The organism is Streptomyces sp. NPDC004667 (genome assembly GCF_040609475.1).
Classification (GTDB): domain Bacteria; phylum Actinomycetota; class Actinomycetes; order Streptomycetales; family Streptomycetaceae; genus Streptomyces.
Window position 1 is genome coordinate 55,279 of the sequence record NZ_JBEXKC010000005.1, and the last position, 110,797, is coordinate 166,075.

Annotated in this window: 106 protein-coding genes, 1 tRNA gene and 2 pseudogenes (1 of these 109 cut by a window edge); 62 read left to right on the forward strand and 47 right to left on the reverse strand. The window is 72.4% G+C overall.

The features are described from left to right. Window positions 1-55 precede the first annotated feature (55 nt). The gene (locus ABZW32_RS04430; RefSeq protein WP_266840064.1) at window positions 56-598 is read left to right on the forward strand and encodes a YbjN domain-containing protein; all 543 of its coding nucleotides are present in this window, start codon (window positions 56-58) and stop codon (window positions 596-598) included. Between the two features lie 13 nt (window positions 599-611). Here ABZW32_RS04430 and ABZW32_RS04435 read toward each other — a convergent pair whose 3' ends face one another. Then, the gene (locus ABZW32_RS04435) at window positions 612-1,733 is read right to left on the reverse strand and encodes a hypothetical protein (protein ID WP_356211006.1); all 1,122 of its coding nucleotides are present in this window, start codon (window positions 1,731-1,733) and stop codon (window positions 612-614) included. Between the two features lie 55 nt (window positions 1,734-1,788). Here ABZW32_RS04435 and ABZW32_RS04440 point away from each other — a divergent pair, with 55 nt between their 5' ends. Further along, complete coding sequence (locus tag ABZW32_RS04440) at window positions 1,789-2,226, forward strand: DUF3224 domain-containing protein (RefSeq protein ID WP_356211260.1); 438 nt, start codon at window positions 1,789-1,791, stop codon at window positions 2,224-2,226. On the opposite strand, the gene ABZW32_RS04445 is transcribed toward ABZW32_RS04440, so the two are convergent. Beyond that, a complete protein-coding gene (locus tag ABZW32_RS04445) occupies window positions 2,227-3,414 on the reverse strand; it encodes a pyridoxal phosphate-dependent aminotransferase (RefSeq protein WP_356211008.1) in 1,188 nt (395 codons plus the stop codon). Between the two features lie 128 nt (window positions 3,415-3,542). Between ABZW32_RS04445 and ABZW32_RS04450 the strand changes: the two genes are divergently transcribed. The 10 genes from ABZW32_RS04450 (at window position 3,543) to ABZW32_RS04495 (ending at window position 14,150) form a co-directional block, all read left to right on the forward strand. Beyond that, window positions 3,543-3,761 (forward strand): hypothetical protein, encoded by a 219-nt coding sequence (locus ABZW32_RS04450; protein ID WP_356211011.1) that lies wholly within the window; start codon window positions 3,543-3,545, stop codon window positions 3,759-3,761. Between the two features lie 327 nt (window positions 3,762-4,088). Continuing rightward, window positions 4,089-4,607 (forward strand): DUF2617 family protein, encoded by a 519-nt coding sequence (locus ABZW32_RS04455; RefSeq protein WP_356211014.1) that lies wholly within the window; start codon window positions 4,089-4,091, stop codon window positions 4,605-4,607. 137 nt (window positions 4,608-4,744) lie between these two features. Continuing rightward, complete coding sequence (locus ABZW32_RS04460; RefSeq protein ID WP_356211017.1) at window positions 4,745-6,385, forward strand: polyamine aminopropyltransferase; 1,641 nt, start codon at window positions 4,745-4,747, stop codon at window positions 6,383-6,385. Between the two features lie 118 nt (window positions 6,386-6,503). After that, a complete protein-coding gene (locus tag ABZW32_RS04465) occupies window positions 6,504-7,418 on the forward strand; it encodes an SRPBCC domain-containing protein (protein ID WP_356211020.1) in 915 nt (304 codons plus the stop codon). A 19-nt stretch (window positions 7,419-7,437) separates the two neighbouring features. Then, entirely contained in the window at window positions 7,438-8,226 is a 789-nt protein-coding gene (locus ABZW32_RS04470; RefSeq protein WP_356211023.1) for an aldose 1-epimerase, read from the forward strand. A gap of 21 nt (window positions 8,227-8,247) precedes the next feature. Then, the gene (pyrE, locus tag ABZW32_RS04475; protein WP_100660922.1) at window positions 8,248-8,787 is read left to right on the forward strand and encodes an orotate phosphoribosyltransferase; all 540 of its coding nucleotides are present in this window, start codon (window positions 8,248-8,250) and stop codon (window positions 8,785-8,787) included. 278 nt (window positions 8,788-9,065) lie between these two features. Next, the gene (gene fbaA / locus ABZW32_RS04480; RefSeq protein WP_356211026.1) at window positions 9,066-10,088 is read left to right on the forward strand and encodes a class II fructose-bisphosphate aldolase; all 1,023 of its coding nucleotides are present in this window, start codon (window positions 9,066-9,068) and stop codon (window positions 10,086-10,088) included. A 258-nt stretch (window positions 10,089-10,346) separates the two neighbouring features. Beyond that, window positions 10,347-11,087 carry a ScbR family autoregulator-binding transcription factor gene (locus ABZW32_RS04485; protein WP_356211029.1) on the forward strand — a complete coding sequence of 247 codons (741 nt, stop codon included), beginning with the start codon at window positions 10,347-10,349 and terminating at the stop codon, window positions 11,085-11,087. Between the two features lie 82 nt (window positions 11,088-11,169). Further along, the gene (locus ABZW32_RS04490) at window positions 11,170-11,889 is read left to right on the forward strand and encodes a BTAD domain-containing putative transcriptional regulator (protein WP_356211032.1); all 720 of its coding nucleotides are present in this window, start codon (window positions 11,170-11,172) and stop codon (window positions 11,887-11,889) included. Window positions 11,890-12,218: 329 nt separating this feature from the next. Continuing rightward, on the forward strand, window positions 12,219-14,150 hold the full coding sequence (locus ABZW32_RS04495; protein ID WP_356211035.1) for a helix-turn-helix domain-containing protein: 1,932 nt from the start codon (window positions 12,219-12,221) through the stop codon (window positions 14,148-14,150). Window positions 14,151-14,212: 62 nt separating this feature from the next. Here the strand turns inward: ABZW32_RS04495 and ABZW32_RS04500 are convergent, their stop codons facing one another. Further along, the gene (locus ABZW32_RS04500) at window positions 14,213-15,469 is read right to left on the reverse strand and encodes a transposase (protein ID WP_356211038.1); all 1,257 of its coding nucleotides are present in this window, start codon (window positions 15,467-15,469) and stop codon (window positions 14,213-14,215) included. Window positions 15,470-15,774: 305 nt separating this feature from the next. On the opposite strand from ABZW32_RS04500, the gene ABZW32_RS04505 reads away from it, so the two are divergent. The 5 genes from ABZW32_RS04505 (at window position 15,775) to ABZW32_RS04525 (ending at window position 20,579) form a co-directional block, all read left to right on the forward strand. Next, window positions 15,775-16,857 (forward strand): CE1758 family FMN-dependent luciferase-like monooxygenase, encoded by a 1,083-nt coding sequence (locus tag ABZW32_RS04505; RefSeq protein ID WP_356211041.1) that lies wholly within the window; start codon window positions 15,775-15,777, stop codon window positions 16,855-16,857. Window positions 16,858-16,901: 44 nt separating this feature from the next. Then, window positions 16,902-17,315 (forward strand): DUF3151 domain-containing protein, encoded by a 414-nt coding sequence (locus tag ABZW32_RS04510; protein WP_266840050.1) that lies wholly within the window; start codon window positions 16,902-16,904, stop codon window positions 17,313-17,315. 126 nt (window positions 17,316-17,441) lie between these two features. Continuing rightward, window positions 17,442-18,290: a tryptophan 2,3-dioxygenase family protein gene (locus ABZW32_RS04515; RefSeq protein ID WP_356211044.1), complete on the forward strand. Its 849-nt coding sequence runs from the start codon at window positions 17,442-17,444 to the stop codon at window positions 18,288-18,290. A gap of 10 nt (window positions 18,291-18,300) precedes the next feature. Next, the gene (gene kynU / locus ABZW32_RS04520) at window positions 18,301-19,518 is read left to right on the forward strand and encodes a kynureninase (protein WP_356211263.1); all 1,218 of its coding nucleotides are present in this window, start codon (window positions 18,301-18,303) and stop codon (window positions 19,516-19,518) included. A gap of 185 nt (window positions 19,519-19,703) precedes the next feature. Next, complete coding sequence (locus ABZW32_RS04525) at window positions 19,704-20,579, forward strand: alpha/beta hydrolase (RefSeq protein WP_356211047.1); 876 nt, start codon at window positions 19,704-19,706, stop codon at window positions 20,577-20,579. A gap of 55 nt (window positions 20,580-20,634) precedes the next feature. Here ABZW32_RS04525 and ABZW32_RS04530 read toward each other — a convergent pair whose 3' ends face one another. Continuing rightward, on the reverse strand, window positions 20,635-21,159 hold the full coding sequence (locus ABZW32_RS04530) for a carboxymuconolactone decarboxylase family protein (protein WP_356211050.1): 525 nt from the start codon (window positions 21,157-21,159) through the stop codon (window positions 20,635-20,637). A gap of 302 nt (window positions 21,160-21,461) precedes the next feature. Between ABZW32_RS04530 and ABZW32_RS04535 the strand changes: the two genes are divergently transcribed. Beyond that, window positions 21,462-21,947, forward strand: a complete 486-nt coding sequence (locus ABZW32_RS04535) for a hypothetical protein (RefSeq protein ID WP_356211053.1) — start codon at window positions 21,462-21,464, stop codon at window positions 21,945-21,947. 130 nt (window positions 21,948-22,077) lie between these two features. Here ABZW32_RS04535 and ABZW32_RS04540 read toward each other — a convergent pair whose 3' ends face one another. After that, entirely contained in the window at window positions 22,078-23,361 is a 1,284-nt protein-coding gene (locus ABZW32_RS04540; protein ID WP_030228647.1) for an adenylosuccinate synthase, read from the reverse strand. A 163-nt stretch (window positions 23,362-23,524) separates the two neighbouring features. On the opposite strand from ABZW32_RS04540, the gene ABZW32_RS04545 reads away from it, so the two are divergent. Then, on the forward strand, window positions 23,525-24,337 hold the full coding sequence (locus ABZW32_RS04545; protein WP_356211056.1) for a diacylglycerol kinase: 813 nt from the start codon (window positions 23,525-23,527) through the stop codon (window positions 24,335-24,337). Between the two features lie 459 nt (window positions 24,338-24,796). Here the strand turns inward: ABZW32_RS04545 and ABZW32_RS04550 are convergent, their stop codons facing one another. Next, the gene (locus ABZW32_RS04550) at window positions 24,797-25,276 is read right to left on the reverse strand and encodes a MarR family transcriptional regulator (RefSeq protein WP_051840640.1); all 480 of its coding nucleotides are present in this window, start codon (window positions 25,274-25,276) and stop codon (window positions 24,797-24,799) included. A gap of 75 nt (window positions 25,277-25,351) precedes the next feature. Between ABZW32_RS04550 and ABZW32_RS04555 the strand changes: the two genes are divergently transcribed. Together ABZW32_RS04555 and ABZW32_RS04560 are read left to right on the forward strand one after the other, a co-directional pair. Beyond that, entirely contained in the window at window positions 25,352-26,254 is a 903-nt protein-coding gene (locus ABZW32_RS04555; protein WP_356211059.1) for an ABC transporter ATP-binding protein, read from the forward strand. Continuing rightward, window positions 26,251-27,825 (forward strand): ABC transporter permease, encoded by a 1,575-nt coding sequence (locus ABZW32_RS04560; RefSeq protein WP_356211061.1) that lies wholly within the window; start codon window positions 26,251-26,253, stop codon window positions 27,823-27,825. The genes ABZW32_RS04555 and ABZW32_RS04560 overlap by 4 nt, the downstream gene beginning before the upstream one ends. 64 nt (window positions 27,826-27,889) lie before the next feature. Here the strand turns inward: ABZW32_RS04560 and ABZW32_RS04565 are convergent, their stop codons facing one another. From ABZW32_RS04565 to ABZW32_RS04595, 7 genes are all read right to left on the reverse strand, one after another. Further along, window positions 27,890-29,107, reverse strand: a complete 1,218-nt coding sequence (locus ABZW32_RS04565) for a cytochrome P450 (protein WP_356211063.1) — start codon at window positions 29,105-29,107, stop codon at window positions 27,890-27,892. Window positions 29,108-29,326: 219 nt separating this feature from the next. After that, a complete protein-coding gene (locus ABZW32_RS04570) occupies window positions 29,327-29,986 on the reverse strand; it encodes a response regulator transcription factor (RefSeq protein WP_356211066.1) in 660 nt (219 codons plus the stop codon). Then, window positions 29,983-31,311, reverse strand: a complete 1,329-nt coding sequence (locus tag ABZW32_RS04575) for a histidine kinase (protein ID WP_356211069.1) — start codon at window positions 31,309-31,311, stop codon at window positions 29,983-29,985. Before ABZW32_RS04575 ends, ABZW32_RS04570 begins: the two co-directional genes overlap by 4 nt. Window positions 31,312-31,398: 87 nt before the next feature. Next, a complete protein-coding gene (locus ABZW32_RS04580; protein ID WP_356211072.1) occupies window positions 31,399-32,070 on the reverse strand; it encodes a response regulator transcription factor in 672 nt (223 codons plus the stop codon). Beyond that, window positions 32,067-33,368 (reverse strand): histidine kinase, encoded by a 1,302-nt coding sequence (locus ABZW32_RS04585; protein ID WP_356211075.1) that lies wholly within the window; start codon window positions 33,366-33,368, stop codon window positions 32,067-32,069. The genes ABZW32_RS04580 and ABZW32_RS04585 overlap by 4 nt, the downstream gene beginning before the upstream one ends. A 10-nt stretch (window positions 33,369-33,378) precedes the next feature. Then, window positions 33,379-34,587, reverse strand: coding sequence for an acyltransferase (locus ABZW32_RS04590; protein WP_356211078.1), 1,209 nt, complete (start codon window positions 34,585-34,587; stop codon window positions 33,379-33,381). Beyond that, entirely contained in the window at window positions 34,580-35,578 is a 999-nt protein-coding gene (locus tag ABZW32_RS04595; RefSeq protein ID WP_356211081.1) for an alpha/beta hydrolase, read from the reverse strand. Before ABZW32_RS04595 ends, ABZW32_RS04590 begins: the two co-directional genes overlap by 8 nt. Window positions 35,579-35,836: 258 nt before the next feature. On the opposite strand from ABZW32_RS04595, the gene ABZW32_RS04600 reads away from it, so the two are divergent. Next, a complete protein-coding gene (locus ABZW32_RS04600) occupies window positions 35,837-36,316 on the forward strand; it encodes a diadenosine tetraphosphate hydrolase (protein ID WP_356211084.1) in 480 nt (159 codons plus the stop codon). A gap of 44 nt (window positions 36,317-36,360) precedes the next feature. Here ABZW32_RS04600 and ABZW32_RS04605 read toward each other — a convergent pair whose 3' ends face one another. From ABZW32_RS04605 to ABZW32_RS04625, 5 genes are all read right to left on the reverse strand, one after another. Next, a complete protein-coding gene (locus ABZW32_RS04605) occupies window positions 36,361-36,990 on the reverse strand; it encodes a LysE family translocator (protein ID WP_356211086.1) in 630 nt (209 codons plus the stop codon). Between the two features lie 5 nt (window positions 36,991-36,995). Further along, complete coding sequence (locus ABZW32_RS04610; RefSeq protein WP_356211089.1) at window positions 36,996-37,403, reverse strand: nuclear transport factor 2 family protein; 408 nt, start codon at window positions 37,401-37,403, stop codon at window positions 36,996-36,998. Between the two features lie 81 nt (window positions 37,404-37,484). Continuing rightward, window positions 37,485-39,050 (reverse strand): protein kinase, encoded by a 1,566-nt coding sequence (locus tag ABZW32_RS04615; RefSeq protein ID WP_356211091.1) that lies wholly within the window; start codon window positions 39,048-39,050, stop codon window positions 37,485-37,487. Window positions 39,051-39,232: 182 nt separating this feature from the next. Continuing rightward, the gene (locus tag ABZW32_RS04620; RefSeq protein WP_356211094.1) at window positions 39,233-39,757 is read right to left on the reverse strand and encodes a MarR family transcriptional regulator; all 525 of its coding nucleotides are present in this window, start codon (window positions 39,755-39,757) and stop codon (window positions 39,233-39,235) included. Then, the gene (locus tag ABZW32_RS04625) at window positions 39,750-40,397 is read right to left on the reverse strand and encodes a DJ-1/PfpI family protein (protein WP_356211097.1); all 648 of its coding nucleotides are present in this window, start codon (window positions 40,395-40,397) and stop codon (window positions 39,750-39,752) included. Before ABZW32_RS04625 ends, ABZW32_RS04620 begins: the two co-directional genes overlap by 8 nt. Window positions 40,398-40,572: 175 nt before the next feature. On the opposite strand from ABZW32_RS04625, the gene ABZW32_RS04630 reads away from it, so the two are divergent. The 3 genes from ABZW32_RS04630 (at window position 40,573) to ABZW32_RS04640 (ending at window position 43,513) form a co-directional block, all read left to right on the forward strand. Further along, window positions 40,573-41,925: an aspartate aminotransferase family protein gene (locus ABZW32_RS04630; RefSeq protein WP_356211100.1), complete on the forward strand. Its 1,353-nt coding sequence runs from the start codon at window positions 40,573-40,575 to the stop codon at window positions 41,923-41,925. Between the two features lie 132 nt (window positions 41,926-42,057). After that, window positions 42,058-42,729 carry a GntR family transcriptional regulator gene (locus ABZW32_RS04635; RefSeq protein ID WP_356211103.1) on the forward strand — a complete coding sequence of 224 codons (672 nt, stop codon included), beginning with the start codon at window positions 42,058-42,060 and terminating at the stop codon, window positions 42,727-42,729. Between the two features lie 133 nt (window positions 42,730-42,862). Further along, complete coding sequence (locus ABZW32_RS04640; RefSeq protein ID WP_266840022.1) at window positions 42,863-43,513, forward strand: hypothetical protein; 651 nt, start codon at window positions 42,863-42,865, stop codon at window positions 43,511-43,513. 87 nt (window positions 43,514-43,600) lie between these two features. Here ABZW32_RS04640 and ABZW32_RS04645 read toward each other — a convergent pair whose 3' ends face one another. Next, entirely contained in the window at window positions 43,601-44,332 is a 732-nt protein-coding gene (locus tag ABZW32_RS04645; protein ID WP_356211106.1) for an SLATT domain-containing protein, read from the reverse strand. Between the two features lie 270 nt (window positions 44,333-44,602). Here ABZW32_RS04645 and ABZW32_RS04650 point away from each other — a divergent pair, with 270 nt between their 5' ends. From ABZW32_RS04650 to ABZW32_RS04680, 7 genes are all read left to right on the forward strand, one after another. Then, window positions 44,603-44,947, forward strand: coding sequence for a YbaB/EbfC family nucleoid-associated protein (locus ABZW32_RS04650; RefSeq protein WP_356211109.1), 345 nt, complete (start codon window positions 44,603-44,605; stop codon window positions 44,945-44,947). Window positions 44,948-45,070: 123 nt separating this feature from the next. Further along, window positions 45,071-45,670, forward strand: a complete 600-nt coding sequence (gene recR, locus ABZW32_RS04655; RefSeq protein WP_030228593.1) for a recombination mediator RecR — start codon at window positions 45,071-45,073, stop codon at window positions 45,668-45,670. Beyond that, window positions 45,663-46,310, forward strand: coding sequence for a DUF5063 domain-containing protein (locus ABZW32_RS04660; protein WP_356211112.1), 648 nt, complete (start codon window positions 45,663-45,665; stop codon window positions 46,308-46,310). The genes recR and ABZW32_RS04660 overlap by 8 nt, the downstream gene beginning before the upstream one ends. A gap of 111 nt (window positions 46,311-46,421) precedes the next feature. Then, a complete protein-coding gene (locus ABZW32_RS04665) occupies window positions 46,422-47,696 on the forward strand; it encodes an aspartate kinase (RefSeq protein ID WP_266840016.1) in 1,275 nt (424 codons plus the stop codon). Beyond that, the gene (locus tag ABZW32_RS04670; RefSeq protein WP_356211115.1) at window positions 47,693-48,766 is read left to right on the forward strand and encodes an aspartate-semialdehyde dehydrogenase; all 1,074 of its coding nucleotides are present in this window, start codon (window positions 47,693-47,695) and stop codon (window positions 48,764-48,766) included. The genes ABZW32_RS04665 and ABZW32_RS04670 overlap by 4 nt, the downstream gene beginning before the upstream one ends. 169 nt (window positions 48,767-48,935) lie before the next feature. After that, on the forward strand, window positions 48,936-49,727 hold the full coding sequence (locus ABZW32_RS04675; RefSeq protein ID WP_356211118.1) for a SigE family RNA polymerase sigma factor: 792 nt from the start codon (window positions 48,936-48,938) through the stop codon (window positions 49,725-49,727). Continuing rightward, window positions 49,724-50,884, forward strand: a complete 1,161-nt coding sequence (locus ABZW32_RS04680) for a hypothetical protein (RefSeq protein ID WP_356211121.1) — start codon at window positions 49,724-49,726, stop codon at window positions 50,882-50,884. Before ABZW32_RS04675 ends, ABZW32_RS04680 begins: the two co-directional genes overlap by 4 nt. Before the next feature lie 90 nt (window positions 50,885-50,974). Here ABZW32_RS04680 and ABZW32_RS04685 read toward each other — a convergent pair whose 3' ends face one another. Both ABZW32_RS04685 and ABZW32_RS04690 read right to left on the reverse strand, forming a co-directional pair. Further along, window positions 50,975-51,775: an SURF1 family protein gene (locus tag ABZW32_RS04685; RefSeq protein WP_356211124.1), complete on the reverse strand. Its 801-nt coding sequence runs from the start codon at window positions 51,773-51,775 to the stop codon at window positions 50,975-50,977. A 100-nt stretch (window positions 51,776-51,875) separates the two neighbouring features. After that, a complete protein-coding gene (locus ABZW32_RS04690) occupies window positions 51,876-53,702 on the reverse strand; it encodes a prolyl oligopeptidase family serine peptidase (RefSeq protein WP_356211126.1) in 1,827 nt (608 codons plus the stop codon). 120 nt (window positions 53,703-53,822) lie between these two features. Between ABZW32_RS04690 and ABZW32_RS04695 the strand changes: the two genes are divergently transcribed. The 3 genes from ABZW32_RS04695 to ABZW32_RS04705 all read left to right on the forward strand — a co-directional run bounded on the left by ABZW32_RS04695 (window position 53,823) and on the right by ABZW32_RS04705 (window position 56,038). Further along, a complete protein-coding gene (locus ABZW32_RS04695) occupies window positions 53,823-53,990 on the forward strand; it encodes a hypothetical protein (RefSeq protein WP_158740609.1) in 168 nt (55 codons plus the stop codon). A 146-nt stretch (window positions 53,991-54,136) separates the two neighbouring features. Next, entirely contained in the window at window positions 54,137-55,435 is a 1,299-nt protein-coding gene (gene codA / locus ABZW32_RS04700) for a cytosine deaminase (RefSeq protein WP_356211129.1), read from the forward strand. A 9-nt stretch (window positions 55,436-55,444) separates the two neighbouring features. After that, window positions 55,445-56,038 (forward strand): HD domain-containing protein, encoded by a 594-nt coding sequence (locus ABZW32_RS04705; RefSeq protein WP_356211132.1) that lies wholly within the window; start codon window positions 55,445-55,447, stop codon window positions 56,036-56,038. Window positions 56,039-56,064: 26 nt separating this feature from the next. Here the strand turns inward: ABZW32_RS04705 and ABZW32_RS04710 are convergent, their stop codons facing one another. The 5 genes from ABZW32_RS04710 to ABZW32_RS04730 all read right to left on the reverse strand — a co-directional run bounded on the left by ABZW32_RS04710 (window position 56,065) and on the right by ABZW32_RS04730 (window position 59,881). Further along, the gene (locus ABZW32_RS04710; RefSeq protein ID WP_356211135.1) at window positions 56,065-57,372 is read right to left on the reverse strand and encodes a chloride channel protein; all 1,308 of its coding nucleotides are present in this window, start codon (window positions 57,370-57,372) and stop codon (window positions 56,065-56,067) included. Next, window positions 57,369-57,905, reverse strand: a complete 537-nt coding sequence (locus ABZW32_RS04715) for a potassium channel family protein (RefSeq protein WP_356211138.1) — start codon at window positions 57,903-57,905, stop codon at window positions 57,369-57,371. Before ABZW32_RS04715 ends, ABZW32_RS04710 begins: the two co-directional genes overlap by 4 nt. A gap of 193 nt (window positions 57,906-58,098) precedes the next feature. Next, window positions 58,099-58,542, reverse strand: a complete 444-nt coding sequence (locus ABZW32_RS04720) for a luciferase family protein (protein WP_356211141.1) — start codon at window positions 58,540-58,542, stop codon at window positions 58,099-58,101. Window positions 58,543-58,758: 216 nt separating this feature from the next. After that, window positions 58,759-58,832, reverse strand: a tRNA-Pro gene (locus ABZW32_RS04725). A 110-nt stretch (window positions 58,833-58,942) separates the two neighbouring features. Continuing rightward, window positions 58,943-59,881, reverse strand: a complete 939-nt coding sequence (locus tag ABZW32_RS04730) for a metallophosphoesterase (protein ID WP_356211144.1) — start codon at window positions 59,879-59,881, stop codon at window positions 58,943-58,945. 67 nt (window positions 59,882-59,948) lie between these two features. Between ABZW32_RS04730 and ABZW32_RS04735 the strand changes: the two genes are divergently transcribed. Beyond that, entirely contained in the window at window positions 59,949-60,410 is a 462-nt protein-coding gene (locus ABZW32_RS04735) for a GatB/YqeY domain-containing protein (protein ID WP_356211147.1), read from the forward strand. Between the two features lie 96 nt (window positions 60,411-60,506). Here the strand turns inward: ABZW32_RS04735 and ABZW32_RS04740 are convergent, their stop codons facing one another. Then, window positions 60,507-62,861: a transglycosylase domain-containing protein gene (locus ABZW32_RS04740; protein WP_356211150.1), complete on the reverse strand. Its 2,355-nt coding sequence runs from the start codon at window positions 62,859-62,861 to the stop codon at window positions 60,507-60,509. 397 nt (window positions 62,862-63,258) lie between these two features. Between ABZW32_RS04740 and ABZW32_RS04745 the strand changes: the two genes are divergently transcribed. Next, a complete protein-coding gene (locus tag ABZW32_RS04745; RefSeq protein ID WP_030228569.1) occupies window positions 63,259-63,609 on the forward strand; it encodes a WhiB family transcriptional regulator in 351 nt (116 codons plus the stop codon). A gap of 28 nt (window positions 63,610-63,637) precedes the next feature. On the opposite strand, the gene ABZW32_RS04750 is transcribed toward ABZW32_RS04745, so the two are convergent. After that, complete coding sequence (locus tag ABZW32_RS04750; protein WP_356211153.1) at window positions 63,638-64,954, reverse strand: ArsA family ATPase; 1,317 nt, start codon at window positions 64,952-64,954, stop codon at window positions 63,638-63,640. Next, on the reverse strand, window positions 64,947-65,936 hold the full coding sequence (locus tag ABZW32_RS04755) for an ArsA-related P-loop ATPase (protein ID WP_356211156.1): 990 nt from the start codon (window positions 65,934-65,936) through the stop codon (window positions 64,947-64,949). The genes ABZW32_RS04750 and ABZW32_RS04755 overlap by 8 nt, the downstream gene beginning before the upstream one ends. 46 nt (window positions 65,937-65,982) lie before the next feature. Here ABZW32_RS04755 and ABZW32_RS04760 point away from each other — a divergent pair, with 46 nt between their 5' ends. The 6 genes from ABZW32_RS04760 to ABZW32_RS04785 all read left to right on the forward strand — a co-directional run bounded on the left by ABZW32_RS04760 (window position 65,983) and on the right by ABZW32_RS04785 (window position 69,226). Beyond that, window positions 65,983-66,144: a DUF4177 domain-containing protein gene (locus ABZW32_RS04760; RefSeq protein ID WP_007264966.1), complete on the forward strand. Its 162-nt coding sequence runs from the start codon at window positions 65,983-65,985 to the stop codon at window positions 66,142-66,144. Beyond that, window positions 66,141-66,614, forward strand: coding sequence for a RidA family protein (locus tag ABZW32_RS04765; RefSeq protein WP_356211158.1), 474 nt, complete (start codon window positions 66,141-66,143; stop codon window positions 66,612-66,614). The genes ABZW32_RS04760 and ABZW32_RS04765 overlap by 4 nt, the downstream gene beginning before the upstream one ends. A gap of 88 nt (window positions 66,615-66,702) precedes the next feature. Further along, complete coding sequence (locus ABZW32_RS04770) at window positions 66,703-67,176, forward strand: hypothetical protein (RefSeq protein WP_356211161.1); 474 nt, start codon at window positions 66,703-66,705, stop codon at window positions 67,174-67,176. Between the two features lie 9 nt (window positions 67,177-67,185). Continuing rightward, window positions 67,186-68,088, forward strand: a complete 903-nt coding sequence (locus ABZW32_RS04775; protein WP_356211164.1) for an NUDIX hydrolase — start codon at window positions 67,186-67,188, stop codon at window positions 68,086-68,088. Then, entirely contained in the window at window positions 68,085-68,930 is an 846-nt protein-coding gene (locus ABZW32_RS04780; RefSeq protein ID WP_356211167.1) for an MBL fold metallo-hydrolase, read from the forward strand. Before ABZW32_RS04775 ends, ABZW32_RS04780 begins: the two co-directional genes overlap by 4 nt. Beyond that, window positions 68,927-69,226 carry a hypothetical protein gene (locus ABZW32_RS04785; protein ID WP_356211170.1) on the forward strand — a complete coding sequence of 100 codons (300 nt, stop codon included), beginning with the start codon at window positions 68,927-68,929 and terminating at the stop codon, window positions 69,224-69,226. The genes ABZW32_RS04780 and ABZW32_RS04785 overlap by 4 nt, the downstream gene beginning before the upstream one ends. Before the next feature lie 16 nt (window positions 69,227-69,242). Here ABZW32_RS04785 and ABZW32_RS04790 read toward each other — a convergent pair whose 3' ends face one another. Together ABZW32_RS04790 and ABZW32_RS04795 are read right to left on the reverse strand one after the other, a co-directional pair. After that, window positions 69,243-70,046 (reverse strand): nucleotidyltransferase domain-containing protein, encoded by an 804-nt coding sequence (locus ABZW32_RS04790; protein WP_356211172.1) that lies wholly within the window; start codon window positions 70,044-70,046, stop codon window positions 69,243-69,245. Window positions 70,047-70,186: 140 nt separating this feature from the next. Beyond that, complete coding sequence (locus tag ABZW32_RS04795; RefSeq protein ID WP_003981529.1) at window positions 70,187-70,861, reverse strand: Crp/Fnr family transcriptional regulator; 675 nt, start codon at window positions 70,859-70,861, stop codon at window positions 70,187-70,189. A gap of 431 nt (window positions 70,862-71,292) precedes the next feature. On the opposite strand from ABZW32_RS04795, the gene nth reads away from it, so the two are divergent. From nth to ABZW32_RS04810, 3 genes are all read left to right on the forward strand, one after another. Further along, window positions 71,293-72,102: an endonuclease III gene (gene nth / locus ABZW32_RS04800; protein WP_356211267.1), complete on the forward strand. Its 810-nt coding sequence runs from the start codon at window positions 71,293-71,295 to the stop codon at window positions 72,100-72,102. 157 nt (window positions 72,103-72,259) lie between these two features. Beyond that, window positions 72,260-72,976 (forward strand): CoA pyrophosphatase, encoded by a 717-nt coding sequence (locus ABZW32_RS04805; protein WP_356211175.1) that lies wholly within the window; start codon window positions 72,260-72,262, stop codon window positions 72,974-72,976. Between the two features lie 13 nt (window positions 72,977-72,989). Then, window positions 72,990-74,192 carry a MarP family serine protease gene (locus tag ABZW32_RS04810; protein WP_266841735.1) on the forward strand — a complete coding sequence of 401 codons (1,203 nt, stop codon included), beginning with the start codon at window positions 72,990-72,992 and terminating at the stop codon, window positions 74,190-74,192. A 386-nt stretch (window positions 74,193-74,578) separates the two neighbouring features. Here ABZW32_RS04810 and ABZW32_RS04815 read toward each other — a convergent pair whose 3' ends face one another. From ABZW32_RS04815 to ABZW32_RS04835, 5 genes are all read right to left on the reverse strand, one after another. Continuing rightward, the gene (locus ABZW32_RS04815) at window positions 74,579-75,550 is read right to left on the reverse strand and encodes an alpha/beta hydrolase (protein ID WP_356211178.1); all 972 of its coding nucleotides are present in this window, start codon (window positions 75,548-75,550) and stop codon (window positions 74,579-74,581) included. After that, window positions 75,547-76,005 carry a phage holin family protein gene (locus tag ABZW32_RS04820; protein WP_356211180.1) on the reverse strand — a complete coding sequence of 153 codons (459 nt, stop codon included), beginning with the start codon at window positions 76,003-76,005 and terminating at the stop codon, window positions 75,547-75,549. The genes ABZW32_RS04815 and ABZW32_RS04820 overlap by 4 nt, the downstream gene beginning before the upstream one ends. 54 nt (window positions 76,006-76,059) lie before the next feature. Further along, window positions 76,060-77,511, reverse strand: coding sequence for a Na+/H+ antiporter NhaA (gene nhaA / locus ABZW32_RS04825; protein WP_356211182.1), 1,452 nt, complete (start codon window positions 77,509-77,511; stop codon window positions 76,060-76,062). A gap of 270 nt (window positions 77,512-77,781) precedes the next feature. Next, complete coding sequence (gene acs / locus ABZW32_RS04830) at window positions 77,782-79,779, reverse strand: acetate--CoA ligase (protein WP_356211185.1); 1,998 nt, start codon at window positions 79,777-79,779, stop codon at window positions 77,782-77,784. A gap of 201 nt (window positions 79,780-79,980) precedes the next feature. After that, window positions 79,981-82,488 (reverse strand): SulP family inorganic anion transporter, encoded by a 2,508-nt coding sequence (locus ABZW32_RS04835; protein WP_356211187.1) that lies wholly within the window; start codon window positions 82,486-82,488, stop codon window positions 79,981-79,983. 235 nt (window positions 82,489-82,723) lie between these two features. On the opposite strand from ABZW32_RS04835, the gene ABZW32_RS04840 reads away from it, so the two are divergent. Then, on the forward strand, window positions 82,724-84,031 hold the full coding sequence (locus ABZW32_RS04840) for a hypothetical protein (RefSeq protein ID WP_356211189.1): 1,308 nt from the start codon (window positions 82,724-82,726) through the stop codon (window positions 84,029-84,031). On the opposite strand, the gene ABZW32_RS04845 is transcribed toward ABZW32_RS04840, so the two are convergent. Further along, complete coding sequence (locus tag ABZW32_RS04845; RefSeq protein ID WP_356211191.1) at window positions 84,000-84,998, reverse strand: ATP-binding protein; 999 nt, start codon at window positions 84,996-84,998, stop codon at window positions 84,000-84,002. The genes ABZW32_RS04840 and ABZW32_RS04845 overlap by 32 nt on opposite strands. 109 nt (window positions 84,999-85,107) lie before the next feature. On the opposite strand from ABZW32_RS04845, the gene ABZW32_RS04850 reads away from it, so the two are divergent. Then, window positions 85,108-85,929 (forward strand): oxidoreductase, encoded by an 822-nt coding sequence (locus ABZW32_RS04850; RefSeq protein WP_356211193.1) that lies wholly within the window; start codon window positions 85,108-85,110, stop codon window positions 85,927-85,929. Window positions 85,930-86,377: 448 nt separating this feature from the next. On the opposite strand, the gene ABZW32_RS04855 is transcribed toward ABZW32_RS04850, so the two are convergent. Continuing rightward, complete coding sequence (locus ABZW32_RS04855; RefSeq protein WP_356211195.1) at window positions 86,378-87,241, reverse strand: HAD-IB family hydrolase; 864 nt, start codon at window positions 87,239-87,241, stop codon at window positions 86,378-86,380. A gap of 492 nt (window positions 87,242-87,733) precedes the next feature. On the opposite strand from ABZW32_RS04855, the gene ssd reads away from it, so the two are divergent. Next, on the forward strand, window positions 87,734-88,909 hold the full coding sequence (gene ssd, locus ABZW32_RS04860) for a septum site-determining protein Ssd (protein WP_356211270.1): 1,176 nt from the start codon (window positions 87,734-87,736) through the stop codon (window positions 88,907-88,909). Then, window positions 88,906-89,475: pseudogene (locus tag ABZW32_RS04865) on the forward strand (ATPase, T2SS/T4P/T4SS family); the annotation flags it as partial. The gene ssd and the pseudogene ABZW32_RS04865, both read left to right, overlap by 4 nt. A 102-nt stretch (window positions 89,476-89,577) precedes the next feature. Here the strand turns inward: ABZW32_RS04865 and ABZW32_RS04870 are convergent. The 6 genes from ABZW32_RS04870 to ABZW32_RS04895 form a co-directional block, all read right to left on the reverse strand. Continuing rightward, complete coding sequence (locus ABZW32_RS04870) at window positions 89,578-90,750, reverse strand: serine hydrolase domain-containing protein (protein ID WP_356211198.1); 1,173 nt, start codon at window positions 90,748-90,750, stop codon at window positions 89,578-89,580. Window positions 90,751-90,803: 53 nt separating this feature from the next. Beyond that, entirely contained in the window at window positions 90,804-91,373 is a 570-nt protein-coding gene (locus ABZW32_RS04875) for a 2OG-Fe(II) oxygenase (RefSeq protein WP_356211201.1), read from the reverse strand. Next, window positions 91,370-92,749 carry a cysteine--tRNA ligase gene (cysS, locus tag ABZW32_RS04880; protein ID WP_356211204.1) on the reverse strand — a complete coding sequence of 460 codons (1,380 nt, stop codon included), beginning with the start codon at window positions 92,747-92,749 and terminating at the stop codon, window positions 91,370-91,372. Before cysS ends, ABZW32_RS04875 begins: the two co-directional genes overlap by 4 nt. Before the next feature lie 51 nt (window positions 92,750-92,800). Then, entirely contained in the window at window positions 92,801-93,730 is a 930-nt protein-coding gene (locus ABZW32_RS04885; RefSeq protein ID WP_356211206.1) for a hypothetical protein, read from the reverse strand. Window positions 93,731-93,742: 12 nt separating this feature from the next. Next, a complete protein-coding gene (locus tag ABZW32_RS04890; RefSeq protein WP_356211208.1) occupies window positions 93,743-94,822 on the reverse strand; it encodes a sugar-transfer associated ATP-grasp domain-containing protein in 1,080 nt (359 codons plus the stop codon). 147 nt (window positions 94,823-94,969) lie between these two features. Then, window positions 94,970-95,170, reverse strand: coding sequence for a hypothetical protein (locus tag ABZW32_RS04895; RefSeq protein ID WP_356211210.1), 201 nt, complete (start codon window positions 95,168-95,170; stop codon window positions 94,970-94,972). 422 nt (window positions 95,171-95,592) lie between these two features. On the opposite strand from ABZW32_RS04895, the gene ABZW32_RS04900 reads away from it, so the two are divergent. Continuing rightward, on the forward strand, window positions 95,593-96,933 hold the full coding sequence (locus ABZW32_RS04900; RefSeq protein WP_356211212.1) for a transcriptional regulator: 1,341 nt from the start codon (window positions 95,593-95,595) through the stop codon (window positions 96,931-96,933). Between the two features lie 1,627 nt (window positions 96,934-98,560). On the opposite strand, the gene ABZW32_RS04905 is transcribed toward ABZW32_RS04900, so the two are convergent. Further along, on the reverse strand, window positions 98,561-98,992 hold the full coding sequence (locus ABZW32_RS04905; RefSeq protein WP_356211214.1) for a winged helix-turn-helix domain-containing protein: 432 nt from the start codon (window positions 98,990-98,992) through the stop codon (window positions 98,561-98,563). Between the two features lie 161 nt (window positions 98,993-99,153). Between ABZW32_RS04905 and ABZW32_RS04910 the strand changes: the two genes are divergently transcribed. The 5 genes from ABZW32_RS04910 to ABZW32_RS04930 all read left to right on the forward strand — a co-directional run bounded on the left by ABZW32_RS04910 (window position 99,154) and on the right by ABZW32_RS04930 (window position 103,694). Continuing rightward, entirely contained in the window at window positions 99,154-99,522 is a 369-nt protein-coding gene (locus ABZW32_RS04910; RefSeq protein WP_356211217.1) for a hypothetical protein, read from the forward strand. A 178-nt stretch (window positions 99,523-99,700) separates the two neighbouring features. Then, entirely contained in the window at window positions 99,701-101,125 is a 1,425-nt protein-coding gene (locus ABZW32_RS04915; protein WP_356211219.1) for a cell division protein FtsK, read from the forward strand. A gap of 53 nt (window positions 101,126-101,178) precedes the next feature. Then, window positions 101,179-101,940, forward strand: coding sequence for a DUF2637 domain-containing protein (locus ABZW32_RS04920; RefSeq protein ID WP_356211221.1), 762 nt, complete (start codon window positions 101,179-101,181; stop codon window positions 101,938-101,940). A gap of 135 nt (window positions 101,941-102,075) precedes the next feature. Next, complete coding sequence (locus ABZW32_RS04925; protein WP_356211223.1) at window positions 102,076-103,545, forward strand: zinc finger-like domain-containing protein; 1,470 nt, start codon at window positions 102,076-102,078, stop codon at window positions 103,543-103,545. Beyond that, window positions 103,542-103,694, forward strand: a complete 153-nt coding sequence (locus ABZW32_RS04930; RefSeq protein ID WP_356211225.1) for a hypothetical protein — start codon at window positions 103,542-103,544, stop codon at window positions 103,692-103,694. The genes ABZW32_RS04925 and ABZW32_RS04930 overlap by 4 nt, the downstream gene beginning before the upstream one ends. Window positions 103,695-103,751: 57 nt before the next feature. Here ABZW32_RS04930 and ABZW32_RS04935 read toward each other — a convergent pair whose 3' ends face one another. Then, a complete protein-coding gene (locus tag ABZW32_RS04935) occupies window positions 103,752-105,380 on the reverse strand; it encodes a recombinase family protein (protein WP_356211228.1) in 1,629 nt (542 codons plus the stop codon). A gap of 61 nt (window positions 105,381-105,441) precedes the next feature. On the opposite strand from ABZW32_RS04935, the pseudogene ABZW32_RS04940 reads away from it, so the two are divergent. The 6 genes and pseudogenes from ABZW32_RS04940 to ABZW32_RS04965 all read left to right on the forward strand — a co-directional run. Next, window positions 105,442-106,102, forward strand: a pseudogene (locus tag ABZW32_RS04940) (ATPase, T2SS/T4P/T4SS family); the annotation flags it as partial. Further along, a complete protein-coding gene (locus ABZW32_RS04945) occupies window positions 106,035-106,901 on the forward strand; it encodes a hypothetical protein (RefSeq protein ID WP_356211230.1) in 867 nt (288 codons plus the stop codon). The pseudogene ABZW32_RS04940 and the gene ABZW32_RS04945, both read left to right, overlap by 68 nt. Next, complete coding sequence (locus tag ABZW32_RS04950; RefSeq protein WP_356211232.1) at window positions 106,901-107,785, forward strand: type II secretion system F family protein; 885 nt, start codon at window positions 106,901-106,903, stop codon at window positions 107,783-107,785. Before ABZW32_RS04945 ends, ABZW32_RS04950 begins: the two co-directional genes overlap by 1 nt. A gap of 61 nt (window positions 107,786-107,846) precedes the next feature. Continuing rightward, window positions 107,847-108,044 carry a DUF4244 domain-containing protein gene (locus ABZW32_RS04955; RefSeq protein WP_030228542.1) on the forward strand — a complete coding sequence of 66 codons (198 nt, stop codon included), beginning with the start codon at window positions 107,847-107,849 and terminating at the stop codon, window positions 108,042-108,044. Beyond that, complete coding sequence (locus ABZW32_RS04960) at window positions 108,031-108,408, forward strand: TadE family type IV pilus minor pilin (RefSeq protein ID WP_356211235.1); 378 nt, start codon at window positions 108,031-108,033, stop codon at window positions 108,406-108,408. Before ABZW32_RS04955 ends, ABZW32_RS04960 begins: the two co-directional genes overlap by 14 nt. Further along, window positions 108,405-108,743: an Rv3654c family TadE-like protein gene (locus ABZW32_RS04965; protein WP_356211237.1), complete on the forward strand. Its 339-nt coding sequence runs from the start codon at window positions 108,405-108,407 to the stop codon at window positions 108,741-108,743. The genes ABZW32_RS04960 and ABZW32_RS04965 overlap by 4 nt, the downstream gene beginning before the upstream one ends. A gap of 201 nt (window positions 108,744-108,944) precedes the next feature. On the opposite strand, the gene ABZW32_RS04970 is transcribed toward ABZW32_RS04965, so the two are convergent. Next, a protein-coding gene (locus tag ABZW32_RS04970) for a DEAD/DEAH box helicase (protein ID WP_356211240.1) crosses the window boundary here: on the reverse strand, window positions 108,945-110,797 show its 3' portion. Its footprint extends 598 nt past the window's final position; 1,853 of the gene's 2,451 nt are visible here — the last part of the coding sequence; the start codon falls outside the window, past its right edge — the gene reads right to left on this strand; its stop codon occupies window positions 108,945-108,947.

Genomic DNA, 110,797 nt, shown 5'->3' on the forward strand with positions numbered 1-110,797 from the left:
ACGGGGTGGGACCGATGGGGGAGGATGGCTGTATCCGCACGAAGGGAAGTACACGGTGAGCATCGACCCGGCCTCGATTCCGAACTTCGGGGGTCAGCCCGAACCGCAGGCCACAGGACCGGCGGGCCCCGTCGTCCCCGACCAGGATCTGGTCAAGCAGCTCCTGGAGCAGATGGAGCTCAAGTACGTCGTCGACGACGAGGGTGACCTCGCGGCGCCGTGGGAGGACTTCCGGACGTACTTCATGTTCCGCGGCGAAGGCGAGCAGCAGGTCTTCTCCGTCCGGACCTTCTACGACCGCCCGCACGCGATCGACGACAAGCCGCAGCTGCTCGAATCGATCGACGACTGGAACCGTCGCACCCTGTGGCCCAAGGTCTACAGCCACACGCACGACGACGGCTCGGTCCGTCTGATCGGTGAGGCGCAGATGCTGATCGGCACCGGCGTCAACCTGGAGCACTTCGTGTCCTCCACGGTCAGCTGGGTCCGCGCGTCGATCGAGTTCGACAAGTGGCTCATCGAGCAGCTCGGCCTCGAAAAGGAGGTCGACTCCGCGGAGGGCGACGACAAGACCGAAGGCGACGAGGACAACTAGTCGCCGACGGCCCTCACGGAGGTATCCGCGCCACCAGGAGCAGGTACACCCCGTAGCCGTACGAGAGCCCGGCCAGGCAGGCGGTCACCCCGACCGCCGTGCGCGGCCGGGCTCTCGCCATGACGGCGGCCAGCGGCAGCAGCAGCGGGAACGCGGGCAGCAGGAACCGCGGCTTCGACTCGAAGAACCCGGCCCCGCCGAAGGTGATCAGCAGCAGGGTCCCGGTGTACGCGAGCAGCGGCAGCGGAGCCCGCTCCACTACGAGGGCCGCCGCGAGCAGGCCCGCCGCGGCCAGGACGGCCACCGTCACCGTGGTGGCGAGCGGGGTGTGCCCGCCGGTCAGCACCTTCTCCACCGAGCCCAGCGCCCCCGCGCCGAAGTCGAAGCGCGAGCCCCACTGCCGCTGGACGGCGAAATAGCCGAGCGGGTCGTGCCGGCGCGCCCCGACGGCCAGGACGTACGCCGCCCAGCCCGCCGGCGCCAGCAGCCCGGCCGCCCACACCGCGGGCGCCCGCCGGTCCCGCACCGCCAGCTCCCGTACGGCCGCCGCCGTCACGGCGGCGGCCACGGCGATCCCGGTGGGCCGGGTCAGTCCGGCCAGCACCGCCAGGGCCGCCGCCCACGCCCAGCGCCCGCGCAGCACGCAGTCCAGGGCCCAGGCGGCGAGGGCGGCCAGCAGCGCCTCGGTGTAGCCGAGGGTCAGCACCACGGAATGCGGCAGCACCGCCCACAGGCCGACGAGCAGCAGCCCGCCCCTGGGGGCCCGCAGGAGCCGCTCCCCGACCCGGTACACGCCCACGGCGGCCGCGGCGGCGGCCGTCCAGGACACGGCGAGCCCGGCGAGCGCGGTGCCGCCGGCGAGGCGCACCAGGGCGGGGTAGAGCGGGAAGAAGGCGTAGTCGCTCTGGATGGAGCCGGAGGCCCACATCTGGGTCCGGCCGTAGCCGTGGGCGGCGATCCCGAGGTACCAGACGGAGTCCCAGGAGGCGCCGAGCACCCGCACCGGGTCCCGGCCGGCCCACCAGGACCCGGCGGCCACCACCAGCACCCCGGCCGCGCGTACGGCGGCGAACACACCGAGCGCGACGAGGGCCGTCGGGGCCGTGGTCTCCCGTACCCGCGGCCGCAGGGCCACCAGCGTCATGTTCCGCCCGGCTTTCCCGTGCCCACGGCAGTACGCTCGTCCGATGATGCGAACTGCGGGCACTTTCAAGGTCGTCAGTTTCACTCCGGCGTCGCTCGTACCGGAACCGGCGGTGGAGACCGCGCTCCCGGTCGGCGTCGCCACGCTGGAGAAACACTACGAGGGCGAGGGCCTCGAAGGCCGTTCGGCCACGCTCTTCACCGCGGCCTTCGACCAGGCTTCGGGGATCGGCACGTACGTCGCGATGGAGTCCTTCGAAGGTTCCCTCGAAGGCCGGGAGGGCGCCTTCAACTTCGTCCACTCGGCGACCACGGACGGCGGCCCGCACCGGGGCACCGACCACTTCCTGATCGTCCCGGGCAGCGGCACGGCCGCCCTCGCCGGCATCACCGGCTCGGGCGGCCTGCTCGTCGAGGAGGACGGCACCCACCGCGTCTGGTTCGAGTACGAACTCCCCGGCCTGCCGGGCTCCGACCGGGCCTAGCTAGAGCTGCCGCAGGCGGGTGACGGCCTCCTGGAGCACATCGGTCCGCTTGCAGAAGGCCCAGCGGACCTGGGTGGCTCCGGCGGACTTGTCGTCGTAGAAGACCTGGTTCGGGATGGCGACCACGCCGCAGCGGGCGGGGAGGGCGCGGCAGAAGGCGAGCCCGTCCTTCTCGCCGAGCGGTGAGACGTCGGTGGTGATGAAGTACGTGCCCTGCGGGCGGAAGACCTCGAACCCGGCGTCGGCCAGGCCGCCGGCGAGGAGGTCGCGCTTGGCGGCCAGGTCGGCGCGGAAGTCGTCGTAGTAGGAGTCGGGCAGGGCGAGGGCCTCGGCGACGGCGTACTGGAAGGGCCCCGAGGAGACGTACGTCAGGAACTGCTTCGCGGAGCGGACGGCCGAGACCAGGGCGGGCGGGGCGGTGATCCAGCCGACCTTCCAGCCCGTGAAGGAGAAGGTCTTGCCGGCCGAGGAGATGGTGACGGTGCGCTCGCGCATGCCGGGGAGCGAGGCCAGCGGGGTGTGGCCGCCCTCGAAGACCAGGTGCTCGTAGACCTCGTCCGTGACCACGAGGAGGTCCCGCTCGACGGCGAGTTCGGCGATCGCGGCCAGTTCGGCGGGGGTGAGGACGGTGCCCGTCGGGTTGTGCGGGGTGTTCAGCAGGAGCAGCCGGGTGCGTGGGGTGACGGCGTCGCGCAGGGCGTCCAGGTCGGGGCGGAAGTCCGGGGCGCGCAGGGTGAGCGGGACGCGGACGGCTCCGGCCATGGCGATGCAGGCGGCGTAGGAGTCGTAGAACGGTTCGAGGGCGATGACCTCGTCGCCGGGTTCCAGGAGGGCGAGGAGGGCGGCGGCGATGGCCTCGGTGGCTCCGGCGGTGACGAGCACCTCGGTGTCCGGGTCGTAGGCGAGCCCGTAGAAGCGCTGCTGGTGGGCGGTGATCGCCGCGCGGAGTTCGGGGACGCCCGGACCCGGCGGGTACTGGTTGCCGCGGCCGTCGCGGATCGCGCGGACGGCGGCCTCGGCGATCTCGGCGGGGCCGTCGGTGTCGGGGAACCCCTGGCCCAGGTTGATCGATCCCGTGGCGGCGGCCAGCGCCGACATCTCCGCGAAGATCGTGGTGCCGAAGGCGGCCAGCCGGCGGTTGAGGAACGGGCGGTTGCTGCTGCTCGCGGGTGCGCTCATGGCCGTCATCCTGGGGGGAACCTCTGGAGTTGCTCAAGTGTGCTTTGGCCGTGTTGGCCTGCGGGCATCCCCCCTGCACGCCGGGACGAGGGGATCCCGGGCCCCGGGGGACCGGGTGTCAGAGAGGGGGCGAGGACATGATCCTTCCCGTGCTGGTCGTCGTGGCCGTGGTGGGCGGCATAGTCCTGATCAAGAAGTTCTTCGGGGGAGGCGGTTCCGCCAGCGGCGGCAGCTCCGGCGGCTGGTGGGCGGGCGGTGGCGGGGGCTCCTCCGCCTCGTGCGGCTCCTCGTCCTCCTGCGGCTCGTCGTCCTCGTGCGGATCGTCCTGCGGTGGCGGAGGGTGCGGGTCCAGCTGACACTGGGAGAGGCCTGCCGGGGCCGCGTGAACGGGCGCTCGGGCGGGGACAACTTCCCTGGTACGTCTTCTTGTTCGGACCCGCGCTACGGCGTACGGGCGGCATGTTGTTGAACACGTGAACCGAGTAGCCCCCGGGGGGATGTAAACCCCGTCAAGTTGGGTAAAAACGCTGTGAGTGCCGTGCCTTTCATGATTCCCTCGGTTGAGTAGACCAGTCCTCGGACCTCCCTGGACTTCCTGTGGACCCGTGCCGGTGTCCCCCCACCCGTTGACTACCGCTGGCGGGCCCCGGCCCATCTCCCTCGCGCGTTTGCGGAGCCGACTCATGCTCACGACCCTCCAGACCACCTATACCGACACGCGTGCCGCCGATCTCGCCTGGGCCCTGGGACGGGAGCGGCTGCCCGCCCTGGCCGTGCTGAACCTCCAGCTCGCGGACGCGAAGGTGGAGTTGCGCCTGCTCGGGGCCTCCCATCAGGTGCTCCTGGAGGAGGGCGAGGTGCTCTGCTCGGAGACGGTCGCCTGCATGCCCGGCAGCAGTACGCCGCTGCCGCTCGGCGTGGCCAAGCGGGTGGGTGACTGGGAGTACGAGTTCGCCGCGCGCGTGGAGACCCTCTCGCGCGGCTCCTTCGCGGGGCGGGCCCAGGAGCTGCTCGCGCTGGTCGCGGACCATCCGAACGGCCTAGCGGGCACCTTCCCGGGCGATCCGCACGCGTTCACCGCCCTGCTGGCACAGCGATACGAGGGCCAGGTGCGCTGGCGGACCTGGCACGCGTACCCGCAGGAGGGCCAGCTGGTGGCCACCCGGACCAGGGTCGGGGTGCGCACGGGAGCGACCGTCTAGGGCTCGGGCGTCGCGTCCCGGGGCGCCGGTGTTGCGTGCCGGTTGCCCGCCGATTACGCCAACTGGCCTGATCGGTGCGCCAGTTGCACCCATGTGGGTGACAGGGTGTGGGTGGGCGGTGACGTACGGTTCGCTGCATGATCGACCGTTCCGCCCCGCGCGGGGTGCTCCCGGCGCCGGAGCCGCGGGACGTGCAGCCCGTCCCGGCCGCCCTGCCCGTACGCCCCCGGACCGGCCGACTCCTCGTCCTGGCCGCCGTGTTCGTCTGCGCCGCCTGTGGGCTCGTGTACGAACTGGAGCTGCTCGCCCTCGGCTCGTACCTCATCGGGGATTCCGTCACCCAGGCGTCGGTGGTGCTGTCCGTCATGGTCTTCGCCATGGGCGTCGGCTCGCTGCTCGCCAAACGGCTCTGCGGCCGGCCCGCCTTCGGCTTCGGCGCCATCGAGGCCGCGCTCGCCCTGCTCGGAGGCTTCTCCGCGATGGCGCTGTACGCGAGCTTCGCCTGGCTGGGGGAGCCGCGGCCGGCCCTCGTCGCCTTCTCCTTCGCCATCGGGGTGCTCATCGGCGCGGAGATCCCGCTGCTGATGGTCCTCATCCAGCGCGTCCGCAGACAGGACGCCGGCGGGGCCGTCGCCGACCTCTTCGCCGCCGACTACGTGGGCGCCCTCGTCGGCGGGCTCGCGTTCCCCTTCCTGCTGCTCCCGATGGTCGGGCAGCTCACCGGCGCCCTGCTCACCGGGACCGTCAACGCGGTCGCCGGCGGCGGGCTCGTCCTGTGGCTGTTCCGCCGCGACCTCAGCAGCCGCTGCCGCTGGCTGCTGATCGCGACCAATGCCACCGTCCTCGCCGTCCTCGCCTCCGCGACCCTGCTCGCCGACGACTTCGAACGGGTCGCCCGCACCGCCGTCTACGGCGGGGAGGTCCGCGTCGCCGTGCAGACCGGAGTGCAGGAACTGGTGCTGACCGGCCCGGCCACCGGCTCCCCGCGCTCCCTCGACCTGTACCTCGACGGCCGGCTCCGGGTCTCCGGCTACGACGAGTACCGCTACCACGAGGCCCTCGTCCACCCCGCCATGACCGGCCCGCACGCCCGCGTGCTGGTCCTCGGCGGGGGCGACGGGCTCGCCGCCCGCGAGGTGCTGCGCTACCGCGACGTCGCCTCCGTCACCGTCGTCGAGCTCGACCCCGGCGTGGTCCGGCTCGCCCGCACCGACCCCATGCTCTCCGCGCTCAACGCCAAGGCCTACGAGGACCCCCGGCTCGGCGTCGTCACGCAGGACGCCTTCCGCTGGCTGCGGGGCCCGGCCGCCCGGGACCGCTTCGACGTCATCGTCTCCGACCTCCCCGACCCGGGCATCACCCCGAGCACGAAGCTGTACTCGCAGGAGTTCTACGGGCTGGCCGCGCGCGCCCTGAACCCCGGCGGGCGGCTCGCCGTCCACGCCGGGCCCCTGACCACCCGGCCGCGCACCTACTGGACCGTCGACTCCACCCTCCGGGCGGCCGGGCTGCTCACCACCCCCTACAGCGCGGGCGGCCGCCTCACCGGCTTCGCGGCCGGCCCCGACCGCACCGCCGGGGTCACGGGTTCGCCCCCGCAGGACTGGGGCTTCGTCCTCGCCGCCCGCGAGCGCGTCCCGGAGCTGCGGGTCGACCGGGACACGCCCGCCCTGCGCGCCGTGTCCACCCGGGCCCTGCGGGACTCCGCCCGGGACGCGGCCCGGACCCGGCTGACCGGGCTCCCGCCCTCGACGCTCCCGCACCCGCGCTACTCCTGATCCCGGCCAGATCCCGGCCCGCCGGGGCCCGGCTGATCCCGGCCCGGTCCCGGCCCGCCGGGGCCCGGGACTGTCGTGTCCGTGTGCACGGACGGGTCACGTCGGTAGGCTCGACCACATGGAGCATCAGGTGTTCGTTCCGGTACCGGCAGACGATCTCCGCGCCCTGCTGCGCGATCCCGCCCGGGTGGCCCGCTGCGTCCCCGGGCTCCAGCAGGACGCCGACACGGCGGCCGGGCCGCTCGCCGGGCGGCTCAGGGTGCGGGTCGGCGGGAGCACGGTGACCTACCGGGGGGCGCTCTCCCTCACCGAGCCGGAGCCCGGCCGTTTCGCCGCCGGGGGCGAGGGCGCCGAGGTGCGCGGGAGCGGCACCGTCAAACTCGCCCTCGGGCTGCGGCTGATCCCGCACGAGGGCGGGACCCGGCTGGAGTTCACCGCGGCGGCCACCGTCGACGGCCGCGCCGCCGCCTTCGAACCCGAGGCCACCACCACCGCCGCCCGCAGGCTCCTCGACCGGCTCGCGGGGAACCTCGCCGCGGCCGCCGGACCCGAACGCGACGCCCGGCCGCGGCCGCAGGACCCGGTGGCCGAGGCGGAAGAGGCGGAAGAAGCGGAAGGGGCGAGCGGAGCGGACTTGGGCGCGGGGAACGGCGAGGAAGGGGAGGCCGGGCCCGGAGCCGGCGCGTCCGTGTTCGAGACCGAGGTGCCGCCCCCCTCCCTGGACCCCTTCGCGGAAGCCGACTTCACCGAGGCGGCCGGTGCCGACGGAGCGCCCCAACCCGCCGACACCGCCGCCGCGGGTGCTTCGGGCGGCGCCGCCCGCCCCCCTGCCGAGGCCGCCCACGCCCGCCGCACGATGATCGGCCGCAGCGCCGAGGAGGTCGACCACGCGCCCCCGCGCGGCCGTTACGCCCCCGTACCGGCCCCCTCCACCGTCGGCGCGGGAGCCGGCATGCGCTGGATCGCCCCGGCGGCAGCCCTGGCCCTGGCCTCGGCCGTCGTCGTCGGAAGGGTGTTGCGCCGCCGCCGCTGACGGGCCGTAGGGTCGGCGTATGAGTACGCGACTGAGCGCCGGCGGCGCCGACATCACCATCGACCGGGAGAACGGCTGCCGGATCAGCAGTCTGCGCGTCGACGGCACCGAGCTGCTGCGCCAGGGCCCGCACTTCGGGTCCTTCCCCATGGTCCCCTGGTGCGGCCGGACGGCGAACGGGCGGTTCCACGACGGGGCGACCGTCCAGCGGCTTCCCCTGAACCACCCCCCGCACGCCATCCACGGCTTCGGCCGCGACGCCTCCTGGAAGCCCGCCGGGGTGAGCACGACCCGGGCCGCCTTCGTCTACGACCTCGTCGACCCGTGGCCGTACGCGGGCCGGGTGACCCAGGTCTTCGAGCTCACCGAGGACGCGCTGACGCTCACCATGGGCGTGGAGACGTACGAGGACTCCTTCCCGGCGCAGGCGGGCTGGCACCCCTGGTTCCACCGCGTCCTGACGCCCGACGGGCCCGAGGCGCAGATCGCCTTCGACCCGGCCTGGCAGGAGGAGCGCGGCGAGGACCACATCCCGACCGGCCGCCGCACCGCCCCGAAGCCGGGCCCCTGGGACGACTGCTTCGGCATGCCCGAGGGGGTCGACGTCACCCTCACCTGGCCCGGTCAGCTGGAACTGAAGGTCACCAGCCGGGCCGAATGGGTGGTGGTCTACGACGAGCAGCCCGAGGCCATCTGCGTCGAGCCCCAGTCCGGGCCGCCGAACGGCCTGAACATCCTCCCGCAGCTGGTCACCCCCGTCGACCCGCTGGAGATCTCCAGCACCTGGACCTGGCGGCGGCTCCCGTAGGGCGCAATTAAGCTCGGGGGCATGACTGACGTACGCGATGCGCTTCTGCAGCAGATCAAGGACAAGGCCGTCGTGCACGGCAAGGTGACCCTCTCCTCCGGCAAGGAGGCCGACTACTACATCGACCTCCGCCGGATCACCCTCGACGGCGAGGCGGCCCCGATGGTCGGGCAGGTCATGCTCGACCTCACCGCCGACCTCGACTTCGACTGCGTCGGCGGCCTGACCCTGGGCGCCGACCCGGTGGCCACCTCGATGCTCCACGCCTCCGCCGCCCGCGGTGCGCGCCTCGACGCCTTCGTCGTCCGCAAGGCGCAGAAGGCCCACGGCATGCAGCGCCGCATCGAGGGCACCGACGTGAAGGGCAAGCGCTGCCTGGTCGTCGAGGACACCTCGACCACCGGAGGCTCCCCGCTGACCGCCGTCGAGGCGGTCCGCGAGGCCGGCGGCGAGGTCGTCGCCGTCGCGACCATCGTGGACCGGGGCGCGGCCGACGCCATCGCCGCGGCCGGGCTGCCGTACCTGACCGGCTACCGCCTGGGCGACCTGGGTCTTTCCTGACCCCGGTTCCCCCGGTCCGGCTCGGGTCCCGCTCGTGGGAGCGGTGCGCGACGACTCGTGACGAAGGTCCCGAGGTGTCGCCGATTCGGTTCTGACCTGCCCTTTTCGAAGCGGGCGGAGTGTTTCACGTGAAACACTCCGCCCGCTTCGCGCTCTGTCGGGTGGTGAGGGGGGTGGAGTGGCGCGCCGAGTCTGGAAAGATAGGCGCGACGATGACGTCGCCCCCAGGTCAGGGCCCGCAATCAGCACCCTTCCCCGCACAACCAAGGAGCGGACAGATGCCCATCGCAACCCCCGAGATCTACAACGAGATGCTCGACCGGGCGAAGGCAGGCAAGTTCGCCTACCCGGCCATCAACGTGACCTCGACCCAGACCCTGCACGCTGCGCTGCGCGGCTTCGCGGAGGCCGAGAGCGACGGCATCATCCAGATCTCCACCGGCGGTGCCGAGTTCCTGGGTGGCCAGTACAACAAGGACATGGTCACCGGCGCTGTCGCCCTGGCCGAGTTCGCGCACGTCGTCGCCGCCAAGTACGACGTCACGGTCGCGCTGCACACCGACCACTGCCCCAAGGACAAGCTGGACGGCTACGTACGTCCGCTCCTGGAGGTCTCCCGCGAGCGCGTGGCCCGTGGTCTGAACCCGCTCTTCCAGTCGCACATGTGGGACGGTTCCGCCGAGACCCTGGCCGACAACCTGGCGATCGCCCAGGAGCTGCTCGCCCAGGCCGCCGCCGCGAAGATCATCCTTGAGGTCGAGATCACCCCGACCGGTGGCGAGGAGGACGGCGTCAGCCACGAGATCAACGACGAGCTGTACACCACCGTCGAGGACGCGCTGCGCACCGCCGAGGCCCTGGGCCTGGGCGAGAAGGGCCGCTACCTGCTGGCCGCCTCCTTCGGCAACGTGCACGGCGTCTACAAGCCGGGCAACGTCGTCCTGCGCCCCGAGCTCCTCAAGGACCTCCAGGCCGGCGTCGGCGAGAAGTACGGCAAGGCCTCGCCGTTCGACTTCGTCTTCCACGGCGGCTCGGGCTCCACGGCCGAGGAGATCGCCACCGCGCTGGAGAACGGCGTCGTGAAGATGAACCTCGACACCGACACCCAGTACGCCTTCACCCGCCCGGTCGCGGACCACATGTTCCGCAACTACGACGGTGTCCTGAAGGTCGACGGCGAGGTCGGCACGAAGTCCACCTACGACCCGCGCACCTGGGGCAAGCTGGCCGAGGCCGGCATGGCCAAGCGCGTCGCGGAGGCCTGTGCCAACCTGCGCTCCGCCGGTACCAAGCTGAAGTAGGCAGTCGGCGCAGAGGACCCGAAGGGGGTCCGCCGGTCCGCAACGGACCGGCGGGCCCCCTTTGCCATGGGGCCGGAATCCCCACGTCCGCCCTGTTCCGCTGCCCTTTCGGGCAGGGTGTGGCGGCGGATGCCGGGTGATCTGACGGAGCGGGACCGGCCCGGTGGACTTGTGGCCACGCGATGGTGTGGAATCTAGACACAAAAACGTACCCGTGAGGATGTAAAGCCGGCGGGCCAGGAGAAGGCGACGCCAGACATGAGGACAAAGCGACCCCAGGTGAAGCAGGACCGGGCGGTGCGCACGCGTCGGGCGATCCTGGAGGCGGCGGCCGAGGTCTTCGAGGAGCGCGGCTACGACACGGCCAAGCTCTCGGACATCGTCAACATCGCGAAGGTCACCAAGGGCGCCCTCTACTTCCACTTCGACTCCAAGGAAGCCCTGGCCCAGGCCGTCATCGACGCCCAGAACGAGACGCAGCCGCCGACGGTCCCGCAGCCGTACAAGGCGCAGGAGTTCGTGGACATCGGCATGGTCTTCTCGCACCGGCTGCGGCACGAGACGCTGATCCGGGCGAGCGCCCGGCTCTCGCTGGAGCACGTCGGCGCCCGGCTCGACCGCGCGGCCCCCTACCAGGCCTGGATCGACCAGCACGTGGCCCTGCTGGAAGAGGCGAAGGAGCGCGGCGAGCTGCTGCCCAACGTGGACGCGGTCGTGCCGTCGCGGCTGATCGTGGGCGCGTACGCGGGGCTCAACACCATGTCCCAGATGCTGCGCCTGGACCTGGACGCGCAGGTGTCGGAGCTGTACACCCACGTGATGCCGAACGTGGTGGTGCCGGCCGTGGCGATCCGGCTCGACACCCGGCCGGGGCGGGGCGCGCGGGCCCTGTTCGGTCCGGAGGGCGTCCACGCGTGCCGGGCGGGTTGCGCGGGCGGGGTGGAACCGGGTGAGGTGGACCCGGGTGGGGCGGACCCGGACGAGGAGCTCTCCGGCTGACGCGGCGTCCGGGCGGGCCTCCCCTTCCCGAGAAGATCCTTCCGGGTATTATTTTTTTGCTGCCTGCCCAGGGAGGACAACGGTGGACATTGAGGTGCTCGGCCCCCCTCGGGTCACCGAGAACGGTGTGCCCATCACGGCCCCCACGCCGGAGTCCCGGCACGTCCTCGCGATCCTCGCGGCCTGTCCCGACCGGGTCGTGCCGGTCTCCGTGCTCGCCGACGAGCTCGCCGTCCGCGTCCCGCCCGAGCGCGCCCGCGCCGTCCTGCACACCGCCGTACGCCGCCTCCGCGAGCGGATCGCCGAGGCGCTGGGCCCTTCTTCGGTACGGACTCCCGAAACGGTGCTCTCCACACGTCCCGGCGGGTATCTTCTCGACACCGGCGGCGGCCGCTGCGACGTGCGGGAGTTCGAGCGCGAGGCCGGGGCCGGCTACCGGGCCATGGGACGCGGCGATTCCGCCCAGGCCGCCGCCCGGCTCCGGCGGGCCCTGGACCTGTGGACCGGCCCCGCCCTGGACGGGATCGCGGCCGGCCCCTGGCTGAGCCGGCGCATCGCCGTGCTCGACGCCGACCGGCTCTCCGTACTCGGCCAGTGGGTCGAAGCGGAACTCGCGCTCGGCCGCCACCGCGAACTGCGCCTGGCCCTGGCCGGTCTGCGCGGTGCCGGTGCGGGACGCCCCGGCGACGCCTACCTGGCCGCCCTGCGCCGGGCCGAAGAGCGCGCCCTGGCCCCGCGCCCCGCGCCGACGGGTCTGACCCTGCCCCCACTCCCGGCCCTGGCCTGCGCCTCCGGGCCCTGACGCCGCGACGCCCGGCCCCCGGCCCTCGGCCCCTGGGCCCCCAGGCCCTCGGCCCCCGGCCCTCGGCCCCTGGGCCCCCAGGCCCTCGGCCCCCGGCCCTCGGCCCCTGGCCACCGGCCTCTCGGGCCTGAGGCTCCGGCTCTTCGGCCCCGGCCTCTCGGACCTGAGGCCCCGGCCCTGACGCCGGGTCCGGCCTTCGTTCCGGCCGGTCGCCGGGTGCGGCGGACGGCCGGTCCGGTGCCCCCGCGCGCCTTGCTTGACCCCTCGCCGCACGGAACCTAGGTTCGGGAGCCGGGCAGGAAACAGCTGGTCGGACGGGGGATGGCGGGATGCCGGGGGACGAATCGGGCGCACTGTCCGTACTGGAACTGCTCGCGGCGGACGCCCCACCGGACCGGTACGACGCCCTGCTCGCCGAAGCCCACGCCACGGGCGCCGACGAGGAGGCCCTCGCGGAACTCGCCCGCGCCGTGGAACTGGCCCGCTCGGTCCGGGCCGGCACCGTCCGCCGCGAGCAGCGCGAAGCCGCCCTCACCGCCCTCGTGGACACCGCGCACGACCTCACCTCCCCGTACGACATCGACGGCCTGCTCCGTCTGATCACCCGCCGCGCCCGGCGCCTCCTCGGCTTCGACATGGCCTGGCTCTCGCTCAGCCGGCCGGACGGGTCCGCGTACGTACGCACCTCCGAGGGCGAGACCACCGCCCTCAACGTCGGCCTCGAACTGGGCACCGGCCGGGGCCTCGGCAGCATCGCCCAGGCCCGCCGCTCCCCGGTGTGGACCGCCGACTACCTCGCCGACCCGGCCATCGCGCACGCCCCCGGGATCGACGCCGTCGTCGAGGCGGAGGGCCTGCACGCGATCATCGCCGTCCCGCTGCGGCGCGGGGACTCCAGCCTCGGCGCCCTCTACGGCTCCGACCGCGCGGTACGGCATTTCACCCCGGACGAGATCGGCATCATGCTCTCCCTCGCCGACCTGGCGGCCGTCGCCATCGAGAAGGCCCGCCTGCTGGAGCAGACCCGGGACGAGGTCACCGAGCTGGAGGCCTTCGGCTCGCGCACCAACACCGCCCTCACCCGGGTCCGTTACCTGTGGGAGTGCCACGCCCGGCTGGCCGGTCTGGTCCTCGACGGGGCCGGGCTGCCCACCCTCGCCCGGGCCACCGCCGACGCGCTGGACGGCGTGCTCCAGGTACGGGACCCGGGCGGCCGCCCGCTGACCGCCACCGGTGAACTGCCCGGTCTGGACGAGGAAGCGGTGGCCAAGGCGGCCCTCCAGGCGCTGACCGACCGGCGGCCGGTCCGGCTGCCCGGCGACCTGTGGCTGGCCCCCGTACTCGCCGGCGCCGAGGACCTCGGGGTGCTGCTGCTGAGCGCGTCGGCGCCGCTGGCCGACGAGGACGTCCGGCTGCTCCAGCTCGCCGCGCAGTCCGTGGCCTCCCTCATGCTGATCCAGCGCGGCACCGCCGCCGCCGAAGGACCCGTGCACGACGAACTCCTCGCCGACCTGCTGGAGCGGCCGCACTCCGTCGACCTGCACCTGCTGGAGCGCACCCGCCGGCTCGGCATCGACCTCGACCGCCCGCACGTGGTGGTCGTCGCCCGGCCCGAGGGCGGCGAACTGGGCAAGGCCGTCGCCTGGGCGTCCTCGTACGCGTACCGGGCGGGCGGCCTCAAGGGCGTCCGCCGCGGCTGCATCGTCCTGGTGCTGCCCGGTACCGACGCCTCCGCCGCCGCGCACCGGGTCTCCGGCGAACTCTCGCCGCTCCTCGGCCACGCCGTGTCCACGGGCGCCGCGGGACCCACCGCCGCCGCGGGTGAGGTGGCCCGCGCGTACGCCGAGGCCGTGCGCTGCCTGGATGCGCTGACCGCTCTGGACGGGGTCGGCGGCACGGCCTCCCTGCGCGAACTGGGCTTCCTCGGGCTGCTGTTGTCCGCCGACCACGACGTGGAGTCCTTCATCGCCGCGACCATAGGCCCCGTCCTGGAGTACGACACCGACCGGCTGACCCACCTGACCCGCACCCTGGAGGCCTACTTCGCCTCCGGAGCCAGTCCCACCCACGCCGCCGAGGCCCTGCACGTGCACCCCAACACGGTCTCCCGCCGCCTGGAGCGCATCGCCGAACTGCTCGGCCCGCACTGGCAGAAGCCCGCGCAGGCCCTCGAAATCCAGCTGGCGCTGCGGCTGCGCAAGGCCCGTACCGTCCTCCACGACCGCCGGACCGCCGCGCACCAGGCCGAACAGGTGGGGTAGGACGGGGAGTCCGTATGGTGCGGGCGGCCGGGCGGCCGGACGGCCGGGCGGTCCGCGTCCGCCTACGCCGTCAGGGCGCGGGCGGCGTGCGCGATCGAAGCCAGCGTGACGTGACGGTGCCAGCCGGGCAGGGCGCGGCCCGTGAAATCGCGCAGCCCCGCCTCGCGGCCGCTGTGTTCGGCGGCGCAGTCCACGCGCAGCGCCTGCTTGGTCAGCCGCAGCAGCGGGCCCACGGGAAGGCGCACCAGGTCCGTCACCCACATCTGCGCCGGTTCGCGGCGCGGGTCCGTCCACTCGCCGACCAGCAGCAGGTGTCGCCGGCGGGCCGGGGACGGGTCGGGCATCATCACGCGCACGGCCACCGCGAGGGTGCTGCGGTGGCGGCCCCCCGGGTGCGCGGGGTCCGGGTCGGTCCACTCCACCGGGGTGCACAGGCCGCGCACCGACCGCAGGACCTCGCGGGCGCCGCGCGGGCCCGCGCCGTGGCCCGGCAGCGCCGGGTCGGTGACGAGCAGCGGGGTCGCGGGGTCGACGCGGGCGATCACCGGCAGCCCGGCCTCCGCGAAGCGGTTCATCGTCGAACGGGTCCCGATGTGCCGGATGTCCAGCACCACGGGGCGGGGCGCGCCCGTGGTGCGGCGCACGGTCGCGATGACGGCGGCGGTCGCGGACTCCTCGTACGCGGCCTCCTCGTACGCGGCCCGGGCGGCGAGGGCGCCGGGCACGGTGGCGGAGGTCCCCGGGCCCGCGGCGGCCTGCGCCTCCGGGAGGAACATCCGCCAGCCGACCGGCGTCACCAGTCCGGCGGACGCGAACCAGGTCCCGAAGGCCTGCTGACCGCGGAACATCTGTCCCTGGTGCGGGTCGAAGCGGTGCGCCACGCCCACCGAGTGCTCGCCGCCCTTGGGGATCGCCATCGGCTGCGCCACCCAGGCGGTCGGCGTGGTGGTGGCCTCCAGGTAGCCGGAGAGGGCGCCGCGGATCGGCTCCCAGTCCCAGGTGGAGCCGGAGATGAAGTGGTGCATGCTCTGCTCGGCGGCCCCTCCGCCCACCTGCCCGGCGATCCCGCGCATCGACTTGCGGCCCGGGAGGGCCAGCAGTCCCCGTACGTACCGTCGGCCCTTCTCGCGCTGGTCCCTGCGGCGCAACGAGCCGAGGACGGCGGCGCAGAGGTCGTCGGCGGCCTCGTACGCGGCGACCGTGGCCGGTCCGCCGGTCCCACCGCCGGTCCCGCCGCCCGTCCCGCCGCCGGCCCCGCCGGGCGTTCCGCCACGGTCCGCCGTGATCGTCCCCGTACCCGTGACGGTGCTGCTGCTCATGATCGTTGCCACGACGTGTCCCCCTAGACGCGCATCGACTACACCCCCACCGTCCTTCGAGTACCCCTCTTCCGGGGAGGTGCGCCGGGCACCGCACTTCGCCCGAACGTGGTGGGGACCCCACCACCCCCCGCCACGGCACCCGACTTGACGGACTGCCCGAACGGCCCTGGCCCGTCGCCCCGGGATCCGGCACGGTCCTGTTCCGGGCCCCGGTGGCCCCCCACGGACCGCGGTGCCGGGGCCTGCCCCCCGGCACCGCGCCGCCGGGCGTACGACGTCGGGACGAGAGGCGGGGCGGCAGGGTGCAGTTCGGGATCTTCTCGATCGGGGAGGTGGCCCCCGACCCGCTGAGCGGCCGGACACCGACCGAGTACGAGCGGATCAAGGCCATGACCACCCTCGCCGTCCGGGCGGAGGAGGCCGGCCTCGACGTGTTCGCCGTCGGCGAGCACCACAACCCGCCCTACGTCTGCTCCGCGCCGCCGACCCTGCTCGCCCACGTCGCCGCCCGTACCCGGCGGCTCCTCCTGTCCACCGCCACCACCCTCGTCACCACCAACGACCCCGTGCGCGTCGCGGAGGAGTTCGCGCTGCTCCAGCACCTGGCCGACGGCCGCGTGGACCTGATGACCGGCCGCGGCGACACCCCGGACGTCTACCCCTGGTTCGGCCAGGACCTGCGCCGGGGCCACGAGCTGGCCCGGGAGAACTACGCCCTGCTGCACCGGCTCTGGCGCGAGGAGCAGGTCGACTGGCGGGGCCGCTCCCGCGCCCGCCTCGACGGCTTCACCTCCACGCCCCGCCCGCTGGACGGCGTACCGCCCTTCGTGTGGCACGCGGCGCTGCGCTCGCCGGAGACCGCCGAGCGGGCCGCGTACTACGGCGACGGCTTCTTCGCCGACAACCTCCACGGGCCCGTCGAGCACCACGCCCGGCTCGTGGACCTGTACCGGACCCGGTACGCCGAGCACGGCCACGGCACGGCCGAGCAGGCCGTCGTCGGGATCGGCGGGCAGGTCTTCGTGCGCCCCCGCTCGCAGGACGCGGTGCGCGAGTTCCGCCCGTACTTCGACCGGTCCCCGGCCTACGGGGGCCGGTACTCCCTGGAGGAGTGCGCGGCCCGGACCCCGCTGGTCGTGGGCAGCCCCGACGAGGCCGTCGAGAAGATCCTCGGCTTCCGGGAGGCCTACGGGGACTACCAGCGCCAGCTCTTCGCCGTGGACCACGGGGGGTTGCCGCTGAAGACCGCCCTGGAGCAGGTCGACCTGCTGGGGGAGCGGATCGTCCCGGTGCTGCGCCGCGAACTGGCCGTGGGCCGCGCCCCGGCCGCCCCGCCGGGGCCCCGGCACCCGGCGACCCGGCCCCGGGCGGGCGCCCTGCGGTGAACACCCGGCCCCCGGGCGGGCGGCCCATCGGACACACTGAGGCCATGTCGATTCACCAGAACCTGCTCGGGGGCCCCGCCCCCACCCACCTGCCCGACGAGCCCGCGCCCCGCGAGGCCCTCGCCGCCGGGACCGACCCGGCCGAGGTCGCCGCCGCGCACCCGACCTCCTCCCTCGCCTGGGCCGCCCTCGCGGACCGCGCCTTCGAGGCCGGCCACACGGTCGAGTCGTACGCGTACGCCCGCACCGGCTACCACCGGGGCCTGGACGCGCTGCGCCGGGCCGGCTGGAAGGGCCACGGACCGGTGCCGTGGGAGCACGAGCCGAACCGCGGCTTCCTGCGCGCCCTGCACGCCCTGGCCCGCGCCGCCGGGGCCATCGGCGAGAAGGAGGAGTACGAGCGCTGCTCCACCTTCCTGCGCGACTCCTCGGCCACGGCCGCGGACACGCTCGTATAACTGCCGGCGTTCGCCCTAGAGGGCTTCCGGATCCCCTGCTTATGATGCGAGGCAGGGGACCGGGGCTCCACTTACCTCACGGAAGGAGCGGACCGCTACCCGGAAGCACGTGTCGAGGAGACAGAAATGTCGCACGCCCTTGATGCCTCCGGAGCCGGTTCGGACACCCCGAACCTCGACTTCGCCGGCACCACCCCGTACGAGGACTACGTCCAGGCGGACGTCCTCACCCACCTCCAGCACCTCCGCTCGGACGACCCCGGCGAGATGGTCTTCCTGGTCACGACCCAGGTCATGGAGCTGTGGTTCACGGTCATCGTCCACGAGTGGGAGACGGCGGCCCGCGCCCTGCGCGAGGACCGCGTTCCCGTCGCGATGGACGCGCTGAAACGATCCCTCCGCGAGCTGGAGGCCCTGAACGCCTCCTGGCGGCCCCTCGCGCAGCTCACCCCCTCGCAGTTCAACGCCTACCGCTCGGCGCTGGGCGAGGGTTCCGGTTTCCAGTCGGCGATGTACCGCCGGATGGAGTTCCTGCTGGGCGAGAAGTCGGCGTCCATGCTGGTCCCGCACCGGGGCGCGCCGCGCGTCCACGGGGAGCTGGAGAAGGCCCTCCAGGAGCCCAGCCTCTACGACGAGACCCTGCGCCTGCTGGCCCGCCGCGGCCTGCCCGTCCCCCAGTCGGTCCTGACGCGCGACCTCGCGCTGCGCTACGAGCCCTCGGCGGAGGTCGAGGCGGTCTGGACGGCCCTGTACGCCGAGCCCGACGGCGGCCACGCCGACCTGCACCGGCTGGGCGAGGTCCTCACGGACGTCGCGGAACTCGTCTGGCGCTGGCGCAACGACCACCTGGTGGCGACCCGCCGCGCGATGGGGGCGAAGACGGGCACGGGTGGCTCCGCCGGGGTGACCTGGCTGGAGAAGCGCGCCACCAAGAACGTCTTCCCCGAGCTCTGGACGGCCCGCAGCCATGTCTGACACCGACGCCATGTCCGACACCGACACCGACACCGACGCCACGACCGACCTGGCGGAGCGCGCTGCGCGGCTCGACGCCCTGGACGGCCTCGCCAAGCTCCGTGAGCGCTTCACCCTCCCCGACGGGGTCGTCTACCTCGACGGGAACTCCCTCGGCGCGCTTCCGGCCGCCGTCCCCGACGCGCTGGCGGACGTCGTCCGCCGCCAGTGGGGCGAGCTCCTCATCCGGTCCTGGGACGAGAGCGGCTGGTGGACCGCCCCCGAGCGGATCGGCGACCTCATCGCCCCGCTCGTCGGCGCGGCCCCCGGGCAGGTGACGGTCGGCGACTCCACCAGCGTCAACCTCTTCAAGGCCCTGGTCGGCGCCGCCCGGATGGCCGTACCCGGCCGGACGAAGCTGCTGGTCGACGCGACCACGTTCCCGACGGACGGCTACATCGCCGCCTCCGCCGCCCGGCTGACCGGCCTGGAACTCGTTCCCGTCGACCCCGCCGACGCGCCGCGCGCGATCGACGGCGACACCGCCGTGGTGCTGCTCAACCACGTCGACTACCGCAGCGGCCGGCTCCACGACCTGCCCGGCCTCACCGAGGCCGCGCACGCCGAGGGCGCCCTGATCGTCTGGGACCTGTGCCACAGCGCGGGCGCCCTGCCGGTCGGCCTCGACGCGCACGGCGTCGACTTCGCGGTGGGCTGCACGTACAAGTACCTCAACGGCGGGCCCGGCTCCCCGGCGTACGTGTACGTGGCCGCCCGCCACCAGGGTGCCTTCGACTCCCCGCTCCCCGGCTGGAACAGCCACGCCGAGCCGTTCGCGATGACCCCGGGCTACGAGCCGGCCGAGGGCGCGGCCCGGGCGCGCGTCGGGACGCCGGACATCCTGTCCATGCTGGCGCTGGAGTCGGCCCTCGGGGTGTGGGAGGGCGTGGCGGTCGAGGACGTCCGCGCCAAGTCCCTCGCGCTGACGGACTTCTTCCTGGAGTGCGTGGCCCGGTACGTCCCGGCGGGGAAGGTCGAGGTGGTCACCCCGGCCGGGCACGCCGAGCGCGGCAGCCAGGTCTCGCTGCGGACCGAGGGGGCCCGCGAGGTGATGGCCGAGCTCATCTCCCGCGGGGTCGTCGGGGACTTCCGGGCGCCCGATGTCCTGCGCTTCGGGTTCACCCCGCTCTACGTCGGTTTCGCCGACGCGGAGCGCGCCGCGCGCACGCTGGGTCACGTTTTCGGGTGACGCCCTAGCGAAACGTCACTTCGACGGGTGTGGCGAACGAGCGGGCGGGGCTGCGGCCCCGCCCGCTCCGCTTGTGCCCGGTGCGGCCACGAGGCGGCCCGTTCCGGCCTGATACGGTCCCGCTCTGGCGAAACACCGGAACATCTGTCCCCGCTGTCCCACGCGTTTACCGAGAGGTTGAGCCGATGACGGACCCCGCAGTCGAACGGGACGCCGCCGAGGCCGCCTCGGCCTTCTCCCATCCGCCGGTCGAGCCCGACGCGAGCGCCGCGTACGGGGAACACCCCGACCAGGTCATCGACTTCTACGCCCCCCGCGGGGGCGCCGGGGGTCCCGCCCCGCTGGTCGTGGTCCTGCACGGCGGAGCCTGGCGGGCCCCGTACGACCGGCAACACGTCACCCCCTTCGCCGAGTTCCTGGCCCGCAGGGGTTTCGCCGTCGCCAACGTCGAGTACCGGCGCGGGAGTTCCCTGCCGCACCAGGGCTCCGGCGGGCCGGTGGCGGGGCGCTGGCCGGAGACCTTCGACGACGTCGCCGCCGCCATGGACGCGCTGCCGGGGCTGGCGGCGCGGGCGCTGCCCGTCGCGGACCTGCACCGGGTGGTGGTGACGGGCCATTCGGCGGGCGGCCACCTCGCGCTGTGGGCGGCGGCCCGGCACGTCCTGCCGGCCGGCTCCCCGTGGCGACTGCCCTCCGCGCCGGCGCTGCGCGGTGTGGTGGCGCTGGCCCCCATCGCTGACTTCGCGGTGGCGGAGGAACTGGGGGTGTGCGGGGGCGCGTCCGCGCAGCTGCTGGGCGGCCCGGAACACTGGGACGCCCGCCTCCCGTACGCCGACCCGGTGGCCCTGCTCCCGACCGGCATCGCCACCGCGGTGGTGCACGGGCGCCAGGACATCGTGGTCCCGCACGCGGTGGCGGAGTCGTACGTCGCCGCCGCGGGCGAGGCGGGCGAGCTGGTCGGCCTGACCCTGCTGGACGACGTCGGCCACTTCCCCCTGATCGACCCGGCGGCCGACGCCTGCGCGGTGGTCTGCGAGGAGCTCGCCCAACTGGCCTGGTAGGGCCCCGCGGCAAAGGCGGGAAGGACCGGGACGCCGGCGTACCCGCCCGTGGACCTCAGTCCCACTGCCGGTCGGCGAGGGAGGTGACCGGGGCCGGCTTGCCGATCAGTGCCAGGGCGATGAAGAAGTTGATCTGGCCGATCGCGATGGTGAGGGTGGCCAGGGCCTTCTCGTCGAAGTGCTTCGCCGCCTCGGCGTACAGCTCGTCGCCGACGCGCTCCCTGCCCTGCGGGGCGGGCTGGAGGACCGCTTCCACCAGGGCGAGGGCGGCTCGCTCGGCCGGGGTGAAGTACGGGGCGTCCTGCCAGGAGGAGACGGCCGTGATCCGCTCCTCGGTCTCGCCCGCCTTGCGCAGGAACCCGGTGTTCAGGATGGTCAGGTACGTGTTGTGGACGATCTGCGCGGCCCGCAGGTGGACCAGGCCGATCGTGGTGCGCGGCACCGAGCGGTTGCCGGTGGCCCGGAAGAGGGCGGCGCTGACCTCGCTCAGCTCGGGGACGAGCCTGCCGGGGTCGGCCATCCGGGAGAGGGGGGCGGCGGCGCCGGTGTCCGCGTTCGTGTCCGTGTTCGTGTTCGTCATGGTGTCTCTCCTGCGGCAGGGGCCGATGCTCGCTGCGTCGGCTTCACCCCATTGACCGAGGGGACGGCGGGAATGTGACAGGTCCTGGAAAAAACTTTTCGGGGCGACACGTGCCGCCGCCCGGGGGACGATGGGGGGACGGAAACGACGGACACCCCCGGCGGTCCGGCCCTCGCCGGGCCGGTGTACCGGGCGGCCCCGCCGGGGCCGGCCCCGTGCGCGTGCGCCGCGCACCGCGATGCCCTCCCGGACCTCGGCGCGCCCCGAGCCCTTCCCCCTTCTCCCCCGTGGGAGGCAGCACCATGAACCGACGTACGCGCCTGATCCTGCTCGCCCCCGTGATGGCGGGCTCCCTCGCCCTCGGCCCCGCCGCCCTCGCCATGGCCTCGGCGCCCTCGGCCGTCCCCGCCGCCACGTGTTCCCTGTCGGGCGTCCTGCCGGACGGCACGGTGAGCATCTCCGGGGGCGGGTTCCAGCCGGGGCCCGCCTTCCTGGAGTCGTCCACGGGCGTCGGCGCCGGCTTCAGCATGAACGCGGACGGCACCTTCAACATCGCCAAGGCGAAGGACGGCCAGTACTCGGTCCGGCAGGGTTCGACGGTCACCAAGTGCAGCGGCGGTGGCGGCGGCACGACGGCGCCGATGGGCACCACCTTCAAGGCCGGTGTCGTGGCCGGCTGGGACGCGGTCAAGGCCGACTGCAAGGCGACGGCCCCGCCCTCGGCCAACCAGCAGTTCAGCGAGGGCTGGAACAAGGGCGCCGCGGTGGCGAAGGAGGCCTTCTGCTGACCCGGGACCCGCGCGCGGGCAGGCCCCGCACGACCGAGCGGGCGCGCGGGCAGGCCCCGCACGACCGAGCGGGGCAGCCGGCGGTCGGGCCGGCTGCCCCGCTCGGGGGTGGTGCGGGTGCTGCGCGTTCCTAGAGGAACGAGTTGATCTCGATCGTCTCGGTGCGGCCGGGGCCGACGCCGATCGCGGAGATCGGGGCGCCCGACATCTCCTCCAGGGCCTTCACGTACGCCTGGGCGTTCTTCGGGAGGTCGGAGAAGGTCTTGGCCTTGGTGATGTCCTCGGACCAGCCCGGGAGGGTTTCGTAGATCGGCTTCGCGTGGTGGAAGTCGGTCTGCGAGTACGGGAGCTCCTCGACGCGCTTGCCGTCGATCTCGTACGCGACGCAGACCGGGATCTCCTCCCAGCCGGTCAGCACGTCGAGCTTGGTGAGGAAGAAGTCCGTCAGGCCGTTGACGCGGGTCGCGTAGCGGGCGATCGGGGCGTCGAACCAGCCGCAGCGGCGGTCACGGCCGGTGGTCACACCGCGCTCGCCACCGATGCGGCGCAGGGCCTCGCCGTCCTCGTCGAACAGCTCCGTCGGGAACGGGCCGGCGCCGACGCGGGTCGTGTAGGCCTTGAGGATGCCGATGACGCGGCTGATCTTCGTCGGGCCCACGCCGGTGCCGGTGCAGGCGCCGCCGGCGGTCGGGTTCGAGGAGGTGACGAAGGGGTACGTGCCGTGGTCGACGTCGAGCAGGGTGCCCTGGCCGCCCTCGAAGAGCACGACCTTGTCCTCGTCCAGCGCGTTGTTGAGGATCAGGGTGGTGTCGGCGACGTAGCCCTTGATCTGGTCCGCGTACTGGAGCATCTCCTCCACGATCGCGCCGGCCTCGATGGCGCGGCGGTTGTAGAGCTTCGCGAGGAGCTGGTTCTTGCCCTCCAGCGCCGCTTCGACCTTCTGCGTGAGGATCGACTCGTCGTAGAGGTCCTGGACGCGGATGCCGACGCGGTTGATCTTGTCCGCGTAGGTCGGGCCGATGCCGCGGCCGGTCGTACCGATCTTGCGCTTGCCGAGGAAGCGCTCGCCGACCTTGTCGAGGGTGACGTTGTACGGCGTGATCAGGTGCGCGTTACCGCTGATCAGCAGCTTCGAGGTGTCGATGCCGCGCTCGTTCAGGCCGCGCAGCTCGGAGAGCAGGACGGCGGGGTCGACGACGACACCGTTGCCGATGACCGGGGTGCATCCGGGGGAGAGGATGCCGGAAGGGAGAAGGTGCAGCGCGTACTTCTGGTCGCCTACGACGACCGTGTGGCCGGCGTTGTTGCCACCCTGGTAGCGCACTACATAGTCAACGGATCCACCGAGCAGGTCGGTGGCCTTTCCCTTGCCCTCGTCACCCCACTGAGCTCCGAGCAGCACAAGAGCGGGCACAGGCGTACACCTCTTCCGGATGGGGCATGTCCAAGGTCAGGGGGCGTACGACGATGTACACCGCAGGCTGAGCCGTCGGACCGGTACCCCGGAATAGACGAAGGCCCTGGCGCAATAGCGCAAGGGCCTCTTGCACAAAGATGCTACCCGAGGAAGGACCGAGGTGTCGGCTCCAGAGCCCACCATGAGCCATGCGGGCGCGCCGGTCGGCGGCCTGCTCGTGCTCGTCGACCCGGTCGCCCGCCGTCTTGACGGCGAGTCCGTGCGAATCGCGAAGGATGTGTTGTCAGCGGGGGCGGCGGCGAAAATCTGTCTCCCCGATTCGCAGGAGGAATTTGCGCGGGCCCTCGCCCGCCGGGGTCATCGGCGGCCGGTCATCGTGGGCGACGACCGGGCGCTGGTCCGGGCCGTGGGGCTGTTGCACCGCGAACGGGGGCCGGTGGACCGGGCGCTCTCGCTGGTTGCGGTGGGGCCCGCGGGGTCGCTGGGGCTGGCCCGCTCGCTCGGCGTGCCGCTGTCGGCGGTGCTCGGGGCGCGGGCGGCGCTGGACGGGGTCCCGCGGCCGCGGGACCTGCTGGTCGACGACAGCGACGGGGTGGTGCTGGGCGGACTGCGGATCGCCGGCCCGCCGGCTGCGCGGCGCGGCGGCGCGTACCGCTCGCTGCTGCGGACCCTGCTGACCGGCCCGGCGGCGGCGCCGCACCGGCTGAGGGTGGAGGTCCAGGTGGACGGGGTGGTGCTCGCGGACGTGGACCAGCCCGTGGAGGACGTGGCGGTGCGGACGGGCGAGCGGGGCGGGCCGGCCGAGGTCGTCGTCCGGCTCGCGGGGGCCGCGCCGCTGACGGGGCGGGCCGAGGCGGTGACGGTGTCCGGGGCGGACTTCCGTTACCGCGCCGACCACGTCCTGACCGGCCCGGTCCGCCGCCGCACCTGGACCCGCCACCCGGCGGCCTGGGCCCTCACGCTGCCGCGCTGAGCCGGGCCCGCGCCGGGCCGGGCCCGCGGGCCGAGCCGGGCACGTGCCGGGGCCGGGCCCTCGGGCTGAGCCGGGCCCTCGGGCTGAGCCGGGCCCTCGGGCCGGGCTGGCTACCGGGGTGCCGGGCGTCCGGGGCGGGGGCCGGGCGCTGCCCGGTGCCCGCCCCGGAGGGGTTCCGTCAGCGGCCCGCCAGGTCGTTCGCGGCGGCTTCGATCAGGTCCGTCACCGGGCCCGGCCGGGAGGCCGGCGAGGCGTGCGGGGCGTCGAGCTCGATCGTCTTGCCGGGGTGACCGCGTCCCGGAACGCCGCCGGGGGCAGCTCCTGGCTGATCCCGCCGGGGCCCTCGCCCGCGTGGGGTGCGAACGCCGCGACGTAGAAGACCAGCCCGGCCACGTCCGGCAGGGTTCGGGGGTCCGTCGCCCTGCCCCCGCCAGGCAGACCCCCGGGCCCCCACCGCGGCTACGGCAGGTCGAGCGTGGCGCGGTGGGCGCGCCAGCGGTCCATCATCCCGAGCATCTCGCCCTGCAGGAACTCGAAGAACGCCGCCGTCTCCGCGATCCGCGCGCCCGCCGGGGAGCCCTCTCCGAGGCCGGCCGCGCCCTCGCGCAGGGTCTTCTCCCACAGGGTCAGGACCTGGTCCCGGCGGGTGAAGGTCTCGTACCAGAGCTCGTTGTGCAGGACGTACCGGTCGCGGCGGGAGCCCGGTTCGCGCTCCCGGCTGACCATGTTGACCTGCGTCAGGTAGGCGACGGCGCCCGATACCGCCGCCGGACTGATCTGGAGCGCCTCGCCCAGTTCCGCGGAGGTCATCGATCCCCCGTCGCTCGCGAGCAGCCGCGCGAAGACCCGGGAGGCCATGCGCTGCATGCCCGCCTCCGTCAGCTGCGCGGCGAACCGCTCCACGAAGCGGGATACCGCTTCCTCGTCCCGTACGTCCATTTCATCCGCCACCCTTCAGACTTTACGCGATTCCCGAGCTTCACAATTTTGTGAAAGTAGCGTACGTTCAGAAACATGACGAAGGCAATCAGCGTCGCCGGGCTCCACAAGGCGTTCGGCCGCACCCACGCACTGGACGGACTCGACCTCGACGTCACCGCGGGCGAGGTCCACGGGTTCCTCGGCCCCAACGGCGCCGGGAAGTCCACCACCATCCGGGTCCTGCTCGGCCTGCTGCGCGCCGATGCCGGGACCGTCAGCCTCCTCGGCGGCGACCCGTGGGCCGACGCGGTGGCGCTCCACCGCCGCATCGCCTACGTCCCCGGTGACGTCACCCTGTGGCGCAACCTCTCCGGAGGCGAGGTCATCGACCTCTACGGCCGGCTCCGCGGCGGCCTCGACCGGGCGCGCCGCACCGAGCTGCTGGAGCGCTTCGAACTCGACCCGACCAAGAAGGGCCGCACCTACTCCAAGGGCAACCGCCAGAAGGTCGCCCTGGTCGCCGCCTTCGCCTCGGACGTCGAGCTGCTGATCCTCGACGAACCCACCTCCGGCCTCGACCCGCTGATGGAGGAGGTCTTCCAGAGCTGCGTCGCCGAGGCCCGTGCCGCCGGCCGCACCATCCTCCTCAGCAGCCACATCCTGAGCGAGGTCGAGACCCTCTGCGACCGCGTCAGCATCATCCGCGCCGGCCGCACCGTGGAGACCGGCACCCTCGCCGAACTGCGCCACCTCACCCGTACGTCGATCACGGCCGAACTCGCCGGACCGCCGAACGGCATCGCGCACCTGCCCGGCGTGTACGACGTCGACGTGCGCGGCCTGAAGGTCAGCTTCCAGGCCGACACCGACAAGCTGGACGCCGTGCTGCGCTCGCTCACCGCCTCGGGCGTGCGGTCGCTGACCTCGACCCCGCCCACCCTCGAAGAGCTCTTCCTCCGCCACTACACGACCGCTGACGAGGCGAACGCACGATGAAACGACAACTGGCGGGCACCGGCGCGCTGCTCCGGCTGGCCCTGCGCCGCGACCGCGTGATGATGCCGGTGTGGGTGCTCGTCACCGGCCTGTTGGTGGTGAGCATGCCCGGTTCACTCGAAAAGGTGTACGGCACCGCCGCCGAACGCGCCGGGCTCGCCTCCTCGATGAACGCCAACGGCTCCATGCGCGCCCTGTACGGGCCCGTCTTCGCCGACTCCCTCGGCGCGCTGACCTCCTGGCGCATGGGCGTCTACGGCGCCGTCCTCGCCGCCGTGATGAGCCTGATCATCGTCATCCGGCACACCCGCGAGGAAGAGGAGACGGGCCGCCAGGAAATGCTGTCCGCCGCCATGGTGGGCCGCCGGGCCCCGCTGACCGCGGCGCTGCTCGCCGCCCTCGTCGCCAACGCGTGCGTCGTCCTGCTCGTCGCGGGCGGACTCGCGGGGCAGGGCGGGCCCGGCGCCCTCGTGCTCGGCCTGGCCATCGGCGGCGCCGGTCTGCTGTTCGCGGGGATCGCGGCCATCGCCGCCCAGCTCACCGAGAGCGCCCGCGCCGCCAAGGGGCTCACCTCCGCCGTCCTCGGCGCCGCCTTCGTACTGAAGGCCGCCGGCGACGCCGGTACGCCGGACGGCGCCTCCGTCCTGACCTGGATCTCCCCGCTCGGCTGGGTGGAGAACGCCCGCGCCTTCGCCGCCGAACGCTGGTGGGTGCTCCTCCTGCTCGTCGCCGCAGCGGCGCTCACGACCGGTGCCGCGTACCTGCTCTCGGGCCGCCGCGACCTGGGCATGAGCTTCCTGCCCGCCCGGCCCGGACCGGCCGAGGGCCGGCTCGGCACGGCCGGGGCCCTTGCCTGGCGGCTCCAGCGCGGCAGCCTCATCGGCTGGGGCGCGGCCTTCCTCGTCGCCGGGCTCGTCTTCGGCGGCATGGCGGACGGCGCCGCCGACGTGGTCGGCGGCAACGAGAAGACCCGTCAGATCATCGAGCGGATGGGCGGCCAGAGCGGGCTCACCGACGCCTTCCTCGCCGCGATGGCCGGACTGCTCGGCATGATCGCCGCGCTCTACGTGGTCTCCTCCGTGCTGCGTCTGAGCGGTGAGGAGAGCGCGCAGCGCGCCGAACCGCTGCTCTCCAACGCCGTCGGGCGACTGCGCTGGGCCGGCGGTCACCTCGCCGTCGCGTTCGGCGGCTCGGCCGTGATCCTGCTGCTGGCCGGGCTCGGACTGGGCATCGGGCACGGCCGGGACGTCGGTGCGGCGGTGGGCGCCTGCCTCGTGCAGCTCCCGGCGGTGTGGCTGCTCGGCGCCCTGGCGGCGCTGCTGCACGGCGCGCTCCCGAAGTACGCGGTCGCGGGCTGGGCCGTCGCCGGAGTCGCGCTGGCCCTCGGCTGGATCGGCCCGGCGCTCGACCTCCCCCAGTCGGTCATGAACGTCTCGCCCTTCACCCACCTGCCCAAGCTCCCCGGCCCGGAGGCCCTCGACTGGGCCCCGCTGCTGACCCTGACCGTCCTCGCGGGGGCGCTGGTCGCGGCAGGGCTGGGCGCGCTGCGGCGCCGGGACCTGACGGCGTAGCCGCGGGCGCAGACCGCGAGGGGGCCCGGGCCCCGGCCGCCAGGCCGGACCCGGGCCCCCTTCGTCAGCACTCCACGATCAGTTCGCGCAGGCCCCGGATGACGTAGCCCTCCCCCCACTGCGGCTCCCTGACCAGGCGCAGGGGTGGGAGCGCCGGGTCGAGGAGGGCGCCGAAGGAGGCCGCGAGCTCCAGCCGGGCCAGGGGCGCCCCCAGGCAGTAGTGGATCCCGGCGCCGAAGGTCAGGTGCGGGTTGTCGGCGCGCGAGAGGTCCAGCGCGTCCGGGTTCTCGAAGCGTGCCGGATCCCGGTTGGCAGAACCGAACAACAGTGCGACTTCGGAGCCGCGAGGGATCGGGGTGTCCCCGATCAGGATGTCGTCGAGCACCCAGCGCTCGAACATCTGGAGAGGCGTGTCGAAGCGCATGAGTTCATCCACAGCTGTGGACAACTTTTCGGGATCCGCCGCTCCCGGGTCCGCGCGCAGCCGCGCGAGCTGCTCGGGATTGCGGAACAGGGCCCACCAGCCGTTGACCGTCGCGTTGACGGTCGCCTCGTGTCCGGCGTTCAGCAGGAGGACACAGGTGGAGATCATCTCCTGCTCGCTGAGCCGGCCCTCCTCATCGTGGGCGGCGATCAGGCCGGAGATCAAATCCGAGCCGGGCCGCTTGCGCCGCTCTCCGATCAACTCCCGCAGGTACGCGCTGAACTCCACGCTCGCGGTCACCGCGCGCCGGGCCGTCTCCGGGTCCGGCCGGAGCTCGAACATCCCGCAGATGTCCGCCGACCAGGGCCGCAACAGCCCCCGGTCCGCCTCCGGGACACCCAGCAGCTCCGCGATCACCGCCACCGGCAGCGGCTCGGCGACGGCGGTCAGCAGGTCCCCGCCCCCCGCCCGGCGCAGCCCGTCCGCCAACTCCCGGGCCAGCCGCTCCACCGCGGGAGCGAGCCGCTCCACGGTGCGCGGGGTGAACGCCTTCGCCACCAGCCGCCGCACGCGCGCGTGAGCGGGATCCTCCAGGTCCAACAGGCCGTTCCCGTTGAGCACGTGGAAGGGCTCGTGCTCCGGCGGCGGCGCCTCCCGGCCGAACTCCTCGTGGCTGAACCGGTGCAGGTAGGTCCGCCCCAGCCGCCGGTCCCGCAACAGGGCGCTCACATCGGCGTAGTGCGGAACCAGCCACTGCCCGGTCGCCTGCGACCACACGGCCCGCCCCTGCTCCCGCAGCTCCCGGTAGGCGGGGTACGGATCGGCGACGAACTCGGCATCCCACGGATCAAAGCCCATCCCCGCAGACTAGCCCCGCCCCACCGGGAACCCCCGGACCCGCCCCGGAACCCCACCCCCTCCCGACAAGCCCCCCGACACCCCCCCCCACGGAACCCGGCCCGAACGTGACCCGGCCCGTCCCGGCCCGGACGAAACCCGGCCCGTCCCTGTCCCCGTCCCCGGCCCGGACCCGGCCCGAACGCGGCCCGTCCCCGGCCCGGACGGCCCGGACGGGGCCTAAGACGGCGTCACCAGCCGGGTCTCGTAGGCGAACACCGCCGCCTGCGTCCGGTCCCGCAGGCCCAGCTTCACCAGGATCCGGCTCACGTGCGTCTTGATCGTGGACTCCGCGACCAGCAGCCGGTCCGCTATCTCCCCGTTGGACAGGCCCTGCGCGATCAGCACCAGCACCTCCGTCTCCCGCTCCGTCAGCTCCGGCACCCCCGCCGGGTCGGCGGCCCGCGGGGCCTGCGCCAGCTTCGAGAACTCCACGATCAGCCGCTTCGTCACCGAAGGGGCCAGCAGCGCCTCACCGGACGCCACCACCCTTACCCCTTCCGCCAGCTGACGGGCCGACGCGTCCTTCAACAGGAACCCCGAAGCCCCCGCCCGCAGCGCCTGGTACACGTACTCGTCGAGGTCGAAGGTCGTCAGGACCAGCACCTTCGCGTCCGCGTCGGCCGCCACGATCTTCCGTGTCGCCTCCAGGCCGTTCATCTCAGGCATCCGGATGTCCATCAACACCACGTCGGGCCGCAGGGCCGCCACCTGCGCGATGGCCTGCCGGCCGTCGACGGCCTCGCCGACGACCTCGATGCCCTCCATCGCGTTCAGCAGGACGGAGAAGCCCTCGCGGACCATCATCTGGTCGTCGACGATCAGCACCCTGATCGTCATACCGGGTCCTCCTCCGACTGCGGTCGGCTGCGCACCGGTATGAACACCGCCACCTCGTACCCGCCCGAAGGGTTCTCCCCGGCCGTCATCTCCCCTTCCAGCATGGCCACCCGCTCCCGCATCCCGGTGATCCCGTGCCCGGCCCCCGGCGAAGGCGGCACGTCCCCGACGGCCGGGCCGTTGACGACCCTTATCCCCACGCCACCCAGCACGTACGACACCTCGACCTCCGCCGACGATCCCGGCGCGTGCCGCAGGCTGTTGCTCAGGGCCTCCTGGATGATCCGGTACGCCGACAGCTCCACTCCCTGCGGCAGCTCGCGCACCGCACCCGTGACGGTCTTCTCCACGCGCAGCCCGGCCTCCCGCACATTGGCGAGCAGCCCGTCCAGCGCGGCCAGCGTCGGCTGCGGGGCATCGGGCGCCTCGTAGTCCGCGGACCGCACCACCCCCAGTACCCGGCGCAGCTCCGTCAGGGCCGCCACCGCGTTCTCCCGGATGGTGACGAACGCCGCCTCCAGCTCCGGCGGCGGATTCTTCACCCGGTACGGAGCCGCCTCCGCCTGGATCGCCACCACCGACATGTGGTGAGCGACCACGTCGTGCAGCTCCCGCGCGATGGTCGTCCGCTCCTCCAGCAACGTCCGCCGGTCCCGCTCGAACGCCGTCACCTCCAGCACCGCCGTGACCTCCTGCCGGGCCTCCCGGCGGGTGTTGCGCACCGTCACCAGCAGCAGCGCCACCGCCGAGGCGAAGGCCATCGGCGCGATGCTGCCCGCGCGATCCGCGCCGAACAGGATCTGCACGGTCGTCCCGAAGAGCACGGTGACGACCCACATCCAGCCGGCCACCCGGGGCCTGGAACGCAGCCCGACGAAGACCATCACGGCGAGGTAGCCGACGAAGGTGCCCGGGGACCAGGGCCAGGTGAAGATCCGGTCCTGCAACACCGAGAGCACGACCGTGGCCGCCAGCGCCGCCCAGAAGGCCCCCAGGGGCCGCACCAGGGTCATCAGCACCGGCGCCGCGGCCACCAGCCCCGCCAGGGTGAGCGGGGTCGGCGCCATGCCGTGCATCCCGCTGGTGCTCGCCAGCAGGACCACGAAGAACGCCGTCACCACCACTGCCGCGTGTGGCAGATAGGCGGCCCGGTACCGTATCCGCTCCGGCAGGCGGCGGACGATCGGCCCGTCCGTCCGCATCGGGGCGAGTGGCCGGTAGGCGAAGGCATCCGTGAGCATGTCGTCACGCAGGCTCTGCATCAGGCCCGAAGCCAGCCTCAGTTCGGGCGGTCGGGGAGCGGCCCCGGTGGTCGTCTGGGTCATGCTCAAACCGTAGGCCGCCTCCCCACTGGTCCGCGTCGGCGCAGAAGGGGATTTCCGGGGGTCCCCCGCAAGTACTACGCGGCATCCTCAGTAGCCCGCAGGACGGACCAGACCCGTCTCGTACGCGAATACCGCGGCCTGCGTCCGGTCGCGCAGACCCAGCTTCACGAGGATCCGGCTCACATGGGTCTTCACCGTCTGCTCGGCCACGGTCAGATGCCCGGCGATCTCCGCGTTGGACAGCCCCTGGGCGATCAGCGACAGCACCTCCGTCTCCCGTTCCGTCAGCTCGTCGATCCGGGCCCGGGACGGCGCCCGCGGGGCCCCCATCCGGGAGAACTCGGTGATCAGCCGCTTCGTGATGTTCGGCGACAGGAGGGCCTCGCCGGCGGCCACCACCCGCACCGCCTCGGCGAGCTGGTCCGCCGAGGCGTCCTTCAGCAGGAAGCCGGAGGCGCCCGCGCGCAGCGCCTCGTACACGTACTCGTCGAGGTCGAAGGTGGTCAGCACCAGCACCTTCACCCTCGACTCCGGCACACCGGTGATGATCGAGGTGGCCTCGATGCCGCCCATGCCGGGCATGCGGATGTCCATCAGCACTACGTCCGGACCGAGTTCGGCGACCTTCGCCACCGCGTCGGCGCCGTCCACGGCCTGCCCGACCACCTCTATGTCGGGCTGCGCGTTCAGGAGGACGGTGAAGCCCTGCCGGACCATCATCTGGTCGTCGGCGATCATCACCTTGATCGGAGTGCTCATGCGTCCTTCTTCGTCTCGGAGGAGCCGCCCGGCGGGTCCATGGGGAGGACCGCGCTCACCTCGTACCCGCCACCGGGACGCGGCCCGGCGGCCAGCTCGCCCCCCAGCATGCCCGCCCGCTCCCGCATGCCGAGCAGCCCGTGCCCGGCACCCACGGACGGCGGGGCGGCCCGGGAGGGCGCCGAGTTCGCGACGCACAGGTGCAGTTCGCGCGGCCCGTAGGCGACACCGACCTCGACCCGCGAACCCGGCGCGTGCCGAAGGCAGTTGCTCAGCGCCTCCTGGACGATCCGGTACGCGGTCAGCTCGACCCCCGGCGCCAGGGGCCGCCGTATCCCCGCCACCTCGGTGATGACGTCCAGCCCGGCCCCCCGCACGTTGTCCACGAGGCCGTCCAGCTCCGCGAGGGTGGGCTGCGGATGCTGCGGCGCGGCAGGATCACCGGGCTGCTCGGACCGCAGCACCCCCAGGACCCTGCGCAGTTCCGTCAGAGCCTCCAGGGCGTTCTCCCGGATCCCGGCGAGGTTCTCCTTCAGTTCCTCCGACGGGTTCTCCACCAGGTGCGGGGCGACCTGGGCCTGGATGGAGATCACCGACATGTGGTGGGCCACCACGTCGTGCAGCTCACGGGCGATCCGGCTGCGCTCCTCCAGCAGGGTCCGCCGGGCCCGTTCCTCCTCGGTCAGGGTCTCCTGGACGACGAGCTGCCCCCGGGCGAGCCGCACCGCGCGCAGTGAATACCCCAGGAGCCCCACGATGCCGAAGACCAGGCTGGACGTGAAGAAACTGGTGGAGCTGTGATCCGGTTTGAAGAGCAGCTCGGCCGCCGCCGAGAGGCCGACGGGGACGGTGACGACCGCTACGGTGGCCCGCGGCGGCACGCGCAGGGCGGCCAGCAGGATCAGCGGTGCCAGGGCGAAGAACCCGGCGGGCATCCACGGCCAGGACTGGCCCTGCCCCACGTTGGAATGGATCGTCCAGGCGATCAGGCCGGCCGCGAGCAGGCCCAGCCACCAGGCGACGATCGGACGCGACAGCGCCACCGCGATGGGCACCCCGGACATGAGGGCCAGCACCAGCGAGGGCCCGCCGGTGACCTGGTAGTGCGACAGCTGCTCGTTGGTGAGGAAGCAGAAGAGCACGGCCAGGTAGAGCACCACCGCGTGCGGCAGCCGGGCCAGCCACCGGGGCCTGGACATCCGGGGGAGCGGATCCCGGCGCAGGGTCAACAGCTCACTGACCACACGGCCCTTGGCGAGGAGGGCGGTGTCCGCCCGGGATGCGCGTTGTTCGGTCACGCGGATCACCCTAAACACGGCCGGCCTCCTCGAACCGGGCCGCCCGAGACACCGGCACCCGCGGTGCCGCGGAGATCACGGCCATGCGCGTGGTGCGGGCGGCCCGAGGCTGCTCGTGGACCCGGAAGGCTGACCAGCAGACGGTCAGGGCGGCCGCGAACACCGGCAGCCACAGCAGCCGCGCGAAGATCCAGCCGACCGAGCCGGGCGTGGTGTGGAGTCCGGGCAGATCGGTGGAGAACAGCAGCCCGACGGCGGTCACGCACATCATCGAGGTCTGGTGCCACAGGAAGACGGTCATCGCGGACAGGTTCAGCAGGGCCACCTTCGCCCAGGTGCGGGGCCGCCTCATGACCCGGGCAAGCGGTCCGCGCGCCAGCAGAGCCAGCCCGCACTGGGCCAGGCCGAAGGCGACGGCGGCCAGCGTCGGCGGGTTCAGGTTGGACACGGCGGCCCCCGGGACCCCCACCATGGAGGCCGGGTACCCGCCCCAGACAATCAGCGCGGCGGTGGCGACCCCGCCGCCGACCAGCAGGAACAGGGACTGCCGGCGCCGGGAGAAGGCCCCCCGGGACCAGGCCGCCCCCAGGGTGTAGGGGACGAGCCAGCCGGCCGCGACATTGACCCAGCCGATCCACTCCGGCCCGCCGAAGCCGAACCGCCACGCGTCCACCCCGGCCACCACGGCCAGTGGCCACAGCGGACTGATCCGTGCGACGAGCGGGGTCGCCGCGGTGAGCGCGGCGAACACCAGCAGGAACCACAGGGGCGACCACACCAGCTTGAGCAGCGTCCGCACGGTCTCCGGCGCGGCGCCGCCCAGCAGCAGCCCGCCCGCCACGACCGCCCACAGCGTCAGCACCGCGGCCACCGGCCGGAACAGCCGCCCGAGGCGCTGTCGGACCCAGGCGCCGTACGAGACTCCGCGCGCCTTCGCCGAGGCATGGCCCTGGGCGGCGACATGACCGCCGACCAGGAAGAACACGGCCAGGGTCTGGAACACCCAGGACACCGGGGCCAGCCAGGGCATGACGGCCAGCGGGCTCGCCCCGTGCAGGCTGCCGTCGGTGACGGTCAGGGCGGTGACCAGCCAGTGGCCCAGTACCACCCCGAGGATCGCGAAGGCCCGCAGGGCGTCCACGGACCGGTCCCGGTGGGCCGGAGTCGCGCTGTCGACGCGGTCCGCGAGGGCGGACCAGCGGGTGCGGAGCTCACGCATGCGAGGCCTCCTGGCGGGTGGGGGAGGCGACGGACCCGGTGATTCCACCGGGGCCGGCGGCCGGGCCGACGACGATGCGGGCCAGGCTGTCCAGGGACTCCGTGCCGGGCTTGAGGTAGTCGCTGTGTCCGGCGGTGCCCGCCGCGAAGAGGCGGGCACCGAAGGCAAGATCCACCGGGTCGGTACCGAAGCCGAGACCGACGAAGCGGACGTGGGGAACCCCGCTGATCCAGTCCCCGCTGCCCCGTCCGGCCCACACCCGCGCCCCGGTCGGCATCCGGTCGGCGGACCGCAGCCCCGTGCCGGGGCTCCCGTACAGCACGACATCGCTCACACGGGGTCCGGTCTCGGTCCGGGCGCAGACCACCGAGCCGTACGAGTGGCACAGCAGGGAGATCCGGGCGTCGACGCCGGCCATCTCCCCCAACCGGGCCAGGAACGGCCCCAGCTCGGCGGCCGCCTCCTCGGCGCGGGCGGCCGTCAGGACCGTGGTGCTGACCGTTCCCGGGGTGTCGTACCCGAGCCACGCGACCACCGCGGAGCGGGGATGCTCCCGCTGGAGCCGCTCCTGGAGGGAGCGCGCACCGTCACGGAAGCGCTGGTAGGTGTCCAGCGTCGTGTCCGAGCCGGGCACCAGGACGGCGATCCGGTCGGCGGTGCCCAGATCGCCCAGCACCTCTATGGCACGCCCCTGCCCCCGGCCGTCGAAGGTCAGGAACTGCGCCCCGCCCTCCTGCCCCGGCGCGGCGGCCGCCATCGTCCGCAGCTTCTCGGCGCGGCCGGTCCGCCCCGCGTCCCGAGCCATGCGCGAGGCCTCGCCGATCGCGGCGAGGTTCGCCGCGTAGCGGCTCTGTACCGTCGCGGACGGGGCGAAGGACGCCGGGACGGGCGCGGGAACCTTCGGCGAGGCCGCCGCGGACACGGGGACCACGACGGCCGCGGCGACGAGGCCGGCCAGCAGAGTGCGGCGGATGCGGCTGCCCATGGTCATGGCGTGCCCTTCTTCCCTGACTTCGTCGGAAGAGCGGGCAATCACCCGCTCTCCCAACGAAGTTAGGAATCAGCACCCTTGGTCGGCGTCACGCTCCGGAGCGGCCTTTCCTCGTAGCTCTCAGGTATGACAGGCACTACCTCAGAGCCAACCGGACGCCCCGGCCACCCACCGGGAGCCGACAGGGAGTCGGCAGGGAGCCGACCCCTGGCCCCGACCCCAAGGGCCGCTCACCACCGCTGCGTTAGGGTCCGTGACATGAACGAGAACGACTGGAGGCGCGACCGCATAGGCAGCGCGCACCGGGGCGAGAACCCCACCGTCCTGCGCCGCCTCGACTCGGGGTTCGCGGCCATCGGGGACCGGCAGTTCCTGCCCGGCTACTCGGTCCTGCTGACCGACGACCCGGCCGTGACCCGCCTCTCCGAGCTGCCCCGGCCCCGCCGCATCGCCTACCTCACTGACCTGGAGCGCCTCGCCGAGGCCGTGGAGCGCGCCTGCGCCCGCCTCGACCCGGCCTTCCGCCGCGTGAACATCGAGATCCTGGGCAACACCGACCCCTACCTCCACGCCCACATCTGGCCCCGCTACGACTGGGAGCCCGCCGACCTCGTCGGGATGCCGGTCTGGCTCTACGAGGACGAGGAGTGCTGGCGCGGCGAGCGCCACGCCCTGGCGCCCCGGCACGACGGGCTGCGCGCCGCCATCGCGGGGGAGCTGGAGACCCTCCTCGGGTAGCAGCCCGTCCAGCCCTCGGCCCCTCCGGCCCTCCCTCCCCGGAGCTACGCCGCCGAGGTCGCCACGCGCACCCCGAAGCCGATCAGCACGACCCCCGTCGCCCGGTCCATCGTCCGGCGGACGCGCGGGCGCGTGAAGAACCGCCGGGCGTGCGACAGGACGTAGACGTACGTGCTCAGCCAGAGCAGGGTCAGCAGCACGTGGACCAGGACGAGGAGCGCCATCCCCACCGCCGGGCGCAGGCCGTGCGGCGCGAGGGTGGGCAGCAGCCCGGTGTAGAACACGGCGATCTTCGGATTGAGGGCGTTGCTGACCAGGCCGGTCCGCCAGGCGCTCCCGCTCCCGCCGCCGGCACCGCTCGCGGCCCCGTCGGGGCCGCCCTCCGGGCTGCCCCCCGGGCGGCGCAGGGACTGGATGCCGAGGAAGCACAGGTACGCCGCGCCCGCGAGCTTGACCACCAGGTAGACCTCGGCCGAGGCGGCGAGCAGCGCGGCGAGACCGGCCACGGTCAGGGCGCCCCAGAGCAGCAGCCCGGCGGCGATCCCGCCGACGGTGCGCAGCCCGTCGGCCCGCCCCCGTGAGACGGCCCGCCGGGTGACGATGGCCATGTCGGGGCCGGGGACGAGGGTGAGCAGGGCCAAGACGCCGGTAGCCGCGGCGAGTTGCGTGAGCACACGGCTCAGTCTGCCACCAGCGGTTCGACGTAAACGGCTCTCCAGCGGGGCGCGGGGTCTTGTCCAGGGCTGGTCCAGTACTCCCTCGCGCCGACGATCTCCCCGTCGCGCACGGTCCACAGGGAGACGGCCCGGTAGACGACGTGCTCCTCGGGTATCTCCACCTCGGTGACGACGAGGTCCCCGTCCGCGAGGATGCGCAGCACCTCGACCGCGCCGAGGGACCTCTCGTCGTCCGCGGAGTCGTCCCCCTCGTTGCGGAGCACGGCGACGAAGTTGGCCCTGCCGACGATGCGCTCGCCGCTGACCGGCCACTCGATGACCGCGTCCTCGGCGATGAGCGCGGCCACGCCGTCCCAGTCGCGTGCCTCGATCCGCTCCCACAGTTGTGCCACTACCTTCAACGGCTCCATGTGCCGCAGTGTGCGATGGGCTCCTCGTACGCAACAAGCTTTGCTTGCAGTCTTATTGACTTCGACACAATCGGCTGCCGACTACTCCCGGTGATACGTGAGAGGGGGGTTCGATCCCCCTTCCAGCTCACGCCGCAGGGTCCCGTCGGGCAGCAGCCGCAGCCGGCTCCGGCCGCCGGGAGTGCAGGTGGGAGGGGTTCCGGAGACGAGGGTGGAGGCGTCGAGCTCCACCGGGTCGGGGGCGCCGCGCAGGGTGGCCCGCCAGGAGCAGGAGTAGCCGGGATCGTCCACCCGCAGGGTCATCACGGGCTCGCCGACCCCGCCGGGGGTGAGGTCCAGGCGCCAGATCGCGCTGCCGGAGGCGGCCCGCCAGGTGCCGGCGTAGGACTGGGGGAGGCGGGCGGCCGGGTCACTGCCGGCGGAGGTTCCGGTTCCGGGGTCCTTGGGGTCCGCGGGGCCCGCCCCGGTGGGCGGGGACGGGGCGGAGGCGGTGACCGCCGGGCCCGGAGGGAGGGGATCCGGCTCGCTGCTCATCACCGCGTACACCGTGCCGCCCGCCGCGGCCGCGACCACGACGGCGACGGCCACCAGGAAGGCGGTCGACGCCGGGTGGGGCCGGGGCGCCGGTTCGGCGGGCGGCCCGTAGGAGTACGACGGGGGCAGGGGCAGGGCCGGCGGCGGGGGCGCCACTGCGGTGGGGGTCGGGAGGACGACGTGCCGCGGACCGGAGTCCTCGCGGTCGAGGAGCTGTACGGCGTGCCGTCCGAGCCGGTCCACGAGCGGCGCCGGAAGCCACGGTTCCAGGGCGCGCCCGTCCGCCACCGTGCCGCCCGCCCCGACCCGGTCCAGGACCGCCGCGGGATCGGGGCGCGCCGCGGGGTCCTTGCGCAGGCAGTCCGCGACCAGTTCCCGCAGTTCGGCCGGTACGCCGTCCAGCTCGGGTTCCGCTTCCACGATGCGCAGCAGCAGCCCCGCGGCCCCGCCGGGGTGTTCCGCGTCGCCGAAGGGCAGCCGCCCGGTGGCCGCGTAGGCCAGTACGGCGCCGAGGCAGAAGACGTCGCAGGCCGGTGTGACCGCCTCGCCGCGGACCTGCTCGGGAGCCATGAACCCGGGTGAGCCGACCAGTTCCCCCGGCCGCGTCAGACCGGCGTCGCGGGTGTCGAGCGGGCGGGCGATGCCGAAGTCGATGACGCGGGGCCCGTCGAGGGTGAGCAGGACGTTGGACGGTTTCAGGTCGCGGTGGATGAGGCCGGCCCGGTGGATGTCCTGGAGGGCGTACGCGAGCCCGGCGGCCAGGACCAGCACGGTACGGGTGGGAAGGGGGCCGAAGTCATGCGCCACGGCCTGGCGCAGGCTCGGCCCGGCGATGTACCCGGTGGCGAACCAGGGGACTTCGGCCTCGGTGTCGGCGTCGAGGACGGGAGCGGTCCACGCGCCGCCGACCCGGCGGGCGGCCGCGACCTCCTGGCGGAACCGGGCGCGGAACTCCTCGCGGAGGGCGAGTCCGGGGTGGACGAGCTTGACCGCGACGGTGCGGCCGCGGTCGGACCGGGCGAGGTAGACCTGGCCCATGCCGCCGGCGCCGAGGCGGGACAGGACGCGGTACGGGCCGACGTGTTGGGGGTCGGCGGGGTGCAGCGGTTCCATCGGCGGGTGGTCCTTCCCCCGGGGGCGGGCCGACGGGCCGAGCGTAGTTCGCTCCGCGGGGGAGGGGGAGTATCGCGCAGGTCCGGTCCGCGCGGAGCCGACCGCTGCGCGGAGCCGGAGGCGTTGCGGTGCGGCTCAGAGCCCCCCGGACCTCCGGACCTCCGGCCCCCCGGACCCGCGCCTCAATCGCCGGCGGGGCTGGACTCCGGTTCGGCGGGGCCGGAATCGGAGCCGGATTCGTGTGCGGTGATGGTGGTCAAGGCCGCCGAGAGGCGGTTCAGGACGCGGGTCGTCTCGGCGAAGGCCTCGTCGCCCAGCTCCGCCGCCAGACGGGTGGCCAGGTCTGCGTGGCCCGGGTCGATGCGGGCGATGGCGGCGCGCCCCTCCTGCGTCGGGCGCAGCAGCTTCGCGCGGCGGTGGGCCGGGTTCGGGGCGTACGCGGCGAGGCCCTTGGCCACCAGCAGGTCCGCCACCCGCTGCACGCTCTGCCGGGTGATCCCCATGGCCCGCGCGATGCCCGCCACCGGCAGCGGCTCGCGCAGCACGGCCCCCAGGACCTGCCACCAGGCCGCCGTCAGCCCGGCCGGGCGGGCCAGTTCCTCCGACAGTGCGAGGAACTGCCCGTTGAGGTGGAAGACGCCGAGCGCCGTGCCGCTCAGCAGGTCCTGCCGCTCCCGCAGCGAGAGCGGAGGCCGCGGCTCAGGCATCTCCGGCCTCCGCCGCGGCCATCAGCACCGGGTAGGCGCTCGCGTCGGAGTCGTGGAACAGCCGGTACCAGGCGTCCAGTACGTCCGGCCCGTAGACGCCGAGCCGCGCGAATACCTCGCGGGCGAAGGCCACCGGCTCGGTCGGGCCCGCCGTGATCAGGTCGCCGTCGGTGACGGCGTCGGCCTCCACGTAGTGCGCGGCTCCCCCGTACCCCGGCTGCTGTGCCAGGTGGAAGGAAGCCGCGCCGGTGTGGGCGCGCCCGTCCAGGAGGCCCTCGCGGGCGAGGCCGGCAGTGGCCCCGCAGATCGCCGCGACCGGGACCCCGGCCGCCAGGAACGCGCGGGCCTTCGCGGCGAACGGGGCCAGCTCGTCGCCCGTCTCCCAGAGCGAGGCGCCGGTCAGGATCAGCAGCGAGGAGTCCTCGGGGCGCAGGTCCGCGAGGGCCAGGTCGGGCTGGATCCGGATCCCGCCCATCGTGGTGACCGGCAGCCCGGCGGCGGCGCCGACCGTACGGACCGTGTGGCCGCGCTGGGCGAGGTGCGCCGTGGTGTGGCCGGTCTCCCAGTCCGCGTACGTGTCGTAGACCGCGAGGTGGACGGGCTTGGACCCGGGCCGGGGCCCGCTCGGGGTTCCGCTCATGGTGCTCGCCTCCGGATCGCGAGGAGTCTCTGACGAGAGCTTATGACAAGAGGCTGTCATCATGAAAGTGTGCTGTCAATGTTCGGTCCCGGCAGACAGACTGCCGAGGGCGGGCGCCCACCCCCATACAGTCCGCCGATATCCCTTCCGACCTGCGCACTTCTAGCGTGACGGCATGACCCCTCATGTCACCGGTGCGGCCGTCAAGGCCGCCGACCGCGCTCACGTCTTCCACTCGTGGTCCGCCCAGGCCCTGATCGACCCGCTGGCCGTCGCCGGGGCCGAGGGCTCGTACTTCTGGGACTACGACGGGAACCGCTTCCTCGACTTCTCCTCCCAGCTGGTCAACACCAACATCGGCCACCAGCACCCCAAGGTGGTCGCCGCGATCCAGGAGCAGGCCGCCCGGCTCTGCACCCTCGCGCCCGGTTTCGCCGTGGACGTCCGTTCCGAGGCCGCACGCCTCATCGCCGAGCGCACCCCCGGTGACCTGGACAAGATCTTCTTCACCAACGGCGGCGCCGAGGCCGTGGAGAACGCCGTACGGATGGCCCGGCTGCACACCGGCCGCCAGAAGGTGCTGTCCACGTACCGCTCGTACCACGGCGCCACCGCCGCCGCGATCAACCTGACCGGTGACCCGCGCCGCTGGCCCTCCGACACGGCCGCCGCCGGGGTCGTGCACTTCTGGGGCCCGTTCCTCTACCGCTCGCCCTTCCACGCGACGACCGAGGCCGAGGAGTGCGAGCGCGCCCTCGCCCACCTCGCCGACACCATCGCCTTCGAGGGCCCGGCGACCATCGCCGCGATCATCCTGGAGTCGGTGCCGGGAACCGCCGGGATCATGACCCCGCCGGCCGGGTACCTCGCCGGGGTGCGCGAGCTCTGTGACCGCAACGGCATCGTCTTCATCCTCGACGAGGTCATGTCGGGCTTCGGCCGCACCGGCAAGTGGTTCGCCGCCGAGCACTGGGACGTCACCCCGGACCTGATCACCTTCGCCAAGGGCGTGAACAGCGGATACGTGCCGCTGGGCGGCGTGGCCATCTCCGCCGCCATCGCCGAGACCTTCGCCACCCGCCCCTACCCGGGCGGACTGACCTACTCCGGTCACCCGCTGGCCTGCGCCGCCGCCGTCGCGACGATCAACACGATGGAGGAGGAGGGCATCGTCCAGAACGCCGCCCGCATCGGCGCCGAGGTGATCGCCCCGGGCCTGGCCGCGATCGCCGAGCGGCACCCGTCCGTCGGCGAGGTGCGCGGGCTCGGCACCTTCTGGGCGCTGGAACTCGTACGGGACAAGGAGACGCGCGAGCCGCTCGTCCCGTACAACGCGGCCGGTGCCGCGAACGCGCCGATGGCCGAATTCGCGGCGGCCTGCAAGGCCTCCGGTCTGTGGCCGTTCGTGAACATGAACCGGACGCACGTCGTCCCGCCCTGCACGGTCACGGAAACCGAGGCCAAGGAGGGTCTGGCACTCCTCGACGAGGCCCTTGCGGTCGCGGACCGGCACACCGTGGGCGCGTAGTACGACGGAGGCCGGACGGTAAGTCGTCCGGATAACGGTCGGTATATCCGTATATCGGCCGCAGAACCGATCGGTTTCAGCCGCGCTGCCTGGCCTAAGGTGTCCGAAGATCTACGGAGGAGACGGACCCCTATGCCAGGCAGCGGAAGCGGAGCTGTCACCCGCAACACACTTCGGCAGCAGATCGCGGACGCGCTGCGCGACGAGGTGCTCGCGGGTCGTCTGCCGCCGGGGACCGAGTTCACGGTCAAGCAGATAGCCGAGCAGTACGAGGTCTCCGCGACCCCGGTGCGCGAAGCGCTGGTCGACCTCTCGGCCCAGGGGCTGCTGGAGTCGGTCCAGCACCGCGGGTTCCGGGTGCGGACCTACACCATCGACGACTTCCGGGGCATGATCGAGGCCCGCACGCTGATCCTCGACGGCGTCTTCCGCTGCCTCGTCGAACGCGGCGTCGCGCCCGGCGCGGCCGAGATGCTGGTGTCGGTGCGCCGCCGCGGCGAGGAAGCGCGCAGGGCCGCCCAGAGCGGCTCGCTCGAAGTGCTCATCGGCTACGACCTGCGGTTCTGGCGGGAGCTCAGCGGGCTGGTCGGCAACCCGTACATCTCCGAGTTCCTGCACCGGATCCGGATCCAGTGCTGGGTCTTCTCCGTACCGCACCTCCAGGGGTCGCCGGAGCTGCGGACCGCGCTGTGGGACGGGCACAACGAGCTGGTCGACGCCGTGACACTGGCCGACGCCGAAGAGGTGCGGCGCCTCGTGCGCGCGTACAACCAGCACGGTCTGGACTGGGCCGCCGGGCTCTGAGGGGCCGCCCCGGCCGCTCCCGGTCCCGCCCGCCCGCCGTCCCGGGTTCTCCCGGGTTCTGCGCACCCCTTCGCGGAGGGTGTTCGGAGCACTACTCTGACCGGATCGGCGGCAACGACTGATCGGAGCCCGCGTGGCCTGTGACCTGTGGCTGGTCCCCCTTGTCGACGTGCTGTGCCACAGCCCCGACAACCCCTTCGCGGAAGAGATCGCCTCGTACGACAAGGCGCTGGGCGAGGCGGGTCTGCCGTCGGTGCCCGTGTTCGCTTACATGCCGGGCCTGAGCGGGGACGTGGCCCCGGTGGCCGGCTTCGACTACGACGCCCTGCACTTCCTCCGGCGGGCGTACCTGCTCCAGATCTGCGGGCTGCCGGTGACCCCGGTGGACGAGCTGGGCGGGGACTACGAGCAGCTGCTGGAGATGTTCGAGCCGACGGCGCAGCAGTCCCACCTGGTGTGGCACTACGACCACGCCGGGGCGTACGTCCCGGTGGACTTCCCGGCTCCGCTGGCCAACGAGGAGCTGCTGGCGGGGGGCGGCCCGCTGGGATCGGCGCAGGGGCTGCTGCGGGAGCTGGCCTTCGTGGCCCCCGCGATCGGGATCGACCCGGGGAACCCGCCGGCCGCGCCGGCGCCGCCCGGCGGGCCGACGTCGCTGGAGGAGCCGGCCGGGCCGATCCCGTACGACGCGAGCCCCTTCGCGCGGGAGCGGCACGTGTGGCTGGGGCTGCACGCGGCGGCGACGCGGAGCCTCGGACAGGGATCGATGATCATCTTCAGCTGAGCGGCCGGACTGCCGGACGGTCGGCCGCCCGGTGCCGCGGGGCACGGGGCACCGGGCGGCCGACCCGGCCCCCGTGGCCCCCGTGGCTCAGCGGGGCTGCTCCGGCGGCCGCTGGCGGGGCATGTTCGGGCGGGTGCCCGGCGGGAGCGGGAACCGGGCCGGGGGCACGTACGCGTCCGGGCGGGCGGGGGCCCCGGCCAGGGACTGCATCACCAGCGGCGCCGGCCCCGCGCGGAACTCCACCATCCAGTCCGCGGTCTCGGAACGCACCAGCTCCGTGATGTCCTCCGAGAACCGGCGCAGCACCGTCAGACACCGCTCCGCGGCCTCGCCGGCGGTGCCCTCCGTCGGTCCCAGCACCTCCCGTACGTTCTCCGAGGCCCAGTCGAACTGGAGGGTCTGCAGGCGGCGCTGCACCGCCTGGGCGGTCGCGACGTCCCGCATCCAGCCCGAGGTCAGCCCGAAGAACCGGTCGCAGGCCAGGCACGCGGCCGCGAGCAGCAGCGACAGGTACCCGTACGAGGCCGCGCCCGGCGCCGAGCCCGTCAGCTCCAGCAGGGGCATCGCGGCACCCGCGACGGCGCCCAGGGCCGCGCCGGCCCGCAGCGTCCGCGCGCCCCGGCGCTTCCAGGCCCGGTCGGAGAGGTACCACTCGGCGGTGCGCAGCGCGTCGGCCTCCACCCGGCGGTAGAGCTCGTCGAGCCGCTCCGCGGGTTCGCCCCAGTCCCCGAGCGGGAACGGCCGGCCGGTCAGGTCGCCGTCGCCGTCCTCCGCGGGATCCCGGGGTGGCCCCTCGGGCTGCATCTCCGGCTGACTCACCCGGCACTCCCTCTGCCTGCGCTGACGTCTCTGTGGTGCGCGTGTGCGCAATGATGCGCATGCTCTTCCTACCTTCGAATGACGCGCGATGGACAACGAATCCCGGGTTTTCCGCCCACAAGGAGGGCGCCATCAGGTACGCGCACGCCCCGACTCTCACTCGAAAGAGTTGGTCCTCCCGGCGTAGGGCGCGGTGCGCGGGGAGCACGTAGGCTCGGATTGACCGAGCGTTCCCGAAGGTCGTAGCGACGACGTATGGAGTGAGCACCTGTGATTCCCGGTGGTGGCCAGCCCAACATGCAGCAGCTGCTCCAGCAGGCCCAGAAGATGCAGCAGGACCTCGCCGCGGCGCAGGAGGAGCTGGCTCTGGCAGAGGTCGAGGGCCAGGCCGGAGGCGGTCTGGTCAAGGCCACCGTCACCGGTTCCGGTGAACTGCGGGCGCTGGTGATCGACCCGAAGGCCGTGGACCCGCAGGACACCGAGACCCTCGCCGACCTGGTGGTCGCGGCGGTCCAGGCGGCCAACGAGAACGCGCAGGCGCTCCAGCAGCAGAAGCTGGGACCGCTGGCCCAGGGCCTGGGCGGCGGCAGCGGGATCCCCGGCCTGCCGTTCTGACCCCGGTCCGGGGCCCGGGCCCGAGCGGGCCCGGCTCCCGGCGGCAAGGGCCTCGCAGACGTCCCGAAGACGAGCGGACGTCCCGAAGACAAACAGAGAAGACCAGAGAAAGAAGGCAGTCCGTTGTACGAAGGCGTGGTCCAGGACCTGATCGACGAACTGGGCAGGCTGCCCGGCGTCGGGCCCAAGAGCGCGCAGCGGATCGCCTTCCACATCCTGCAGGCCGAACCCACCGACGTCCGCCGCCTCGCGCACGCGCTGCTGGAGGTCAAGGCCAAGGTCCGGTTCTGCGCGGTGTGCGGGAACGTGGCGCAGGAGGAGCGGTGCGGGATCTGCCGTGACCCGCGCCGCGACACGACCGTCATCTGTGTGGTCGAGGAGCCGAAGGACGTCGTCGCGATCGAGCGGACCCGCGAATTCCGGGGCAAGTACCACGTCCTCGGTGGCGCGATCAGCCCGATCGAGGGCGTCGGCCCGGACGACCTGCGCATCCGCGAGCTGCTCGCGCGCCTCGCGGACGGGACGGTCACCGAGCTGATCCTGGCGACCGACCCGAACCTGGAGGGCGAGGCGACCGCCACCTACCTCGCCCGCATGATCAAGCCCATGGGCCTCAAGGTCACCCGCCTGGCCAGCGGGCTCCCCGTCGGGGGAGATCTGGAGTACGCGGACGAGGTCACGCTCGGGCGGGCCTTTGAAGGAAGGCGACTTCTCGATGTCTGACGCAACGCTGCACGCCCTCGGACAGGATCCGGACGACTTCGCGGCCTCGATCGCGGACCAGATCGAATCCCTCATCGTCGCGGTCACCGAGGTGGCCAAGGGCGAGGACCCGGACAGCGCCGTTCCCTTCCTCCTCCTGGAGGTGTCCCAGCTGCTGCTGGCGGGCGGCCGGCTGGGCGCGTACCAGGACGTCCTCCCCGAGGAGCGCTACGAGCCCGATCTGGGCCCGGAGCCGGACGTGGACGACCTGCGCGAGCGCTTCGCCGTCATGCTGGAGCCGGTCGACGTCTACTCCGAGGTCTTCGACCCGTACGAGCCGCGCAAGGCCCCGGTCGCGCACCGGATCTCCGACGACCTGGCCGACGTGGTGGCCGACCTGCGCCACGGCCTCATCCACCACCAGGCCGGCCGGATCACCGAGGCGCTGTGGTGGTGGCAGTTCTCGTACTTCACCAACTGGGGTCCGACGGCCTCGGCCACCCTGCGCGCCCTCCAGTCGCTGATCGCGCACGTCCGCCTGGACCAGCCGCTGGCCGCCCTCGACGGCCTCGACACGGACGAGGACCTGACCGAGGAGGAGCTCGCGGAGCAGGCCGGACTGGTCATGGCCGAGGAGCTGGGGCGGCTCGGCCGCAAGTGACCGGCAACCGGGGCGCTGATCCTTTCGTCTCATGATGTGGCACGGGGCGGTCGGATCCCGGCCGCTCGTTAGACTGCACCAGCAATGAGACGGACCGAGCGAGGAGCGCACGTGGGCCTTGTCGTGCAGAAGTACGGAGGCTCCTCCGTAGCCGATGCCGAGGGCATCAAGCGCGTCGCCAAGCGGATCGTGGACGCCAAGAAGAACGGCCACCAGGTGGTCGTCGTGGTTTCCGCGATGGGCGACACTACGGACGAGCTGATCGATCTCGCCGAGCAGGTATCTCCGATGCCTGCGGGGCGCGAATTCGACATGCTGCTGACCGCCGGAGAGCGCATCTCCATGGCCCTGCTGGCCATGGCGATCAAAAACCTGGGCCACGAGGCCCAGTCGTTCACCGGCAGCCAGGCAGGCGTGATCACCGACTCGGTCCACAACAAAGCGCGCATCATCGATGTGACGCCGGGCCGGATCCGCACCGCGCTGGACGAGGGCAACATCGCCATCGTCGCCGGCTTCCAGGGTGTGTCCGCGGACTCCAAGGACATCACCACCCTCGGCCGGGGCGGCTCGGACACCACCGCCGTGGCGCTCGCCGCCGCGCTGGACGCCGAGGTCTGTGAGATCTACACCGATGTCGACGGCGTCTTCACCGCGGACCCCCGCGTCGTGAAGAAGGCCCGGAAGATCGACTGGATCTCCTCCGAGGACATGCTGGAGCTCGCGGCCTCCGGCTCCAAGGTGCTGCTGCACCGCTGCGTCGAGTACGCCCGCCGCTACAACATCCCGATCCACGTCCGCTCGTCCTTCTCGGGACTGCCGGGCACCTGGGTCAGCAACGAGAATCCGCAAGGGGACGCGCAGGTGGAGCACGCCATCATCTCCGGAGTCGCTCACGACGTCTCCGAAGCCAAGATCACGGTCGTCGGCGTCCCGGACAAGCCGGGCGAGGCCGCGGCGATCTTCCGGGCCATCGCGGACGCCGAGATCAACATTGACATGATCGTCCAGAACGTGTCGGCGGCCTCCACCGGCCTGACCGACATCTCCTTCACCCTCCCCAAGGCCGAGGGCCACAAGGCCATCGACGCCCTGGAGAAGGCGAAGGGCCAGATCGGCTTCGACTCGCTGCGCTACGACGACCAGATCGGCAAGATCTCCCTGGTCGGCGCGGGCATGAAGACGAACCCGGGCGTCACCGCCTCCTTCTTCCAGGCGCTGTCCGACGCGGGCGTGAACATCGAGCTGATCTCCACCTCCGAGATCCGCATCTCGGTCGTCACCCGCCAGGACGACGTCAACGACGCCGTCCGCGCGGTGCACACGGCCTTCGGCCTGGACTCCGACAGCGACGAGGCCGTCGTCTACGGAGGCACCGGACGATGACGGCGCCCCGGTCCCCCGGCCCGGCGCTCGCCGTGGTCGGGGCGACCGGAGCCGTCGGTTCGGTCCTGCTCCAGATCCTGTCCCAGCGGGCGGACGTCTGGGGCGACATCCGCCTGATCGCCTCCCCGCGCTCGGCCGGCCGCGTGCTGGCCGTCCGTGGGGAGGAGACCGAGGTGCTCGCCCTCACCGAGGACGCCTTCGACGGCTTCGGCGTGGGCGACGTCGTGCTCTTCCTGACCCCGGCCGAGGTGTCGGCGCGCTGGGCCCCCGTGGTGACCGCGCGCGGTGCCGTCGTGGTGGACCAGTCCGCCGCCTTCCGGGAGGACCCCGAGGTGCCCCTGGTGGTGCCCGAGGTGAACGGCCACGCCGTACGGATCCGGCCGCGCGGGATCGTCGCGGGCCCGGACTGCGTGACGGCCGCCATGATCGCCGCCCTGGGCGCGCTGCACGCCGAGTACGCACTGGCCGACCTGGCCGTCTCCTCGTACCAGGCCGCCAGCGCGGCCGGCCGGGCCGGTTCCGAGGCGCTGCGCCGCCAGCTCTCGCTGGTCGCCGGGAGCGCCCTGGGGGAGCAGACCGGGGACGTGCGCCGGGCCGTGGGCGAGGACACCGGCCCCTTCGCGGCTCCGCTCGCGCTGAACGTGGTGCCCTGGTCCGGGGAGCTGCGCGAGGGCGGCTGGTCCTCGCACGAGCTGGCCGTACGGGCGGAGACCCGGCGGATCCTGGGGCTGGAGACGCTGCCGATCGCGGTGACCTGCGTACAGGTTCCCGTGGTGACCGGCCATTCCCTGACGGTTCGGGCCCGCTTCGAGCGGGAGGTGGACGCCGGGCACGCCCGGGAGATCCTGGAGGCGGCGCCCGGGGTGGTGCTCGTCGACGATCCCGAGGCGGGGGAGTTCCCCACGCCCGCCGACGCGGCCGGTACGGATCCCGCCTGGGTGGGACGGGTACGGGCCTCGCTCGACGACCCCCGCTCCCTGGAGTTCTTCGTGTGCGCGGACAATCTGCGCAAGGGCGCGGCGCTGAATGCCACGCAGATCTCGGAACTGATCGCGGGTGAATTCGCGTAATTCGCTTTGTAGGATCGGTCCCGATCCCTTGATCAAGGTGATGGCCCGACTGCCGTCTGGATAAATGGGGCAATCGGGAAGAGCGGGTACGCATGAAGGCAATGGGGAAATTGCTGGTTACTCTGCCGCACGCGTACAACCCTCACGGGGGGACGCGTGTCCAACCGGCGTGGCAGAGGCACTGTTGGAATACGCCGTCGTACCGGCGCGCCCAGGGATCGTTCCCCCGCGCCGCCGCTCGCTCGCGGCAGGCGGCTCCGGCGGCTTCCCCGTGATCGTTCCCGTCCCGCCGACCCTCGGCGGGCGCGTGCCCGCGCCCCGCGACAGCACGGCCACGGAATCGGCCACGGAACCGGCCGACGGACCGGCCGACGCACCGGACACCACGGTGCCCGCCGCCATGCCCGCAGGGACGCCGTCCGAGACGCCGTCCGTGACGGCGGCCGACGGCGCGCCGGTCGTCGCCGGGACCACGGTCGACCACCTCACCGAGACCTACCAGGCCCACTACCGGTCCCTCCTGGGCCTGGCCGCACTGCTCCTCGACGACACGGCCTCCTGCGAGGACGTGGTCCAGGAGGCCTTCATCCGCGTCCACTCGGCCCGCAACCGGGTGCGCGACCGCGACAAGACACTGGCCTATCTCCGCCAGACCGTCGTGAACCTCTCGCGTTCCGCGCTGCGCCGCCGCATCCTCGGTCTCAAGCTGCTGTCCAAGCCGATGCCGGACATGGCCAGCGCGGAGGAAGGGGCCTACGACCAGCTGGAGCGGGACGACCTGATCAAGGCGATGCGCGGGCTCCAGCGCCGCCAGCGCGAGGTGCTCGTGCTGCGCTACTTCGCGGACATGACGGAGGTCCAGGTCGCCGAGACGCTCGGGATATCGCTCGGCTCGGTCAAGGCGTACGGATCGCGGGGCATTGCCGCGCTGAGGGTGGCGATGGAGGCAGCGCAGTCATGAGGGACGATCACGAGAACCCGAGGGGGCCGGCCGCACCGGGCACCGGTGACGAGCAGGTCCTGCGGAGTCTGCTGGCCGGAGCCGTGCAGGGCCTGGAGCCCTCCGAGGGAGCCCTGGAGCGGCTGCGCCACGCGGTGCCCGTCCGCCGGGCCCGCAAGCGGCAGGCACTCGTCGGGGCGGCCGCGGCGGCCCTGCTGGCCGGCACCGCGATCCCGGCCGCGCTGCACCTGGGCACCGACCAGGACGCGGCGGCCGGACACTCGGCGATGGCCGGTCACGGCGAGGCCCAGGGCGGCAAGACCGGCGGCCCCTCCGACCCGCACCAGAACGGCTCCGGCGACGGGACCGGGACCGGCCCGAAGACCGCGAAGCCCGCCGGCGCGGACCAGGAGGCGGGCGGTACCGGCGGCAAGCCGTCCCCGCAGGCCAGCGGCTCCCCCTCCGGAGGCACGGTCACGGGCGGCCCGTCCGATGCCGGAGTCGTCCCGGGCGCCGCGAACGGAGCCGGCCACGGCCCGCCCCCGGTGGGCGCGGCCCCCGGCGTCCCCGGCTGCACCGCCGGACAGCTCGGGGTGGCCGGCAGCGCCCGTGCCCCCGGGCCCGACGGCAAGGTGCTCGGCAGTTTCAAGGTCACCAACGTCTCCGCCAAGGGCTGTACGGTCACCGGCCCGGACACCGTGACCGCCGCGGCGGTCCCCGCCGGGCCGCCGTCGGCGCAGTCCGCCGGGGTGACGGTCACCGGCCACACGGCGGGCGACCCGGTGAGCGGGCTGCTGCCCGACCCGTCGGCGGAGACCCCGGTGCTGTTCCTGGAGCCGAACACGGCGTACGAGGTGCGCTTCGCCTGGGTGCCCTCGGGAGCCTCCTGCCCGGCACCCCCCGGCCCGTCGGCCAAGCCCCAGCAGGGCGACGCCGCGCAGCCGGCCGGTACGGGGACGGCCACGGGAGCGCCCGCCGCGGCGCCCGGCGGTGACGGCACCGCGGCCGCCGCCGCTCCGGGCCCGGACCCGCAGACCGGCGGTACGGACACCCAGCCGGGCGGAGTGGCGGTCTCGCACACCCCGGCCACGGGCGATCCGGTCACCCGGACCACCATTCCCGAGGCCTGCGGCGGGACGGTCTACCGGACGGGGATCATCCCGCAGGCGACGCCGTAGCGCGGATCGGGCGTCCGGGCCGGCCCGGACGCCCGGACCGGCGGGGCCGGGCACCCTTCGCAAACCGGACCCCGGACCCGGAGTCCGGGCTCAGGCCTGTGCTTCGGCCCGCGCGGTCGTGGAGGGAGCGGCGTCCGGCGCCGGGAGCAGTCCCGCCTCGGCGTCGCGCAGGGTCTCGACCTCGCGCCGGTAGAGCCGGAACCACATGAAGAGCACGAATCCGGCGAAGACGAACCACTCACCGGTGTAGCCGAGGTTCTGGAAGGCCTTCATGTCGAGACCGGTGTTGACCGGTGCCTTCGCCGGCACCGGAAGCATTCCGTCGGCCGGGGTCTGCACCGTCAGCCAGGCGTCGTAGAGCGGGTCCGGCACCAGGTTGACCAGCGTGGCCGACCCGATCACCCCGACCTGCCCGGCCGGCAGCCCGCCCTGCGCGTGCACGCCCTTGGTTCCCGAGTTCTCCGAGGCCTGCAGGGCACCCGTCACCTCGGTCCGCCCCGCCGGCGGTGCCGGAACCTTCGCCGGGTCGGGCGTCCCGGGCAGCCAGCCGCGGACCACGGGGACGGTCTTGCCGCCGTCGGTCCGCAGCAGGGTCAGGACGTAGAAGCCCGTCTTCCCGTCGAGCACCCGGTCCGGGACCAGCAGCTGCCGCCCGTACTCGCCGGCCGCCGAAGCGAGCCGCCCGGAGGTCTTCGTGTCGACCGGGAGCAGCGAGTCCAGCGGTGCGGCCGCCTGGTCGGCGGGCCGCTCCGCGTTCGCCTCCCGGTGGCTGCCGACGCGGTCCTCGAACCGGCCGAGCTGCCAGGTCCCCATGAACAGGCAGAAGGGGATGGCGAGCGCGACGAAGACGTTGATCCCCCACCAGCGCGGGGTCAGGAGAAACCGGTGCACCCCACCACGGTACGGGGGCCGCGCCCGGCGCCCGCCTCCGGGGCTCGGCGGGCTCCGGGCGCACCGCGGGTGCACCGGAGGCCGGCCGAGCCCCGTGGCATCACCTCGGCAGGTGCTTCAGCGCGAACTCCAGGTCCATCCGGACCTGCTTGATCCGCTCCTCCACGACCAGCGAGCCGTGTCCCGCGTCGTAGCGGTAGACCTCGTGGACGGCGCCGCGCGCCGCGAGCCGGTCCACGTAGTTGTCGATCTGCCGGATCGGACAGCGCGGGTCGTTGACGCCCGCCGCGATGTGGACGGGCGCCTTGACCGCGTCCACGTACGTCAGCGGTGAGGAGGCCTCGAACCGCTCCGGGACCTCCTCCGGGGTGCCGCCGAAGAGGGTGCGGTCCAGGGCCTTCAGCGCTTCCATCTCGTCGTGGTACGCCGTCACGTAGTCCGCCACCGGTACGGCGGCCAGCCCGACGGCCCAGTCGTCGGGCCGGGTGCCGATGCCGAGCAGGGTCAGGTACCCGCCCCAGGAGCCGCCCGACAGGACGAGGCGCGCCGGGTCGGCGAGGCCGGAGGCCACGGCCCACTCCCGGACGGCGGATACGTCCTCCAGCTCGATCAGGCCGACCCGGTGCTTGAGGGCATCGGTCCACTCGCGGCCGTAGCCGGTCGATCCCCGGTAGTTGACCCGGACCACCGCGAAGCCGTGGTCGAGCCAGGCCGCCGGAGTGGCGAGGAAGGAGTCGCTGTCGTGCCAGGTCGGGCCGCCGTGGATCTCGAAGATCGTGGGGAAGGGGCCCTCGCCGTGGCCCACCGGGCGCTGGGCGAGCGCGTGGATCCGCCCGCCGGGGCCCTCCACCCACACGTCCTCGACGGGTACCGAGCCCGGCGGCCGGAAGCCGGGCGGGTCGAGCACGACGCCGCCCGCGGTGGACCGTACGGAGGCCGGCTCGGCCGCCGAGGACCACTGGTACTCCACGGTCCCGTCGGGGCGGGCGGTCGCGCCGGTCACCGACCCCGGGGGCGTGTCCACCCGTACGAGCTCCCGCGCGGCCAGGTCGTAGCGCCACAGCTCGCTGCGCGCCTCGAAGCTGTGCGCGACGAGCAGGGCGGACCCGTCCGGGTACCACTCGGCGCTCACGTCGCCCGGCAGCTCGACCGCGAGGTCCTCCTGGGCGCCGGTGGCGACGTCCCACACCATCGGCTCCCAGCGGCCGCGCCGCTGGTGACCGATGAGCAGCCGGGTGTCCCCGGCGACCGGGGCGAAGCCGAGCACCTCCAGGCCGAGCTCCACGGTGGCGCCGCGCGAGTCGTCGAGCTCCGCCACGGTCGCCCCGTCGAGGGTGACCACGCGCAGCGCCGAGTGCATCGCGTCGCCGTGCTCGGTGTGCTCGATGGCGAGCAGGGTCCCGTCGTGGGACAGGTCGCCGACGCCGGCCGACTCGCGGTGGCGGTAGATGACGGCGGGGTCGCTGCCGTCGGGGCGCACCACGTGGATGGTGGAGCCGTCCTCGTCCGTGGACCGGCCGACGACCGCCGTACCGTCGCGGCCGATGGCGAGACCGGCCGGGTAGGAGGCCTCCAGACCGGGGGTGGCGGGCTCGTCGGGGCCGCCCGCGAAGGGCTGGCGGACCCAGGTGCCGAACTCGTCGCCGTCGGTGTCGGAGAACCACCAGATCCACTCGCCGTCGGGGGAGAGGGTGCCGTCGGTGGTGCCGTTGGGGCGGTCGGTGGCCTGGCGCTGCGTGCCGGTGGCACGGTCCCAGGCGTAGAGCTCGTACGTCCCGGTGGCGTTCGAGACGAAGAGCGAGCGGTCCGGGGCGTCCTCCGCCCAGTCGGGGAGCCCGACGCGCGGCGCCCGGAAGCGCTTCTCCCAGTCGGGCATCTCGGGCGTCTCGGCGGCTGCGCCGGGGGTCAGATCGCTGTCGCTGGTCATGCCCCCCATTCTTGCCGCACCGGCGGGAGCGATGCGCCGGTGCGGTTCCGGGATGCCGACGGTGGCGAAGGGGAGCATCGTGGTGGGGGTACGCCCCAAGGCAGCCGAGAGGTGTTGATCATGTCCAAGAAGGCTCGCACCGGTCACCACGAGCATCAGGACTCCGAGCGCGCGCTGGCGAAGAACACCGCGGCCGAGGCGCGTGCCAAGGCCGCCGTGAGGGACGTCCAGTCGGTCGCCGCCAAGACGAGGGGCATGCAGCAGAAGGCCCAGTCGAAGCGCGGCTGAACGCCGCGCGGGCCGCCGCCGGACCGGCGGGGGACGACGCCGGACCGTCGTCCCCCGCCGGTCCGGCGCCCCCGTCCTGCGACGTCCGCCGCGCACCGGGCCGTTGTTTCACGTGAAACACAGTGCCGCGTGCGTACGCTGACCGCATGCGGATGATCGTGCGCGGTGCCCGGCTCCTCCACACCGATGGCCTGTCCGATGTCGAGGTCGGCGAGGACGGCCGCATCGCGCGGGTGATCCCGCACGACGACCAGAAGGAGCCGCCCGCGACCGGCGTGCTCGTCGATGCCCACGGAGGGCTGCTCACCGCCCCCTTCGTCGAGCCCCACATCCACCTCGACACCGCCCTGACCGCCGGCCGGCCGCGCCCCAACGCCTCCGGCACCCTCTGGGAGGGCATCGCCTGCTGGAGCGAGCGCAAGCGGACCCTCACCCGCGAGGACGTGATCACGCGTGCGACGCAGGTGCTGCGCTGGCAGGCCTCCCACGGCGTCCTCCACGTCCGCACCCACTGCGACGTCACCGACCCCTCCCTCACCGCGCTCGACGCGCTGCTGGAGGTCCGCGACCGGGTGCGGGACGTGATGACCCTCCAGATCGTGGCCTTCCCCCAGGAGGGCATCGTCTCCTTCCCCGACGGCGAGGCGCTGCTGCGCGAGGCCGTGGCGCGCGGGGCGGACGCCGTCGGGGCGATCCCGCACTTCGAGGACACCCGTGAGGACGGGATCGCCTCGCTGCGGACCGCGTTCGCGCTGGCCGAGGAGCACGGACTGCGCGTCGACGCCCACTGCGACGAGATCGACGACGAGCAGTCCCGGTTCGTGGAGGTGCTGGCGACCCTGGCGCTGCGCTCGGGCCTCGGCGGGCGCGCGACCGCCTCACACACGACGGCGATGGGCTCCTACAACGGTGCGTACAGCTACAAGCTCCAGCGTCTCCTGGCCCGTTCCGGCATCAACCTGGTCTCCAACCCCTTCGCCAACCTCAACCTCCAGGGCCGCTTCGACGGCTACCCGCGCCGCCGCGGCCTCACCCAGGTCAAGGAGATGCTGGCCGCCGGGGTCAACGTGGCCTTCGGTCACGACGACGTGATGGACCCCTGGAACGCGCTCGGTACCGGAAACCCGCTCCAGACCGCCCTCGTCGGCCTCTACGCCGCCCAGCTCACCGGAGCCGACGAGATCCCGGCCGCCTTCTCGATGGTGACGGACCGTGCGGCCCGTGTGCTCGGCCTCGACGCCTCGGAGTACGGGATCACGGAGGGCGCCCCCGCCTCCTTCGTGCTCCTGCCCGCGCCCACGCCTGAGGAGGCGATCCGCCGTCAGGTCCGGCCGCGCTACGTCGTATCGCGCGGCAGCGTCCTCGCCGAGACCCGGCCCGCGCCGACGCGGCTGTCCTGGCCGGGGGAGGAGCCGTCCGAGGTGGACTTCATCCCGTCCCCCTAGGGTGCCCCCATGACGTGGACCCTTCACAACCTTGACTCCGACACGGCCCGTTCGGCCTTCGAGGCCGCCTCGGAGTACGCCGATCAGGCCCTCCTCAACCACTCCGTCCGTTCCTACGCCTTCGGTGCCGAGTACGCGCGCCGGCACGGGCTCGCCCACGACGCGGAACTCCTCTACGTCAGCGCCCTGCTGCACGACCTGGGCCTGACCCCGCCCTTCGACAGCCACACCCTCCCCTTCGAGGAGGCTGGCGGGCACGTGGCCCGGATCTTCACCGCGGGGCTGGGCTGGGCGCCGCAGCGGCGGGCGCGGGCGCAGGAGGTGATCGTGCTGCACATGCGCGACGACGTCACCGCCGCCGAGGACGTCGAGAGCCACCTCCTCCAGGTGGGCACGAGCGCGGACGTCTCGGGGCTGCGCGTCGCCGACTTCGACCCCGCCTTCCGGGCCGGCCTGCTGGAGCACTACCCGCGCCTCGGCTTCGGCCCGGCCTTCCTGGCCCTGGTCGAGGACCAGGCCGTACGCAAGCCCACCTGCGCGGCGGCCGCGTACGTGGCGGGCGGCGCGGCCCGGCGCATCGCCGCGAACCCGCTGGACGCGTAGGGGCGGGCCGGTACCCGCCGGGACCCTCACCCGGCGGGCCGCGGGCCGCCCGGAAGCAGCTCGGTGGTGATCAGGGCGACCACCACCGCAATGATCACCAGCGGAGTCACGGCCGGGTTGCCCATCAGCAGGGTCACCAGCACCGCGCTGCTGACCGGCATCCGCAGCACGACGGCGGTGGCCGCCGCGAGGCCCGCCGCCACTCCGGGGACGACGCCCAGCCCCGGCAGCGGCGACAGCAGCAGCCCCGTCGCCGCGCCCAGGAACAGCGCCGGGAAGACCGGGCCGCCGCGCAGGCTGCCGAGGCACAGCGCGTACCCGAGGGCCTTGCACAGCACCACGGCGATCAGCGCGCCGATGCCCCAGGCCTGCGGATCGGCGATCAGCATGGCCAGGGTGTTCTGCCCCGAGGAGGCCACGTCCTGCGGGTCCCGGCCCGTGATCAGCGCGTACACCGCCGCGCAGGCGCCGGCGCCCAACGCGCACAGAGCCGTCCGCACCAGCGTCCGCCCCGCGACGTACGTGGCCACGGCCCGGCCCGTGGCCATCGCCGAGTGCTGGAGGACGGCCACGAGCACCGCGATCAGCAGCCCCCAGGCCACGTCGGGGGCGTCCAGCCGGGTGAACGGTTCGGGCAGCTTCGCGTTCAGCTTGCCGATCTGCAGACCGGTCCACTGGCCGAAGCCGGTGAACACCAGGGCCCCGATGCCGCTCGACAGCATGGCGGGCAGCATCACGGCGAACAACCGGACCCCGCCCACGCCCACCAGCTCGATCAGGAGCACCCCCGCGATCAACGGGCTGCCGAAGATGGCCGCGACCGCCGCCGCGGCACCCGCCGCCGCGAGCAGCGTCGTGTTCTGCGGGGTCACCGGGCTCCGCGGCAAGTCCCGCAGGAGCAGCGCCAGCCCGCCGCCGAGGGCGATCAGCGGAGCCTCCGGACCCAGGACGGCACCGAAGGGCAGGCTCGCCGCCGCCGCGAGCACCACCCCGGGCAGCACGGCCGTCGAGGCCCCGCCCATGCCCGCGCCCATGGACGCCACGGGGATGTGACCGCCCGCGCCCTTCATGTGCAGGGCGATCAGCCCGACCAGCACGCCCGCGACGAGCAGCAGCGGCAGCGGCCACCACCAGGGGGCGGAGGCCCAGCCGAAGGCGTGCGGAAGGTCGGACCACAGCGCGTGCTGGAGCTCGTGGATCCCGGCGAGGAACCAGAACGCCACCAGCGACACCGGAATGCCGACGAGCGCGCAGAGCAGCAGGGTCTTCAGGTATCCGGGGGCCTTCAGCACGTCCGCCAGCCGGAGCGCCTCCGCGGGCTGCGCCGCGCTCACGGTTCATACCGCCCCGGGCGACGGGTCAGCCCGACCCGCACCGCGCCGAAGAGCACCTTGGCGACGATGCCCACCACGATGAGGTCGGCCACCATCTGCAGGGTCGTCAGCACCCGTCCGGTGGGGGTCGTCGGCACGATGTCGCCGAAGCCCACGGTCGCGAACACCGTCACCGTGAAGTACAGGGCGTCGGTCCGGTCCAGGGGTTCCGAGAACGACTGCGGATTCCCGATCGAGAGCAGGACGTACGACGCCGAGAACAGCAGCAGGAACAGGGGCACGGCGGTGGCCAGCGCCTCGACCGCCCGCAGCCGCGGGTACTCCGACCGGCTGATGGCGGAGGCCTGCCAGGCCACCAGTGCCCCGAACAGGATCAGCCCGCCCAGCAGTGCTCCGAAGGAGAGATCGTTGAAGCCGTGGTCGAGCGGGGCCACGTAGTAGAGCGCGGTCAGCACGGTCGGCGAGGCGACGATGGACGCCAGATGGCCCAGGATGTGCAGCTGCCGCCGTCGGCCCGAGCCGTCGCCACTCATGGCGCTCCTCCCGTGCCCCGGCGGCCCGCCCCTCCGGCGTGGCCCTCCAGGCATTGCAACACCGCCCGCCCCCCGCCGCACCTCAGCCGCCGTCCCGCCCGGGAGCACCGGCTCCGGGAGCGTCGTCCGGGTGGAAGGGCCTGACCCAAGATCCGGATCAGGCCCCTGACCTGCTCTTACTCCCCAGACGGTGTCACTTCGCGCCGATCGCGTACCGGTACGACGTCTGGACGATCTGCCAGACCGTCTCCAACTCCTCCACGTTCCTGGGCCCGTAGACGAGCGTCACGTCCTGGACCGGGTGGTGTACGCCCCAGCCCGCGGCGATGACCTCGGCCTCGGCCTCCGGCGGGAGCGTGACGTGGAGCGAGCCGTCGTGGTGGGGGTGGATGTGGCCCCACTCCCGGCCCCGCTGGAAGGCCGCCGCGGGGCCCGTGCCGATGCCCTCGGGCAGGAACAGCGCACGGGCGTGCGGGACCGAGACGAGCGTGGGGGCCATGTATACGTACGGGAGCGCGCGCATCCGCTCCCACAGCTCCTCCTGGATCATGATCGGGGAGATCTGGGAGCCCTGACCGTGCGGGGCCGGTCCGAAGACGCGCGGGGCCGCGCCTTCGCGGCGGGGCAGGTGCAGCATGAGGTGTCCTTTCCGGCCGGTGACCCGGCCGAGGGCGAACGGTCGACAAAGCTGCAGCATGCGCACCCTGCACGCGCGCCTTGGTGGAGAACCGGTCGAGGACACGTCGAAGCCCGGCGGCCCCGGCCCCGCGAGGCACAACTGACCTGCCGTGACCAAGAAACGCAGGAAGGGCCTGATCCGCATTGCGGATCAGGCCCTTCCTGTCTTACGAAGTCGGGGTGGCGGGATTTGAACCCACGACCTCTTCGTCCCGAACGAAGCGCGCTGCCAAGCTGCGCTACACCCCGATGTCCACCTTGCAGGCTTGCTGCCTGGCGACATCGATTACTTTAGCGGACCCTCGCCCGGAGACGAAATCCGGTTTTCGCGGGGCCCCGGCAGGAGGGCGGAGCGGCACCTAGGCCTTGGGCGTGAGGGTCAGGAGCGTGGCCTCCGGCGGGCAGGCGAAGCGGACCGGGGTGAAGCGGTTCGTGCCGCAGCCGGCCGAGACGTGCAGGTAGGAGCGGTGCCCCCCGGCCTCGTACGTCGACAGGCCCTTCACCCGCTTGGTGTCGAGGTCGCAGTTGGTCACCAGTGCCCCGTAGAAGGGGATGCACAGCTGCCCGCCGTGGGTGTGCCCGGCGAGGATCAGCGGGTAGCGGTCGGCGGTGAAGGCCTCCAGGACCCGGAGGTAGGGGGCGTGCACCACGGCCAGCGAGAAGTCCGCGTCCGCCTCGGGGCCGCCCGCGACCCGCTCGTAGCGGTCCCGCTTGATGTGGGGGTCGTCCAGCCCGGTGAAGGCCAGCTCCAGACCGTTCAGCTTCATGCGGGCCCGGGTGTTGGTCAGGTTCAGCCAGCCGGCGGCGTCGAAGGCGTCCCGCATGTCCTCCCACGGGTTGTGGACGGCGCCGACGACCGGCTTGTTGCCGTTCAGCCCGTGCCGGCCCTGCGCCTTCTCGATCAGGTAGCGCCCGGGATTGCGCAGCCGGGGCCCGTAGTAGTCGTTCGACCCGAAGACGTACGCGCCGGGGAAGTCCATCAGCGGACCCAGCGCGTCCAGCACCTCCGGCACGCCCTCCGTGTCGGAGAGGTTGTCGCCGGTGTTGACGACGAAGTCGGGGCGCAGCCCCGCCAGGGACTGGAGCCAGGCGCGCTTCTTGCGCTGCCCGCCGACCATGTGGATGTCCGACACCTGGAGTACGCGCAGCGGCCGCATCCCTGCCGGAAGCACCGGCACCGTGACCCGCCGCAAGCGGAACGACCGTGCCTCGAATCCGGCGGCATAGGCCACTCCGGCGGCCCCCACCGCCGCGAGTCCGGCCGTGACCTTCAGGGGGACTTCGTAACGCGCGCGCATGCCCCCATCGTCGCAGACCGCGAAAACCCGCGGGCGCCGCCGTCCCCGCACCTGGCAGACTCAGTGCATGACCACGCTCAAGGCCAAGCTCCAGGAAGACCTCACCACCGCGATCAAGGCGCGCGACGAACTCGCTTCGTCCACCCTGCGCCTGACCCTCTCCGCCATCACCAAGGAGGAGGTCGCGGGCAAGGAAGCGCGCGTGCTCTCCGACGACGAAGTCCTCAAGGTGATCGCCAAGGAGGCGAAGAAGCGCCGCGAGGCCGCGGAGGCCTTCGCCCAGGGCGGCCGCGACGAGCAGGCCGCGCGGGAGACCGCCGAGGGCGAGTTCCTCGACGGCTACCTGCCCAAGCAGCTCAGCGACGACGAGCTCGTCGCGATCGTCGCGCAGGCGGTGGAGGAGGCCAGGGCCGCGGGTGCCGAGGGGCCGCGGGCCATGGGCGCCGTCATGAAGATCGTGAATCCGAAGGTGGCCGGTCTGGCCGAGGGCGGCCGCGTCGCCGCCGTCGTCAAGCAGCAGCTCGCGTAGCGGCGGACTGCACCGGACCGGACCGGGAGTACATGAAGAAGGGGAGGGCCCCGGCGGAACCGTCCGCCGGGGCCCTCCCCTTCTTCGCTTCTACCGCTACTGCGGCTCCGGGCCGCCGATCAGGCCGGCCGCGGTGCCGCCGGTGACGGGGTCGGTCGCGCCGCCCCCCGTGGCGCCGCCGAAGAGGCCTCCGGTGGGTCCGGCCGCCGTCGCGCCGCCGGGGCGGTTGTCCCCCGGCTTGTTGTCGCCGCCGGGCTTGCCCGGCTTCCCGGGCTTGCGCGGGGTGGTCGGCTGGGTCGGGTTGTTCCGGCCGCCGTTGTTGCCGCCGTTGCCGTTGTTCCCGCCGTTGCCGCCGCCACCGCCCGGAACCGAGGGCTCCGGGATGTTGACCGTGACGAATCCGGGGGCCTCGCGGCCGGACAGCGAGCCGGAGACCGCGTCCTTCCAGATCGGGCCGGGCAGACCACCGCCGAAGACCTTCGGGTAGTACTGACCGCCGATGGTGATGTCCTCCATCGTGATCTTCTTCGCGCCACCGGAACCGACCCACACGGCGCCGGACAGGTTCGGCGTGTAGCCGACGAACCAGGCGTTGTAGCGGTTGTCCGTGGTACCGGTCTTGCCGGCGTTGTCGCGGTCGGTCAGACCGGCCCGCTCACCCGTACCGGAGTCGACCACTCCGCGCAGCAGCGTGTTGATCGTGTCGGCGGTGTCCTGGGACATCGCCCGGTCGCACTTGGTCTTCGGCACCGCGAGGGCCTTGCCGTGGGCGTCGGTGATCGACTCCAGCGCGATCGGGGTGCAGTAGATGCCCCGGTTGGCGAAGGTGGCGTAGGCGTTGGCCATCGTCAGCGGGGACATCTCGGCGGCGCCGAGCGCGATGGACGGCTCCTCGGGCAGCTTCACGCCGCTGGCCGGGACCACGCCGAGCTTCTGCGTCATCTCCGTGACCGGGCACAGCCCGATCTCGGAGATCATCTGCACGAAGTACGTGTTGATGGACTTCTCCATCGCCGTCTTCAGCGCGTACGGACCCTGCTCCTCCGGGGTCTCGTTCTCCGCCGTCTGCAGCTTGCCGTTGGCGAGCGGCAGGTTCTGCCAGTTCGACCCGTCGCACCGGGACACCGGGCTCGGGTACTCCATCTTGTTCGGCGCCGAGTACACCTTCGTCGGCTCCATGCCCCGCTCTATGGCGGCGGCGGCGATGAACGGCTTGAACGTGGAGCCGACCTGGAAGCCGAAGTTGGAGCCGCCCATCCGCTTGTCCACGGAGTAGTTGATCTGCGTCTCGTTCTTCCCGAAGCCGTACGGCTTCGACTGACCCATCGCCAGCACCCGTCCGGTGCCCGGCTGGACCATGGTCACGGCCGTCGCGATCGAGTCGTCCTCGTGGACGTGGTCCTTGATCGAGGCGTTGGCGGCGTCCTGAGACTGCGGGTCCAGCGTCGTGCGGACGGTCAGACCGCCCTGGTTCCAGATCTTCGCGCGCTCCTCCCGGGTCTTGCCGAAGACCGGGTCCGACAGGAAGGTGGCGCGCACGTAGTCGCAGAAGAAGCCCGCGCCCTTGACCGCGGTGATGCAGCCGTTCTTCGGCCGGGTCACCTTCAGGGTCACCGGCTTCTTCTTCGCCTCGTCCGCCTCCGCCTGCGAGATGTCCTTCATGTCGGCCATCCGCTGGAGGACGATGTTGCGGCGCTTCATCGCCTCCTGCGCGTCGTTCACCGGGTCGAACCGGCTCGGCGACTGGACGACGCCGGCGAGCAGCGCCGACTCCTCCAGGGTCAGGTCCTTGGCCGGCTTGCTGAAGTAGCGCTGCGCCGCGGACTCGATCCCGTACGCCTGCTGGCCGAAGTACGTGATGTTGAGGTAGTTCTCGAGGATCTTCTTCTTCCCGAGCTCCTCCTCGACCTGGATCGAGTACTTCAGCTCGCGGATCTTGCGTCCGAGGCTCTTCTCCTGGGCCTCGCGGACCTTCGACTCGTCGTCACCCGCCTCCTCGACGAAGACGTTCTTGACGTACTGCTGCGTCAGCGTGGAGGCGCCCTGCGCGGCGCCGCCCTCCTGCGCGTTCCGGTTCACCGCGCGCAGGATGCCCTTGAGGTCGACCGCGCCGTGTTCGTAGAAACGCGAGTCCTCGATCGCGACGATCGCCTTCTGCATGTACGGCGAGATGGCCGTGAGCGGGACCACCTGCCGGTCCCGTGAATAGACGGTGGCGATCAGGCCACCCTCCGCGTCCAGAATCGTGGTGCGCTGGCTCAGCGGAGGGGTCTTCAGATTGGCCGGGATCTCGTCGAAACCCTCGACGGTCCCCTTGGCCGCGAGTCCCAGCGCGCCTGCGCCCGGGATCGCGATGCCGGCGAGTACGACTCCGGAGAGAACGGACACCCCGAGGAACTTGGCGGCCTGCTGTGGCCCCGTGAGCCCGCCGCCCGAGCGCTTCTTTCCCATGGAGGGCAGCCTACGTTCTCATTCGCCGGACACACGCGAATGCCTTGGCCTAAGCTGACCCCAACTGTCACAGGAGCGCGGTGCCACATCAACCCCCCGGCTTGATTTTCACCCTTCCCGAATGGGGTGGACACATGTCCGAATCCCGCCCTTCCCGCTGACGGCCCTGCACCGGCCCGTTCCCGATTTCACCCGAATCGCCGGAATGGTCGGGCATGTCGCCGGATCACTCCGTCGGGTGATCTGCCGCTTACCCATAGTCCGTTCGGACCATTCAAGATTGGGCCCGTCGGGGGTGTTGCACTGTGCCCGCCTTCCGTAACGTCCTCAACTGGCAGCGGTGAATATGCCGCTACCGCCGTGGGGGAGCCTCGATTCGGGAGAGGACGGCGCCGGGATGGGCTGGGTTACCGACTGGAGTGCGCAGGCAGCCTGCCGCACTACCGATCCGGATGAACTGTTCGTTCAAGGAGCGGCACAGAACAGGGCCAAGGCGGTGTGCACCGGATGTCCGGTGCGGACCGAATGCCTGGCCGACGCGCTCGACAATCGTGTCGAGTTCGGAGTGTGGGGCGGAATGACCGAGCGGGAACGACGCGCCTTGTTGCGCAGGCGTCCCACCGTCACCTCGTGGCGACGGTTGCTCGAAACCGCCCGCACGGAGTACGAGCGCAGTACGGGCATCCTGACCGTGGATGTCGACGCGGAGATCGACGTGTCGTACGAGACGTACGCGGCAGCCGGGTAGCCACCCGGACGCCACGTCGTACGAACGCCTATGTTCCGGCCGGAACACCGGCCGCGAGTCGCTCTCCGATGGCCCGCAGCCCGGCGAGGTCGTGTACATCGCCGGGCAGGGCGGCCACTTGGGCCACCGCCACTTCGGGGTGCAGTGAAGTGAAACGGTCGCGGGTGCGCTGTTCGCGCGCGATCACCTGCATGCGTTCGGCGTGCAGGCGCAACAACCCTGCCGTGATCTCGTCCACCTCGGTGACGGCGCGCGCGTCGTCCGTGTGGGGTGCGTCGGGTGCTTCCGGTTCTCCGGAGGTCTTCGGTGCGTCGTCCACGCCGGGGGAGCCGTCGTCGTCGGCGTCACGAAGTCCAGCTTTCCCGGACTCCTGATCGACAATGCCGCCTTCTTCAAGATTCTCTGCGGCGGCCAGGGCCCGCTCGGCGGACAGCCGTGCGGCATCGCTCCCGTGTACCCGGTTCAGCACCAGGCCGGCCAGCGGCATCCGCTCCGCCGCCAGCCGTTCGACGAAGTACGCGGCCTCGCGCAGGGCGTCCGGCTCGGGGGCGGCGACCACGAGGAAGGCCGTGCCGGGAGCCTGGAGCAGCCGGAAAGTCGCGTCCGCGCGGGTGCGGAACCCGCCGAACATCGTGTCCATCGCGGCCACGAAGGTCTGCACGTCCTTCAGCAGCGAGGCGCCCATCAGCTTGCTCAGCGTGCCGGTCATCATCGACATGCCGACGTTCAGGAACTTCATGCCGGCCCGCCCGCCGACCTTCGCCGGAGCCATCAGCACCCGGATGAACTTCCCGTCCAGGAAGGACCCGAGCCGCTTCGGCGCGTCGAGGAAGTCCAGCGCGGACCGGCTCGGCGGGGTGTCCACCACGATCAGGTCCCAGTCGTCCTTGGACCGCAGCTGCCCCAGCTTCTCCATCGCCATGTACTCCTGCGTGCCCGCGAAACCGGCCGACAGGGACTGGTAGAAGGGGTTCGCGAGGATGGCCCGCGCCCGCTCGGCGTCCGCGTGCGATTCGACGATCTCGTCGAAGGTCCGCTTCATGTCCAGCATCATGGCGTGCAGTTCGCCGCCCCCGCCGGACACGCCCGCCACCTTGCGCGGGGTGTTGTCGAGCGAATCGATGCCCATCGACTGGGCCAGCCGGCGCGCCGGGTCGATGGTCAGCACGACCACCTTCCGTCCGCGTTCGGCCGCCCGGACACCGAGCGCCGCGGCCGTCGTGGTCTTGCCGACCCCGCCCGCCCCGCAGCACACGATGATCCGGGTCTTCGGGTCGTCCAGCAGCGCGTCGACCGCCAGTCGCGCGGGAGTGTCCAGGCCCACGGTGTTCCCACCCTCACTCATCGGCGTCCGCCTGCTTGCGGAGCTCCGTCGCCAGCTCGTACAGCCCGGCCAGCTCCATCCCCGACCCGAGCAGGGGAAGTTCGTACGTCGGCACGTCCAGCCCCGCCAGCACCTGGCGTTGCTCCCGCTCCAGCTCCACCCGGCTCGCGTGCTCCGCGGCCTGCGCCAGCAGCGGCTCCACCAGCCGCTCGGCCAGCCCGCCCCGCCGCGCGCTCCCGAGCCCGGCCCGGGACAGGGCCCGGGCGATGTCGGGCCGGTGACCCTCTGCGGCCTCGCGGAGCGTGCCCTCGTCCACGTGGTGCGGGCGCACCATGTTGACGAAGACCCGGCCCACCGGAAGCCCTGCGTCCAGCAGTTCCGCGATGCCGTCCGCGGTCTCCTGGACGGGCATCTCCTCCAGCAGGGTCACCAGGTGCACCGCCGTGTCGGGTGACTTGAGCACCTTCATCACGGCCTGCGCCTGGTTGTGGATGGGCCCGAACCGGGCCAGCCCCGCCACCTCGTCGTTGACGTTCAGGAAGCGGGTGATCCGCCCGGTCGGCGGCGCGTCCATGATCACGTGGTCGTAGACGAACCGTCCCGCCTTGTCCTTGCGCCGGACCGCCTCGCACGCCTTGCCGGTCAGCAGGACGTCCCGCAGACCGGGCGCGATGGTCGTGGCGAAGTCGATCGCCCCGAGCTTCTTGAGCGCCCGGCCGGCGGAGCCGAGCTTGTAGAACATCTGGAGGTAGTCCAGCAGCGCCCGTTCCGCGTCGATGGCGAGCGCGTACACCTCGCCCCCGCCCCCGCCGGGCGCGACGGCGATCTTCCGCTCCTCGTAGGGGAGCGCCTCCGTGCCGAAAAGCTGTGCGATGCCCTGCCTGCCCTCGACCTCCACGAGAAGAGTCCGCTTGCCCTCGCGTGCGAGGGCGAGCGCGAGTGCCGCGGCGACCGTGGTCTTGCCGGTGCCGCCCTTGCCGCTGACCACCTGGAGCCTGCTCACAGCGTCCGAGCCTAACCACTCCCGCCCAGGCATTACGCTCGGGCCCATGACCAAGAAGTTCGAATACGCGACGGTGCCCCTGCTGGTGCACGCCACCAAGCAGATCCTCGACACCTGGGGCGAGGACGGCTGGGAGCTCGTCCAGGTCGTGCCCGGCCCGAACAACCCCGAGCAGCTCGTTGCCTACCTCAAGCGGGAGAAGGCATGAGCGGCGTCGTCGAGGCGAGGATCGCCGAGCTCGGCCTGACCCTGCCCGAGGTCGTTCCGCCGCTGGCCACGTACCAGCCGGCCGTGCGGTCGGGTTCCTACGTGTACACCGCCGGCCAGCTCCCGATGGTGCAGGGCAAGCTGCCGCTGACCGGCAAGGTCGGCGCGGAGGTCTCCGCGGAGCAGGCCAAGGAGCTGGCCGCGACCTGCGCGCTGAACGCGCTGGCCGCCGTCAAGTCCGTGGTCGGTGACCTGGACAAGATCGCCCGTGTCGTCAAGGTCGTCGGCTTCGTCGCCTCGGCCCCCGACTTCACGGCCCAGCCGGGCGTGCTGAACGGCGCGAGCGAGCTGCTGGGCGAGATCCTCGGCGAGAAGGGCGTCCACGCGCGCAGCGCGGTCGGCGTCGCCGTCCTCCCGCTGGACGCCCCGGTCGAGGTCGAGATCCAGGTCGAGCTGACCGCTTCGGCCTGACGCGCCACTCCCCGCGGGGGCGTCGCTCGCACCGCTCGGCCCCGCGCCGCCCCACCGGACCCCGTCCGGCGGGGCCGGCGCGGGGCCGGTGCCGTCTCTGTCCGCGGCGGCGCCGTCCGGCGCCGTGCCGGTGTGGGCGGTCCCCGGGCCGGCACCGCCCGTCTCCGGCCCTGCGGCGCCGCCCGGCGGAGCGGGCCTGCGCGGCGGTCTTGTGTCCGGGCTGCGCGGTGGCTTCCTGTCGGGCCTGCGCGGCGGCTTCCTGTCCGGCCCGCGCGGCGGCCTCGTGCCCGGCCCGCCTGGCGGCCTCGTGCCCGGCCCGCGCGGTGGCTTCCTGTTCGGCCCGCCTGGCGGCCTCGTGCCCGGCCCGCCCGGCGGCTTCCTGTTCGGTCCGCGCGGTGGCTTCCTGTCCGGCCCGCCCGGCAGCCTCGTGCCCGGCCCGCCCGGCGGCCTCCTGCCCGGCCCTCGCCGCGGCCTCCTGTTCGGCCCGCGCGGCGGCCTCGTGTCCGGCCCGCGCCGCGGATCCGGCCGGGTGGGCCTCGAACATCGGGCCGGATGGCCGTAGCATCCGGCCATGCCGAATGGTCAGCACGGTCCGTCGTCCAGCCAGCCCGCCGGAGGCCAGTGGTACCCCCCGGAGTGGCCCGACCGCATCCGCGCGCTCGCGGACGGCGCGCTCACCCCGGTCGCGCCCAAACGCGCCGCCACCGTGATGCTGCTCCGCGACACCCCCGCCGGCCCGGCCGTGCACATGCTGCGCCGCCGTGCCTCCATGGCCTTCGCCGGGGGCGCCTACGCCTACCCCGGCGGCGGGGTCGACCCCCGTGACGAGGACCGCCGCATCGGCTGGGCCGGCCCCGGCCTGGACGCCTGGGCGGACCGCCTCGGCACCGACGCCGCCACCGCCCAGGCCATCGTCTGCGGAGCCGTCCGCGAGACCTTCGAGGAGGCCGGCGTACTGCTCGCCGGGGAGACGCCGGGCACCGTGGTCGGCGACACCACCGGTGACGACTGGGAGGCCGACCGCGAGGCCCTCGTGGCGCGCGAGCTGTCCTTCGCCGAGTTCCTGGAGCGGCGCGGCCTGCTGCTGCGCTCCGACCTGCTCGGGGCGTGGGCCCGGTGGATCACCCCGGAGTTCGAGCCCCGCCGCTACGACACGTGGTTCTTCGTCGCCGCCCTCCCGGAGGGCCAGCGCACCCGCAACGCCTCCACCGAGGCCGACCGGACCGTCTGGATCCGCCCCTCGGAGGCGGCCGCCCGCTACGACGGGGGCGAGCTGCTGATGATGCCGCCCACCATCTCCACCCTGCGCTCCCTGGAGCCCCACGCCAGCGCCGCCGCCGCGCTGGCTGCGGCCGCCGCGCAGGACCTGGCGCCTGTACTGGCGCAGGCCGCCCTCGTGGACGGCGAGCTGGTGCTCAGCTGGCCGGGGCACGACGAGTTCACCAAGCGCGTCCGCCCGGGAGGCACCGCATGACCGACGCCGCCGTACTCCCCGGCCAGCCCCGCGGAATGGTCTCCTCCGGGCCGGCGACGGTCCGTGCCGTCAACGTCCTGGCGCCCAACGCCTCCGCGATGACCCTGGACGGCACCAACACCTGGCTGGTCTCCGAGCCGGACTCCGAGCTGGCCGTCGTCATCGACCCCGGCCCGCTGGACGAAGCCCACCTGCGGGCCGTCATCGCCACCGCCGAACAGGCCGGCAAGCGCGTCGCGCTGACCCTCCTGACCCACGGCCACCCCGACCACGCCGAGGGGGCCGGCCGCTTCGCGGAGCTGACCGGGACGAAGGTCCGCGCCCTCGACCCCACGCTCAGGCTCGGCGACGAGGGCCTGGCCGCCGGGAACGTGATCCGCACCGGTGGCCTGGAGCTGCGCGTCGTGGCGACCCCCGGCCACACCGCCGACTCGCTCTGCTTCCACCTGCCCGCCGACCGGGCCGTCCTCACCGGCGACACCATCCTGGGCCGCGGTACGACCGTGGTCGCGCACCCCGACGGCCGCCTGGGGGACTACCTCGACTCCCTGCGCCGCCTGCGCTCCCTCACCGTCGACGACGGGGTGACCACCGTGCTCCCGGGGCACGGGCCGGTCCTGGAGGACGCGCAGGGCGCCGTCGAGTACTACCTGGCGCACCGCGCCCACCGGCTCGCACAGGTCGAGACGGCCGTGGAGAACGGCTTCGTCACCCCCGAGGCGGTCGTCGCGCAGGTCTACGCCGACGTGGACCGCTCGCTCTGGCCCGCGGCCACATGGTCCGTACAAGCACAGCTGGAGTACCTTCGTGATCACGGACTGATCCCGGGGGGACCTGAATGAACACCCTGTACGTACTGCTCGCGCTGCTCGCCGCTGCCGGCTGGATCACCTCGACGGTCAGCCTGCGCATGCGCGCCCTGACGGACAGGGCGGACCGGCTGGAGCGCCGCCTGGGCCTGGTGCTGGACCACCTGGGCATCGAGGAGCCGGAGCCGGCCGGGATGGACGAGGTACGGGCGCTGGCGCGCGACGGCCGCGACGTCTCGGCGATCAAGCGGTACCGCGAGATCACCGGCGCCGGTCTGGCGGAGGCGAAGCGGGCCGTCGACGCCCTGGCCCCGGCGCGGAGCGCGTAACGGGCTCCGCCGCGGCCTACCGGCGCGGCGCCTTCGTACCGTGCCGGGCCGTGTACTCGTCGGCGAGCCACGGCCCGAGGTCCTCGACGTACCGGCGCACCACGGCAGGGTCCTCGACCGGGGCCAGCGCCACGACGGCCGCCGCCCGCATCTGGTCGGCCCGCTGCGGGTAGTACCGGGCGAAGACCTCAGCTGACTCGGTGAGGTCGCTGGTCCAGCCGCCCCAGCGGGGCATGACCAGGGTGAACCCGGTGCGCACGAGGTGCCGGGCGAAGGCCCGGCTCAGCCGGCGGTAGTCGGCCGGTTCCGAGGCCGCCTCGAAGCGTTCGCGCCAGCGGGGCAGTACGCGGGCCAGGTCGCCGTTGGTCTCCCGGGCCAGGACGCCGTCCGGCCGGTACCGGGGCAGGTGCTCGGCCAGGTCGTCCCCGAGCAGCGGCGTGCACAGGCAGGCCAGGAACCAGCCCAGGTCGTGGCGTTCCCGCTCGCTCAGCAGCCGGTCCGTGCCGTACAGCAGGACGCCGACCCCGTCGATCTCCGGGAAGTCCTGGTCGAGCCCCTGGCCCAGCACCTCCGCGATGTCGCGGTCGTCGTGGGCGGGCTCGTCGTGCAGGGCGATCAGCAGGTCGAGGTCGGAGCGGCCGGGGCGGGCGGTGCCGCGCGGCACGGACCCGTAGAGGTAGGCGCTGTGGAGCCGGCTCCCGTAGGCCTCGGCGATCCGGCCGCGCGCGGCGGCCACGAGGCCGGTGAACGCGGGCTGGATCAGCCCCAGGGACCCCTCCCGCTCGAAGTACCCGTACGCGTCCAGACCCCGGTTTTCCATGATCCCCACTGTGCCCCTTTCCGGGGGTCGCCGCGGAGCCCTTCTCCAGGGCGCGGCGGACGCGCGGAGGGGCCCCGCCCGGCTTGCGGACAGGACCCCTCCACGACCGCGCCGGGGCGCGGCGGCCGACGCCGGTGGCGTCAGCGCGAGCGCTTGGCGAGCCGCTCCACGTCCAGCAGGATCACGGCGCGCGCCTCCAGGCGCAGCCAGCCGCGGCCCGCGAAGTCGGCCAGGGCCTTGTTCACGGTCTCGCGGGAGGCGCCGACGAGCTGGGCGAGCTCCTCCTGCGTCAGGTCGTGGACGACGTGGATGCCCTCCTCCGACTGCACGCCGAAGCGGCGCGACAGGTCGAGGAGCGCCCGGGCCACCCGGCCCGGAACGTCGGAGAAGACCAGGTCGGACATCTGGTCGTTGGTCTTGCGCAGGCGCCGGGCGACGGCGCGCAGCAGCGCGGTCGCGACCTCGGGCCGGGCGTTCAGCCACGGCTGCAGGTCACCGTGGCCGAGGCCGAGGAGCTTGACCTCGGTCAGCGCGGTGGCGGTGGCGGTGCGCGGGCCCGGGTCGAAGAGCGACAGCTCGCCGATCAGCTCGCCGGGGCCGAGGACGGCCAGCATGTTCTCGCGACCGTCGGGGGAGGTGCGGTGGAGCTTCACCTTGCCCTCGGTCACGACGTAGAGCCGGTCGCCGGGATCGCCCTCGTGGAACAGGGCGTCACCGCGTGCGAGCGTCACCTCGCCCATGGAGGCGCGGAGCTCCGCGGCCTGCTCGTCATCGAGCGCCGCGAACAGCGGGGCGCGCCGCAGAACGTCGTCCACGAGTCTCTCTCCTATGTCGACCAGCTCAGGGGACCGGTCTCCCATTTTGCCGGACGGCTCAAACAGTGCGATCAATCACTACCAAGGATGCCGGACGGACGCCCGTGCTGTGTGGTGAGCGGCCGATCGGGGTGGTGTTACCTGAGGTCCGGGCGGGTGTCGGCGCCCGGCCTTAGGCTGGCCGGGTGTCCAATAAGCCGGTGAGAGCACAGGCCAAGGGGTCCGCAGGAGTGACGGCGGCCCAAAATTCAGCCGTGGGCGAACAAGCCCCCGCGGAGGCGTCCGGCGGGTCCCGGCCGACCCCTCAGGGCAAAGCTTCGGCCAAGAAACCGCCGGGCGCGGCGGCGCGCGCGACCGCGGACAAGACGGCGTCGAGTACCCCGTCGAGGCCCGCGTCGAGGACCGTGAACGGGACCCCGGCGGCCTCCCGGGTGCCCGCCCCCGCCCGGAGCAGCGCGAAGGGCAAGGCCGAATCCCGCCTCGCGATGGTCCGGCGGGCCCGCCGCATCAACCGGGAACTGGCCGACGTGTACCCGTACGCCCATCCGGAGCTGGATTTCCGCAATCCCTTCGAGCTCCTGGTCGCCACCGTCCTGTCCGCGCAGACCACCGACCTCCGCGTGAACCAGACGACCCCCGCCCTCTTCGCCGCCTACCCGACCCCCGAGGACATGGCCGAGGCCGTGCCGGAGGAACTGGAGGAGCTGATCCGGCCGACCGGCTTCTTCCGGATGAAGGCCAAGTCCCTCCTCGGCCTGTCGCAGGCCCTGCGCGACCGCTTCGGCGGCGAGGTCCCCGGCCGGCTCGAAGACCTGGTCACCCTGCCCGGCGTGGGCCGCAAAACGGCGAACGTGGTCCTCGGCAACGTCTTCGGGGTCCCCGGGATCACCGTCGACACCCACTTCGGGCGCCTCGCCCGCCGGTTCAAGTGGACCGAGCAGGAGGACCCCGAGAAGGTCGAGGCGGAGATCTGCGCGATCTTCCCCAAGAGCGAGTGGACGATGCTCTCGCACCGCGTCGTCTTCCACGGCCGCCGCATCTGCCACGCCCGCAAGCCCGCCTGCGGCGCCTGCCCCATCGCCCCGCTCTGCCCCGCCTACGGGGAGGGCGAGACGGACCCGGAGAAGGCGAAGAAGCTGCTGAAGTACGAGAAGGGCGGCTACCCGGGCCAGCGCCTGTCCCCGCCCCCGGACTACCCGGGCCTCCCCGCCTCCCCGGCGGGAGCCCGTACGGAGGCCTGAGCACGACCAGGGGCGTACGGCCGGACGGGCCGCCGGGCCCATCGGCGGGGGCGTGCGGCGGGACGGCCGCACGCCCCCGCCGGAACGAATCGGTACCCGGACCGCGTTCAGCGGTGTGGGAGAGGGTGTTCACGGAAGAACACGGACAGGGGTGCCTATGACGCGCGGTACACAGGACGAGACCACGGCCACCACCCGCGAGGGCGACGACCTGGTCCTCAGCACCGAGGGGCTGCCCGCCTGGCTCGATCCGGTCGTGGCGGCGGCCCGCACCGTCCGGCCGCGCCAGCTCAGCCGCTTCCTGCCCCCCGAGGACGGCGGGGGCCGCCAGTCCGCCGTGCTGATCCTCTTCGGCGAGGGTCCGCGCGGCCCGGAGCTGCTGCTCCAGGAGCGCGCCGGCACCCTGCGCTCGCACGCCGGCCAGCCCTCCTTCCCCGGCGGCGCCCTCGACCCGGAGGACGGCGATCCGCACACCACCGGCCCGCTGCGCGCCGCCCTGCGCGAGGCCCGGGAGGAGACCGGTCTCGACCCGGCCGGCGTCCAGCTCTTCGGGGTGCTGCCCCGGCTCTACATCCCGGTCAGCGAGTTCGTCGTGACCCCGGTGCTCGGCTGGTGGCGCGAACCCTCCCCGGTCGGCCCGGTGGACCCCGCCGAGACGGCCCGGGTCTTCACGGTGCCCGTGGCGGATCTCACGGATCCCGCCCACCGGGTGACCGTGGTCCACCCCAGAGGCCACCAGGGGCCCGCCTTCACCGTCGAATCGGCCCTGGTCTGGGGGTTCACGGCAGGGGTGATCGACCGCATCCTGCACTTCGCGGGCTGGGAGCGTCCGTGGGACCGCTCACGTCAGGTCCCACTCGACTGGCACGCATGAGACGGTGACCCTCGTGAACGTGCTGGACATCCTGTTGCTGGTCGCCGCCGTGTGGTTCGCGATCGTGGGCTACCGCCAGGGGTTCGTCGTCGGCATCCTGTCGGTGATCGGCTTCCTCGGCGGTGGTCTCGTCGCCGTGTCCCTGCTGCCCCTGATCTGGGACCGGGTGACCGACAACGGCACCCAGGTAACCACCACCGTCGTCGTGATCGCCGTCGTGGTGATCATCATCTGCGCCTCGATCGGCCAGGCCCTGACCACCCATCTGGGCAGCCGTCTGCGACGCCACATCACCTGGTCGCCCGCCCGCGCGCTCGACGCGACCGGCGGGGCCCTGGTGAACGTCGTCGCGATGCTGCTGGTGGCATGGCTGATCGGTTCCGCGCTCGCCGGGACCTCGCTGCCCACGCTCGGCAAGGAGGTCCGCAACTCGAAGGTGCTCCTCGGCGTGTCGCGCGTGCTCCCCGCGCAGGCCAACACCTGGTTCTCGGACTTCAGTTCCACCCTCGCCCGCAACGGCTTCCCCCAGGTCTTCAGCCCGTTCTCCAACGAGCCGATCACCGAGGTGAAGGCCCCCGACCCGGCCCTCGCCCGCAGCGGCGTGGCCGAACAGGCGAAGCTCTCCATCGTCAAGGTCGTCGGTACGGCGCCCAGTTGCAGCAAGGTCCTGGAAGGCACCGGCTTCGTCTTCGCGCCGGGCAAGGTGATGACCAACGCCCACGTCGTCGGCGGCGTCATGGAGCCCACCGTGCAGGTCGGCGGCGAGGGCAAGCTCTACGACGGCAAGGTCGTGCTCTACGACTGGGAGCGCGACATCGCCGTCCTGGACGTGCCCAAGCTGCGCGCCCCGGCCCTGGAGTTCACCGAGAAGGACGCCACGAGCAGCAGCGACGCGATCGTCGCCGGCTTCCCGGAGAACGGCGCCTACGACGTCCGAGCGGCCCGGGTCCGCGGCCGGATCAACGCCAACGGCCCGGACATCTACCACCGGGGCACCGTCCGCCGCGACGTCTACTCGCTCTACGCGACCGTCCGCCAGGGCAACTCCGGCGGCCCGCTGCTGACGCCCGAGGGCCGGGTGTACGGGGTCGTCTTCGCCAAGTCGCTCGACGACCCGAACACCGGTTACGCCCTCACGGCGGACGAGATCCGGGACGACATCCGCCTCGGCAAGACCTCCAGCCGCCGGGTCGACACCCAGGGCTGCGCCCTCTGACACCCTCTCCGGGCCCCTGCCGGGGCCCGGGGCGGTGTCTCCTACATGCGTGGATGGCGCAGCCGCGCCGAGACCCAGCGGGCGCGGCGGCGCAGGATGCGTGGGATCCCCAGCCGGGGGTCGTGACCGTCCCGGCCGGCCCTGTCGTGCGTGCCCGGCGCTGTGGCCGAGCGGCGTTCGCGTGCGGTGTCACCGTGGTCGTGCGTCCAGCCCATACAACGAGCTGTGCCCGGGGCCCAGGGTCCGTAATCCCCCGAGGGGCGGCCAATTGGCCTATGCGCCGGGCAATTGAATGTCCGTATGACAGTCGCACGAAACGCCTGCCGCTCCGTCAGCCGCCCTTGAGGTCCCCGGGGATGGCCCGGGGATGGTCCGCCGACGGCCGGTCAGCGGTCGGGTTCGGGGTCCTTCAGCCAGTTCACCAGCTCGGTGGAGAAGGCCACCGGGTCCTCCTCGTGGGGGAAGTGACCCAGTCCGTCGAAGAGCCGCCAGCGGTAAGGGGCTTCGACGTACTCCCCGGAACCGGCGGCGCTGCGGGTGCGCATCACCGGGTCCAGCGAGCCGTGCAGGTGCAGCGTCGGTACCCGTACGGGCCGCTTCATCCGCCGGTAGAACTGGAGCCCGTCCGGCCGGGCCATCGAGCGCATCATCCAGCGGTACGGCTCGATGGAGCAGTGCGCCGTGGAGGGGATGCACATGGCCCGCCGGTACACGGCGAGGGCCTCCTCGTCGGCGCCGTGCGCCTGCAGCCGCGGCCCGGACCACTCCCGGATCAGCTCCCCCACGAGGGCCCCGTCGTCGGCGACCAGCTGCCGCTCGGGGACGAACGGCCTCTGGAAGCCCCACACGTGGGAGCTGGCCCGGGTCTGGCCGAAGTCCGCCAGCATGGCCGAGCGCCAGCGGCGCGGGTGCGGCATCGAGGAGACGACCAGTCGGCGCACCAGCTTGGGCCGCATCACGGCCGCCGTCCAGGCGAGGTAGCCGCCCAGGTCGTGCCCGACGAGGGCGGCGTCCGGCTCGCCGAGGGACCGCACCACTCCGGTGATGTCCAGGGCGAGGTTCGCCGGGTCGTAGCCGCGCGGGGTGCGGTCGCTGCCGCCCACCCCGCGCAGGTCCATCGCCACCGCGCGGTACCCGGCGTCGGCGAGCGCGGTCAGCTGGTGCCGCCAGGTCCACCAGAACTGGGGGAACCCGTGGAGCAGGAGGACGAGCGGGCCGTCGCCGCACTCCGCGACGTGGAAGCGCGCGCCGTTGGCGGCGACGTCCCGGTGGGTCACCTTTCTCCCGCCCGGCACGTCGATCCGGACCGCCGAGGCGGCGGTGGGCGCGGGGCTGGAGTCCGGTGAGGGGGCTGTCATGAAGACGAGCGTGCCACACCCACGGCCTGGTCACTCACCGGCCGCGGGTGCGGCTTGACGGTTCCGAGGACCGCGGCGGTCTCCTTGACGGACTCGACCGTCTTCACCGGAGGCTTGAGCTTCTTGAACTTCGTCATGGCCAGCAGCCCGGTCAGGCCCGCGAGCAGCCAGAACGCGACGCCGACGATGAGGAAGGACCAGGCCAGGCCGAGCCCGAGATTGTGGATGCCGTAGGCCGCGGCGAAACTCAGTACGGGGAGGGAGAAGAGCAGCAGCACGCCCGCCACGATGGCGGCGCCGCTGCCGACGCCCGCGCGCCTGACGTCCTGCTTGAGCTCGACCTTGGCGAGGGCGATCTCGTCGTGCACCAGGGCCGACATCTCGGCGGTGGCCGAGGCGACCAGCTGGCCGAGCGTGCGCTCGACTCCCGGAGCCCCTTGGTCCACTGCGCTCATCTCTGACTCCCTCTGTCGTCTGCTGTCGGCGGCTGTCCTCCGTCGTCAGTCAGATCATGCCGGACGGTCGGCGCCGGTGCTGGACCCGCCCGGCGCTTCCCGGGTGGATCCACCCGCGGGACCGCGCCCGGCCGGGGCGGCGGTCCCGGCCCTGCGGCGGTGCTCGGCGGCCTTCTCCTCGTAGATCTTCGCCATCCGCAGGTGGTACGCCGGGTTGTCCTGCTCGTAGATGTCCGGGATCCCGTCGGCGTCCTCGTCGCGCTCCTCGGCCTCGGTCAGCGACCGGTAGCGGCGGTCGCGCAGCTTGAGCATCACGCACGCGATGACCGCCGCGATCAGGGAGCCGAGCAGGACGGCCGCCTTGATCTCGTCGGTCAGTACGGGGTCCGTGGCGAACGCCAGCTCACCGATCAGCAGGGAGACGGTGAAGCCGATGCCGGCGAGGGAGGCCACGGCCAGTACGTCGGGCCAGGCGAGGTCCTCGTTCAGCTCGGCCTTGGTGAAGCGGGCGGCGAGCCAGGTGCCGCCGAAGATGCCGACCGTCTTGCCGACGACGAGCCCGAGCACCACGCCGAGGGTTTCGGGGCGGGTGAAGACCTGCGCGATGGCCTCGTCGGAGAGCGAGACCCCGGCGGAGAGCAGGGCGAAGAGGGGTACGGCCAGGCCGGCCGAGACGGGGCGGACCAGGTGCTCGATGTGTTCGCCGGGGGAGTGTTCCTCGCCGTCCCTGCGGGTGCAGCGCAGCATCAGGCCCATCGCGACGCCGGCGATGGTGGCGTGGACGCCGCTGTTGTACATCAGGCCCCAGATGACCAGGGCGAGCGGGACGTACACGTACCAGCCGCGGACGCCGAGGCGCAGCAGGAACCAGAAGAGGACCAGCCCCGCGAGGGCCCCGCCGAGGGCGAGAAAGTCGATCTTGCTGGTGAAGAACACCGCGATGATCAGAATGGCGAAGAGGTCGTCGACGACCGCCAGGGTCAGCAGGAAGGCGCGCAGCGCGGACGGCAGCGAGGTGCCGATGACCGCGAGGACGGCGAGGGCGAAGGCGATGTCGGTGGCCGTCGGGACCGCCCAGCCGTCGAGCGATCCGTTGCCGAAGGTGTTGACCAGGGTGTAGACCACCGCGGGCACGGCCATGCCGCAGAGGGCGGCGATCACGGGGAGGGCGGCGGCCTTGGGGTCGCTCAGGTCGCCCGCGACCAGCTCGCGCTTGAGTTCGATGCCGGCGACGAAGAAGAAGATCGCGAGCAGGCCGTCGGCCGCCCAGTGCTGGAGCGAGAGGTCCAGGCCCAGGGCGGCGGGGCCGATGTGGAAGGACCTGACGCTGTCGTAGCTCGCGGATATCGCCGGGATGTTCGCCCATATGAGGGCGGCGATGGCGGCCGCCAGGAGCAGGACCCCGCCGACGGTCTCGGTGCGCAGTGCGTCGGCGACGAAGCGGCGCTCGGGGAGGGAGAGCCTGCCGAGGAACTTGCGGCGGGTGCTGGGCGGGGGCGTGGCCACGGTGGGAACCTCCGGGTGGGCGACGGCATGGCAAATGCAGTTGCCGACCAGACTTCCCGGCGCACCCTGAGACTCTTTTGAACGTCAGATGTTGACGCTTCCTTTACTTTACAGGGTTCGCGCGGTCGTATCGGGTGATCTTCACCTTAAACGGGAGGAGGGCGTCCGGCGCGTTGTGCGCCGGACGCCCTCCAGGACCCGTGGTCCGCCGTCCGTCGGTCCCGTCAGTCCTGGCAGGCCCCGCCAGTCCCGTCGGTCCCGACAGCCCCGTCAGTCCTCGCTGGAGGCGCTCGGCAGCTTGGTCTGGATCAGCGCCATCACCGAGGAATCGGCGAGCGTGGTCACGTCACCGACCGCCCGGTCCTCCGCCACGTCACGCAGCAGACGGCGCATGATCTTGCCGGAACGGGTCTTCGGCAGTTCCTGCACCGGGACGATCCGCTTCGGCTTGGCGATCGGGCCGAGGGTGGCGCCCACGTGGTTGCGCAGCTCCCCGACCAGGGCGTCCGTCTCGGTGGCGCTGCCGCGCAGGATGACGAAGGCCACGATGGCCTGGCCGGTGGTCTCGTCCTTGGCGCCCACGACGGCCGCCTCGGCGACCGACGGGTGCGAGACGAGCGCCGACTCCACCTCGGTGGTCGAGATGTTGTGGCCCGACACCAGCATCACGTCGTCGACCCGGCCGAGCAGCCAGATGTCGCCGTCGTCGTCCTTCTTGGCACCGTCGCCCGCGAAGTACTTGCCCTCGAAGCGGGACCAGTAGGTGTCGACGAAGCGCTGGTCGTCGCCCCAGATGGTGCGCAGCATCGACGGCCACGGCTCGGTGAGGACCAGGTAGCCGCCTCCACCGTTGGGCACCTCGCGGCCCTCGTCGTCCACGACGGTGGCACCGATGCCGGGCAGCGCGCGCTGCGCGGAGCCGGGCTTGGTCTCGGTGACGCCCGGCAGCGGGGCGATCATCATGGCGCCGGTCTCGGTCTGCCACCACGTGTCCACGATCGGGCAGCGGTCGCCGCCGATGTGCTTGCGGTACCAGATCCAGGCCTCGGGGTTGATCGGCTCGCCGACCGAGCCCAGGACGCGCAGGCTCGACAGGTCGAACTTCGCGGGGATGTCGTCGCCCCACTTCATGAACGTACGGATCGCCGTGGGCGCGGTGTAGAGGATGGTGACGCCGTACTTCTGCACGACCTCCCAGAACCGGCCCTGGTGCGGGGTGTCCGGCGTGCCCTCGTACATCACCTGGGTGGCGCCGTTGGCGAGCGGACCGTAGACGATGTAGGAGTGCCCGGTCACCCAGCCGATGTCGGCGGTGCACCAGTAGACGTCGGTCTCCGGCTTGAGGTCGAAGACGGCGTGGTGGGTGTACGAGGCCTGCGTGAGGTAGCCGCCGGAGGTGTGCAGGATGCCCTTGGGCTTACCCGTGGTCCCCGAGGTGTACAGGATGAAGAGCGGGTGCTCGGCGTCGAAGGCCTGCGGGGTGTGCTCGGTGGACTGGCGGCCGACCACGTCGTGCCACCAGACGTCGCGGCCCTCGGTGACGGCGGTGTCCTGGCCGGTGCGGCGCACCACGAGGACGTGCTCGACCTGCGGGCACTTGGCGACGGCCTCGTCGATGGCGGGCTTGAGCGCACTGGGCTTGCCGCGGCGGTAGCCGCCGTCGGCGGTGATCACCAGCTTGGCGTCGGCGTCCTGGATGCGGGAGGCGACGGCGTCGGCGGAGAAGCCGCCGAAGACCACCGAGTGGGCGGCGCCGACGCGCGCGCACGCGAGCATCGCGACGACGGCCTCGGGGATCATCGGCAGGTAGACGGCGACCCGGTCGCCCGCCTGGACACCGAGCTCGGTGAGGGCGTTGGCGGCCTGCGAGACCTCGTCCTTGAGCTGGGCGTAGGTCAGGGAGCGGCTGTCGCCGGGCTCGCCCTCGAAGTGGATGGCGACGCGGTCGCCGTTGCCGGCCTCGACGTGCCGGTCCACGCAGTTGTACGCGACGTTCAGCTTGCCGTCGGCGAACCACTTCGCGAACGGCGGGTTGCTCCAGTCGAGCGTCTCGGTCGGCTCGGTGTCCCAGGTCAGCCGCCGGGCCTGCTCGGCCCAGAAGCCCAGCCGGTCCGCGTCGGCCTGCGCGTACGCCGCCTCGGTCACGTTGGCGGCGGCGGCCAGATCGGCGGGCGGTGCGAACCGCCGCTCCTCCTTGAGCAGATTGGCCAGGCTGTCATTGCTCACGACATCTCCCTTTCCCAGGGTGTCCGTTGTGTCCCCGGGCATAGCTCATCAGGTCAGACGCCCAGGTGACAAGGGGTAGCCGAGAATTGGTTTAGACCTATAGCACGACTGGGCGGCCCGTGCGCCGCAGCGTACGCGCGCGCCGCGCGCGGCGCGCGAAAGGCCCCCTCCCGCCGCAGGGTGCGAGAAGGGGCCAACAGCTTGCACGGATACGGGAGGGTATCGGTTCGGACGGAATTTCGGTCAGGCGTTCTGGCCCACGCTGTCGAAAACCCGACAGTCGAAGAAGTCCTCGCCCCCGGACAGCAGGTAGGCCTGGGCCTCGCCCACGTGGAAGTACATCCCGTGCAGTTCCAGCGAGCCGTCGGCGAGCCGGCGGGCCACCGATTCGTGGGCCCGCAGGTGGTCCAGCTGCTGGACCACATTGGTCAGGCAGAGCTGCTCCACGGCATCCGCCGGGAGCCGGCCCGCGATCCGGGCCCAGGCGTGGTGCCGGCTGGCCATCCGCTCCAGGCTGGGCAGGCCGTGTCGCAGCCAGCGGCGCAGCGGGGTCATCGGGGCGCCCGGGTGGGAGTTCAGCAGGGCCTGCATGGCGCCGCAGCCGGAGTGCCCGCACACCGTGATGCTGTCGACCTTCAGCACGTCCACGGCGTACTCGATGGCCGCCGCGACCGAGTCGTCGGTGGCTTCGGCTCCGGGCGGGGGGACCAGGTTGCCGACGTTGCGGACGGTGAAGAGGTCGCCGGGTCCGCTCGCCGTGATCATGCTGGTCACCAGGCGGGAGTCCGCGCAGGTGAGGAAGAGCTGCGAGGGCCGCTGTCCCTCGCGGGCCAGGCGGGCCAGCTCGTCGCGGACGTGTGGGGCGGTGTCCCGCTGGAAGGCGCCGATCCCGCTGGCGAGTTGACCCGCGCCGCGGCGCCGGGGTGAGGCCGTCCCGGCGTCGCGGGGCTCGGCCGCGCTCGGGATCGTCCCGGCCGCCTCGCCCGCCGGGCCGTGGGCGGCGACCGCCGGGTGCGTGGCGGGCGGGGTGCGGTGGTCGCAGTGGTTCTGCCAAGGGGTCCACGGGCGGCAGCACTGGTGCGCTCCCCGGCCTTCGCCGCGGTGGCCGCCCGCCCCGCCGATCGCGGTGCTCCCGCCCGCCGGCGCCCGCCCGGACCCGGTGGGGGAGCCCTGGCCCGGCCGCACGCCGGCGCCGGTTCCGGGCGTCGCCCCGGTGGGCCGGGCGTGGCCACCGCGGGAGATGGCGGTCCCGCCCCGGCCGGTGAGTTCCACCGAACCCCCGTGGGCCAGGTGCGTGTCCTGCCAGTCCTGGAGGATCTCGTAGGCGGCGTGGTCGATGAACGAGCCGTCCAACTCGACCACGGCGTGACCCTCGTGCGGGATCGAGTTCAGCACCCGGCTCAGGCGCGGCACGGCGAGGAAGGTCAACTGCCCGCGCGCCCGGACCCGGTGGACGCCGTCCGTCTCGTCCAGGGTGATCCTCGTGCGCGCCAGCCGGTGCATGGCCAGGGCCACGGCCACGGCGATGCCCACGGCGACGCCTTCGAGGACCCCGCCCAGGACCACGGCGACGATGGTGGCCGCGTAGACCAGTACCTCCCGGTACCGGGTGACGGTCCTCAGGTGCGTGATGCTGACCACCTGGATGCCGACGGCCAGCACCAGCGCCGCCAGGGCGGCGAGCGGGATCAGGTCGAGCACGGGGACGAGCAGTCCGGCCGCGAGCACCACCCACAGTCCGTGCAACATGGCTGATTTACGGCTTACGGCACCGGACTTGACGTTCGCCGCGCTGCGTACGGCCACGGCCGCGACGGGGAGCCCGCCGAGCATCCCGGAGACGATGTTGGCGGCGCCCTGTCCGCGCAGCTCGCGGTCGAGGTCGGCGCGGGGCGGGCGGTCGCCCGTACCGCGCTCGGAGGCGATCAGCTTGTCGGTGGCGACGGAGGACATCAGGGACTCGACGCTGCCGACCAGGGTGATGGTCAGCACGGCGGCGATGATCCCGAGCACCGGGCCCTGCGGTAGCTCGGGCAGTGCGTGGCTGCTCCAGGAGGGCAGGTCCACCCGGGGCAGGTCGAGCCCGGCCAGGGCGGCGCCGGCGGTGGCCGCGGCGACCGCCGCCAGTGCGGCGGGCACCTTGCGCAGGGCCTGCCCGGCGCGCCCGGGGATCCGGGGCCAGAGCAGCAGGACGCACAGGGTCAGCGCGCTCACCCCGAGCGCGGCCGGATGCAGATCGGCCAACTGGGCCGGCAGCCCGAGTACGTTGGCGACGGCCGAGCTCTGCGGGGTGCCGCCGAGCACGATGTGCAGTTGGGCCAGCGCGATGGTCACGCCGATGCCGGCCAGCATCCCGTGCATGATCGCCGGACTCACCAGCAGGGCCGAGCGCGCGGTGCGCAGGAAGGCCAGTCCTAGCTGGCAGCAGCCGGCCAGGACGGTGATGGCGCAGGTGGTGCGCCAGCCGTAGTGCTGGATCAACCCGGCGGTCACCACGGTGAGTCCGGCGGTCGGCCCGCTCACCTGGAGCGGGGCGCCGCCGAGCCGCCCGGCCACGATCCCGCCCACCGCGGCGGCCACCAGCCCCGCTTGCAGGGGGGCTCCGGTGGCCAGGGCGATGCCCAGCGAGAGGGGAAGCGCGATCAGGAAGACGGCGACGGACGCGGACAGGTCCGCATGGAGCCCCTTGGGGCGGGGCCCGTCACCGTCGGGTCCTTGGTTCGTGGAGGGGGGTGTGGCGGCTGTCGTCATCGGTTCCCGTCTCCTCGGGGGAGGTGATGAAGCGGCGGGAGTCTCAACACTCGGTAAATGGATGGTAATGGAGAGTAAAGGTCGCTGGTAGGCAATGCGGGCAAATGGGCGACGAATTAGCACTCAGGAGTGATTAAGTATTTTGTCTGCCTTGTCATACCTTCCTTAAAGCGGACCGCGTGGGACGTTGCGTCACGGAAGTCCCGCGATGGAACTGCGAGGGAGAGGTGTGCGGATGATCGCCGCCACGAAGAAGATCGCCGGCGGCCTGGTCGCCACGGCCCTGGTGCTGGGTGTCGCCGGCTGCAGCGCCTCCGGGCCCGCCCGCCCCGGCGCTCCCGGTGCCCCCGGCAACCAGAACACGAAGAAGGGCGCCGCCGCCCCGGAAGCCCCCGGCAGTGTCAACCGCCCCATCGGCGACGGTTCGACCGCCTACACCGGCTCCCAGCCGAACGTGCAGAAGCCGCAGCGGCTGAAGCCCGGTGAGAAGCCCCCGCAGTTCGTGGTGTTCTCGTGGGACGGCGCGGGTGAGGACAGCCAGAAGCTCTTCTCGCACTTCCGTGAGGTGGGCAAGCAGAACAACGCCCGGATGACCTACTTCCTCAGCGGTGTGTACATGCTCCCGGAGGAAAAGCGTTCCCTCTACACGGCCCCCCAGCACTCCGCGGGCCTCTCCGACATCGGCTTCGGCGACCTCCAGGGCATCAAGGACACCGCCGGCCAGGTCCGCGGGGCCTGGCTGGAGGGCAACGAGATCGGCACCCACTTCAACGGCCACTTCTGCGGCCCCGACCGGGGTGTCGGCACCTGGTCCGTGGAGGAGTGGAAGAGCGAGATCGACCAGGCCAAGTCCTTCGTCAAGAACTGGAAGACGAACACCCCGGCGCTCAAGGACCTGGCGGCGCTCCCCTTCGACTACGACAAGGAACTCATCGGCGCCCGCACACCCTGCCTCGAAGGCCAGAAGAACTTCATGCTGGCGGCGAAGGACATGGGCTTCCGCTACGACTCCAGCGGCATCAGCAAGCAGATCTGGCCGAAGAAGACGGACGGGCTCTGGGACCTCCCGCTCCAGCTGGTGCCCATGCCCGGGCGCGCCTTCGACACCCTGAGCATGGACTACAACTACATGGTCAACCAGTCCGGTACGACCACCCAGGGCGACCCCTCCCAGCACGAGTACTGGGGCGACCAGATGCGCGACGGCCTGCGCCAGGCCTTCGACCGGGTCTACCAGGGAAACCGGGCGCCGCTGATCATCGGCAACCACTTCGAGTCGTGGAACGGCGGCACCTACATGCGTGCCATCGAGGAGTCCATCCAGACCATGTGCACCAAGCCGGAGGTCAGGTGCGTGCCCTTCCGCGAGCTCGCGGACTGGCTGGACGCCCAGGACCCGAAGGCGCTGGAGTGGATGCGCACCCTCGGCGTCGGCCAGGCGCCGAAGGACGGGTGGACGAAGTTCCTGACCGCGGGGCCGCCGCCCGCGCCGCCGACGGCCCCGGCCGCGGTCACGCCGGCTGAGGAGTCGAACGAGGGCTGACCAGGGCCTCGTGCAGGACGAAGCCGGGGTCGACCTGCTCCGCCAGGTCGGCCCCGGTCTTGGCGTTCCCCCAGCTCTCCGCGTTGCGCAGGTGGAAGTGGACCATCTGCTCCGTGTACTTGTCCCAGTCGCGGTCGGCGTACGAGTCCTCGGCCGCGTCCTGGAGTGACTGCAGCGCGAGCCGGTTGGTCGCCTCCAGCAGGTCGAACGGCGCGGGGCGGCCCTTCTCCATCGCCCGCACCCAGTCGGAGTGCCCGAAGGTGACCAGCAGGTCCTCTCCCACCTCGTCCTGGAGGAACTCGATGTCCTCCGGGCCCTGCACCTTGTTGCCGACCACCTTGAGCGCGATGCCGAAGTCCCGCGCGTACTCCTTGTACTGCCGGTAGACGGATACGCCCTTGCGGGTCGGTTCGGCCACGAGGAAGGTCATGTCGAAGCGGGTGAACATGCCCGAGGCGAAGGAGTCCGAGCCGGCCGTCATGTCGACGACGACGTACTCGTCCGGGCCGTCGACCAGGTGGTTGAGGCAGAGCTCCACCGCGCCGACCTTCGAGTGGTAGCAGGCCACGCCGAGGTCGGCCTCGGTGAACGGCCCGGTGGCCATCAGCCGCACGGGCTCCCCGTCGAGCAGCAGCGTGCGCGCGCAGGCCTCGTAGACGGGGTTGTCCTCGGTGACCCGCAGCAGTCGCGAGCCGGCGCCGGGCGGGGTGGTCTTGATCATGCTGTCGGTGGATGCGATGCGCGGGTTGGAACCGCGCAGGTACTCCTTGATGAGGGGGAGGTGCGCACCCAGGGCGGGCAGTGCGGCCGCCTCGTCCTCGGGGAGCCCGAGGGCCGCGCCGAGGTGCTGGTTGATGTCGGCGTCCACCGCGACGACGGGGGCTTCATTGGCTGCGAGGTGGCGGATGAAGAGGGAGGACAGGGTCGTCTTGCCGCTGCCGCCCTTTCCCACGAAAGCGATCTTCATGTTCACCAAGCGTAGTGGCATGGTAGCGCGGTGTGGTCAAGGTGAGTGAAGAAGACCACTCCAAGGAGGGGTCGGTGCTACGGCCGCGCAGTGCGTAGGCTCCCTACTTATGAGTAGCGCTTCTGACCCGCTGGCGGCCCTGGGTTCGCTCCCGGGAGTCGCAGAGTCCGTGGATTCCGTACGCAAGGCCGTGGACCGGGTCTACGGGCACCGCGTCATGCGCCGGCGCAGCGGGGAGATCACCTCGGAGGCCGCGCTGCGCGGCGCGCGGGGCAGTGCGGCGCTGTCCGGCGCGGACTGGGCGCTGGAGGAGGTGCGCCGCCGCACCGACTTCGGCGCCGAGGCGCAGGCGCTGACGGTGGGTGCCGCGCTGCGCCTGACGGCCGAGGCGGGCCAGCTGCTGAGCATCTGGCGCCAGTCGCCGCTGCGGGTCCTCGCGCGGCTGCACCTGGTGGCGTCCGGGTCGACCGCGGCCGGGGACGTCGTGGGCCGGCCGCGGCTGGCCGGGGAGCCGGTGGACGAGCCGCTGGTGGACCTTCCGCTGCCCGGCGCCGACGAGGTGGCGGGCCGGCTGGACGGCCTGTCCCGGCTGATCATCGCGGGTGGCTCGGCTCCCGCCCTGATCACGGGTGCGGTGGTGCACGGCGAGCTCCTGGCGCTGAGGCCGTTCGGCTCGTACAACGGCCTGGTCGCGCGCGCGGCCGAGCGGATCGTGCTGATCAACAGCGGCCTCGATCCGAAGGCGATCTGTCCGGCGGAGGTCGGTCACGCCGAGCAGGGCGTGAAGGCCTATCTGGAGGCCTTCGAGGGCTACGTCTCCGGGACCCCGGAGGGGATGGCCGCCTGGATCGCGCACTGTGGCCGCGCGATCGAGCTCGGGGTGCGGGAGTCGACGGCGGTCTGCGAAGCCCTCCAGCGCGGCGCGGCGTAGGAGGAGGGGTCTCCGGTTCGGGGCCCGGTGCTCTCAGGGGCGCCGGGGGCCGGGTCGGGGCGCGCAGGGGCCGGAACAGGGTTGCGGCGACACCGTACTGCTGTGGTGTCGCCGCTGGCATTCGCGCCCAGTTACCAAGCGTCCTCGATATGTGCCCATCAGGTCGGGAGCTTTGCCCGGTTACCTGGTGCGGCTGGCCCGTAATCGACGGGTCGACGTCGCGTGGGTGCTCGGCGTTCATGCTTCGGTCCGTGGGCCTTACTGCGTTTTAAAGATGATCCTCTCGGATGTTCTTTGGTCTCGCGGGCCGTTGACTCCTTTGTACTCCGCTTCCGAGCCGAGCGAAACCCCTGGCTGGAGTTCTTTACTTTCCGGGATGACCCGGGGCGATTCGGACAGTCCAAAACGCCCCAGGTCAGGACACCCGGCGGTGCGGTGGCAGCGGGGATCAGGCGGTGGTGGCGGAGGCCCGACGGCGGCTGGCGTACCAGACGAGACCGGCGGTGGCCGCGGCCGCGCCCACCGCCGCGGCGGCGACGAGGGCCGGGCGCGCGGGCATCGAGAGCGCGGGCAGCCGCTGCTTGAGCCGTACCGGCCTGCTGAACACCAGAACCGGCCACTCGCGCGCCACGGCCTCCCGGCGCAATGCCCGGTCCGGGTTGACCGCGTGCGGGTGCCCGACGGCTTCGAGCATCGGCACGTCGGTGAACGAGTCGCTGTACGCGTAGCACCGGGCCAGGTCGTAGCCCTCGGACTCGGCGAGCTCCCGGACGGCTTCCGCCTTCGTGGGCCCGTAGGCGTAGTACTCGATCTCCCCGGTGAAGCAGCCGTCGGCGCCGACCACCATGCGGGTGGCCACGACCCGGTCCGCCCCGAGCATCTCGCCGATCGGCTCGACGACTTCGGCGCCGGACGTCGACACGATCACCACGTCACGGCCCGCGGTGTGGTGGGCCTCGATGAGGGATGCGGCCTCGTCGTAGATGATCGGGTCGATCAGGTCGTGGAGGGCTTCGGCGACGATCTCCCGGACCTGCTGCACGTTCCACCCCTTGCAGAGGGCGGAGAGGTACTCGCGCATCCGCTCCATCTGGTCGTGGTCGGCTCCGCCGGCCAGGAAGATGAACTGCGTGTACGCGGTGCGCAGCACGGCCCGCCGGTTGATCAGGCCGCCCTGGTAGAAGGACTTGCTGAACGTCAGAGTGCTGGACTTCGCAATGACCGTCTTGTCCAGGTCGAAGAAGGCGGCGGTCCGAGGCAAGGAGTGCGGCAAGGGCTGATTTTCCACGACCCGAGCATATGCGCCCACCATTCGGCGTAAGGTGTGGCGCGTGGGTTTGCCTGAGAAGGCTCTCGGGTACACCATGGAAGTCACGGATCGTTCGCGACCGTGCTAACCCGGTCTGGCTCCTCCCCCCCCGAGTCGGACCGTGGGGACGACCCCCGCTCTCCCCCCCGGCGGGGGTCGTCGCATGTCCGGACGCGGTTCGCGTCCCGTGCCTTCGGCCTTCAGTGGTCATCCGCTCGACCCTCCCTCGTCTGCGGGCCCGCATGGCTCAGGCCCTCACCCCCTCGAACTCGTCACGCTGCGTAGTGGTTCCGGCGCGCTCCGGAACTCACCTGATGGGGTGGCGAAGTTATTCACAAGGGCCTTCTCGTCCACAGTTTTGGAGCAAGATCCACTCCCTTTTCCGGATCGCTGCACCGTGATTCCAGCCGCGAAGTCCGCGGCACGTGGATTTGCGGTGAGAAGGGGGCGGAGATCGTGGCTGGATCGAAGTCGTGTGAAGGGCCGGAGCCCGTGGTGACCGGCGGGGGCGGGCGGGCCGCAGGTGCGCCCGGGGCGCTGCCCGGTGGCGGGCGGCCGCTGATCATCACCGAGGACCCGCTGCTGCTCGACGACCTGCTGCGGCTGTGCGCCGCCGCCGGCGCCGAACCGCACGTGCACCATGCGGTGCCCGAGCAAAGCGGGGCCGGTGGTGCGCGCGGGAGCGGGGACGACGGGAGCGCCTTCGCGGGTGGTGGGCCGCGCGGTGGCGTGGGATGGGAATCGGCCCCGCTCGTCCTGGTCGGCGACGACGCCGCGCGCCGGGTGGGCGGAGCGCCGCGCCGCGGCGGGGTGTTCCTCGTCGGCCGGGACCTCGACGACCCCCTGGTGTGGCAGAGGGCGGTGGAGATCGGTGCCGAGGAGGTACTGCGGCTCCCCGACGCCGAGAGCCTGCTCGTCGACCGCATCGCCGACGTGGTGGAAGGGGCCGGACGCCCCGCCCTGGCCGTCGGTGTGATCGGCGGCAGCGGCGGAGCAGGCGCCTCCACCCTCGCCTGCGCCCTCGCGCTCGGCGCGGGCCGGGCCGGGGAGCGCACCATCCTCATCGACGGCGACCCGCTCGGCGGCGGCATGGACGTCCTGCTCGGGGGCGAGAGCGCCGAGGGGCTGCGCTGGCCCGACTTCGCCGCCTCGCGCGGCCGGGTCGGGTCGGGCGCCCTGGAGGAGTCCCTGCCCGAACTGCACGCGCTGCGGGTGCTCAGCTGGGACCGCGGCGAACGGGTGGTCGTGCCGCCCGCCGCGATGCGGTCGGTCGTGGCCGCCGCGCGCAGGAGGGGCGGCGTGGTCGTGGTCGACCTTCCCCGGCGGGTGGACGAGGCCGTGGCGGAGGTGCTGGCCCAGCTCGACCTGGTGCTGCTCGTGGTGCCCGGCGAGCTGCGGTCGGTGGCCGCGGCGGGCCGGGTGGCCGCCGGGGTGCGGATGGTGGCCCGGGACGTGCGGGTGGTCGTACGGGGCCGCTGCCGGGAAGGGCTCGACGCCGAAGCGGTGGCGGCGCTGCTGGGGGCACCGCTGGCCGGGGAGGTGCCCGTGGAGGTGGGACTTCCCGGCCGGGTGCAGGAAGGGGAGCCGCCGGGTGCGCGGGGCGCGCTGGCCCGGTTCTGCGACGGCTTCTGGCAGCGGGCCCTGGGCTCCGCGCAAGGAGTGCCGGCATGAGCGCGCCACTGCTGGACGCGGTGCGCCAGCACCTCGCCGAGACCGGGGCGGAACCCACTCCGGCCAGGGTCGTGGCGGCCCTGCGGGCACAGGGCCGGCTGCTCGGGGACTCGGAAGTGCTGGGAGTGGCAGCGGAGTTGCGGTCCGAGCTGGTCGGTGCGGGGCCGCTGGAGCGGTTGCTCGCCGACCCCGAGGTCACCGATGTACTGGTGGCCGCCCCCGACCGGGTGTGGGTGGACCGGGGCGGCGGGCTGGAGTTGACGGAGGTGACGTTCGCCGACGCCGAGGCCGTGCGCAGGCTGGCCCAGCGGCTGGCCGCCGTCGCCGGGCGGCGGCTGGACGACGCCCGGCCCTGGGTGGACGCCCGGATGCCGGACGGCACCCGGCTGCACGCCGTGCTTCCCCCGGTGGCGGTCGGGTCGGCCTGCCTGTCGCTGCGCGTGGTGCGGCCCAAGGCGTTCACGCTGGACGAGCTCGTGGCCGCGGGAACCCTGCCCCCGGGCGGGCAGCGCCTCCTGAGGGCCATGGTCGAGGCCCGGCTGTCGTTCCTCGTCTCCGGAGGTACGCAGACTTGCTAAAGAAGACTATCCCGAGCCGACATGCCAACGGCCCCAGTCCTCGCCGGACGGGGCCGTTCTCGTGGTGGGCGTGAGTCTGAGGCGCTGCTGTTACGCCACCGCCTTCCGCACCGCCTCCGCCAGCGTAGCCGCCCGGACGTCGTCCGAGCCGCTGACGATGTGGTTCATCACGTAGCCGAAGGCGATGCCGTGTTTTGGGTCGGCGAAGGCAAGTGAGCCACCGCGGCCTGTGTGGCCGAACGCCTGTGGGCCGGTCATGGCGTTGCCTTCCGTGGGCAGCATGTAGCCGGTGCCGAATCGGCTGGGAATCAGCATCACCTGATCCTTCCCGCCGGCCTGTTCCTTGGTCGCCGATGCCAGGGTCTCCGGGGCAAGGAGGCGTACTCCGTCAACCTCGCCGATCAGTGCCGCGTACATGCGGGCTAGTGCCCGTGCGGTGCCGATGCCGTTGGAGGAGGGGAGTTCCGCAGCCTGCACCTGGGGCGAGTCGAAGTCGATCGCGGCCGGGTTGGTGACCGCGAACGCCCGATTGCTCAGTGAGTTCGGGTCCCGCCAAGCGGCGACCTGTTCACGAAGATCCTCGGGAACCGACTCGGCGGGCACCGCCGTAAGGTCCACGGCCGGTGGCCGGTACGCCATACGGCTGACTCGATCGCGTTCCCCCTCGGGCAGGCCGATGAAGAAGTCCAGTCCCAGCGGGCGCGCGATCTCCTCGGCGAAGAACCGGCCCGTCGAGCGGCCGGCGGCTCGGCGGATCACCTCGCCGACCAGCCAGCCCCACGTTCGGCCGTGGTACCCGTGTGCAGTACCTGGAGTCCACTGGGGTCGCTGGGCCGCCAACGCTGCCACCATGGGCTCCCAGCTCAGCGCCTCGGCGAGCGGCAGAGGGTGATCCAGCGCGACCAGACCGGCTTGGTGGGACAGGAGCCAGCGGACGGGGATGTCCGCCTTGCCGTTCGCTGCGAACTCCGGCCAGTACCGGGCCACCGGTGCGTCAAGGTCGAGCATGCCGCGCTCGGCCAGCATGTGCGCTGCGGTCGCGGTGGCTCCCTTGGTTGCTGAGTAGACGAGTTGCAGGGTGTCCCGCGCCCATGGACGACCGGTCTTCGGGTCGGCGACTCCGCCCCAAAGGTCCACCACTGGGCGGCCGTGCTGGTAGACGCACACGGCCGCGCCGATGTCCCCGTGTCGGTTGAAGTTCGCTTCGAACGCCTCGCGGACCGGTTCGAAGCCGGGTGCTACCTCACCGTCGATCGTCGTCATGCCGCTCATCCTGGCAGCCGGGTTGCCCTCTCTGACAGGGCGGTAGCCGGTGCTCAAAGGCGTTCGGCATCGGTGCGCACGACGAGGGTGACGCGTTCGCCGCTCGTGATCGGCCGTACGCCGTGGATGTGGTCGCGGGTGGCCGGGAAGGCGACCAGACTCCCGCAGGGGGGCTTGATTTCCTGGGCGGGGTTCTCGAAGAAGAGCTCGCCTCCGCCGTAGGAGTCTGGGGTGTTGAGCCAGATCACAAGGGTGAGGTCGCCGCCGACGATGGGCTGTCCGTTGGTACGGGCCCGCTCGCGTTCGATGTCGGTGACCTCGTCGTGGTGGGCGACGAAACCGACTCCGGGGCCGTAGCGGTAGACCACCGCGGGCTGGGTGGGTATGCGCTTCGCGGCGATCTCGAAGTGGTCGCGCAGGTAGAGGGCCGAGTAGTAGATGGCCGCCTCCTCCAAGTGCGTCGGGACCTCGACGTACTCGCTCTTCCGCAGCGATTCGTCAATGACGCCCTGGTAGGTGCGCGGGTGGGCGGTCTGGCTCTTCACGTGGTCCATCAGCGCCCCGCAGAGGCTGAGGGGGATCGCGCTCTCCACGATGAGCGGTAAGCGGCTCTTCCAGGTCATGAGGTGGGCTCCTTCCACCAACGGGTGCCTTCGGGCGAGTCTTCGAGGATCACGCCCTGTTCGGTGAGCTGGTCTCGGATCGCGTCGGCTTCGGCGAACTTCCTCGCCGCACGGAGCCGGTCGCGCTCCTTTACGAGTTCGTCAACGGCGGCGTCGCTCTGGGCGGCGCCGGGGATGTCGAAGGTTCCGAAGAGGTTGTTCACGTCCTCGATCAGCCGCTGAGCGGCCGGTCCGGCCGGCTCGTCCATGCGGTTCTGCTCGCGGATGAACTGGAAGAGGACGGCCAGGGCGCCGGGGGTGTCGAAGTCGTCGTCCAGGCGCTCACGCATCTCCCTCCAGGTGTCGGCGGCGCGTGCAGTGTTCTCCTGGCTGTCCGTGTGCGCGGGGTCGATGGTCCGGGCGAAGTTCTCGATCCGGCGGCGTGCCCCCCGGGCCTGCTCCAGCGTGGAATCGCTCAGCTCCATAGAAGAGCGGTAGTGCTGGGAGAGGAACGCGTGCCGCAGGGTGCGGAAGTCCGTCCGGGTGAGGGCGTCCCGGATGGTGAGGAAGTTGCCGGTGCTCTTCGACATCTTCTCGCCGTCGACGCGCAGCAGTCCGGTGTGCATCCAGTAGCGGGCCAGCGGCTCGATCCCGGAGGCGGCTTCCATCTGGGCCACCTCGGCCTCGTGGTGCGGGAAGATGAGGTCCACGGCCCCGCCGTGCAGGTCGTACGAGGGTCCGAAGAACGTCTCCGTGATCGCGGTGTCCTCGATGTGCCAGCCGGGCCGGCCCTGGCCCAGCTCGGTCTCCCAGAACGGTTCGCCGTCCTTACGGCCCTTCCACAGCGCGAAGTCGCCCGGGTTGCGCTTCTTCGAGTTGTCGTCGATCCGCGACACCGAGTCCTCGGGGCGCAGGTCGGTGCGGCCGGAGAGCTTGCCGTACGCGGGGAACGAGGCCAGGTCGAAGTACCAGCCGTCATCGAGCTGATAGGCGTGGCCCCGCTCGATCAGCCGCTTGATCTGGTCCACGATGCCGTCGATGTGGTCGTGGGCTCGCGCGTGGACGTCGACGCGGGTGTTCCCCAGCGCGGCCATGTCCTCCAGGTACTGCTTCTCGAAGAGCGCCGCGATCTCCTCCGGCGGGACGCCCTCCTCCGCCGACCGCCGGATGATCTTGTCGTCCACGTCGGTGATGTTCTGGAGGTACGTGACCTTGTACCCGCTCGCTTCCAGGTACCGGGCGATGAAGTCGAACTGCGTGTACGTCTTCGCGTGCCCGACGTGGCTGGGGCCGTACACGGTGGGTCCGCACACGAACATCCGCACCTCGGCCTCCCGCTCGGGGCGGAACTCCTCAGTCTGGCCGGTGAGCGTGTTGTGGACCTTGATCGACATCATGCCTCCTGTGTAAGCGGATCACGCAGCGTACTGACGCCCGGACATAAGCGTCTAACTGGAAGCGCCACGCCCGCCGGAGGGAAGGAACTGCGGGGACGGCAGGGTGGCGAACACCGCTGCCTCGTCCCCGAGCAGGTGGTGGTTGGCCCGCTGGTACGCCTTCCTTACGGCCTCGATCGCGCCCGCGCTCAGGTCCATCCCGGCGGACTGGCAGAACTCCCCCAGCGCCTCACACCGCCGCTCCAGGTCGACCATCGACAGCGGGTCGCACTGCTGGGCCTCGATCAGCAGGTTCTCCTGCTCACCGCTGATCAGACCGAGCGCGCCGAGGGAGTACAGCTTCCACTTCATGTTCGGCAGCAGCCGGCCCGAGCGGGCGTACATCCAGTCCACTACCTCGTCCAGCGCCCCCGACAGGACGAAGTGGCCCGTAGGCACCCCGACCCGCCGCGCCATGCGGAGCGGGATCTCACGCACGTCCCAGGTGATCCGGTTGTACAGCCGGTGGGTCTCGCCCTCCAGGCGCTCCAGCTGCTCCCGCGTCTTGTGGGAGATCAGCGCCTCGAAGGCTTCCTCGCGGTCGAACAGTGGCTCGCCCTTGTTCCCGTAGGCGTCGCACTTGTCGCTGTTCCACGTCGTGCGCGGGTCGGCCTCGTACTGGAAGAGGAGCTGGTGGACGTTGACCTCCATCCGTCCCCAGGGGACCGGCAGGTGGAAGCTGAACTCCGGGATCCAGGCGGGGAGCCGGTCGCGGACCAGGGCGTACGTGTCCGCCGGCCGCGGCCTCCACTCGTCCTCCTTGATCGGGATGTCGAGGATGACGGCCAGGTCGAAGTCCGAGTCGGTGCTGAACCGGGTGACGTTGCGCGGCGCGACGGCCGAGGAGGAAAGGACGTAGAGCGCCTGGACGTCGGGCATCGCCTTGAGCGTGTTGAGGAGACCCAGGGCCGCGCCACGGGCCTGCATTTTCAGGTTTTCCACGAGAACTCCTGGTCAGATGATCGGGCGATCCATCACGGAGCGGAGCGCGGGGACAAGCTCCAGCGCGATGCCGCCGTGGGTGCGCTGGATGTGTGCGAGGGAAGGGCTGCTGTTGCCTTCGATGACCACAGGCCCCTCGGGCGTGAGGGCGATGTCCCAGCCGATGAAGGGAACCTGCGGGAACAAGCGGGCACAGCGGGCGGCCAGCTCCCAGACCTCCGTCATGCGGGAGATCCGGTGCTCGGAGAACGGCACCGAACTGACCCCGTGGCGGGTGTGGGCGTTCAGGTACCGGTCGTAGCCGTGGCGGTCGAGTCTTCCGTCAGTGTGGACTCGGATCTGCATGCCCCCGGCGGCCGAGTTGTCGGTGATGCCCTCGGCGCCCCCGAGTTTCAGCATCACGTACAGGACCTCGGCGACACCTTCACGCAGCAACGTGATCACGCGAAACGTGTTGAGGACGTAGGGGTTCAGGACGTCCAGGTCGGGATGCTGCGGGACGTGCTGCTCCACCAGCCACGTACCCCACTGCTGCGCGTAGCCCGCCAGGTCGAAGCCGTCCTCGCCAGGTCGGACGATCACGATGCCGGATCCGCCGCTGGAGTAGCGGGACGGCTTGACCACCACGCGCTCGAATCCGGTGACGCGATCGAGGACGTCCGGCAGCGCCACCGCCTCGCCGTCGGACATCACGCCCGCGTGGCGGTCGCCGCTCGCGATCAGTGCCGGCTGCGGGACGTCGTCTGAGGCGAGGATCTTCTTGCAGGACGTCTTGTCGTCCAGCTCGATCGTGTCGCGGTTCACACGGGGCAGGAACCGGTGGAAGAGGGCCGTCTCCGGCAGGTACGAGCAGGCTCGTTCGGCGGACACCTCGCGCCGGTACCCGCCGTAGCGGAAGTAATGGAAGGGCAGGCAGCGCCACCGCGCGGAGACCTTCACCAGGTCCCCCGCGATACGGGCCATGCTCTTCCGGTCCTCCTCGCGCAGCATCGCGGGAAGGTGCTCGCTCCGCAGCTGCCGCACCTGGTAGGGGAGGAACCGCGCGCTGGATACTCGAGGAAGGACCTCGGTGCGGAACCATTCCTCGGTCACGGCCTGGCGGTAATTGAAACCGCGGTTCGCGATACCTCGCATGGTGCTCCTCCCGTTCTCAGTGGTCCGGACTTCCGGCGATGGCCAACGTGACGACGAGCGCGGTAACGGCGATGACGTAGGCCAGGACCGCGAGGCGCTGCCTCATCAGGCGGGCCCGATGTTGTCGGCTGCGGTCGCCCAACCAATGCCGTTCGCGGGCTGGATGTAGGCGATGCGGATGAGCCGGCCGCCGTGCCTCTCGTGGACGACTTCCGCCAGCTCCCCTTCGCCCCGGCTCGCGATGTCGCGGACCTGGCGGTGGAGGAGGGGGTGGTCCTCCCGGCCTTCGGCGTCGACCGGATTCACCGCTCGGACTCCTCGCGGTCACCCCCTCCGCAACGCGGGAATCTCGCCGCCCAGCCGGATTCGGCACGGGCACGGAAAGCCGGGCTCGGACCGGTCGGCAGCTCGGGAACGGTGTGCTGACGTCCGCTGGCACCCGGCGCGCGCACGGGCAGGGGCTGGCTCATTACGGCCTCCTCGGGGGTGGTGCAGCCCGTCACCCACGTGAGGGGGCGTCGATGACGGGCTGCGGTCCTGGGAGCCGTCCGGAGCGGTGCGGGGGAGCCGGTTGCCCGGGGGTGCTCGGCTCCGAACGGCGTGGGGCCCAGTGAACGGCCGTGGACCACGGGCCCGGAACGTTTCCCGGGGGTTTCTCCAGCGAGAGAAACCCCCGTTTCTCACACGGGGAGTAGCCTCCTGACTACCGACCTGAGGGGAGAGGTGGGATGTCTGACCCGATGGCTCTGCACCCGCTGACCTACGTGCGAGAAGGCAAGGGCTGGGGCAAGGCCGAGTTAGCCCGGCTCATGTGCGAACGCGGGAGCGCGCTGGGCGTACCGCTGGCCACCAACCGGACAACGGTCTGGAAGTGGGAGCAGGGGCAGGAACCAGACCTGGACGCCCAACTGGTGCTCGCCCACCTCCTGGGCGTGCCCGAGGACCACGTACGTTCGGCGGCGTGGCCCCGGTGGCTACCGGCCTGGGAGTCAACGGCACTGGTGGCCCCATGGACTCCGGCCGGTACCGTGAAGGTGTTTGCCGATCTGGTCAGGAGTGGCCATATGGATCGTCGGGGGTTCCTGTCCATCACCGGGGCCGCGTTGACGGGCGTTGCGGCCAACTGGGCAGCCGCGCCGGAAGCGTTCGCTTCAGCGTTCGATGGCGACCGCGTCACGGACGAGATGGTGACCACCATCGAAGTGCGCGTCGACACGCTCCGGTCACTCGACGCTCAGATGGGCGGCGCCCGCCTCCTGGAGCAGGCCACCGGTGACCTCTCCCTGATCACGGGTCTCCTCGACCACGGGCGCTACACCGACGCCGTAGAACACCGGCTGTACGCCACGGCGGCCAGGGTGTCGTACCTCGCGGGCTGGATGGCCTACGACAAGGGCCTTCGCTCCCTCGGGCAGCGTTACTACGTTGGCGCCCTGCGGAGCGCCCACAGCGCGAAGGACGACGGCTTCGGCGCCTTCATCCTGGCCGAGATGGGCATCCACATCTCCGATTCCGGCGACACAGCCGCGCGCGTGAAGCTCATCGACACCGCCATCTGCAACGCCCCGACGGCCCTCCCACCGGCGGCAGCCTCGTACCTCTACCTCCACCAGGCCGAAGCCCTGTCCCGAGACATCCAGCACGAGGCGGCCGGTAAGTCACTCAACCGGGCCTACGACCTGTGGGGCGCCCACCACGAAGGCGACCGACCCGACTGGCTGGGCTGGTACGGGGAAGCTCAACTCAAGTCCACCGAGGGCAAGATCATGCTGCGCTCCGGCTTCCCCGAGCGTGCCACCAGCGCCCTCGCGGTCGCGGTGGCCCAGGCGGTCCCGCGCGACCGCGCCGTACGCTCCGGCCGCCTCGCCACGGCACGCCTGGCTGCCCGGGACCTGGACGGGGCCTTGGACGCCGCCAACCTCGGCCTGGAGCTGCTGGAGAACCGCGTGCGCTCGGACCGTGCATCTGTCCGGCTGGCGAAGTTCAGCGCACACCTGGAGCCGTACGCCGGAGTGCCGTCGGTCCGCGAGTTTCGCGATCGGCTCCAGGCCCTTCCTGCTGTCGCCTGACATCGCCCCGATGTCGAGCCCGGCCCCGGCGTCGCCCTCCGACGCCAGGCCAGTACATCCCAAGTCCGGCCCGTTCTCTGACAGTTGCCGATGAGCGCGACCGTCTACGTCGCGGTCGGCCGGAGCGGCTTTGGCCGGTGTCCTGTTCGGGTTGGGGTCGGGCATGTTCAGGGGGCCGTACGCTGGCCCGGCAACTCGGGCAGGCTTTGATCCTGCCCGGAATTTGAACGAGTGGCCCCCTGGACTTGCCCGACGCGGGCCCCGGCCCGAACAGGTGGGTAAAGCCGTGGAGGCCGGCCGCCCCGGCCACGTCTGGTTGAACAGCAATCCGCGGCGACCTGTGCGAGCTGGGCGTACGTCCCGTTCCTGTTGGCTGTGCCTGCCGTGGGGTAGCGGTCGGGGTTCTTCCGGGGTCTGGCTCGACCGCTTCTCGGGCTTTTGCGGCGCGAGTGGGCGGGGGCCGTCGCGGGCGGTGGCGGAGACATGGAGCCAGCGGCGGCCTGGGGCCGCCGCGCCGCGCGGCCCGCGTCAGCGGGCCGCCTTGATCCAGTAAAGAAACTTTGGACAGCTCATCCCTTGGGCCGCTTCGGCCGCCAGGTATGGGCTGTTTCCTCATGCTCTAATCCGTTCTGTTGCGTATTGCATGGTTTATGGCGGTCTGGTCTCGGGATCGCCAGAACTTATCCACAGGCTTGGCGCGGTCTGATGGTCCCCGAAGTTGTCCACAGGCGTGATGGCCGGGTGGGTCTCTTCGCGCTGTATCCGGGCGGTGACGGCTCCCGGGTGTGTCGTGGCCGACGGGAAGAGGGTGTGGGGATGCGTGGTCTGAGGGGGGTGTCCGCTTTCGCTGATTGCGTGCGGCCCGCGCTGGAAGGTCCGGTGCCGTGCACACAGGAAGCGGGACGTGTGATGCAGGCCACAGAGCTTCAATGTCACCCGAAAGCCGTCGGCGACACCTCTATGGGCGATCCGCATCAATGCGGCGCGCAACATACCCGACGATCCCCGGTTAGCGAAACCGGGGATTCTCCGGATCCTTGTGGTCAGCCGGAGGGGTCGAACAGCGAAAGGGAGGTGCCTGTGATGGGAGTCACACGGGAGGGCGTCACACGCTCGGGGATTTCGACACCTGTAGCAAGTGAGCAACCCTTCCGGGCGGCTTCTACCAGGCGGGGCGGGAATTCGGAATTCCCGGAATCTCCGGAGGATTGCCCGTGGGTTCGGGGCGGGGAAGTGAGGGTGGGGCAAGTGGTGCGCAGCGATGGTGACTGCTGGTCGGAGCGGTTGGCGGCTCCCCGTGGGGCGGTCTTGCGCTGCGAGGTTGGCGCCCGTGAGGCGGGACGCAGAAAGGTTCTTTCTGGCGTGCTCCCGCCCGGCGGGCTTCACGGTTGCGGCGGTGCGCCCGTGCTCAGCATGGTTCCGGTGTGCGTGGCCGAAGAGCGCGGGCGCGCTTCACCGGGGCCGGCGGACGGGGTGTTTTGCAAGGCGGTACGGAACGGCGGCACGGCAAGGGGCGGGGACGAAATGAGCGAGTCGGAGATTGCGGCACTGGAGGCTGACGTGAAGGGCCTCAAGGGTGAGTTGGCCGACTTGTCGGCGCTGCTCCTGAAGGTGCAGGCGGAGATGCTCAGGCTTTCGCGTCGATGTGCTTTGCCATCTGCTGAGTGAGCTCAAGCAGGTTCTGGAGAGTCGTGCGCATGATCGTCATGTCGTGCTTTAGCTCTTCCACTTCCATGGCGAGCCGGAAGTAGCGGTCATCCGCAGGCTTGGGGGGCGTGTCGGTCGATGCGCCCCCTTCGGCCTGCCCGCCCTCGGGGTCGGCTTCGTGCCGGCGGACGAACGATCCCCGGCCCGAGACGGAGTAGATCAGCCCCTCGGTCTTCAGCGCCCTGAGTGCGTTCTGCACGGTGGCGCTGGCGATCCCGAACTTCTCCTGGAGCTCACGGGAGGACGGGAGCTTGTCGCCGGGCCCAAGCTCGCCGCTCTCGATCTGGCGGCGAAGGTACTCGGCGACCTGCACGTAGGGCGGGCGGTGGTCTCGGTCCAGAGGCAGTGTCATGCCCCGAGGATACGGCTGCCTACGTGGGGTGCGCAGTCACTGTGGCCAACTGATACGGGCCGCTGTAGCTCGATGGGTGTTGCAGGTGCCTGCAACGGTGTGCTTTTATTTGGGCGTGGCCGGGATCGCCGGTCAAACCCGAATGAAAGGGCTTATTTGCCATGGCCAGGACGTACATCCGTGTGGGGTTCCAGCAGTCCACGAAGTGCATGACGGGCACCCCGGCGGTGCCGAAGTGGGCGGACCAGGAGAAGGGGCTGCGTGCGACCGACCGGGAGACCGGGCAGCCGCTGTTCACCGTGACGCTCTTCCTGATGGAGGACGAGCGGGCGGAAGTCATGAAGGTCACCGTTCCGGCGGACGGCCTCCCGAACGGCCTGCACCCGGGCCGCTTCGTCCGCCCGGTGAACCTGTTCGCCTCCCCGTGGGCGCGGATCTTCAACGAGCAGTTGCAGGAAGGCGTGGCCTACCGGTGCACGGCCCTGGAGCTGATGGAGGCCCCGGCGATGCCCGAGGGCGCGGCGGCGTGAGCGTCCCCGCCCCGCTTGACCTCCATGACGGCGGCCACCGCTTCACCCCGTTCCTCGTGGACGCGGTGGCCGCCGTTGCGGCACGGGCAGCACTGCCGCCCGCACACACCCCCGCTGGGTGGGGGGACCTGGAACCCTCCTCGACCGATTCCCTCTACGACACGAACGGCACGAACCGATGAACGAACTCAACGAAGCCTTCGGCTGGCTCAACGCCGTGATGTGGCTCGGCATCGCCGTGATCGCCCTGTGGGCGGCGGTGTGGATCTTCCGCTACGTGCGGGCCTCGCCGATGGAGCGGATCAGCATCCGCCAGGCCGTCCGGATCCGCTGGGGCTGGAAGCGACTCGCGCAGATGGCGGGCCTGTCCGTCACGGACAAGATGCCCACGCTGATGGCCGAACTCGCGAACACGGACGGCACCAAGCAGCACAAGCCCCGCGTCCTGACCCCGGCGCTCAAGGTCACCCCGGATGCCTTCGGGGTGATGGCACGGGCGAACTGCCTGCCGAAGGTGAGCCTGGCCGAATTCCAGAAGGCCGCTCCCTACCTCGCGGACGCGTGGCGCATGACCCGTGTGTCCGTCCTGCCGGGGGACAAGCCCGGACAGGTGCTGATCCGTGGCGTCCGCGTGGACCCGCTGACCACTCCGACCGAGCACGTGCCCACCGGCCGCCCGCCCAAGGAACACGCGGTGTGGGAACTCGGCGTGGATGAGTTCGGCATGCCCGTCTCCGTGTCCCTGAAGGATGTTCCCGGCGTCACGGTCGGCGGTCTGCCCGGTTTCGGGAAGACGTCCCTGACCAACCGGCTCGTCTGTGACTGGGCACCCTCGCCGGCCATCCAGTTCGTCACCCTGGACGGCAAGGTCACCCATGCCCGGGAGGGCGACTACGCCGAACTCGTCCAGCGCATGTTCGCCTTCTGCGGTGATGACCTCGAGTCGGCGAACAAGCTCCTCAAGCGCCTGGTGGAACTGCGTCGTGCCCGCTCGGCGTGCATGACCAGCGTCCTGGGCGTCAAGAACATGTGGCACGTCGGCCCCTCGGAGATGTGGCCGCTGATCGTCGTCAACATCGACGAAGCCCACACCTACTTCCGCGACCACAAGGGCTCCGACCCCGCGACCAAGCGCCTGGCCGCGCTCGCCGCCGAGAACGCGCGTCTGGCGGAAGACCTCGTCAAGAAGGGCCGCGCGTTCGGCATCCTGGCGATCCTCACCACGCAGAAGACCACCGGCGACGCGATCCCCACCTTCATCCGGGACGTGTGCCCGGTCGGCCTGTCCTTCGCACAGAAGACCGCCGAAGCCGCGGTGGCCGCCCTCGGCGAAGACATCCGCCAGTGGCCCGACGCCAACCCCATCAACCTCCAGGACCCCGCCTATGTCGGCGTGGCCGTCATGTCGGCCCAGGGCCGCCCCGGCTTCGTCCGCATCCGCACCCCCTACGTCCCCGACGCGCACGCAGGCCACATCGCCGCCGAAACCGCGCACCTGGTCCGCGACCCCTTCAAGCTCCTGGAAACCCTCACCGGCCGCAGCGTCGCGGACCTCGCCAAGCACGACCCCGACGAGGACGGCCCCGACCTCATCGCCGCCTGACCGCCCCCGCCCCTCTGCCCCTCGCACAGCCGTGGAAGGAGGTGAAAACCCTCATGTCCCAAGACCGGATCACTCAGCGCACCGTGACCGTGGTCATGGCGATCATCGCCGCCCTGGCCTTCGTGTTCTCCTTCGGCAACGTCTGGAACCTCGCCCTGCGCCTGGGCGTACCGGGCCCCGTCGCCCCGCTGATCGCCCCGATGGTGGACCTGTCCGTGGTCGGCCTCCTGGTCGCCCTGCGGTACCTGTCCCTGCGCGGAGTACCGGCCGATGACCTCAAGGGCGCTACCCGCCTGATGCACGCCTCCGGCTTCTTCACCCTCGCCCTGAACATCGCCGAACCGATCATCGCCGGACACTACGGCCGCGCCTGCGTGGACGCCGTCGCACCCCTGCTCCTCCTCGGCTGGGGCGCCGTCGGCCCCGCCCTCCTGCGCCACTTCCACACCGTCGCCGCCCCGGCCCCGATCATCGCCCCGGCCCCGGCTGCGGTGGTCGTCCCCGAGTCGGCCCCGGAACCCGCCCCGGCTCTCCCGGACCCCGAACCCGTCCCGGACCCCGAACCGGTCCCGGCACCTGCACCGGCGCCCGCCCCGGCCGCAACACTAGCCGCCCCGGCCCCGGTTGTAGCTGCCCCGGCTCCTGTGGTCGCTCCGGCCTCGAAGGTGCCTGCGGCCCTGCTGGATGCCGCACGCGAGATCGCCGACGCACACACGGCGACACACGGTCAGCCGATCACCGCCGCACAGCTCAAAGCACGCCTCGGCGTCGGCCTCCCCCTCGCCACCGCCGCACACGCCGCGCTGACCGCCTGACCCTCCCGCCGGCCTTCCCGGCAACCCCCACCCCTGGCCCCCATGGGCCTGGCCAGTCATGCCCCCGGCCGCACCCCGCCCCCTGCTCGGGTGCGGCCCGGGGCCCTCACCCCCGTACGGAAGGACACCCCGCCGATGCCCCGGAACCTCGACCTGCGGCACGTGATCAGCCCCGCCGTACGCGACCTGATCGAACTGGCCAACCTCCAAGACTTCGACCGCACCCGCGACCAGATCACCCGACTCCGGGGATGCGCGCGGCCGGTCAACCTCTCCGGCTGGTCCGAGACCCGCAACGCCGAAACCGGCGCCGTGGTCCGCTCGTACTCGACCGCCGACGAACCCACCGGGCGCCTGCTGACGGCCTGCGGCAACCGCCGCGCCTCGCGCTGCCCGGCCTGCTCCCGCACCTACGCCGCCGACACGTTCCACCTCGTCCGCGCCGGACTGTGCGGCGGCAAGAACGTCCCCGAAACCGTCCGCACACACCCCCGTGTGTTTCTCACCCTCACCGCCCCCTCCTTCGGCCCGGTCCACAACCGGCCCACTACCAACACCGGCAAGCCCTACCCCTGCCGCTGCGGCCAGCACCACGGGGAAGACGCGCCCGAGCTGGGTACCCCGCTCGACCCGAAAGCGTACGACTACACCGGCGCGGTCCTCTGGAATGCCCACGCAGGGGCCTTGTGGGCCCGTTTCACGGCCTACATGCGCCGTGAGCTGGCCGCGCACCTGGGCATGACGCAGAAGGCGCTCAACGCCGCTGTGCGGGTTTCCTTCGCCAAGGTCGCCGAGTACCAAAAGCGCGGCCTGGTCCACTTCCACGCGGTGATCCGCTTCGACGGCCCCGACGGCCACACCAGCCCCCCGCCGGCCTTCGCCACCGTCGACGCGCTCACCCACGCCATCGGCGCGGCTGCCCGGCGCTGCGTGCTCACCGTTACCTCCGACACCGTAGGAGACCGTGACATCCGCTGGGGCGACAAGCTCGACGTCCGGGAGATCGCCGCACTCGGTGACGGTGAACTCACTGACGCCGCTGTTGCGGGGTACGTCGCGAAGTACGCCACGAAGAGCGCTGAGGACTCCGGCACCGTGGACCGGACGATGGTCTGCCGGACCTGCTCCGGTCGTGGCACTGTCGGCGGCACGATCCGTGACCTGTGCCCCGACTGCCACGGCACCCGCCAGGCAGAGCCGATCAAGAACCTTCGGGTGCAGAGCCACGTCCGGCAGATGATCCGTACCGCCTGGGACCTGGGCGGCCTGCCCGAATTCGCAGACCTCAAGCTCTGCAAGTGGGCACACATGCTCGGCTTCCGCGGCCACTTCTCCACCAAGTCCCGCGCCTACTCAACCACCCTCGGCGCACTCCGCGATGTCCGCCGCGCCTGGCGCCTTGCCCAGGCAGAAGCCGCCCGTGTCCGCGCCGGCCACCCCGCGCCCGCCCCAGACACCGTGCTCGTCACCGAGTCCTCCTGGGCCTACCTCGCCTCCGGCTACCGCCCCGGCGAAGAACTCCTCGCCAACCAGACACGCCACGAGATCAACCAGACCCGCGCCGATAAGGAACGGGCCAAGACCGAAGGGGAGGTATGGGCATGAGCCGCGCTGATCGTCGTCCCACGGAAGCTGAATGCTGGGATGAGTTCTGGGAGATCATCGGCAAGGCCGCTGCCCGTCGCTACCTGCGTGAGCTGGAGACCACAGAAGCTGACCACGCGGACGTGATCGACTTCCCCGCCGCTGCCTGATACAGCACTGCGCCGCCCTCGACCAACCAGGTGGGGCGGCGCAGTGCCATCGTCGTCTTACACGGCTTCGGGTAGATCCTCGTCGGGCTCGGGCCGCTCCCACAGGGGGATGACCTTGTACCGGCCCTCGTCGTGGAACTCCCCTCGCTCGGCCGTTATACGCCAAATGACCTTCCGGAGTGCCGCCCGCTTGGTGTCCTCGTCCATGTGGCCCCACTCCTGCATCAGGCCCTCGAAGATCTCCCGCTTGGGTACGGTGGGCTGCTTGCGGCGCTTGGCCTTCCGAACCTTGGCCTCGGCGTCGCTGATCTCCTGGGCGATGTCGTCGCGCTGCTCGCTGAACTCCGCCTGGTCGATCTCGTCGGCCGCCCGCATGCGAACCAGGTTCTTCTTCAAGACCTTCAAGCGGGCGATCTCAGCTTCCCACTCGGCGACAGGGTCTGCCCGCCCTGTCTCCGCCTCGACGGTCGCCTGTGCTGTCGCGCTCGCGGTGCCGTTGTCCTTCGCCCGGTCCTGTAGCCAGTTGTAGATCACGTTATCGACGGCGGCGCGGCTGGCATTGGAGTGGTTGCACTCGCCCGTGTCGATCCTGCGGCACCTCCACGTCAGGTACTTACCGCCCGCCGCGCCGCGAGAGCTGCCCGCGCGCATCGGGGACCCGCTCTTGTCGCCACAGTCGATGCAGACGACCAGACCGCTCGCGCGGTACTTCGCCTTGGTCTTGTGAGAGGCGATCCGCGTTCCCGCTCGGCGCCTGTCGAGGTAGGCATCCCACGTGTCTTCGCTCTTGATCACCTGCGCGTGGGCGCCGGGGAGCCAGAAGAACCGGTCGATTTTGTGAATCCCGATGGACTCGACGGCGGACTCTTCCAACTCGTCCGCCCAGCTTTGCGCCGTCGGCGTGACCCGCAGATACCCTGCACCGAACCCGGTGTCCATGGCCCCCAAGAGATCCTGCGCTGTCAAGATCTTCCCCGAGTAGGCCCGGATCCCATCCAACTTGATCTCGTGCGCCGTCTTGCTCAGTGGCTTACCTACTGCGTACTCCTCAAAGGCGTACGCAAGCGCCTCGCCATAGACGGGCCGGGGTATCTGGATGCCTGCCTTGCACTTCGCGCAGGTCTGCCGCTGCTTGCGCTCCCTGCGGACTCCCCTGGGCGAACGGGGCTCCGGCATCGGACACGTGTCGCAGTACCAGTAGCCAAACCTCGGCGCCCCGTGGTGCGGCAACCCCAGCCGCAGCCGGCGGGCGTGGGTGCTCATCCAGTTCTCGCCGATCTGCTCGCGTTGCAGCTCCGCAACACCCAGCATGTTCGTCCGGGCGAACCGGCCGGCGGCGGTCTTCGTGTCGAAGTGCTCAGTCGCAGACTTCGCGACACCACCCAGACCCTCCAGCATCCGGATGTTGGTCAGGGACAGCTCGATGTTCCGGCCGAAGCGGTCCCACCTGTAGACCAGCACCCCGTCAGCCTCGTCGTTGGCGACACGGGCGATGATGGCGCCGATCTTGCGCTTGGCGAAGTCGCCCCCCGACAGGTCAAGGTCGTGGACCACGTCCACGATGACGGCCCCGATGTCGGCGGCATGCTTGCGGCCGGTGTGCTCTTGCAGCTCGGGACTGATCATGTCCTCTCGGGCGGTGGACACCCGGATATACAAGATCAGTCGTAGAACCTTGCTGCTCACAGCCCTGAGCCTGGCCGCCATATCGCTCTCCCGTACGTGTGTTCTTTTAGGAGTCTACGTAGGGACCGGGACGGGCAAGACCACCCTGCTCAGCGCCCTGCTGGGGCTGGTCGGGCCGGGCGAGCGGATCGTCCTGGCGGAGGATTCCGCCGAACTGCGCCCCGACCATCCGCACGTGGTGCGGCTGGAGACCAGGCCTGCCAACCAGGAGGGGGCCGGGCTGGTCACCCTGGCGGACCTGGTCCGCCAGGCCCTGCGGATGCGGCCCGACCGGCTGGTGGTCGGCGAGGTGCGGGGCCCCGAGGTGGCCGACCTGCTCGCCGCCCTGAACACCGGGCACGAGGGCGGGTGCGGAACGGTGCACGCCAACGCCGCGGCGCACGTGCCCGCCCGGCTGGAGGCGCTGGGCACGGCCGCCGGGCTCGACCGGGCCGCCCTGCACAGCCAGTTGGCGGCCGCGCTGACCCTGGTGGTCCACCTGGTCCGTGACCGGGCCGGGCGGCGCAGGGTCGCCGAGGTGCACGTGCTGGAGCGGGATCCGGCCGGGTTGGTGGTGACCGTGCCCGCGCTGCGCTGGGGGTCCCGCGGGTTCGTACGGGAGCCGGGCTGGGTACGGCTCGGGCCGCTGCTGGGAGGTTCCCGGTGAGCCCCGGGGTGTCGGTGCCCGTCTTCGCCGGAGTGCTGTGTGCGGGCGCCGCCGTCCGGGTGCTGGCCGGGGGTGACCGACTGCCCCGGCGGGCCCGGCTTGTGCTGGCCGGCGGAGGCCCGTCGGTGCCGGACGGGCCGGTGTGGGGGTGGCATCTGGTGGCCGGGCTGCGGGTGCGGGCCGGGAGGTGGCGGGAGTGGGTCCCGCTCGTGGCCGGGCTGGTGGTCGCGGTGCTCGGCGGGTCGGTGATCCCCCTGGTTTCGGGGGCGCTCGCGGTGCCGCTGGTACGGCGCCGGCTGCGGGCCCGGGAACGCGAACGGGCGCGCGGGGCCCGGGCCGCCGAGGTGGTGGCGCTCTGCGGGGCCGTGGTGGGGGAACTGCGGGCGGGATCCCAGCCGGGACGGGCTCTGACGGCGGCGATGCGCCGTACGTCGGCCGGTCCCGGCGGTCCGGGCCCGGCCGAGGCGGGGGTGCTCGCCGCGGCGGCCTTCGGCGGGGACGTCGCCGGGGCCCTGCACGAGGCGGCCCGTGAGCCGGGCGCCGCGGGACTGGCCGGGATGGCGGCCTGCTGGCGGGTCTCCGTGGACGGCGGAGCGGGTCTGGCGGCCGGACTGGACCGGCTGGAGGGGGCGTTGCGTGCCGAGCGCGACCGGGAGGAGTCACTGAAGGCCCAGTTGGCGGGAGCCAGGTCGACGACGGTGGTGCTCGCGCTGCTGCCGCTGGTCGGGCTGCTCATGGGCGCCGGACTCGGGGCGGATCCGTTGCGGGTGCTGCTGCACTCGCCGGTCGGGTGGGGCTGCCTGCTGGTGGGCGCTGTGCTGGAGGCGCTGGGACTGCTGTGGTGCCGGCGGATCGTGCGAACGGGGGAGCGGTGATGGGCGGGCCCGTGGTCCACAGGCTGGGGACGGCGTTGTGCCTGGCGGTGCCGGTGTGGTGTCTGGTGTCGGGGTGGGCGGTGTGGCTGCGGCGGAGGGCGGCCCGTCGCAGACTCGCGGAGCTGTTCCCCGCTCGGACGGCGGGCTCCGGGCCGGGGGACGGGTCCCGGGGGCGGGCGTCGCGGGCGGTACCGGCGTCGCGGGCGGTACCGGCGTCGCGGGCGGTCCGGCCGGTCCGGCTGGTACGGGCGGGGCGGGTGGTACGGGCCGGACCGGCCCGGGTGTCGCCGGGGCACCGGGTGGTGGCCGGGGCGTGGCCGGGAGGCCCGGTGCCGGTCGGTGGGGTGCCGGGCGCGCCGGCCGGGGGCGCGGCGGAGTCCGGGGTGCGGCGCTTTCTCGCCCGGTCCCGGTCCCGGGCACCGGCCGGGGCCGATCCCCGGGAGATCGAGCGGCAGCTGCCCTTCGCGGCGGATCTGCTGGCCGCCTGTCTGGCGGCGGGTGCGGGCCCCGTGGAGGCGGCCGAGGTGGTGGGGGAGTCGCTCGGCGGACCGGTGGGCGAGCGGCTGGCGCTCGCGGGCGCGGAGTTGCGCCTCGGCGGCGAACCGGGCGCCGCGTGGGGGAGGTTGGCGCGGATACCGGGGGCCCGGGGGCTCGCGGAGTGCCTGGAGCGGGCCGCGCGTACCGGGGCGCCGGCGGCCGAGCCGGTATCCCGGCTGGCCGCGGGACTCCGGGCGGAGCGCTCGCGCCGGGCGACGGCCGGGGCGCAGCGGGCGGCGGTGCTCGTCACCGCGCCGGTGGGGCTGTGTTTCCTCCCCGCCTTCCTCGCGATCGGGGTGGCTCCGGTGGTGATCGGAATGGCCTCGGGACTGCTGTCGGGCAAGTGAGAGAACCACACGGATCACAAGCTGAAATCACATCAAGAACGTAATCCCACAGGAGGTTGTCATGAGGATCATCTGGTTTCGGGTGCGGGCGGCGCTGAGCGGTCGTTCGGGTGACGCGGGAATGTCGACTTCGGAATACGCCATGGGCACGATCGCGGCGTGTGCGTTCGCCGCCGTTCTGTACAAGGTGGTGACGAGTGACGTGGTCTCGGCGGCCCTTCAGTCGACCATCGGGAAGGCGCTCGATGCGCCCTTCTGAGGGAAATCGGGCGGGAATCGGGGACCGCGGATATGTGACGGCCGAGGCGGCTCTGATCATTCCGGCGCTGGTGTTGTTCGCGGCGTTGCTGGTGTGGGCGCTGATGGCGGCGGCCGCGCAGATCCGGTGCGTGGACGCCGCGCGGGCCGGTGCCAGGGCGGCGGGCCGGTCGGAGCCGCTCGACGAGGCGGTGGCGGCGGCGCGGGCCGCCGCCCCGCCCGGGGCGCGGGTGGAGCTGGAGCGGTCGGGGGACCTGTGGCGGGTCACGGTGGCGGCCCCGGCGCCGGGCCCGGCGGGGCTGCCGGTGCGGCTCGGGGCGGTGGCGGTGGCGCTGGCGGAGGACAGCGTGGGGGCGCCGCCGTGAGCCGGGAGCGGGGTTCGGCGACGGTGTGGGCCGCGATGGTCGCCACGGCCCTGGTGGCGGTGTTCGGGGGTGTGCTGCTGCTCGGTCAGGCGGTGGTGGCCCGCCACCGGGCGGGGGCGGCCGCGGATCTGGCGGCGCTGGCGGCGGCCGTGACCTGGGCGCGGGGGCCGGAGACGGCGTGTGCGGTGGCCGGGCGCGTGGCGCGGGCGCAGGGGGCGGAGGTGATCGTGTGCCGGGTCGGGGGTGAGGTGGCGGAGGTCATGGCCCGGGTCCGGGCCGGGCCGTTCGCCCCGGGGGTCGCGGCCCGTGCGGGGCCGGGGCTCGTGGAGGGCTGAGCCGGGTGCCGGGTGCCGGGTGTCGTCGCCGCTGCGCGGAGCCCTCCCCGCCCCGCCCTTCCTCCGTTCCCCGGGGCTCTGCCCCGGACCCCGCGCCTCAAACGCCGGCGGGGCTGGACGTCCCGGGTTCGGCGCCGGGTCTGGTTCCGGGCCCCCGGCTCAGGTCCCGGGGTTCGCGCTGCCGGGGTGTTGTCCGTGGGGTCAGGGGGTGGGTGGGGTCAGGAGGCGGGTGAGGAGGCGGATGGCGCCGCGTTTGTGGAGGGGGTCGTTGCCGTTGCCGCACTTGGGGGACTGGATGCAGGAGGGGCAGCCCGCCTCGCACTCGCAGGCGGCGATGGCGTCCCGGGTGGCCGTCAGCCAGGCGCGGGCGGTGTGGAAGCCCCGCTCGGCGAAGCCGGCGCCGCCGGGGTGGCCGTCGTAGACGAACACGGTCGGGAGGAGGGTGTCGGGATGCAGCGGGACGGAGACCCCGCCGATGTCCCAGCGGTCGCAGGTGGCGAACAGCGGGAGCAGGCCGATGGAGGCGTGCTCGGCGGCGTGCAGGGCGCCGCCGAGGATCTCCGGGCTGATCCGGGCCTCGTCGAGCTGGTCCTCGGTGACCGTCCACCAGACGGCCCGGGTGCGCAGGGTGCGCGGGGGCAGGTCCAGCTTGGCCTCGCCGAGGACCTCGCCGGTGATCAGCTTGCGGCGCAGGTAGGAGACGACCTGGTTGGTGACCTCGACGGAGCCGAAGCAGAGCCGGGCCGGGCCCCAGGGGATCTCCGTCTCGGTCTCCAGGATCGAGATCGCGGTGGTGTCGCGGGCCGTGGTGGAGAACGGCGGGGAGGCCTCCTCGACCAGGGCCACCGAATCCTCCAGGTCCAGGTGCTTGACCAGGTAGGTGCGGCTCTGGTGGAGGTGGACGGCGCCGTCGTGGACGGCGGTGTGGGAGGCGGACTCGTCCACGGTGCCCAGCAGCCGGCCGGTCGAGGCCTCGACGATCTGCACGGGGCGGCCCCCGCCGCCGCGGATGTCGGTGAGGTCCGAGGCCCGCTCCCGCCGGGTCCAGTGCCAGGCGGTGGCCCGGCGGCGCAGCAGTTTCGCCGCCTCCAGCTGGGGGAGGAGCTCGCGCGCCGCCGGTCCGAAGAGGTCCAGGTCCGGATCGGTCAGGGGGATCTCGGCGGCGGCCGCGCACAGGTGCGGGGCCAGGACGTAAGGGTTGTCGGGATCGAGGACGGTGGCCTCCACCGGCCGGCGGAAGAGGGCCTCGGGGTGGTGGACCAGGTAGGTGTCCAGGGGGTCGTCCCGGGCGATCAGCACGGCCAGGGCGCCCTGCCCCGAGCGCCCGGCCCGGCCCGCCTGCTGCCACAGGGAGGCCCGCGTGCCCGGGTACCCGGTGATCAGGACGGCGTCCAGGCCGGAGACGTCCACACCCAGCTCCAGGGCGGTCGTGGCGGCCAGGCCGAGCAGTTCCCCGGAGTGCAGGGCCCGTTCCAGGGCCCGCCGCTCCTCGGGCAGGTAGCCGCCCCGGTAGGCCGCGACACGCCCGGGCAGGGACCGGTCCACCGCGGCCAGCCGCTCCTGGGCGATCACGGAGATCAGCTCGGCGCCGCGCCGGGAGCGCACGAAGGCCACCGTGCGGACGCCCTGGACGACCAGGTCGGTCAGCAGGTCGGCGGTCTCCGCGGTCGCCGTACGGCGTACGGGGGCGCCCTTCTCGCCCCTGAGGTCGGTCAGGGGCGGCTCCCACAGGGCGAAGACCACCTCGCCGCGCGGCGAGGCGTCGTCGGCGACCTCGGTGACCGCCACGCCGGTCAGCCGGGACGCGGCGGCCGCCGGGTCGCTCGCGGTGGCGGAGGCCAGCAGGAAGACCGGCTCGGAGCCGTAGCGGGCGCACAGACGGCGCAGCCGCCGCAGGACCTGGGCGACGTGGGAGCCGAATACCCCCCGGTAGGTGTGGCACTCGTCGATGACCACGTAGCGCAGGGCCTTCAGGAAGGAGGACCAGCGGGGGTGGGAGGGCAGGATCCCCCGGTGCAGCATGTCGGGGTTGGTCAGCACGTAGTTCGCGTACT

What these genes read in the sequence shown, in the direction of transcription:
- ABZW32_RS04565 (WP_356211063.1), bottom strand. Translation starts at nt 29,107, where the DNA reads ATGGGCTTTGATCCGTGGGATGCCGAGTTCGTCGCCGATCCGTACCCC.
- ABZW32_RS04735 (WP_356211147.1), top strand. Translation starts at nt 59,949, where the DNA reads ATGACCACGCTCAAGGCCAAGCTCCAGGAAGACCTCACCACCGCGATC.
- ABZW32_RS04875 (WP_356211201.1), bottom strand. Translation starts at nt 91,373, where the DNA reads ATGACCTGGAAGAGCCGCTTACCGCTCATCGTGGAGAGCGCGATCCCC.
- fbaA (WP_356211026.1), top strand. Translation starts at nt 9,066, where the DNA reads ATGCCCATCGCAACCCCCGAGATCTACAACGAGATGCTCGACCGGGCG.
- ABZW32_RS04525 (WP_356211047.1), top strand. Translation starts at nt 19,704, where the DNA reads ATGACGGACCCCGCAGTCGAACGGGACGCCGCCGAGGCCGCCTCGGCC.
- ABZW32_RS04550 (WP_051840640.1), bottom strand. Translation starts at nt 25,276, where the DNA reads ATGGACGTACGGGACGAGGAAGCGGTATCCCGCTTCGTGGAGCGGTTC.
- ABZW32_RS04705 (WP_356211132.1), top strand. Translation starts at nt 55,445, where the DNA reads ATGACGTGGACCCTTCACAACCTTGACTCCGACACGGCCCGTTCGGCC.
- kynU (WP_356211263.1), top strand. Translation starts at nt 18,301, where the DNA reads ATGTCCGACACCGACACCGACACCGACGCCACGACCGACCTGGCGGAG.
- ABZW32_RS04765 (WP_356211158.1), top strand. Translation starts at nt 66,141, where the DNA reads ATGAGCGGCGTCGTCGAGGCGAGGATCGCCGAGCTCGGCCTGACCCTG.
- cysS (WP_356211204.1), bottom strand. Translation starts at nt 92,749, where the DNA reads ATGATGTCGATCAAGGTCCACAACACGCTCACCGGCCAGACTGAGGAG.
- ABZW32_RS04845 (WP_356211191.1), bottom strand. Translation starts at nt 84,998, where the DNA reads ATGAAGATCGCTTTCGTGGGAAAGGGCGGCAGCGGCAAGACGACCCTG.
- ABZW32_RS04465 (WP_356211020.1), top strand. Translation starts at nt 6,504, where the DNA reads ATGGAGCATCAGGTGTTCGTTCCGGTACCGGCAGACGATCTCCGCGCC.
- ABZW32_RS04840 (WP_356211189.1), top strand. Translation starts at nt 82,724, where the DNA reads ATGATCGCCGCCACGAAGAAGATCGCCGGCGGCCTGGTCGCCACGGCC.
- ABZW32_RS04495 (WP_356211035.1), top strand. Translation starts at nt 12,219, where the DNA reads ATGCCGGGGGACGAATCGGGCGCACTGTCCGTACTGGAACTGCTCGCG.
- ABZW32_RS04950 (WP_356211232.1), top strand. Translation starts at nt 106,901, where the DNA reads ATGGGCGGGCCCGTGGTCCACAGGCTGGGGACGGCGTTGTGCCTGGCG.
- ABZW32_RS04960 (WP_356211235.1), top strand. Translation starts at nt 108,031, where the DNA reads ATGCGCCCTTCTGAGGGAAATCGGGCGGGAATCGGGGACCGCGGATAT.
- ABZW32_RS04785 (WP_356211170.1), top strand. Translation starts at nt 68,927, where the DNA reads ATGAACACCCTGTACGTACTGCTCGCGCTGCTCGCCGCTGCCGGCTGG.
- ABZW32_RS04485 (WP_356211029.1), top strand. Translation starts at nt 10,347, where the DNA reads ATGAGGACAAAGCGACCCCAGGTGAAGCAGGACCGGGCGGTGCGCACG.
- ABZW32_RS04670 (WP_356211115.1), top strand. Translation starts at nt 47,693, where the DNA reads ATGACGGCGCCCCGGTCCCCCGGCCCGGCGCTCGCCGTGGTCGGGGCG.
- ABZW32_RS04930 (WP_356211225.1), top strand. Translation starts at nt 103,542, where the DNA reads ATGAGCCGCGCTGATCGTCGTCCCACGGAAGCTGAATGCTGGGATGAG.
- ABZW32_RS04635 (WP_356211103.1), top strand. Translation starts at nt 42,058, where the DNA reads ATGCCAGGCAGCGGAAGCGGAGCTGTCACCCGCAACACACTTCGGCAG.
- ABZW32_RS04925 (WP_356211223.1), top strand. Translation starts at nt 102,076, where the DNA reads ATGCCCCGGAACCTCGACCTGCGGCACGTGATCAGCCCCGCCGTACGC.
- ABZW32_RS04820 (WP_356211180.1), bottom strand. Translation starts at nt 76,005, where the DNA reads ATGAGCGCAGTGGACCAAGGGGCTCCGGGAGTCGAGCGCACGCTCGGC.
- pyrE (WP_100660922.1), top strand. Translation starts at nt 8,248, where the DNA reads ATGACTGACGTACGCGATGCGCTTCTGCAGCAGATCAAGGACAAGGCC.
- ABZW32_RS04690 (WP_356211126.1), bottom strand. Translation starts at nt 53,702, where the DNA reads ATGACCAGCGACAGCGATCTGACCCCCGGCGCAGCCGCCGAGACGCCC.
- ABZW32_RS04600 (WP_356211084.1), top strand. Translation starts at nt 35,837, where the DNA reads ATGAACGAGAACGACTGGAGGCGCGACCGCATAGGCAGCGCGCACCGG.
- ABZW32_RS04905 (WP_356211214.1), bottom strand. Translation starts at nt 98,992, where the DNA reads ATGACACTGCCTCTGGACCGAGACCACCGCCCGCCCTACGTGCAGGTC.
- ABZW32_RS04535 (WP_356211053.1), top strand. Translation starts at nt 21,462, where the DNA reads ATGAACCGACGTACGCGCCTGATCCTGCTCGCCCCCGTGATGGCGGGC.
- acs (WP_356211185.1), bottom strand. Translation starts at nt 79,779, where the DNA reads ATGCCCGGGGACACAACGGACACCCTGGGAAAGGGAGATGTCGTGAGC.
- ABZW32_RS04855 (WP_356211195.1), bottom strand. Translation starts at nt 87,241, where the DNA reads ATGGTGGGCGCATATGCTCGGGTCGTGGAAAATCAGCCCTTGCCGCAC.
- ABZW32_RS04910 (WP_356211217.1), top strand. Translation starts at nt 99,154, where the DNA reads ATGGCCAGGACGTACATCCGTGTGGGGTTCCAGCAGTCCACGAAGTGC.
- ABZW32_RS04460 (WP_356211017.1), top strand. Translation starts at nt 4,745, where the DNA reads ATGATCGACCGTTCCGCCCCGCGCGGGGTGCTCCCGGCGCCGGAGCCG.
- ABZW32_RS04680 (WP_356211121.1), top strand. Translation starts at nt 49,724, where the DNA reads ATGAGGGACGATCACGAGAACCCGAGGGGGCCGGCCGCACCGGGCACC.
- ABZW32_RS04530 (WP_356211050.1), bottom strand. Translation starts at nt 21,159, where the DNA reads ATGACGAACACGAACACGGACACGAACGCGGACACCGGCGCCGCCGCC.
- ABZW32_RS04510 (WP_266840050.1), top strand. Translation starts at nt 16,902, where the DNA reads ATGTCGATTCACCAGAACCTGCTCGGGGGCCCCGCCCCCACCCACCTG.
- ABZW32_RS04780 (WP_356211167.1), top strand. Translation starts at nt 68,085, where the DNA reads ATGACCGACGCCGCCGTACTCCCCGGCCAGCCCCGCGGAATGGTCTCC.
- ABZW32_RS04560 (WP_356211061.1), top strand. Translation starts at nt 26,251, where the DNA reads ATGAAACGACAACTGGCGGGCACCGGCGCGCTGCTCCGGCTGGCCCTG.
- ABZW32_RS04580 (WP_356211072.1), bottom strand. Translation starts at nt 32,070, where the DNA reads ATGAGCACTCCGATCAAGGTGATGATCGCCGACGACCAGATGATGGTC.
- ABZW32_RS04625 (WP_356211097.1), bottom strand. Translation starts at nt 40,397, where the DNA reads ATGAGCGGAACCCCGAGCGGGCCCCGGCCCGGGTCCAAGCCCGTCCAC.
- ABZW32_RS04805 (WP_356211175.1), top strand. Translation starts at nt 72,260, where the DNA reads ATGACGCGCGGTACACAGGACGAGACCACGGCCACCACCCGCGAGGGC.
- ABZW32_RS04740 (WP_356211150.1), bottom strand. Translation starts at nt 62,861, where the DNA reads ATGGGAAAGAAGCGCTCGGGCGGCGGGCTCACGGGGCCACAGCAGGCC.
- ABZW32_RS04440 (WP_356211260.1), top strand. Translation starts at nt 1,789, where the DNA reads ATGCGAACTGCGGGCACTTTCAAGGTCGTCAGTTTCACTCCGGCGTCG.
- ABZW32_RS04660 (WP_356211112.1), top strand. Translation starts at nt 45,663, where the DNA reads ATGTCTGACGCAACGCTGCACGCCCTCGGACAGGATCCGGACGACTTC.
- ABZW32_RS04760 (WP_007264966.1), top strand. Translation starts at nt 65,983, where the DNA reads ATGACCAAGAAGTTCGAATACGCGACGGTGCCCCTGCTGGTGCACGCC.
- ABZW32_RS04695 (WP_158740609.1), top strand. Translation starts at nt 53,823, where the DNA reads ATGTCCAAGAAGGCTCGCACCGGTCACCACGAGCATCAGGACTCCGAG.
- ABZW32_RS04920 (WP_356211221.1), top strand. Translation starts at nt 101,179, where the DNA reads ATGTCCCAAGACCGGATCACTCAGCGCACCGTGACCGTGGTCATGGCG.
- ABZW32_RS04955 (WP_030228542.1), top strand. Translation starts at nt 107,847, where the DNA reads ATGAGGATCATCTGGTTTCGGGTGCGGGCGGCGCTGAGCGGTCGTTCG.
- ABZW32_RS04455 (WP_356211014.1), top strand. Translation starts at nt 4,089, where the DNA reads ATGCTCACGACCCTCCAGACCACCTATACCGACACGCGTGCCGCCGAT.
- ABZW32_RS04470 (WP_356211023.1), top strand. Translation starts at nt 7,438, where the DNA reads ATGAGTACGCGACTGAGCGCCGGCGGCGCCGACATCACCATCGACCGG.
- ABZW32_RS04515 (WP_356211044.1), top strand. Translation starts at nt 17,442, where the DNA reads ATGTCGCACGCCCTTGATGCCTCCGGAGCCGGTTCGGACACCCCGAAC.
- ABZW32_RS04730 (WP_356211144.1), bottom strand. Translation starts at nt 59,881, where the DNA reads ATGCGCGCGCGTTACGAAGTCCCCCTGAAGGTCACGGCCGGACTCGCG.
- ABZW32_RS04450 (WP_356211011.1), top strand. Translation starts at nt 3,543, where the DNA reads ATGATCCTTCCCGTGCTGGTCGTCGTGGCCGTGGTGGGCGGCATAGTC.
- ABZW32_RS04595 (WP_356211081.1), bottom strand. Translation starts at nt 35,578, where the DNA reads ATGACCATGGGCAGCCGCATCCGCCGCACTCTGCTGGCCGGCCTCGTC.
- ABZW32_RS04555 (WP_356211059.1), top strand. Translation starts at nt 25,352, where the DNA reads ATGACGAAGGCAATCAGCGTCGCCGGGCTCCACAAGGCGTTCGGCCGC.
- ABZW32_RS04720 (WP_356211141.1), bottom strand. Translation starts at nt 58,542, where the DNA reads ATGCTGCACCTGCCCCGCCGCGAAGGCGCGGCCCCGCGCGTCTTCGGA.
- ABZW32_RS04835 (WP_356211187.1), bottom strand. Translation starts at nt 82,488, where the DNA reads ATGACGACAGCCGCCACACCCCCCTCCACGAACCAAGGACCCGACGGT.
- ABZW32_RS04570 (WP_356211066.1), bottom strand. Translation starts at nt 29,986, where the DNA reads ATGACGATCAGGGTGCTGATCGTCGACGACCAGATGATGGTCCGCGAG.
- ABZW32_RS04445 (WP_356211008.1), bottom strand. Translation starts at nt 3,414, where the DNA reads ATGACGGCCATGAGCGCACCCGCGAGCAGCAGCAACCGCCCGTTCCTC.
- ABZW32_RS04745 (WP_030228569.1), top strand. Translation starts at nt 63,259, where the DNA reads ATGGGCTGGGTTACCGACTGGAGTGCGCAGGCAGCCTGCCGCACTACC.
- ABZW32_RS04500 (WP_356211038.1), bottom strand. Translation starts at nt 15,469, where the DNA reads ATGAGCAGCAGCACCGTCACGGGTACGGGGACGATCACGGCGGACCGT.
- ABZW32_RS04915 (WP_356211219.1), top strand. Translation starts at nt 99,701, where the DNA reads ATGAACGAACTCAACGAAGCCTTCGGCTGGCTCAACGCCGTGATGTGG.
- ABZW32_RS04575 (WP_356211069.1), bottom strand. Translation starts at nt 31,311, where the DNA reads ATGACCCAGACGACCACCGGGGCCGCTCCCCGACCGCCCGAACTGAGG.
- ABZW32_RS04750 (WP_356211153.1), bottom strand. Translation starts at nt 64,954, where the DNA reads ATGAGTGAGGGTGGGAACACCGTGGGCCTGGACACTCCCGCGCGACTG.
- ABZW32_RS04590 (WP_356211078.1), bottom strand. Translation starts at nt 34,587, where the DNA reads ATGCGTGAGCTCCGCACCCGCTGGTCCGCCCTCGCGGACCGCGTCGAC.
- codA (WP_356211129.1), top strand. Translation starts at nt 54,137, where the DNA reads ATGCGGATGATCGTGCGCGGTGCCCGGCTCCTCCACACCGATGGCCTG.
- ABZW32_RS04620 (WP_356211094.1), bottom strand. Translation starts at nt 39,757, where the DNA reads ATGCCTGAGCCGCGGCCTCCGCTCTCGCTGCGGGAGCGGCAGGACCTG.
- ABZW32_RS04850 (WP_356211193.1), top strand. Translation starts at nt 85,108, where the DNA reads ATGAGTAGCGCTTCTGACCCGCTGGCGGCCCTGGGTTCGCTCCCGGGA.
- ABZW32_RS04870 (WP_356211198.1), bottom strand. Translation starts at nt 90,750, where the DNA reads ATGACGACGATCGACGGTGAGGTAGCACCCGGCTTCGAACCGGTCCGC.
- ABZW32_RS04790 (WP_356211172.1), bottom strand. Translation starts at nt 70,046, where the DNA reads ATGGAAAACCGGGGTCTGGACGCGTACGGGTACTTCGAGCGGGAGGGG.
- ABZW32_RS04715 (WP_356211138.1), bottom strand. Translation starts at nt 57,905, where the DNA reads ATGAGTGGCGACGGCTCGGGCCGACGGCGGCAGCTGCACATCCTGGGC.
- ABZW32_RS04610 (WP_356211089.1), bottom strand. Translation starts at nt 37,403, where the DNA reads ATGGAGCCGTTGAAGGTAGTGGCACAACTGTGGGAGCGGATCGAGGCA.
- ABZW32_RS04775 (WP_356211164.1), top strand. Translation starts at nt 67,186, where the DNA reads ATGCCGAATGGTCAGCACGGTCCGTCGTCCAGCCAGCCCGCCGGAGGC.
- ABZW32_RS04615 (WP_356211091.1), bottom strand. Translation starts at nt 39,050, where the DNA reads ATGGAACCGCTGCACCCCGCCGACCCCCAACACGTCGGCCCGTACCGC.
- ABZW32_RS04815 (WP_356211178.1), bottom strand. Translation starts at nt 75,550, where the DNA reads ATGACAGCCCCCTCACCGGACTCCAGCCCCGCGCCCACCGCCGCCTCG.
- ABZW32_RS04900 (WP_356211212.1), top strand. Translation starts at nt 95,593, where the DNA reads ATGTCTGACCCGATGGCTCTGCACCCGCTGACCTACGTGCGAGAAGGC.
- ABZW32_RS04630 (WP_356211100.1), top strand. Translation starts at nt 40,573, where the DNA reads ATGACCCCTCATGTCACCGGTGCGGCCGTCAAGGCCGCCGACCGCGCT.